This is a genomic window from Novipirellula aureliae (genome assembly GCF_007860185.1).
Classification (GTDB): Bacteria; Planctomycetota; Planctomycetia; order Pirellulales; family Pirellulaceae; genus Novipirellula_A; species Novipirellula_A aureliae.
The window spans coordinates 519044-634386 of the sequence record NZ_SJPY01000003.1; the positions used below are offsets into that span (position 1 = coordinate 519044).

Annotated in this window: 78 protein-coding genes and 1 pseudogene (1 of these 79 cut by a window edge); 42 read left to right on the top strand and 37 right to left on the bottom strand. The window is 52.8% G+C overall.

Annotation, left to right across the window (positions count from 1 at the left end; translation table 11 throughout):
- On the top strand, positions 1-520 hold the 3' end of the coding sequence (locus Q31b_RS11290; RefSeq protein ID WP_146599773.1) for an MGH1-like glycoside hydrolase domain-containing protein. Its footprint begins 2174 nt before the window's first position; only the last 520 of its 2694 coding nucleotides appear in the window; its start codon lies beyond the left edge, outside the window; the stop codon is at positions 518-520.
- Between the two features lie 72 nt (positions 521-592).
- Here Q31b_RS11290 and Q31b_RS11295 read toward each other — a convergent pair whose 3' ends face one another.
- Positions 593-1348: a sulfite exporter TauE/SafE family protein gene (locus Q31b_RS11295; protein ID WP_146599774.1), complete on the bottom strand. Its 756-nt coding sequence runs from the start codon at positions 1346-1348 to the stop codon at positions 593-595.
- On the bottom strand, positions 1349-1894 hold the full coding sequence (locus Q31b_RS11300; protein WP_146599775.1) for a DUF2617 family protein: 546 nt from the start codon (positions 1892-1894) through the stop codon (positions 1349-1351). It abuts the gene before it with no gap.
- A 265-nt stretch (positions 1895-2159) separates the two neighbouring features.
- On the opposite strand from Q31b_RS11300, the gene Q31b_RS11305 reads away from it, so the two are divergent.
- The gene (locus Q31b_RS11305) at positions 2160-2738 is read left to right on the top strand and encodes an anthranilate synthase component II (RefSeq protein ID WP_146599776.1); all 579 of its coding nucleotides are present in this window, start codon (positions 2160-2162) and stop codon (positions 2736-2738) included.
- Between the two features lie 48 nt (positions 2739-2786).
- Here Q31b_RS11305 and trmB read toward each other — a convergent pair whose 3' ends face one another.
- The 7 genes from trmB to ykgO all read right to left on the bottom strand — a co-directional run bounded on the left by trmB (position 2787) and on the right by ykgO (position 8540).
- A complete protein-coding gene (gene trmB / locus Q31b_RS11310; protein ID WP_146599777.1) occupies positions 2787-3431 on the bottom strand; it encodes a tRNA (guanosine(46)-N7)-methyltransferase TrmB in 645 nt (214 codons plus the stop codon).
- Between the two features lie 4 nt (positions 3432-3435).
- Positions 3436-5073, bottom strand: coding sequence for a glucose-6-phosphate isomerase (gene pgi, locus Q31b_RS11315; protein WP_146599778.1), 1638 nt, complete (start codon positions 5071-5073; stop codon positions 3436-3438).
- Positions 5074-5363: 290 nt separating this feature from the next.
- On the bottom strand, positions 5364-5630 hold the full coding sequence (locus Q31b_RS11320; protein ID WP_146599779.1) for a DUF202 domain-containing protein: 267 nt from the start codon (positions 5628-5630) through the stop codon (positions 5364-5366).
- A gap of 43 nt (positions 5631-5673) precedes the next feature.
- The gene (gene panC / locus Q31b_RS11325) at positions 5674-6537 is read right to left on the bottom strand and encodes a pantoate--beta-alanine ligase (protein ID WP_146599780.1); all 864 of its coding nucleotides are present in this window, start codon (positions 6535-6537) and stop codon (positions 5674-5676) included.
- 35 nt (positions 6538-6572) lie between these two features.
- Positions 6573-6989: a bifunctional nuclease family protein gene (locus Q31b_RS11330; RefSeq protein ID WP_146599998.1), complete on the bottom strand. Its 417-nt coding sequence runs from the start codon at positions 6987-6989 to the stop codon at positions 6573-6575.
- Between the two features lie 331 nt (positions 6990-7320).
- Positions 7321-8058, bottom strand: coding sequence for a bacillithiol biosynthesis deacetylase BshB1 (gene bshB1, locus Q31b_RS11335; RefSeq protein ID WP_146599999.1), 738 nt, complete (start codon positions 8056-8058; stop codon positions 7321-7323).
- Positions 8059-8387: 329 nt separating this feature from the next.
- Complete coding sequence (gene ykgO, locus Q31b_RS11340) at positions 8388-8540, bottom strand: type B 50S ribosomal protein L36 (RefSeq protein ID WP_040763550.1); 153 nt, start codon at positions 8538-8540, stop codon at positions 8388-8390.
- Positions 8541-8702: 162 nt separating this feature from the next.
- Between ykgO and larC the strand changes: the two genes are divergently transcribed.
- The gene (gene larC, locus Q31b_RS11345) at positions 8703-9935 is read left to right on the top strand and encodes a nickel pincer cofactor biosynthesis protein LarC (RefSeq protein WP_146599781.1); all 1233 of its coding nucleotides are present in this window, start codon (positions 8703-8705) and stop codon (positions 9933-9935) included.
- A 152-nt stretch (positions 9936-10087) separates the two neighbouring features.
- A complete protein-coding gene (locus Q31b_RS11350; protein WP_231617483.1) occupies positions 10088-11923 on the top strand; it encodes a prenyltransferase/squalene oxidase repeat-containing protein in 1836 nt (611 codons plus the stop codon).
- Positions 11924-12017: 94 nt separating this feature from the next.
- Here Q31b_RS11350 and Q31b_RS11355 read toward each other — a convergent pair whose 3' ends face one another.
- Complete coding sequence (locus tag Q31b_RS11355; RefSeq protein ID WP_146599782.1) at positions 12018-12881, bottom strand: helix-turn-helix domain-containing protein; 864 nt, start codon at positions 12879-12881, stop codon at positions 12018-12020.
- 225 nt (positions 12882-13106) lie between these two features.
- On the opposite strand from Q31b_RS11355, the gene Q31b_RS11360 reads away from it, so the two are divergent.
- The 7 genes from Q31b_RS11360 (at position 13107) to Q31b_RS11390 (ending at position 20940) form a co-directional block, all read left to right on the top strand.
- Positions 13107-14369, top strand: coding sequence for an L-rhamnose isomerase (locus Q31b_RS11360; protein WP_146599783.1), 1263 nt, complete (start codon positions 13107-13109; stop codon positions 14367-14369).
- A 50-nt stretch (positions 14370-14419) separates the two neighbouring features.
- Positions 14420-15829 (top strand): hypothetical protein, encoded by a 1410-nt coding sequence (locus Q31b_RS11365; RefSeq protein ID WP_146599784.1) that lies wholly within the window; start codon positions 14420-14422, stop codon positions 15827-15829.
- A gap of 56 nt (positions 15830-15885) precedes the next feature.
- Complete coding sequence (locus Q31b_RS11370) at positions 15886-16083, top strand: hypothetical protein (protein ID WP_146599785.1); 198 nt, start codon at positions 15886-15888, stop codon at positions 16081-16083.
- A gap of 76 nt (positions 16084-16159) precedes the next feature.
- Entirely contained in the window at positions 16160-17467 is a 1308-nt protein-coding gene (locus tag Q31b_RS11375; protein ID WP_146599786.1) for a class II aldolase/adducin family protein, read from the top strand.
- A 183-nt stretch (positions 17468-17650) separates the two neighbouring features.
- Entirely contained in the window at positions 17651-18076 is a 426-nt protein-coding gene (locus tag Q31b_RS11380) for an RrF2 family transcriptional regulator (RefSeq protein ID WP_146599787.1), read from the top strand.
- A gap of 72 nt (positions 18077-18148) precedes the next feature.
- Positions 18149-19531, top strand: a complete 1383-nt coding sequence (locus Q31b_RS11385) for a HEAT repeat domain-containing protein (RefSeq protein WP_197171366.1) — start codon at positions 18149-18151, stop codon at positions 19529-19531.
- Positions 19528-20940, top strand: a complete 1413-nt coding sequence (locus Q31b_RS11390; RefSeq protein ID WP_146599789.1) for an aldehyde dehydrogenase family protein — start codon at positions 19528-19530, stop codon at positions 20938-20940. Before Q31b_RS11385 ends, Q31b_RS11390 begins: the two co-directional genes overlap by 4 nt.
- A 250-nt stretch (positions 20941-21190) precedes the next feature.
- On the opposite strand, the gene Q31b_RS11395 is transcribed toward Q31b_RS11390, so the two are convergent.
- The gene (locus Q31b_RS11395; RefSeq protein ID WP_197171368.1) at positions 21191-21880 is read right to left on the bottom strand and encodes a DUF4332 domain-containing protein; all 690 of its coding nucleotides are present in this window, start codon (positions 21878-21880) and stop codon (positions 21191-21193) included.
- A 980-nt stretch (positions 21881-22860) separates the two neighbouring features.
- On the opposite strand from Q31b_RS11395, the gene Q31b_RS11400 reads away from it, so the two are divergent.
- Entirely contained in the window at positions 22861-26289 is a 3429-nt protein-coding gene (locus Q31b_RS11400) for an aminotransferase class I/II-fold pyridoxal phosphate-dependent enzyme (RefSeq protein WP_390622317.1), read from the top strand.
- A gap of 112 nt (positions 26290-26401) precedes the next feature.
- Here the strand turns inward: Q31b_RS11400 and hisB are convergent, their stop codons facing one another.
- The 3 genes from hisB to hisD all read right to left on the bottom strand — a co-directional run bounded on the left by hisB (position 26402) and on the right by hisD (position 29460).
- Positions 26402-26989, bottom strand: a complete 588-nt coding sequence (gene hisB, locus Q31b_RS11405) for an imidazoleglycerol-phosphate dehydratase HisB (RefSeq protein WP_146599792.1) — start codon at positions 26987-26989, stop codon at positions 26402-26404.
- Positions 26986-28053 (bottom strand): histidinol-phosphate transaminase, encoded by a 1068-nt coding sequence (hisC, locus tag Q31b_RS11410; RefSeq protein WP_261343851.1) that lies wholly within the window; start codon positions 28051-28053, stop codon positions 26986-26988. The genes hisB and hisC overlap by 4 nt, the downstream gene beginning before the upstream one ends.
- A 66-nt stretch (positions 28054-28119) precedes the next feature.
- The gene (gene hisD, locus Q31b_RS11415; RefSeq protein WP_231617485.1) at positions 28120-29460 is read right to left on the bottom strand and encodes a histidinol dehydrogenase; all 1341 of its coding nucleotides are present in this window, start codon (positions 29458-29460) and stop codon (positions 28120-28122) included.
- Between the two features lie 305 nt (positions 29461-29765).
- Here hisD and Q31b_RS11420 point away from each other — a divergent pair, with 305 nt between their 5' ends.
- The 10 genes from Q31b_RS11420 to Q31b_RS11465 all read left to right on the top strand — a co-directional run bounded on the left by Q31b_RS11420 (position 29766) and on the right by Q31b_RS11465 (position 47636).
- The gene (locus Q31b_RS11420) at positions 29766-31370 is read left to right on the top strand and encodes a hypothetical protein (RefSeq protein ID WP_146599793.1); all 1605 of its coding nucleotides are present in this window, start codon (positions 29766-29768) and stop codon (positions 31368-31370) included.
- Between the two features lie 649 nt (positions 31371-32019).
- A complete protein-coding gene (alaS, locus tag Q31b_RS11425; protein WP_146599794.1) occupies positions 32020-34857 on the top strand; it encodes an alanine--tRNA ligase in 2838 nt (945 codons plus the stop codon).
- 129 nt (positions 34858-34986) lie between these two features.
- Positions 34987-36189, top strand: a complete 1203-nt coding sequence (gene lpxB, locus Q31b_RS11430) for a lipid-A-disaccharide synthase (RefSeq protein ID WP_146599795.1) — start codon at positions 34987-34989, stop codon at positions 36187-36189.
- On the top strand, positions 36179-37009 hold the full coding sequence (locus tag Q31b_RS11435; protein WP_146599796.1) for an ABC transporter ATP-binding protein: 831 nt from the start codon (positions 36179-36181) through the stop codon (positions 37007-37009). The genes lpxB and Q31b_RS11435 overlap by 11 nt, the downstream gene beginning before the upstream one ends.
- On the top strand, positions 37006-37782 hold the full coding sequence (locus Q31b_RS11440) for an ABC transporter permease (RefSeq protein ID WP_231617486.1): 777 nt from the start codon (positions 37006-37008) through the stop codon (positions 37780-37782). Before Q31b_RS11435 ends, Q31b_RS11440 begins: the two co-directional genes overlap by 4 nt.
- A 377-nt stretch (positions 37783-38159) precedes the next feature.
- Complete coding sequence (locus Q31b_RS11445) at positions 38160-39548, top strand: RidA family protein (protein ID WP_146599798.1); 1389 nt, start codon at positions 38160-38162, stop codon at positions 39546-39548.
- Positions 39549-39723: 175 nt separating this feature from the next.
- On the top strand, positions 39724-41553 hold the full coding sequence (locus tag Q31b_RS11450) for a DUF1553 domain-containing protein (RefSeq protein ID WP_146599799.1): 1830 nt from the start codon (positions 39724-39726) through the stop codon (positions 41551-41553).
- A gap of 32 nt (positions 41554-41585) precedes the next feature.
- Positions 41586-43019, top strand: coding sequence for a DUF1501 domain-containing protein (locus Q31b_RS11455; protein WP_146599800.1), 1434 nt, complete (start codon positions 41586-41588; stop codon positions 43017-43019).
- A 37-nt stretch (positions 43020-43056) separates the two neighbouring features.
- Positions 43057-45372, top strand: coding sequence for a peptidase (locus Q31b_RS11460; protein WP_146599801.1), 2316 nt, complete (start codon positions 43057-43059; stop codon positions 45370-45372).
- Between the two features lie 11 nt (positions 45373-45383).
- Positions 45384-47636, top strand: a complete 2253-nt coding sequence (locus Q31b_RS11465; protein WP_146599802.1) for a serine/threonine-protein kinase — start codon at positions 45384-45386, stop codon at positions 47634-47636.
- 302 nt (positions 47637-47938) lie between these two features.
- On the opposite strand, the gene Q31b_RS11470 is transcribed toward Q31b_RS11465, so the two are convergent.
- The gene (locus Q31b_RS11470; protein ID WP_146599803.1) at positions 47939-48256 is read right to left on the bottom strand and encodes a hypothetical protein; all 318 of its coding nucleotides are present in this window, start codon (positions 48254-48256) and stop codon (positions 47939-47941) included.
- A 125-nt stretch (positions 48257-48381) separates the two neighbouring features.
- Positions 48382-49251, bottom strand: a complete 870-nt coding sequence (locus Q31b_RS11475) for a DMT family transporter (RefSeq protein WP_231617487.1) — start codon at positions 49249-49251, stop codon at positions 48382-48384.
- A 175-nt stretch (positions 49252-49426) separates the two neighbouring features.
- Between Q31b_RS11475 and Q31b_RS11480 the strand changes: the two genes are divergently transcribed.
- Together Q31b_RS11480 and Q31b_RS11485 are read left to right on the top strand one after the other, a co-directional pair.
- A complete protein-coding gene (locus Q31b_RS11480; protein ID WP_146599805.1) occupies positions 49427-50410 on the top strand; it encodes an aldolase catalytic domain-containing protein in 984 nt (327 codons plus the stop codon).
- Positions 50411-50419: 9 nt separating this feature from the next.
- The gene (locus tag Q31b_RS11485) at positions 50420-52735 is read left to right on the top strand and encodes a tetratricopeptide repeat protein (RefSeq protein WP_315860389.1); all 2316 of its coding nucleotides are present in this window, start codon (positions 50420-50422) and stop codon (positions 52733-52735) included.
- A gap of 112 nt (positions 52736-52847) precedes the next feature.
- Here Q31b_RS11485 and leuD read toward each other — a convergent pair whose 3' ends face one another.
- The 4 genes from leuD to Q31b_RS11505 form a co-directional block, all read right to left on the bottom strand.
- Positions 52848-53453, bottom strand: coding sequence for a 3-isopropylmalate dehydratase small subunit (leuD, locus tag Q31b_RS11490; RefSeq protein WP_146599806.1), 606 nt, complete (start codon positions 53451-53453; stop codon positions 52848-52850).
- 66 nt (positions 53454-53519) lie between these two features.
- A complete protein-coding gene (leuC, locus tag Q31b_RS11495) occupies positions 53520-54959 on the bottom strand; it encodes a 3-isopropylmalate dehydratase large subunit (RefSeq protein WP_146599807.1) in 1440 nt (479 codons plus the stop codon).
- A gap of 350 nt (positions 54960-55309) precedes the next feature.
- On the bottom strand, positions 55310-55996 hold the full coding sequence (locus tag Q31b_RS11500) for a response regulator transcription factor (RefSeq protein ID WP_146599808.1): 687 nt from the start codon (positions 55994-55996) through the stop codon (positions 55310-55312).
- A gap of 111 nt (positions 55997-56107) precedes the next feature.
- On the bottom strand, positions 56108-59821 hold the full coding sequence (locus Q31b_RS11505) for a hypothetical protein (RefSeq protein WP_146599809.1): 3714 nt from the start codon (positions 59819-59821) through the stop codon (positions 56108-56110).
- Between the two features lie 497 nt (positions 59822-60318).
- On the opposite strand from Q31b_RS11505, the gene Q31b_RS11510 reads away from it, so the two are divergent.
- Together Q31b_RS11510 and Q31b_RS11515 are read left to right on the top strand one after the other, a co-directional pair.
- Entirely contained in the window at positions 60319-60732 is a 414-nt protein-coding gene (locus Q31b_RS11510; RefSeq protein WP_146599810.1) for a TraR/DksA family transcriptional regulator, read from the top strand.
- Between the two features lie 362 nt (positions 60733-61094).
- The gene (locus tag Q31b_RS11515) at positions 61095-62303 is read left to right on the top strand and encodes a S1C family serine protease (RefSeq protein WP_390622318.1); all 1209 of its coding nucleotides are present in this window, start codon (positions 61095-61097) and stop codon (positions 62301-62303) included.
- Between the two features lie 22 nt (positions 62304-62325).
- On the opposite strand, the gene Q31b_RS11520 is transcribed toward Q31b_RS11515, so the two are convergent.
- On the bottom strand, positions 62326-63573 hold the full coding sequence (locus tag Q31b_RS11520) for a NupC/NupG family nucleoside CNT transporter (RefSeq protein WP_146599811.1): 1248 nt from the start codon (positions 63571-63573) through the stop codon (positions 62326-62328).
- Positions 63574-63583: 10 nt separating this feature from the next.
- Positions 63584-64219, bottom strand: coding sequence for a uracil phosphoribosyltransferase (gene upp / locus Q31b_RS11525; RefSeq protein WP_146599812.1), 636 nt, complete (start codon positions 64217-64219; stop codon positions 63584-63586).
- Between the two features lie 654 nt (positions 64220-64873).
- Here upp and hemE point away from each other — a divergent pair.
- Positions 64874-66799, top strand: coding sequence for a uroporphyrinogen decarboxylase (hemE, locus tag Q31b_RS11530; RefSeq protein ID WP_146599813.1), 1926 nt, complete (start codon positions 64874-64876; stop codon positions 66797-66799).
- 11 nt (positions 66800-66810) lie between these two features.
- On the opposite strand, the gene Q31b_RS11535 is transcribed toward hemE, so the two are convergent.
- Complete coding sequence (locus tag Q31b_RS11535) at positions 66811-68154, bottom strand: MFS transporter (protein WP_146599814.1); 1344 nt, start codon at positions 68152-68154, stop codon at positions 66811-66813.
- A gap of 266 nt (positions 68155-68420) precedes the next feature.
- On the opposite strand from Q31b_RS11535, the gene Q31b_RS11540 reads away from it, so the two are divergent.
- Positions 68421-69491, top strand: a complete 1071-nt coding sequence (locus Q31b_RS11540) for a hypothetical protein (protein ID WP_146599815.1) — start codon at positions 68421-68423, stop codon at positions 69489-69491.
- 8 nt (positions 69492-69499) lie between these two features.
- Here Q31b_RS11540 and Q31b_RS11545 read toward each other — a convergent pair whose 3' ends face one another.
- Positions 69500-70264, bottom strand: a complete 765-nt coding sequence (locus Q31b_RS11545) for a 6-phosphogluconolactonase (protein WP_146599816.1) — start codon at positions 70262-70264, stop codon at positions 69500-69502.
- A gap of 302 nt (positions 70265-70566) precedes the next feature.
- On the opposite strand from Q31b_RS11545, the gene Q31b_RS11550 reads away from it, so the two are divergent.
- On the top strand, positions 70567-76644 hold the full coding sequence (locus Q31b_RS11550; RefSeq protein ID WP_231617488.1) for an alpha-2-macroglobulin family protein: 6078 nt from the start codon (positions 70567-70569) through the stop codon (positions 76642-76644).
- A gap of 254 nt (positions 76645-76898) precedes the next feature.
- Here Q31b_RS11550 and mqnC read toward each other — a convergent pair whose 3' ends face one another.
- On the bottom strand, positions 76899-78074 hold the full coding sequence (gene mqnC, locus Q31b_RS28155) for a cyclic dehypoxanthinyl futalosine synthase (protein ID WP_197171432.1): 1176 nt from the start codon (positions 78072-78074) through the stop codon (positions 76899-76901).
- Positions 78075-78173: 99 nt separating this feature from the next.
- Positions 78174-78944: pseudogene (locus Q31b_RS28160) on the bottom strand (menaquinone biosynthetic enzyme MqnA/MqnD family protein); the annotation flags it as partial.
- Positions 78945-79542: 598 nt separating this feature from the next.
- Here Q31b_RS28160 and Q31b_RS11560 point away from each other — a divergent pair.
- The 7 genes from Q31b_RS11560 (at position 79543) to Q31b_RS11590 (ending at position 87671) form a co-directional block, all read left to right on the top strand.
- Positions 79543-79875 carry a HesB/IscA family protein gene (locus Q31b_RS11560; protein WP_146599818.1) on the top strand — a complete coding sequence of 111 codons (333 nt, stop codon included), beginning with the start codon at positions 79543-79545 and terminating at the stop codon, positions 79873-79875.
- A 254-nt stretch (positions 79876-80129) separates the two neighbouring features.
- Positions 80130-82070: a biosynthetic arginine decarboxylase gene (gene speA, locus Q31b_RS11565; protein WP_146599819.1), complete on the top strand. Its 1941-nt coding sequence runs from the start codon at positions 80130-80132 to the stop codon at positions 82068-82070.
- Positions 82071-82194: 124 nt separating this feature from the next.
- Positions 82195-82995 carry a tetratricopeptide repeat protein gene (locus Q31b_RS11570; protein WP_146599820.1) on the top strand — a complete coding sequence of 267 codons (801 nt, stop codon included), beginning with the start codon at positions 82195-82197 and terminating at the stop codon, positions 82993-82995.
- Between the two features lie 166 nt (positions 82996-83161).
- Positions 83162-84085 (top strand): SHD1 domain-containing protein, encoded by a 924-nt coding sequence (locus Q31b_RS11575; RefSeq protein WP_146599821.1) that lies wholly within the window; start codon positions 83162-83164, stop codon positions 84083-84085.
- A gap of 165 nt (positions 84086-84250) precedes the next feature.
- Positions 84251-84580 (top strand): hypothetical protein, encoded by a 330-nt coding sequence (locus Q31b_RS11580; protein ID WP_146599822.1) that lies wholly within the window; start codon positions 84251-84253, stop codon positions 84578-84580.
- Positions 84581-84587: 7 nt separating this feature from the next.
- Positions 84588-85928 carry an META domain-containing protein gene (locus Q31b_RS11585; protein ID WP_146599823.1) on the top strand — a complete coding sequence of 447 codons (1341 nt, stop codon included), beginning with the start codon at positions 84588-84590 and terminating at the stop codon, positions 85926-85928.
- Positions 85929-86135: 207 nt separating this feature from the next.
- On the top strand, positions 86136-87671 hold the full coding sequence (locus tag Q31b_RS11590; protein ID WP_146599824.1) for an arylsulfatase: 1536 nt from the start codon (positions 86136-86138) through the stop codon (positions 87669-87671).
- Positions 87672-88712: 1041 nt separating this feature from the next.
- On the opposite strand, the gene Q31b_RS11595 is transcribed toward Q31b_RS11590, so the two are convergent.
- The 3 genes from Q31b_RS11595 to Q31b_RS28965 all read right to left on the bottom strand — a co-directional run bounded on the left by Q31b_RS11595 (position 88713) and on the right by Q31b_RS28965 (position 94128).
- Positions 88713-89441, bottom strand: a complete 729-nt coding sequence (locus Q31b_RS11595) for a 3-keto-disaccharide hydrolase (RefSeq protein ID WP_146599825.1) — start codon at positions 89439-89441, stop codon at positions 88713-88715.
- Positions 89442-89502: 61 nt separating this feature from the next.
- On the bottom strand, positions 89503-93081 hold the full coding sequence (locus Q31b_RS11600) for a PVC-type heme-binding CxxCH protein (RefSeq protein WP_146599826.1): 3579 nt from the start codon (positions 93079-93081) through the stop codon (positions 89503-89505).
- Between the two features lie 147 nt (positions 93082-93228).
- Complete coding sequence (locus tag Q31b_RS28965) at positions 93229-94128, bottom strand: hypothetical protein (protein WP_231617489.1); 900 nt, start codon at positions 94126-94128, stop codon at positions 93229-93231.
- Between the two features lie 379 nt (positions 94129-94507).
- Here Q31b_RS28965 and Q31b_RS28970 point away from each other — a divergent pair, with 379 nt between their 5' ends.
- The 3 genes from Q31b_RS28970 (at position 94508) to Q31b_RS11620 (ending at position 98097) form a co-directional block, all read left to right on the top strand.
- Entirely contained in the window at positions 94508-95542 is a 1035-nt protein-coding gene (locus tag Q31b_RS28970) for a histone H1-like repetitive region-containing protein (RefSeq protein ID WP_231617490.1), read from the top strand.
- A gap of 196 nt (positions 95543-95738) precedes the next feature.
- A complete protein-coding gene (locus Q31b_RS11615; protein ID WP_146599827.1) occupies positions 95739-96755 on the top strand; it encodes a serine/threonine-protein kinase in 1017 nt (338 codons plus the stop codon).
- Between the two features lie 100 nt (positions 96756-96855).
- The gene (locus tag Q31b_RS11620; RefSeq protein ID WP_146599828.1) at positions 96856-98097 is read left to right on the top strand and encodes a cell surface protein; all 1242 of its coding nucleotides are present in this window, start codon (positions 96856-96858) and stop codon (positions 98095-98097) included.
- A 498-nt stretch (positions 98098-98595) separates the two neighbouring features.
- Here Q31b_RS11620 and Q31b_RS11625 read toward each other — a convergent pair whose 3' ends face one another.
- The 4 genes from Q31b_RS11625 to Q31b_RS29350 all read right to left on the bottom strand — a co-directional run bounded on the left by Q31b_RS11625 (position 98596) and on the right by Q31b_RS29350 (position 104651).
- The gene (locus tag Q31b_RS11625; protein ID WP_146599829.1) at positions 98596-101586 is read right to left on the bottom strand and encodes a CHAT domain-containing protein; all 2991 of its coding nucleotides are present in this window, start codon (positions 101584-101586) and stop codon (positions 98596-98598) included.
- A gap of 401 nt (positions 101587-101987) precedes the next feature.
- Positions 101988-103157 (bottom strand): A/G-specific adenine glycosylase, encoded by a 1170-nt coding sequence (mutY, locus tag Q31b_RS11630; protein ID WP_231617491.1) that lies wholly within the window; start codon positions 103155-103157, stop codon positions 101988-101990.
- The gene (locus Q31b_RS11635; protein WP_197171377.1) at positions 103154-104341 is read right to left on the bottom strand and encodes a PDZ domain-containing protein; all 1188 of its coding nucleotides are present in this window, start codon (positions 104339-104341) and stop codon (positions 103154-103156) included. The genes mutY and Q31b_RS11635 overlap by 4 nt, the downstream gene beginning before the upstream one ends.
- A 187-nt stretch (positions 104342-104528) precedes the next feature.
- Entirely contained in the window at positions 104529-104651 is a 123-nt protein-coding gene (locus Q31b_RS29350; RefSeq protein ID WP_261343852.1) for a hypothetical protein, read from the bottom strand.
- Positions 104652-104796: 145 nt separating this feature from the next.
- Here Q31b_RS29350 and Q31b_RS11640 point away from each other — a divergent pair, with 145 nt between their 5' ends.
- Together Q31b_RS11640 and Q31b_RS11645 are read left to right on the top strand one after the other, a co-directional pair.
- Positions 104797-106092, top strand: coding sequence for a GGDEF domain-containing protein (locus Q31b_RS11640; protein WP_146599831.1), 1296 nt, complete (start codon positions 104797-104799; stop codon positions 106090-106092).
- 640 nt (positions 106093-106732) lie between these two features.
- Positions 106733-107011, top strand: a complete 279-nt coding sequence (locus tag Q31b_RS11645; protein ID WP_146599832.1) for a hypothetical protein — start codon at positions 106733-106735, stop codon at positions 107009-107011.
- A gap of 160 nt (positions 107012-107171) precedes the next feature.
- On the opposite strand, the gene Q31b_RS11650 is transcribed toward Q31b_RS11645, so the two are convergent.
- Together Q31b_RS11650 and Q31b_RS11655 are read right to left on the bottom strand one after the other, a co-directional pair.
- The gene (locus Q31b_RS11650) at positions 107172-110561 is read right to left on the bottom strand and encodes an efflux RND transporter permease subunit (protein ID WP_146599833.1); all 3390 of its coding nucleotides are present in this window, start codon (positions 110559-110561) and stop codon (positions 107172-107174) included.
- Positions 110558-112237, bottom strand: coding sequence for an efflux RND transporter periplasmic adaptor subunit (locus Q31b_RS11655; RefSeq protein WP_146599834.1), 1680 nt, complete (start codon positions 112235-112237; stop codon positions 110558-110560). Before Q31b_RS11655 ends, Q31b_RS11650 begins: the two co-directional genes overlap by 4 nt.
- Before the next feature lie 85 nt (positions 112238-112322).
- Here Q31b_RS11655 and Q31b_RS11660 point away from each other — a divergent pair, with 85 nt between their 5' ends.
- Positions 112323-112967 (top strand): TetR/AcrR family transcriptional regulator, encoded by a 645-nt coding sequence (locus Q31b_RS11660; RefSeq protein WP_146599835.1) that lies wholly within the window; start codon positions 112323-112325, stop codon positions 112965-112967.
- Between the two features lie 175 nt (positions 112968-113142).
- Here the strand turns inward: Q31b_RS11660 and Q31b_RS11665 are convergent, their stop codons facing one another.
- Together Q31b_RS11665 and Q31b_RS11670 are read right to left on the bottom strand one after the other, a co-directional pair.
- Positions 113143-113346, bottom strand: a complete 204-nt coding sequence (locus Q31b_RS11665; RefSeq protein WP_146599836.1) for a cold-shock protein — start codon at positions 113344-113346, stop codon at positions 113143-113145.
- 302 nt (positions 113347-113648) lie between these two features.
- Complete coding sequence (locus tag Q31b_RS11670; protein ID WP_146599837.1) at positions 113649-114995, bottom strand: DEAD/DEAH box helicase; 1347 nt, start codon at positions 114993-114995, stop codon at positions 113649-113651.
- Between the last annotated feature and the right edge of the window lie 348 nt (positions 114996-115343).

Sequence of the window (115343 nt, forward strand, 5' to 3'; positions counted from 1 at the left end):
CGGCATTCGTTCGTTGTCGAAGGTTCATCTTCAACAACCTTTCCAGGTCACCGTGCGAGGCGATCAGCATACGGTGGCGTATGTTCCCGGCGAATCCGACAGTTGGATGTTTGGCGGAAACAGCAATTGGCGTGGACCGATCTGGTTTCCGCCCAATTATTTGCTTATCGAAGCACTGCATCGATACCACGAGTTCTATGGAGATGAATTTCAAATCGAATGCCCAACCGGCTCGGGAAAAATAATGAACTTGCACAATGTCGCCAATGAGATCAATCGGCGGTTGTCCAACATCTTCCTATGCCCCGAAGGCGGCGGAGCAAGACCGTGCTTGATTGGTAGCGGGATGACTGGCAACGAACATTTATGGCAAGACCATGTTTTGTTCTATGAGTATTTTCACGGCGATACCGGTGAAGGATTGGGAGCGTCTCATCAAACGGGTTGGACCGCCTTGATCGCGACGTGTATCGAACAACTTTACGGGCAGATCACCGAAGGGGCTCCTCACGATTCGTAGCGAGTAGCGTTGGAGTCCAGGCTTTAGCCGATTTATGCGACTCACGGAATCGGCGAAAGCCTGGACTCCCGCTCAAACAACGTTTGTCACAATCAACTTGATTCCGGTCGCCACCATGACAACGATCAAGAATGCAAAGATCAAACGATTACCTTTTTGAATTGCCAATTTCGCACCGACAATCCCGCCTGTTAAATTTCCCGCTGCCATACACAATCCTGGTGCCCAAGCAACCAAGCCGTAAGCGGCGAAGACGAGAAGGGCAATGAAGGTGACCCAAAAACCGATCCAATTTTTAACCGCGTTGGAGGCAAGTAAATCGCCGGTGTTCATCAAACTCATTGCGATCAGCAGCAAGATCCCGAATCCCGCTTGAATGAATCCCACATAGATACCAATCAGTAAGAATACCGGCATCATTTTCCATGGCGACGCATTTGCGGCAGCATGGGATTCGATGACCCGTTTTGGGTTGAGTGCCAAAACAACTGCCATCACCAAAAAGACACTCCCAAAGATCGGCTCTAGCGCTGAAGCGGGCAAATAGATTGCTAACATCGCACCGATGGGAACGCCTGCAATTGTGGGAACCGTCAACAAATTGGCGAATCTCTGATCTAGCTGGCCATGACGCCGAAAAATCACAACCGCCGATGCACTGGAAAACAACACCGCGACGCGGTTGGTTCCGTTGGCGACTCGAGGATCGAGCCCAAACAAAAACAGGGCGGGCAAACTCAGAAAGGATCCACCGCCCGCGATCGAGTTACAAATCCCGGCAAGGAAGCCGACGACCACCAATAAGAGGTACCAAAACAGGTCCGTCATTTAGACGTCTTGTTCAATGGACACCAACGATTCAACTTTGACGATCGCGTAATCATCGGGAAAAGTATGCAACGATTGAACGAGAACACTTTTTCGGCGGGTTTCAACGTTGACATAGCTCATCGCGCCAAGAGCCATCCGCCCGCTGGCGTCAAACCGATGCAGCAATCCTTCGGTTTGTCCGTCACCAAGTTGCTGCTGCATCATCCAGAAGATATCGGGCGAAACGGGTTCGAGTTGAAAATGAGTTTTGTATTGAACGTTGCCTCGGCATTCCACTCGTTCGGTGCGGCTTCCTTTCAATGGTCGTGATAGCAAACAGCGACGTTTTGGAAGCGGTTGTTGAGCACTCGTGGCCACTTCGCAAACCGTCATCCCAGCACCCTGCCAAGTCAGAACGTGACCGCAATTGGTGATATCAATTTGCAATTCGTATTCACTTCGTTCGATCTTACGCCGCTGGTGCAGCGTATAGAGTTCGGGATGCAAGGAACGGCTGAAAACGTGGAACGCTAATTCAGCAACTTTGGGGCGAACCGATAACACGGCAATGATCCAGAATATTAAAGTGCGATATGAGTGAACCGTTTACCACGATCGTCTGTCAAAACGTGTGAATCGCATTTCGCCGTGATTCCACTCGCCCAGTACTGCCGCGACAGCCTCATTATAATCGCTAGAGCTAGAAAGACTAAAGAGCGTTTTGCACCCTAGGTGCGAAGAATATCCTTTTTGTTTCTAATAGCGTTTTCAGGTCATTTTCCTCTTGACATTTCATCGACGCCCAAATCAACATTCGAGACAATACAACATGGTCATCGTCATCGACAATTACGATTCCTTTACCTACAATTTAGTCCAACGTCTCGGTGAGATTGATCGGTCGATCGACGTTCGCGTTTTTCGCAACGACGAAAAATCGGTGGACGAGATTGCCAACTTGAGCCCCCGTCGTATTCTCATTTCACCGGGTCCCTGCACGCCAAGCGAAGCGGGGGTAAGCGTTGAGTGCGTCAAACGGTTTGCTGGCACGATACCGCTTCTGGGCGTTTGCCTGGGGCATCAATCGATCGGCCAAGCATTCGGTGGAAAGATCATTCGCGCCCCGCAATTAATGCACGGCAAGACCGATGAGATCTATCATGATGGCCAGGGTTTTTTCACCGATTTAGACAATCCCTTCATCGCCACTCGCTATCACAGCTTGGTGATTGAGCCAGAAAGCTTGCCCGAGGATTTAGTGGTCACTGCATGGACGGACACGGGTGGAGAAAGGCAGATCATGGGCGTACGTCACAAGGAATTCAAGCTCGAAGGGTGGCAGTTCCATCCCGAAAGTTTTTTGACTCAGCCCGGTGTAGAACTCTTAACGCGGTTCCTAAATTGGTAGCGAAAGTCGCCAAGACTTTCGGCCATCAAAAGAGCTTTCTGACAGAGCCTAGCGTTTTTCATAACAGACGCGGTAAACAGGAATGCGATTTTTGCGACTGCGACGTTCGAAATGCGTTCGATAATCGAGATCATGGTCTGCTTCGATTTCGACTTCCGGAATCGGTACTCCTAGCTCCGGTGCAAGCTCTGCAATCATCTCGACGGTGTCTTCGAAGTAATCGAGCACATCGGTCCAAAAATGCAGCCGTCCACCAGAGCGGATACTGCGTGCATAACTGACGATACTCGTTGGGTTGAGTACCCGTCGTTTGCGGTGCTTCTTTTTCCACCACGGATCAGGAAAGTAAACATGGACCGCTTCTAAACTTGCTGGGTCGACTCGCTCCAAGAATAGCGGCTCTGCGTTCCCGCTAATCATAATCGCATTGCCGACCTTTGCTTTCGCTAAACGCCCCGCCGCGTGCTCGGCACACTTGAATTGAATCTCGATGCCGACAAAGTTGTGCGTGGGCGTCTGCTCCGAGGCGTTTGCCAGGAACAACCCCTTGCCGCTACCGACTTCGACTTCCAGCGGAAGGTTGTTTCCAAATAGCGATTGGCTCGTCAGTGTTGGTGGCAGCGATTCGATATCGCGCAGCACTTTTGACAAATCCAAATCGGCAGGCGGGCGACGAATGGGGCTACGTGGCATCTTATTAGGCCTTTAGCTTGCGGTAGGTCTTGATCAATTGATTCGTCGAACTGTCGTGAGCCAGCTCTGCATCAGCCGATTGCAACTCGGGGATAATTTTTTGTGCCAATACCTTGCCCAGCTCGACTCCCCATTGGTCGAACGAATCGAGTTGCCAAATCACTCCTTGCACGAACACGTTATGTTCATACATCGCGATCAGTTTTCCGAGAATCGATGGTGTCAAGCGATCGATCATGATCGTGTTCGATGGGCGATTGCCCTCGAACACGCGGTGTGGGACCAAATCGGCATTGGTGCCTTCTGCCTCGACTTCCTCTTTCGTTTTCCCCATCGCAAGTGCTTCGCCTTGTGCGATCACATTGGCGAGCAAGTAATCTTGATGCTCGCCAAGCGGGTTGAGCGAATTGGCAAAGGCAATAAAGTCACATGGGATCAAGTGCGTTCCCTGATGGATCAATTGGTAGAACGAGTGTTGCCCGTTTGTGCCCGGTTCCCCCCAATAGATTGGGCTGGTGTCATAACTCACACGGTCGCCCGCAAGCGTCGTCGATTTGCCGTTGCTCTCCATCGTCAATTGTTGCAAGTAAGCAGGGAACCGTTTGAGGTACTGATCGTATGGCAAAACGGCAATCGTTTTGGCATCAAAAAAGTTAACGTACCAAACGGTCAACAAAGCCATGATGACGGGCAAATTCTGCTCGAAAGGCGTCGTCCGGAAATGGTGGTCCATTTCGTGAAAACCGGCCAACAGGTCTCGGAAGTGGCCCGGGCCAATTGCCAACATCGTCGATAAACCGATCGCAGAGTCCATCGAGTAACGTCCGCCAACCCAATCCCAAAAGATGAACATATTGTTCGTATCGATTCCAAAGTCTTTTACTTTTTCGGCATTGGTCGAGACGGCGACAAAGTGCTTGGCCACCGCGGACGAGTCTCCGCCCAAACCCGCCAACAACCACTGCCGAGCAGTACGAGCGTTGGTCATTGTTTCGAGTGTTGTAAATGTTTTGGAGGAAACAACAAAGAGTGTTTCTGCCGGATCGAGATCGATTGTCGCTTCGGCAAAATCGGTTCCATCAACATTCGAAACATAACGAAACGTTAGCTCGCGACTGCTGTAGTGCTTCAATGCCTCGTACGCCATGACCGGCCCTAGATCCGACCCGCCGATCCCGATGTTGACAACGTTGCGGATCGATTTGCCAGTTTGTCCCTTCCATGCTCCGCTACGAACTTGGTTACAGAACTCGGTCATTTTGTCGAGCACGGCATGGACGTCCGGAACAACGTTTTCGCCGTCGACCATCACGACAGCGTCTTGGGGAGCACGCAGGGCCGTGTGTAAAACGGCTCGATCCTCGGTGGTATTGATCTTTTCGCCATTGAACATCGCTTCGATGTGCTGTTTCAAGTTTGCCGTTTCCGCCAGCGCAAACAATCGCTCCATTGTCTCGGAATCGATACGATTCTTGGAATAGTCGAGCAATAATCCGAGAGCTTCAACCGAGAACTTTTCCGCTCGCGAAGCGTCTTCGGCAAAGAAATCGCGAAGGTGTTTTTTTCCTATCAGCTCAAATTGCGTCGTTAGATCTTTCCACGCAGCGGTCGAGGTCAGTTTGGTGGCGGGTGATGTGGTCATGGGGGTTGGTTACTCCAGAAAAAAACGTTTGTGCAGTCGACTTCGGCAATCGGAACGGTTTGCAGATAGCATTGTCACCGTCCCAGGCGAAATTGGGAAGCGGGCTCGGAATACGTGGACTCGCGAACGGATTGGAGTGTCGCCCCAAACGCTCCTGCGACGCTGCCTGACACCTGGGGTCATCAAAGGCCTCCCTAACAGGAAGTCTGACGTTGATCGTCGAGGGATCGCCCTATTCCAGGCAAACGTTTATTCCAAGCGGACGTTCATCAAACCAAGATCGTAGCCAGCTATCCATCGCGGTGTAAACGTGCGTGAAGACTTGCAAAACGCAGCAAGCCAACCGCTCCGACGAGCAGCCCTAAGCCGAGAAAAGCCCATCCGATGACCTGCAGGATTTCTTCATCGGCAAAGAACTTGATCAACGTCACTCCCGTCCCCGACACCATCAGTCCGGTCCGACCATAAGCGAGCAGCGTTCGCTCGTTCGCTAAGTCCGTGCGTACAAGATTCAGGTCGGGCTTGGGAGCCGGCTCGTCCGTGATATTCATCTTCATTCAGTGCGGTCAAGATAGGGAACCGAGGCGAACGCCTAAACGGCTAAATTAGAGCAGAGATCAATCGATTATCGATCAAACGAGTTTGGCCGACGAATGCGGCAATCAGGGCGACCGCCGGTCGATTCAAATCGGTCAGCGGCAAAAGGGTTTCTGCATCGACGACCACCGCATACTCAACCCGATCGACTCCCGGGTGGTCAGCATGCCCATCGAGTTCTTGACGCATCGCTTGTTCGAGTTGCTCGGTTTGCCGAGTCCCCGCTGTGGCCATCGCTTGCGCTCGCTGTAACGCTCGCGACAATGCCAATGCCTGGATTCGTTGCGCCGAATCCAAATAGCGATTGCGGCTGCTTAGAGCTAGGCCGTCCTCTTCGCGCACGGTATCGCAAGCCACGATCTCGATTGCGATGTTCAAATCACGAACCATCGCTTCGATAACTTTCAATTGTTGATAATCTTTGCGGCCAAAGAAGGCATGGGTCGCTGGTAGTATTTGAAACAGTTTGCAAACGATCGTCGTCACGCCGCGGAAATGACTGGGCCGACAAACCCCCTCGAGTGGCGAGCCAACGTCCGGCGCTTCGACAAACGTCGAAAAACCGGGCGGATAGATCGATTCGGATGACGGCAAAAAGACCGCATCGGCACCAATCCTTTCCAACAAACTCAAATCCTGCTCAAGCAAACGTGGGTATTTATCGAGATCTTCGCCCGGGCCAAACTGTGTCGGATTTACGAAGATGGTCGCAATCGAAACATCGCAATGCTGCTTCGCTTGGCGGACCAATTCCAGGTGACCGTCATGCAAAGCGCCCATCGTCGGAACCACTCCGACGGTGTGTCCCCGAAAGCGGCGATCGAGCACAAATTCTCGAGCCTGCTCGGGTGTGGTCAGTTGCCTCATAAAGCTACGCCATTCGAATGGGAAGTCGTCGAAAACTAAAAGGGGGCTGAGGTGGCTTCGTCGAGAACTTGTTCGCTGACGTAGATCGGGAGCGGCGGAGTAAACGTGACAGCGACCGCAATCGCATCGCTTGGTCGCGAATCGATCGTCACCAATTCGCCATCCTCTTTACGAAGATTCAGTTGGGCATAGTAGGTATGGTCGCTGAGGTCACTGATGACGACACTTTCAATTTTCGCGCCAAGCGATTTGGCAACATTGACGATCAAATCGTGCGTCAGTGGGCGTGGCGGAAGGTACTCTTCCTTCACACGCCGATCGATATTGGTCGCTTCGAAAATCCCAATCAAGATCGGGAATTCGCGGTCGCCGTTTTCTTCGTGCAAATAGATAACTTGGTTTTCGGTAAGCTCGGAAATAATGATTCGAGCAAGCTGCATTTTGACGGGCATGTTGGTCACGCTTTGTTGAACAGATCGATTCAAAAATAACACCAGATAACTCTACTATACTACAGCTTGCCCAGCAGAACACGTAGAGCAAGCAGAACACGTAGAGCACGTAGAGCACGGTTGCGGCCGAAGACTTGCCCCCCCAGACTCCCACTTGGAAACACAGTGGTGGCAGGCGAGCGTCTGCGAAGCATCCGGTTACAAGGCAGGAGCCATGGAGCGAACCGAAACGGGGAACGAACCGAAACGGGGAACGAACCGAAACGGGGAACGAACCGAAACGGGGAACGAACCGAAACGGGGAACAAACCGGGTGCATGCGGGGTAAGCTTTAAATCACCCCCAAGAGCGATTCCAGCCCAAGCGGTTCTTTGGTGGCGAACGGCTCACCATAGGGACGCCCGATCAAACGCCCCCAGTTCGCTGCTTCATCCCGTAGGCGATCGATCATCGTGGGCGGTTCGGAGGGACGACCAACAATAAATTGGCTCTGATAAGCTTCGATCGCAGCAAGCTTGGTTTCCCAATGTTCACTGATGTCGACAATCCAACTGGGCTGCACCGCCAACTTTAAATGGATACAGAAGTAGTAGAAAACTCGCTCCGGATGAAATCGTTCGCCAGGCATATCCGTTTTGCTTAGCTTCGCCCAAAACCGTGCCGCTTCAATGAGATCGGTCGCCGCAACATGGTCCGGGTGAGCGTCTTCCCAATAAGGTGCAAAAATCCAGCGAGGCTGCAAAACACGAAAGTAGCTGGCAACCAACTCACGCGATTCCAAGGTGTGTTGGAGTTTTCGGTTGGGCAATCCCGCGTTGCCACGCCAAGTCAATTGCAATCGCTCGGTCGCCGTAGCTGTCTCGGTTTTGCGAATCGCCTCAGACCCGTGCGGTGTCGGCTCACCGGTGGTCAAGTCGAGCACTCCGACTCGCATTCCCAGCGACCGCATTTTCGCGATCGTCCCGCCCATGCCAAGTTCGGCATCATCGGGATGCGGAGCAACGACCAACAAATCGAGTGGCTCGATGGGAGGCAGTTTCCCAGGATGCTCGGTATGGATTGGAATCATCGTGGCATAGGCTTCTAGCCTGTCTTTTGCAAGGCACTTCTTGTTCTTTGGACCACAGGCTGGATCCTGTGCCACACTTGTTGTTCTTTGGACCACAGGCTAGAAGCCTGTGCCACACTTGCTGCTCTTTGGAACACAGGCTAGAAGCCTGTGCCACGCTTGTTGCTCTTTGGAACACAGGCTGGATGCCTGTGCCACACTTGTTGTTCTTTGGAACACAGGCTAGAAGCCTGTGCCACGCTTGTTGTTTTTTGGAACACAGGCTGGAAGCCTGTGCCACGCTTGTTGCTCTTTGGAACACAGGCTAGAAGCCTGTGCCACGCGGTGCTTTAACGCCTCGCCTTCTTCACCTTGGCACCACCTTGGCGGACTTTGAACTTCGGATTGCTCTTGCAAATCACATAAATTCGGCCTCGGCGTTTGACCACTTGGCAATCGGGATGCCGGTACTTTAGGGCACCGATACTGCTGACAACTTTCATCGGATCGATCTCGTCGTTTGTTTCGTATACGCTTAACGCAGCGAAGCCCACTGGGGCTACTGCAAATGTGTTTCCAATCGGAACGGATCGGCAGTATAGCAATTTGATCAAATCCTTCAACGGCAAAACGATGCCGACATTTTCTTTCGAAACGAAACAACGATGCCAGAGCCTGCAAAAACGATAGCTTACTTCGATTGCCACAGTGGAATCAGCGGCGACATGACGCTCGGAGCCTTGATCGACTTGGGCCTGCAAACCGGAAAATTTGACGTTTCTACCATTGAAACGGCGGTTCGTTCGCTGGGACTTGGCAAGCTGTCTATCCGAGCGGAAAACGTCAAGAAAAACGGTTTTCGAGCGGTTCAGGTGCATATTGACCACCCCCCCGAGCACGCTCATCGACATTTGCATCACATTACCGAAATGATCGATCAAGCCGACCTGATCGACGAGAAAGCGAAAAGATTGGCCCATCGGATCTTTCGTTGCTTGGCGGAAGCGGAGGCAAAAGTTCACCATTCGACGATCGAAAAAGTCCATTTCCATGAAGTCGGCGCCATCGATTCGATCGCCGATATCGTCGGAACCGCCATTGCCATGACGGCACTCGGCATCGACCGCATCGCGGCCTCCGCAGTCCCGACCGGCAGTGGTGAGATCACGATCGCTCATGGCCGCGTGGCGGTCCCAGCACCGGCAACCACCGAATTGCTGATCGGCATCCCGATTGCCGATAGTCAAATTGAAGCGGAATTAACGACTCCGACAGGTGCCGCGATTCTGAAAGCAACGGCGACGGCGTTCGGCACCATGCCCGCAATGACGTTGTCGGCGGTGGGATACGGATCTGGCACGAAAGACTTGACCGAACAAGCAAACGTGCTTCGCGTGCTATTGGGCGAAGCAACAGATGAGGTTCGCGCCGAAAGCGAACTTGGCGGCACGGTTGTCTTGCCATCCGACCGCGTCGTCGTGATGGAAACCAACCTTGACGACGCAACCCCCGAGCAACTAGCCGATTGCACTCGCCGTCTGATGAGCCTTGGAGCGTTCGACGTTTTCCAAACTCCATGCGTCATGAAAAAGGGACGTGCGGCGGTACAACTTACGGCCATCACCCCCTTCTCGAGAGTGGAGGTTGTGGAACGCTGCCTCTTTGAGCATAGCACGGCGATTGGAATCCGCCGCTACGCGGTGGACCGCCACAAACTGCCCCGCCGGAGCGAACGCATTGAAACGGAATTTGGATCGATCCGTTGTAAAATCGTGACACTTCCTGATGGCAGCGAAAGATTGACCGCGGAAGACGACGACGTCGTCGAGGCCGCCGAGCGGAACCAAACATGCACACGATTGGTGCGTCAAGCCGTTCAAGATGCTTGGAAGCGATAAGCAAGGAACTGCCAATCTTGGGTTTGCGGGGAATTAACCCTCGATAAAACGCGTTAAGCCTGCCTATAATCTTATTAGTAGCGGTGCCTGCCACGGATGCTTGTCTCTACGGGCGCGTCAGCTTCTTTTCCCTTCGCCGTAACGAGTTTTCGATGTCTGAAATCAATGAGCCGCAATGGAGCGATTTTGTCGAGTCGAAATCGAAGCGGCCGAACTCCGAACGATCGAACGAAAACAAAGTTGCATCAGAGAGCAGTACAGACAAGAAGATGCCGGTGGCTGTAAAGGTCCCCGCCCCTAAAGAATTGGCCGCCCAAAAGACGAGCCCGTCCAAAACTCGCATTACCGCTGGAGTGACGACACCCCCGAAAGTCGCCCCATCGCCACCGCCAGCGGTACCAAAACCGAGAACACTTGGGCCAATCGCCTCCAGCCCTATCCCCCCGGACCGTCTAGCGGCAATCCCCATCGATGGGGCATTCGATCGTGAGGAACCGGATCAGAATGGACCAAGAAATCGTTTCCTCTACTTTCGCCTCATGCCAGCCTGGTTGGTCAGCACGTTTGTGCATGTTGTCATCTTGCTAGTCTTGGCACTCATCACCATTCCATCTGAAGTCAAAACGGTGAATGTGCTATCCGCGATCGGGGCAGGCGAAGACACCCCTGAAATGGAAGAATTCCAAATCGAAGAGATCGATTCGGGCGATGTGGACGAGATAGAGAGCCTCGCCGATCAAATGGTCGATACGGAACAGGAAATAGAGATGCCCGAACCGACAGCGATGGAGGCACTCGAAGTTGCGCCGGTACCGATTCCGATGGGCGACTTGGCATCGGAGATGGCCCCCGTCGCATCTTCATTGAAAACATTGGCGAGCGGCACGTCTTCTCCAATGGGGGGACGCAGCGGCGACACCCGGGAAAAGCTGCTGAAAAAATATGGCGGCAATGCAGCGAGTGAATCGGCAGTCGGCGATGCCTTGAAATGGCTTAGTTTGCATCAAATGGCAAACGGAGCTTGGACCTTTCAGCATCATTTGGTTTGCCGCAATCGATGTGGGGACCCCGGTGAGGCGAAACGGGCTGGCGCGATCAATGCCGCAACGGCGCTGGGCCTGCTACCTTTCCTAGGAGCAGGTCAAACACACATGGAAGGCGAGTACAAAGAACGCGTTCGCAACGCATTGCTGTTCTTGGCTCAAAACGGGAAAGCAGGAAAGATACAAGGCATGCCTGTCTTGGACTTAACCGAAGGCCCCGGAAATTTTTACTCGCATGGCCTCGCTTCGATCGCCCTTTGCGAAGCGTATGCAATGACGAAGGACCCCGCTCTGATGCTTCCCGCTCAAGCCTCGCTCAACTTCATCGTTTACGCCCAAGCAAGCGATGGAGGTTGGCGATATTTCCCCAAGATGGCTGGCGACACCTCGGTGACCGGATGGCAAATAATGGCTCTCAAAAGCGGGCACATGGGCTACTTGCAGGTCCCTCCGGCAACCATTCAAGGCTCGATTGAATTTCTCGATAAGGTCCAGGGAAGCAACGGTGCCACCTATGGCTACATGGACCGAAGAGTCACCGAAGCCCACTTGCCTTGCACGCCGATCGGATTGCTTTGCCGCATGTACACCGGATGGGACAAAAACCACCCGGGGATCGTCGAGGGAGTCAAGCGACTTGGCAACGTTGGCGTCCAAAAGAATGACATTTACTACGACTACTACGCTGCCCAGGTGCTTCGCCATCACGGCGGTGCGGTCTGGGACAAGTTCAATGTTGAGCTTCGCGATTGGCTGGTTGAGACGCAATCCCAAAAGGATGGGGAAAAAGGAAGTTGGTATTTCCCCAACAGCCGCTCTCATCGCGGACCGCTTGAAGGAGGCCGATTGGCTAGCACCTCGTTTGCCTGCATGATTCTCGAAGTTTATTACCGGCACATGCCGCTTTATGCCGAGGCCGCTGCTCTCGACGATTTCCCGCTATAGGTTGTCGCTCTCAAAACGCTTCGCCGCATTAGCCGTGGCCTAGGCTTCCAGCCTGGGACCGGGACCACAACAATCCCCAGGCTGGAAGCCTAGGCTACGGTTGGGGCCTGCTACGATACTGCCTCGGCGTGCAATTCATCTGTCGGCGGAACTGTCTCGAGAAGTAGTTGCTGTCGTTAAAACCCGTCTGCATCGCAATATCGGTCACGCTTTCTTCGGTCGTTCGCAACAGTTCACAAGCTTGATCAATCCTGAGCCGAATCAAATGCGAAATCGGCGAGCACCCCATCACCGATTCGAATGCTCTTAAAAAACTTCTGCGTGACATTCCTGAGACCCGAACCAGGTAATCCAACTGGATCGGCTGGGTAAAATTTTTCTCGAGGTAAGAGATCGTCTCGGCGATATCCAATAGCGAGCTGGTTGCCGCGTTACCTTGACGTCCATAGCATCGCGAAAGACAACCAACCAAACTCATGAACGCTGCCATCGCGAGAAAGCGAAACCCCGGAGACCGCGATTCGAGTTCGGCATCCAGGTCATCAACGAATCGAATCGCCTGCTCCATCTCCACTGCACTCAATTGCAACCGGCTATCGAACTTATGCCGCTTTCGCCAGGCGGGCTCGAGATGGAATAACGCATGGTAGCCCGGCAATGTATGCAAATCGTGCAACCGCAGGGACAACGAATCAGGATCAAACATCACGTTGATCAAACTCAGGTCATCCAAGTTGAGATAATCATGAGGCCGACCACTGCCGATCACGAAGACGTCGCCGACGGCAAGCGGCCAAGAATCCTCGCCCGTCACATGCTGCCCCGCACCTCCGGTCACCAATACGATTTCTGAAAACTCGTGAGCATGCAGCCCGAAGGGACGCTGCGGATCACGTCGCGTGACACAGATGGGAAATCCGTCACGATGAAACCAGTCCTCTTTCTTTAGTATCCGCATGAAGTTTGCGACTTTCTTCCCGAGGTAATAGGACGGAAACCCCCGTTATCATCGGCGGAGGGAAGCCTCGCTTGAATAAGCTTTTCCTTGCCAGATGGCACTATCGTGCTATTGCTAGGCACGATTGTCAAGGTTTTGGCAATAAAAACGTTTAGAATCTGCCGAACCGTTCAGCTACCTCCCATGCGGCGAGGGATGCTTCACGAACCTTTTAGGAGTTTTTCAATGGCCCATTCAATGAACGTCCAAAGCAGTTACCAATTAGCTCGCGAGCGATACGCGGCGGTCGGAGTCGACGTCGATCATGCGATCGAGCGACTGAAGAAGATTGCGATTTCACTGCATTGCTGGCAGGGCGACGATGTCGGTGGTTTCGAAGGCGGCGATGGCGAACTTGGCAGCGGCTTGGCAGTCACCGGCAATTACCCTGGTCGCGCCCGTAGCCCCGAGGAGTTGCGCAGCGACTTGGAGATGGCCTATTCGCTAATCCCTGGAGATCATCGGCTAAACCTGCATGCCTGCTATGGCGAATTCGATGGCCCGGTCGATCGCAATGAGATAGGTGTCGAGCATTTTCAAGGTTGGATCGATTGGGGCAAAAGCCAAGCGGTTTCACTCGACTTCAACCCAACCTTCTTCTCGCATCCCAAAGCCGACGATGGATTCACTTTATCAGCGGCCGACGCTGGGATTCGCCAATTTTGGATCGAGCATGGGATTGCTTCTCGAAAGATTGCAGCCGCGATGGGCAAGGCACAAGGCAACGCCTGCGTCAATAATTTCTGGATCCCCGACGGCTTCAAGGACACACCCGCAAGTCGAAAGAACCCGCGAACCAGGCTCGCGGATTCCCTTGACAAGATTTTTTCTGATTCGATGAATCCCGCTGAAACGTTAGAGTCGGTTGAATGCAAACTGTTCGGCATCGGTTCCGAGAGCTATGTGGTCGGATCACATGAGTTCTATATGGGCTACGCGATTTCACGTCAGAAACTACTGTGCCTTGATGCAGGGCATTTCCATCCAACCGAAGGGATTGCCGACAAGATTTCGTCGGTGCTGATGTATGTTCCGGAACTTCTATTGCATGTCAGTCGTGGCGTGCGTTGGGACAGCGACCATGTGGTCACGTATAGCGATGAACTACAAGCGATCATGCAAGAGATCGTGCGAGGCGATTTTCTCGGCCGCGTCCACATTGGATTGGACTTCTTTGACGCCAGCATCAACCGGGTAGCTGCATGGGTTATCGGGACACGAAATGCCGTTAAGGCGATGCTAGCGGCTTTACTGGAACCGACCGAGCGATTACAACAGTTTGAACTCGAGGGCAACTACACAGCGCGTTTGGCGATGATGGAAGAGTTAAAGTCAATGCCCTTCGGTGCGGTATGGGATCAGTACTGCGAAATGACGGATACTCCGGTCGGCATGGATTGGCTGGCGAAGGTCGAGCAATATGAATTGGACGTACTGTCGAAGCGATAAACCGCGGCAATGCTTTTTCTTTTTACTGAACGAATCAATGGAACGAACGAATGAGTGACTCTGAAACGCCAAAAGGTGAATATGAACGCGAGAGGGTGCCTGATCATGCACTGATGGGCGCAGGAAAGTTTTGGGGAATGTACGCTGGCGAGCATGCTGCGGGTACCGAGTTCATGATCGGGCCGCTCTTTCTAGCTGCCGGTGCAAGTTTACAAGACTTGTTACTAGGCTTATTGCTAGGCAACCTCTTGGCGGTCTTGACTTGGCGTTTTTTGGTCACACCGATTGCGATGGGCAAGCGGATGACGCTGTACTATCAACTGGAACGTATTGCAGGCGGTTCCCTCGTCAAACTTTACAACGTAACCAACGGCATTCTCTTTTGTTTCTTGGCCGGTGCGATGGTGACGGTATCGGCCAGCGCGGTAGGGATTCCGTTTGGTGTTCTGTATGAAGTTCCCGAGTCGACGTTTGCATTCGGAACCACATCGTTCACGATCATTGTTGTGATTGTCGGTGTCGTGATGGCGGTAATCGCGGCAGCTGGCTACGAAACGGTAGCTCGTGTCGCCAACATTGCCGCACCTTGGATGATTGGGATTTTTGCCGCTTGCGGCATTGTCTCGCTCGTGCAAATGGACGCCAACAATATTTCAGCATTGCAGGAGGGAAGTTTTTGGACCAATGCGGTTGCATTTGTGCAAGACAAGAACGGCGAGAGTACGTTTGGCTTTTGGCAAATTGTGGTTTTTGCTTGGCTTTGCAATGGAGCGATGCACTTTGGCATGGCGGACCTTTCCATCTTCCGATTTGCTCGAAGGAAAGCGTCGGGCTGGGCACCAGCAATTGGCATGTTCCTCGGCCACTACATGGCTTGGATTGCTGCCGCTTTGATGTTGGCAGCACTGATTAAAATCCAACCCGACATGGCCGTTGGCAGTGATGGCAAGGTGAGTGCCAACCCAGGGTTGTTGGCGTTTCAGTCCCTCGGATGGGCAGGCATGATCTGTGTCGTTATCGCTGGTTGGACAACAGCCAACCCGACAATCTATCGAGCTGGCTTGGCCTTCCAAGGTGTGGTCCCAAACAGTTCACGAACGGTGATGACCCTGGTCGCCGGAGCGGTTGCGACATTGGCGGGTGCGTTCCCTAACTTGGCATACAAGCTGCTCGATTTTGTCGGCACTTATGGAACCGTACTCGGCCCCATGGGGGCGATCATTTTTGTGGACTATTACTTGATGAAAAAGTTGGGATTGGGTGAGGAGTACGCAGCGAAAACAGGTATCAAAATCAACATGGCTGTCTTGGTGGCGTGGCTATTGCCAGTCGCTGTCGGATTGTATTTGATCTTCTGGCAAGGTTTATTTGCAGCCTATGCGGTCATTCCATGCTGGATTGCTTGCGGTGTTCTGTACATCGTTTTGAGCAAATTGACTCAGCGGCAACCGACGATGTAGTCGCGACTCCCACCCATTCAAACAAAATCGAATATAAAACTTTAATAGGATCGAAGATGAATACAATTGCAAAGGTCATTTCTCTGATCGGGCTGGTGGTCACCGTGGTACCATGTCTTTTGTACTATTTTGGAAGGATGGACCACGAAACGGTCAAAACGGTCGCCTTGGTTGGCACAATCCTATGGTTCCTATCCACGCCTTTGTGGATGGGCCGTCGATTGCCAGTCGACGCCAAGCACGTTGAGATTTAGTCACGACATCTCTATCTCGATCTCTGTTTCGTTGGAAAATCAAATCGACTCCCCATTATCAACTGCAGGAATAAAAATGAACCAAACGCGAAGTCTGTTGCATCCTCGTGATGAAATCATGCAAACGATGGATCGAATTTATCGTTATCGGATGACAACGACTTCGGGAGGCAACCTTTCGATTCGTGACCAGTCGGGTGATATTTGGATCTCGCCTGCCCGTGTTGACAAAGGCAACCTGACTCGCCGCGACATCGTATGCGTGCGAGCCGATGGAACGGTCGACGGGCCACATCCACCGTCGTCGGAATTTCCGTTTCACAAAGCGATCTATGAAGCACGACCAGACCTTCGTGCACTCGTTCACGCCCATCCGGTGGCGTTGGTAGCGTTTAGCATTTGCCAAAAGGTCCCCAACACCCGTTTGTTTCATCAAGCGCGGTCGGTTTGTGGAAACGTCGGATTCGCCGATTACGCTTGTCCAGGAACCGCAAAATTGGGCGAGAACATCGCGTCGACGTTTGCAGAAGGCTGTGATAGCGTCATTTTAGAAAATCATGGCGTGGTCGTCGGTGGTGATTCGTTAAGCCATGCATTCAAGCGTTTCGAAGCGTTTGAGTTTGCCGGTAAGACGCTCATCAAAGCAGCACGTTTGGGTGACGTGCATTTTTTAAGTGACGCCCAACTTGACGAAGCAGCCAATCGATGTGTGGATTTTGAGTCGTTCACTCCGCCCGAGGCGACAGCGACCGAGCGTGAATTACGTCGGCAATTGTGCGAATTCGTGCGCCGGGGGTGCCGCCAACGGCTACTCATAAGCACCGAAGGTAGTTTTTCGGCTCGCCTGACAGGCAACGCATTTTTGATCACTCCGACTCAGCAAGACCGCGAAAATCTTTGTATTGACGATCTCGTGTTGATCGATGGTGAGCAGCGTGAAGCGGGTAAGTACGCCAGCCGGGCGGCGAAAGCTCATCAAGCCATTTATGAAAAACACCCTCAGGTTCAAGCAATTGTGTTTGCACATCCTGTCAATGCGACCGCCTTTAGCGTGACCGATTCAACGCTCGATGTGCGTACGATTCCCGAAAGTTACGTTTTTTTGAGGGATGTCAGACGGGTCCCGTATGGAATCCAGTACAACGTGGCAAAACAGCACAGTAGCGCAAAGATAGCCGATTACGTCTCCGTCGATTCACCTGCAGCAATCCTTGAAAACGATGGAGTGATCATTGCAGGCCAAAGCATTCTCGACGCATTCGATCGGCTTGAAGTGTTGGAGTCGACTGCCGAAGCGGTCATCAATGCGAAAGCGATTGGCGAGATCTCGGCGATGTCGGACGAGGTAATCAATGAATTATGCCGAGAGTTCAATTTGAAGTAGTGGTGTTGAAAAACACGCTTGTTCATTTCACCATCGGGTGTAGAATAGGGTCAAAGCGGAACTCTTTAAGACTTGCGGTTCACCACGACCAACGCTCGCGATGGGCGAATATCTTGCCGACTTCCGCTACGTTTTCAAACAGGCCCTCGTAGGCATCACCCCCCTTATCTCGAGTAACTACGGATGCTATCCAAGACGGCAGAATATGCACTGCGAGCGGTGACTTGCATGGGTGGCCGTATGGGGGCTGCCGTTTCAGCGGATGTTCTAGCCGGTGAAACTCAGATCCCGCGTCGCTATTTACATCGAGTGCTGCAAGACTTGGTGGCAGCCGGATTGGCCCAATCGCGATCGGGGCCGGGAGGTGGCTATGAATTGACGACGGCAACCGACGAGATTACGATTTTGGATGTGGTTAGCGCGGTTGCACCACTTGAGCGAATCGAAAAATGTCCGTTGGGCTTGGAATCGCATACAGCATTGTGCCCTTTACACGCCGAACTCGATCGGGTCTACGCGGTCACCGAAGAGGCCTTTGCTTCCGTGACGATTCGCCAAGTGCTTGAATCAACCAGCCCGATTATTCCGCTACGTGAATCGCAAGTTTGATCGACTCTTAAACGGCCTTTTTGTATTGACATTTCCATGGCGTGTTTATTTCTTCTTCGACGGACGGCAGAAATGAACTCATCGAATCAAAGTCAACGTTACAGCGAAGGATCGTGCTCGCTTCTGCGTTTCGAACCGATATCTTTGAGTGCCGAAGGCACGGTAGGCATTAGCCACGGACTTGCGTCCGTCGCCTCGGTTTCAATTGGTACCAAGAATCCCGAAGGGACGCATCGGTTTGGGATGATCATACGATCGATCCTGCTAAGTATTGCTTTCTTGCTTTGGATCATCCCACCCCGATCTGTTTTTGGGGATGCAATAGAGCTCAGCATTGGTGGTCATCTAAACGGCGAGGTTCGCCGAATTCCAGAAAAGAAGGTCGATATTGTCGCAGTCGATGATGACATTCGCTTGGCCTTTCCCACCAGTCGTGTGTCGCGAGTGGTCGAATCGGACAAACTAGCTGCCTACCGACGGCATGCCGCAAAGGCGGGTGAGGATGCTCAGTTGCACTATTTACTAGCGGTATGGTGTGCCGACCCGAAAAACATGCCCAATTACACGCAAGCGTACAAACGTCATCACATGCAAATGGCGATTCGGTTTGATCCCGATCATGAGCGAGCGAGGGCGTCGTTAGGGTATGTCAAAGAGAACAACCGTTGGATCCGCTACAGCGATCTGCAACGCTCGCGAGGAATGATTTCGGTAGGCGGCAAATGGGTATTGCCGGAAGCAGCTGCGATCGAAAAAATCCAAACGACGACCAGCAAAGATGCGAAATTGTGGATTCGCGAAATCGAGATACTTCTGCGAATCGCCATTCGCGGTAATTCAAAATCACCCGAGGCGTTTGCGTCACTTCAAGCGATTGACGATCCAATGGCAGCGATGGCGGTCGCAAAACAGTTGCTGGAGGAAAACCACAATCGCAAGATGAATCTGCTTTGGGTCGAACTTCTTGGACGCTTTAAAAATCGAACTTCCGTCGAAGCATTGGTTCGCACCGGGCTAGCCAATCCGGACGACGTGGTTCGTGAAGCAGCCATTTCAAAGCTTCATGAATTCGGTAGCAGATCCGCAGTCGCCAGTTACACGCGGATGTTGCGGAGCAATGACCATGGCGCCGTGACGCAAGCACTACGGGCACTGAGCTATTTCCCCGACATTGAATTGGCACCGATCTATATCGAATCATTGGTCACCAAGCATACCAAGACCGAAGCACCGGGGGCTGGAACACAGAGTTCGTTTGCGGGAGATGGCTCGACCGCGTTCTCGCAAGGTGGCAAGCCCAAGACGGTGACCTATTATCTCGAAAACCCAGGTGCTTTATCACTGCTAAAAACCGTTGAGCCCGATGTTGATTATGGTTACGACCAACAACGGTGGCGTGAGTACTTTGCCGCGAAGCGAAGTAGCTACAGCGGTGATTTGAGACGTGATCCGTGAATCAGGCTTGGGCATCCTTCTCAGCGAAACAGCGATGCCGCGCCGTCTCTAAAACTCGACATGTCATTGCGGATCGTCTCGACCGACTCATCGATCTATCTCGCACCGACCAACGCTGCGATGCCGTGGAAACGATCACCGCCGAGCTGTTTCCGTTTTGCGAAGCACTAAAATTCATTGGCAAACGAGGCCCCAAACTACTCGCTCCTCGACATCTCGGAACCTCTGGACGGCCTGTGTGGTTATGGGGGGTTCGCAGCACGATTCGCCGAGATCCGCACGGGAAGGTCCTCATTCTTGGCCCTTGGAATTATCCGCTGTTTCTGGTTGGAACCCAAATTGCGCAAGCTCTGGCCGCGGGCAATCAAGTACTCGTGAAGCCAGCGGAAGGATGCGAAAAGATCACTGCGGAAATGGTCGATTGCTTTTATACGGCAGGCGTACCACGGCTGACGATCAGACTGCTCGATACATCGGCTCAAGCAGCAATCGACACCATCGCCGCAGGCGTCGACCTGGTCGTTCTGACCGGTTCGGCAGCAACGGGTCGCAAGGTGCTGGCACAAACCGCGCAAACCATAACACCCACGATCATGGAATTGAGTGGTTGTGACGCGTCGATCGTATTGCCCGGAGCTGATCTTGAACGAGTCGCCGCAGCGGTCGATTTCGGTTTGAATTTGAATCACGGAGCGACTTGTATTGGGCCGAGAAGATGGTTGATTGAAGATTCAAGCGATACTCATTCTGTGGTCGAAACCCTGCTGCGATCGCTCGACCAACGGCTATCAAATCGCCAATCAATCGTTCACCCGTCCGCTCGAGAAACGGTAGCTCGTTGTATCGAATCCGCAATCCGGCAAGGCGCAGTTGACCGGCTCAAACACTTTGATGCGAATCGTCTTAGACGGACGGGCGAAATGAAACCGGTGATACTCGATCACGTGGATGCCGGTTTTGAGATAGCAGCGGAGGATCTTTTCGCTCCGGTGATAAGTGTTGTTCGCCTGCGTCGAATCGACGATGCGGTTGGGATCGTAAATGGTTGTCGATACCGCTTGGCAGCTTCGATCTTCGGGCCGCCTGGCGAAGCAAAGCAAATGGCAGATCGATTGGAGGTTGGCTGTGTTACGATCAACGATCTAATCACCGCTACGGCTGATCCGAGGATTCCGTTCGGTGGACGGGGTGAGAGTGGTTTTGGAGTCACACGAGGCGGAGAAGGATTGTTGTCAATGACAACCGCCGTAACGATTTCACAGAGGCGAGGGCGTTTTGCACCTCACCTAGCCCCTCGGACTGCTTCGGATCAGGCTCGGCTTGGTGGAGCTTTGCGATTGATGCATGGAAGCACGCTAAAACAACGGCTCGCAGCCATCAAAGAGATTATCAGCAGCATGACAACGTAAGTGTGACCGGTCCAATGGGATGTCGATTGTTTCACGGAACGAAACAACCTCCCCCCCCAAGTTTCGAGGTCGTGCCGCTTTTCAGTGCAACATGGCTAACAACCTACAACCTCCCTCAAGCGAAGCTTGGGGGAGCACTTAAAAGCGGCACGACCTGCTTCGGTGGAGGTGGGTAAGATGGTGACTTCGTTCGACTTCAAAGCCGTGTCAATAGAAATCGACACCGCAAAGGATCGGGACACAAGCCGCCTCAGGCTCTAATCGCCTGTGGCGGTGCTGAGTTCGCAGCCGCCGAATTCATGGCCGACAAACGGGTTTCGCAGGTACGAATCCAGCGGCGGAGTCGTTTGATGCTCGGCAATCGCCGTCCACGCATCAAGCGTTGTCCTTGTGAGCTTTCAGAAAAACGTTGCAAATCGCGATACAACATTGCTGGCGTTTCCATTGCCAACCCACGCACGCTACGTCGATGAATGCTAATCAAAAGCAGCGCGTCGCGAGGCATCATCGCAGGGACTGCCAATGCAAATCGGATCGCTTGGCGGTAGCGTTTAAGGAGTGGCGCCGACTTCTTGGGAGCACCGAATCGGGCGGAAAGCGTTTTCAAGTCGGCGGCGATCAGGTCACCGGTCGTAACGATTCCCAGTGTTTGAAGTTTTTTGCAGCGTTTTTCGGAGCAGAGCTTTGTATGAATCAGTTCCATACTGAGCAGCCGCTCGCGATGCTGATTCGCGGGGGAGGGGTGAAAGGTACTGGCGGAGGAGTGAACATTGGTTCGTTCAGGGCGCTGCTTTTGGCTGCCGCTAACAATGGACCCTGCCGAATGGGCCGCCGGCGCCTTCAAATAAGCGTAAAGCACCACGTCATCACCGGAATTCAGATCAACAGGGACTGGGTTTTGGTGTGTTTTTGAAAGAAAACGCAGAAAAGTTCGAAGCATTTTGCATTCCCGAGTTAGAAGAGATGAGGAGATAGGAATCATTCGAAGGCAATGATTAGCGAAGAATTCGGGTCGAAAGCTAGAGCGGTTTGCAAAACGATGTTAATCTGGGCATAATCTGGTTGGTTTATGCCAATTTTGACGATAGCTGTGTGAAGCTGGGCAATGGCACGTTATCCTGGGGCTCAGAATATTGGTTGATTGCGAACCGCAAAGGACCGATAAAAAGCTCTGAAAGCAGCCGCGTCTCTCCAAGACGCGAAAGAAAAAACGAAATTCAAGAAACAGCGTCTCGCAGAGACGAGACCAGTAGCCGCGTCTCTCCGAGACGCGAAAGAAAACGAAATTCAAAAAACAGCGTCTCCCAGAGACGAAACCAGTAGCCGCGTCTCTCCGAGACGCGAAAGAAAACGACATTCAAAAAACAGCGTCTCGCAGAGACAAAACCAGTAGCCGCGTCTCTCCGAGACGCGAAAGAAGACGAAATTCAAAAAACAGCGTCTCGCAGAGACGAAACCAGTAGCCGCGTCTCTCCGAGACGCGAAAGAAAACGACATTTAAAAAACAGCGTCTCGCAGAGACGAAACCAGTAGCCGCGTCTCTCCGAGACGCGAAAGAAAACGACATTCAAGAAACAGCGTCTCCCAGAGACGAAACCAGTAGCCGCGTCTCTCCGAGACGCGAAAGAAAAAACGACATTCAAGAAACAGCGTCTCGCAGAGACGAAACCAGTAGCCGCGTCTCTCCGAGACGCGAAAGAAGACGAAATTCAAAAAACAGCGTCTCGCAGAGACGAAACCAGTAGCCGCGTCTCTCCGAGACGCGAAAGAAAACGATATTTAAGAAACAGCGTCTCGCAGAGACGCAACCAGTAGCCGCGTCTCTCCGAGGCGCGATAGAGACCAAATCATGGTCATGCGTCTCGGAGAGACGCAGCTACTATCAGTCGACTCAACAGAATCCAGGCGGCAAAAACGTTCGTGGACCTTCAAAAGTTTTTCGGAAAAGATACTCCTCCAAGGGACCATTATGTCTCGATTTTGAGGCATTGGGCAAATCAACGTGGCGACGAGGCGGCGTATTACTTTACGGACGTCGAGTCGATCGAGGAGCGGATTAGCTACGCTGAACTTTGGAAAGAGGTCCAAGGGTTGGCTGGTTATTTGCAGGATCGCTGCCGGATTCGAAGCGGCGATCGAATCCTACTGCTTTACCCCCCCGGTCTCGATTTTGTGATCGGGATGTTTGCTTGTCATGCCGCGGGTGCGGTCGCTGTTCCTGCGTTCCCGCCGCGGCGAAACCGCAAGGCATCGCGAATCCGTTCGATTGTGGTGGATGCAGATACTCGTTGGGCGTTATCAACCAAAGCGGTTGTCGAGCAATTAACGGGCGACCAAAAGTATGACGATCTTGTCGGCGTTCAATTACTTGGCACGGATGATCCATCATGCCGCCGGGCGGACAAATGGCGAATGCCGAAGTTAAACTCTGATTCACTAGGCGTGTTGCAATACACTTCGGGATCAACGGGTTCACCCAAAGGCGTCATGCTGACTCAAGGCAACTTGATAGCCAATAGCGAATTGATTCTGCAAGCGTTTGAACCGGAGGGCAGAGTTTGTGGGATGACCTGGTTGCCCACCTATCACGACATGGGCTTGGTGGGTGGCGTCTTGATGCCAATGTTCATTGGCCGCTCGAACGTCTTAATGAGTCCAATGACGTTTTTGCAGCGTCCTGCTCGCTGGCTGCAGGGCATTGCCAAGCACAGGGTATCGATCAGTGGCGGCCCCAATTTTGCTTACCAACTTTGTGTTGACAAGATAGGCGATGAAGAGTTAGAAGGCGTCGATTTGTCGACATGGGAAATCGCGTTCAATGGGGCCGAGCCAATTCGAGCCACGACAATCGATTCGTTTTGCGAGCGGTTTGGAAAGTTTGGTTTTCGCCGCAGTGCGTTTTTGCCATGTTATGGGATGGCGGAAACCACGCTGTTGGTTACTGGCGGTCCCGCAGAGACACGTCCCGTCATTTCGACCTTTAGCGGCACTGAGCTGGACCGTAAATTGGTTAAGCCGATCGCCGAATCGGAACCGGGGGCGCGTCGGTTGGTAGGATGCGGACGTGTGCTACCCGAAGAGACGGTTCTGATTGTCGATCCCGAAACTCGCAAGCCACTCGACAAAAATAGCATTGGTGAAATCTGGGTCCAAAGTCCCTCCGTTGGGAAGGGTTACTATCAGCGAAAGGATGCTACCGAACAAACCTTTTACGCGTTGACAGCTGATGGCGGAGGGCCATTTTTACGTACTGGCGACTTAGGCTTTTTGAACGGCGACCAGCTGTATGTATCGGGGCGACTCAAGGACATGATCATTGTCCGCGGCGTGAACCGTTATCCGCAAGACATTGAGGAAACGGTCGAGCGGGCCAGTGATGCGGTGCAAGCAGGATCGGTGGCAGCGTTTGCGATGGACTATGACGGACGTGAGCAATTGGTGATCGTTGCCGAAGCGATTCGAATGCGAGACCTGGATTGGGACGCCCATTTACAAGCGATTCGGCGGGCCGTAACGGCGGATCATGAATTGCCACCCGATGCCGTCTACTTGATACGCAACAGCAGCGTTCCGAAAACGAGTAGCGGTAAAATCCAACGGCATGCTTGTTTGCACGCGGTTCGCGATGGCGACTTAAAACTGATCGCGAAATGGGTTCGCCGGGAAGAAGAAACATCGACGCTCGACGTCTCTGATCTGCAGCCGATGATGCAAGCGGCTGCGGCAGGTGGACGAACCGGGCAAGTTGATGCAACGGATGTCAACGAATCGATTGTCGAAGCGGTGAAGCAACACGTCCGGCAGGTTGCGGGCGAGCGTGCTCGAGTGCTCGACTTGGACACCAACATCGTCTTGGACCTCGGGCTCGACAGCCTCGAAAGGCTTGAGATTGCTCGGAATTTAGAGCGTACCTTTGGCGGACGTTTCCCCGAGCAAATCCTCGATGAGATCGAAACGATTGGACAAACAGCTCAGTCGATCGGGCGTTACTTGCCGCCCGGTGTGGAAGGCCGCGCGGTCGCGTTCTTGGATGGCGGATTGCAATCGGCCACTTCAAACGCATCAACAAATGGCGCCGCCGACCAAACACATGCCCGAGCGCCAATCGCCGAGGTCGATCCCGAAGACGACGTGACGCAGTTCGCCGAGTATCGGCGGCTGAAGACGATGATGCAACAGATGCAGATGACGGGATGCCCAAACCCATATTTTACCGTTCATGACGGCCTTGTTCGTGATACCACGGTGATTGATGGGAAAGAGTATATCAGCTTCGCAACCTATAATTACTTGGGAATGAGCGGCCATCCACGAGTTACCCGGGCGGCGGCGAAAGCGATCGAGAAGTACGGGACGAGCGTTTCGGCGAGCCGTTTGGTATCGGGCGAAAAACCGATTCACGCGGAACTCGAAAACGAGCTGGCGAAATGGATCGGCGTCGACGATTCCGTATTGATGGTCGGCGGCCACTCGACCAATGAAACGACGATCGGTCACTTGGTAGGCTCGGGCGATCTCATTTTGCACGACTCCTTGTCCCACAACAGCATCGTGCAGGGAGCGTTGTTGTCAGGTGCGCGGCGACGACCGTTCCCACATAACGATTACAAAGCACTCGACCGAATGTTGACCGAAATGCGGTCCCAATATCGGCGTGTGCTAATTGTCATCGAAGGCGTCTACAGCATGGATGGCGACTTTTCGAATGTGCCTGAATTCGTCAAGGTTAAACGAAAGCACCGAGCGATATTGATGGTCGACGAAGCCCATAGTTTTGGAACGATGGGTGAAACAGGCCGCGGCATGGCAGAGCATTTCCAAATGGACGCTCGGGATGTCGATATTTGGATGGGGACGCTCAGTAAGTCAGGCGCCTCCTGTGGCGGCTATATCGCTGGCTCGAAGCCGTTGGTGGAACTACTCAAGTACACCGCACCAGGGTTTGTCTTCAGCGTGGGAATGCCTCCCGCCCAGGTGGCAGCCGCGTTGGCAGCCATTCAGACGCTAAGGGATGAACCGGAGCGAGTGTCGCGGTTGCGTCAGCGAAGCGATTTATTCTTGTCATTGTGCCGCGCGGCCGGTCTCGACACGGGTGACAGTGAAGGGACGCCGGTCATCCCCGTGATTCTCGGCAATTCGATGGTGGCACTGCGATTATCGAACCGGCTGAAAGGTGATGGCATCAATGTCCAACCGATCTTGTACCCAGCGGTTGACGAATCGGCAGCGCGGCTACGGTTCTTCATAACATGCGAGCATAGCGAAGAGCAGATCCGGTTCACGGTGGAGCGGATGGCCAACCATTTATCCGAATTAGGCTTTGCCCGCCCCGTCGAGTCAATTTCCTAACAGGACGACGGCGCATCGGATTGGCCGCTTGGGCGTTAGCTAGCGGAGTGAATCCAGATGGGTGAGATCCGCACGCTATCCTCGAAACGCTGTGACCTGCGTGCTCGCGAGATCACAGAACGCCTTTTGTACTTGGGATCGCATCGCAACGCGGGTCGCTTTCGACGGCCATTCGAATCGCTCGAGCGGTCGCCTTAAAGACGCACTCGGCGATGTGATGCGAGTTTCGACCATGGTGCAAAACGACATGCAGGTTGCTGTTGGAATTTGCAGCGAACGATTGCCAAAAGTGCTCGATCAACTCACTATCAAAATTGCCGATCTTTGCTGCGACGATCGGTGCATGATACTCAAATGCATACCGCCCCCCCAAATCGACTGCTGCGGTTACCAAGCATTCGTCCATCGGCAACGTGAAGTGACCGTAGCGGCGGATGCCCGCTCGAGTGCCTAGCGCTTCGTGCACCGCCTGTCCAAATGCAATACCGATATCCTCGGTCGTATGATGGTCGTCGACTTGCAGATCGCCGACCGCATGAACATCGAGATTGATCAGTGCATGTTTGGCCAACAAATCGAGCATGTGATCGAGAAACCCGATGCCTGATTTTCGTGTACCACTACCGTCACCATCGAGACCAACGGTTAGTTTAATATCGGTTTCACCCGTCTTGCGGGCAATCGTCGCTGAGCGTGTCATACGTTTTTCAAGTAACTTTCGAGGATCATGAGGCATGCATCGATCTGGTCGTCGGTACCAACCGAGATTCGCAGCCCATCCCCCCAATCGGGAAATTGCATGTAGCGGACTAAAATTTGGTTCTTCTTCAAGTATTCGTACATCGCCTGGTGCTGCCCACAGGGGTGAGTACACCAAACGAAATTCGCTTTCGATGGTGTTACGTCAAAACCGAGTTCGGCCAACCTTCCACTCATCCGCTGGCGTGTTGCATTCATCCTTGCGACCACATCGGCGAGCCAAGCTTGACTCGACATTGCCGCGGTTGCCGCGGCGATCGACAACATGTCACAGTTATAGCTGTCCTTAATCTTGCCAAGCTGCGAGATCACTTGCGGCTGGGCCACGAGGTATCCAAATCGTACGCCCGCCAAACCATAAGACTTACTAAGGGTGCGAGTGACGAGGATGTTTGCATGTTTTTTCACCAGTTCGATGCAATGGCCATCGGCAAAATCCGCATAAGCCTCATCAACGACCAACGGGCACGTCATCGACGCGGCCAAACGCTCCACCTCCGTTGCTGATAAAACCGTACCACTGGGGCTGTTGGGATTTGGCAAAAAGACCAAACGCACATCATCCGGCGTATCACCGAAGGCTGCCGGTAGCTGCCATCCGTCTTCGAATGCAACCTGCTCCCAAGCGGCACCTTGGATGTCGGCAAGCGTGCGGTACAAGATATAACTCGGGTAGGGCAATCGGAGTTTCTGGTTTTCACCAACAAAACCACGAACCAAAATCGTCAAGATTTCATCGCTGCCGTTCCCTGCCAAAATCCATTCGGGTCCGGGCAAACCGAGTGCATCGGCTGCCGCTCGACGGAAGGCGGTTGCAACGGGATCAGGATATCGATTGAGCGGTCCGGTCGCCGCGTCCTGAATCGCTTTGACCACGTCTGGATTCGGTGGATAAGGGTTTTCGTTCGTATTGAGTTTAACGGTTTTGCCTGGTGCTGGTTGCTCGCCAGGCGTGTAGGGCTGCATACGCGATAGCGCAGGACGATAGGATAGCGGGTCAGGCACGTTTTGTTATTTTATTGAGAGGTGTTATGGGAGGCAAAGAATCAAATTGAGATGGAAGCCATGCGATTATCGACGAATCGATACGCTTCGGGCATGAGCGGTCAAGCACTCTTTTTCGGCCAAACGTTCAACATCGGAGGCAATGTCACGCAAAGCAGATTCATTGAATTCGGTAATGCTGCCGCTACGCAGAAAACTGTTACTGGAAAGCCCCGCCGCCCAAGTGCACGTTCCGCCGGTTGGCAACACATGGCTTGGCCCCGCGGCATAGTCGCCTAGGGCAACCGGAGTGTGATGCCCCAAAAAGGCAGCGCCACAGTTTCGTATTTTGACGATTTGGTCGCGTGGAACGGCCGTTTCGATATGCAAATGCTCGGGTGCAAATTGGTCGGTCAACTCGCAAGCCTGTTGTTCGTCACGAACCAAAATCAATGCTCCAAACGCTTCAAGACTTTCGAGCGTCAACTCGTTGCGACTGAGCAGTGCCACTTGCTTGGTCAACTCGATCTCAACGGCATCGACCAACGATTCATCCCAACTAATCAGGATGGAGGAACCAGGCGAATGTTCGGCTTGGGCGAGCAAGTCAGCAGCAACAAAGTCGGGTCGAGCCGTTGAATCAGCGATCACAATGACTTCGCTCGGACCCGCAAACGAATCGATATCGACCGTTCCGTAGACAAGTTTCTTCGCCAAAGCCACGAACAGGTTCCCAGGGCCGACGATCTTGTCAACCGCTGGGATCACATCGGTGCCGTAAGCCATCGCAGCCACCGCTTGTGCACCGCCAATCCGGTAAACCTCTTTCACCCCCAATTCGAAGCAAGTGGCAAGCATGTCTTGGTTGTAGGCACCGAACGCCGTCGGCGGTGCGACGATGGCGATTTCATCGACGCCAGCCACTTGAGCGGGCACGACGGTCATCAAAACCGTGGAGGGATAGGCAGCAGCACCGCCGGGAACACATATTCCGACGCGGCGTAGAGGGACGTAACGCTGCGTCAAGCGGACCCCCGGCCTCGGTTCAATCGCCACATCGCGGTGCAAAATCGCGGCTTGAAATTCGGCAACGTTATCGCGGATGCGGCGGACGGTTGCGATCAGCTCAGGATCGGCCTGGGCGTGAGCGTTTGCCATCTCCTCCGGCGGCACCCGCAATTGGTCGGCGGACAATTCGGCATTGTCGAGCGATTGGCTGTAGCGTAGCAGTGCGGCGGTGCCCTCCCGCTGGACATCTTGACAGATCGCAGAGACAACTTCGCTAGGCGTAAGTGGTTTCCCAAATACTTTTTCCGTCAAGGCACGGCCTCGAGGACTGACGACATCACCCGAGGGACTAAGCTTTTGACGCAAACTTTGCAAGATCTCTGCACTACCGGAGCGGGCGTCAACACGTTGTATTTTCAATGGACTGCGTTCTATTAGTAAAACAAGGTTTAAATTAGATTGTAGGTATCGAGTGCTTTGGGACAACCAACTTCTTGGGTAGTGGATCTTGTTAAAGATCCTTGCGCAAAACAGGATCGTAAACAAGATCCACTACAAGCAAACCAATCGCTGGAAAATCGCCACTTTCATCAGCCGGTTGGGCGATAGCTCTGGTTTTTGCGCTGAAACAGCCTGGACCGTGACTATCGCGAAAGCGGCTAACCGCATGATAAACGGTTCAGCCCCGTTTGTCTTCAGCTCCGCTATGATTGGAAAAACGTTTCGTGACGAAGAGCAGAAAAATCGATCGACTCTCCCTACTGATCGCAGTGGGGCTGTTTCTGCTGAGCCTAACGCTACGAATTCCCGCCAGCTCCGAGAGCCTCTGGGTCGACGAACTCCATACGGCATGGACGATCTCGGGAAGTTTCCCTGAAGTATCACCACGTGCCGCCGCCGGAAACCAGCAAGCCTTCTACTTTCAAGCGTTGTGGCTCTGGGGCAAAATAGGGGGACAAGACGAAGTGACGCTGCGGGCGACAAGCGCGATCGCGGTTTCGCTCAGCTGCAGTTTGTTGTTTTTATTCGTTTCTCGACGGGAGAGTAGGAAACGGCAGGGGGGGATGCTTTGCGGAACGGCGGCAGGATTGTTGTTGGCGGTTGATGGACATTCGATCTACTTCGGTACGGAACTAAGACCGTATGCAATCGTGATTCTCATGGCGACCATCGCTTGTGGTTGCTACGCTTCGTTGTGGAATCAAACATCCGCTGACAGACGTGGCTCAGCAACCTGGGTCGGTTTGTGCCTCTGTATCGGGACCGCGGCCGTGTGTCAGATCACCTCGCTCGCCGTCCTGGGATGGCTACCTTTGTTTTTACTCGCCAAGTGGATGTACCGCGAAGGGTTTCGATCGTTCACATTGCAGCCAGTGGATTTTGCGATCCTTGTTTTTTTCGGCTTGGTGGGCTGGTCCATCCTATCGGTGGGTACCTCGTCCGCTTGGCAGGACCGTGAATTATGGTCCCGTTTTGCATCGGCGCATTCGCTAAGGCAAATTTGGACGATTTGGCCTTGGAAATGGGTCGTCGTTTGTCCTTTCACATTATGGTTCATTGCCTTCCTTGTCGATCGCCACGGTAGACGTCGCCGTCTTGGACACTCGACAGAGCAAGAAGTTCGCAAGCTATTCTACGATTCGGGTAGCTTGACATTGTCGCTTCTCTTGGTCGCACTTCTCAGCACGTTGTTAATTTGGTGCGTCGCCTATTTCGAAATCGTGTCACTTTGGCATCGTCGCTATTTGATCGCCACGCTACCGATACTGTGTTGGTGCTTTGGAGCGGCCCTGGGAACGGCAAGTTACACGTGGTTTCGTCGTCACGGACCGGCACAAATGGCGGGGGGGGCCATTTCCATCATCTTCATCGGAATGACGATGATGGATCAGGGAACCGCTTCTCGGCTCGCGAAAGGTTATTGGCCCATTTCAAGGCGGGAGGATTGGCGGGCTGCGATCGCGTTTGTAAATGAGAGAGACGCTGAAAGCAACGAGGTTGAGGTTTGTCTCGATCCCGGCTTGATCGAACAGCATTCGATCGAGACACCGCGGCTACGGGTCGAGCAAGGAGAGTACCTGCGTTATGCAATAGATGGTCCGTATTCGCTTCAAGGTGATACCATTTGGAAGGTCAGTGTTTCCGGGCGTCGACTATCGGATGCCATCGAGAGTTACGAAGACCCACCAGCGATTGTTTTATCACGGCGTGGAAAGGGACGTTTACAATCGATACTTGGTGCAACCTATTCGGCACACGGATTTGGCAACGTTTCGGTGGGCATACGCCAGTCAAGGAACGATTTTCGGGATTCGGGTGCCCTAGAATAGCATGTTTAGCGAATTCGCATTTCCGAAAGAACCTCTTGTTCAGGAAAACGTCATGCCCCATCGAGTCGACAAGAAAATCGACGGCAGGCCACGATGATCTGGACGTGCTTCCGAAAAACGAATAGCAGGCCGAGCTAGAGTATCTAAAAAACACTCCCAAACGGCAACAGCTTCCCGACTTGCGATTTCCAGCCAGTCAAGCATGGAAGCGAACGCCATTTATTTATACCAAGTGTTACAACCGCTATGATTCGGCCTGTTTGCCAATCGGTTCAACAAAAGTGAGCAGAAAGAGTCAATCCGTCGTTCCCAAATGGAGCTTTGGAAGTATTCTTAAATCGTATCGGAAACGCGAAACACCAAGAACTCTTCATCAAGATATTAAGCGTCCCCCCGTGCGAGGCGGGGTCGGTCCTTCGGGATTGGCCTCGCCTTTTTTTCGTGGGTTGGTCTTATGCGTGGCCGCGGGGTACGTGTTGAAACGGGGCAAGAGGCGGCCCTCGGTGAAACGCGATTGTCGCTTTTTTTCAACCTTTCTGCGGTGTGCCCTCTGCCGAAACCATTCTGTTCGATATCATCTTATATCGATTGACGTGTTCCCGCACGTTTTCTTTGACTCTCAATCCCTCAATTTGTTCTAGCAACCGCTATGAAAACTGACGAGTTACGCGAAAAATATCTAGCTTTTTTTGAAACCAAAGGCTGCGTTCGCCGCCCCAGCGACGTGTTGGTCCCGACTTGGGATCCTTCAGTCTTGTTCACGCCTGCGGGCATGAATCAGTTTAAAGACCACTTTCTCGGGAAAGTAAAACTCGACTTCACCCGTGCGACAACCTGCCAAAAATGCTTGCGCACCGGTGACATTGATAATGTTGGGCGAACGGCGTTTCACCATACTTTTTTTGAAATGCTTGGAAACTTCAGTTTTGGTGACTACTTCAAAGAGGACGCGATTCGCTGGGCTTGGGAGTTTCTGACCGACAAGAAATGGCTCGGCATCCCATCGGAGCGGTTGTCGGTGACGGTCTACCGCGACGACGAAGAAGCTTTTCGCCTTTGGCAGGACAAAGTCGGGCTGCCTGAAAGCCGGATCGCTCGCATGGATGAAGACGAAAACTTCTGGCCCGCGTCGGCACCGAGCCAAGGCCCCGACGGTGTGTGCGGACCGTGTAGCGAGATTTATTACCATCTTGATGACGGCAGCGAAGTCGAGATCTGGAATCTCGTTTTCACTCAGTTCAACCGTGTCGGCGACCCACCCCATAATCTGAACCCGCTACCGAGTAAGAATATCGATACGGGTATGGGACTCGAGCGGACCGCCAGCGTGCTGCAGGGAACGACGACCAATTTCCACATCGACAACCTATTTCCAATCGTCCAAGCGGCATCGGAAGTGTGCGGCGTGAAGTACGATTACGAAAGCGACAATGGACGACGATTGCGGCGGATTACCGACCATGCGCGAGCGAGCGTGTTTGCCATCCATGAAAATGTCTATCCTGGCCCCAAAGACGCCAAATACGTCATCAAGCGATTGATTCGACGCGCGGTACTCGATGGCTATCAAATGGACCTGCGAGAACCCTTTCTCTACAAATTGGTCGACGCGGTTGCTTCAGCATCAAAGGTGCCCTATCCCGAACTGAGCGAAACGACCGAAAGGGTCGCTCAAGTAATCGAAGCCGAAGAAAAAGCGTTCTTCGGCACGATCGATGGCGGCATGAAACGGATCGAGCAATTGTTCGAACAGATGCGAGAGGAATCGGGAGTGATGGTCCCCGGTGAAGAAGCTGCCGAACTGAACAAAACCTACGGTGTCCCACCCGAATTATTACAAACGCTTAGCGCCGAGCAGAACTTTACCTTTGATTGGGCTGGATACCGCAAAGCGATGGACGAACACGCTCGCGTTAGCGGTGGGGAACAACGGGTCCTGTTTCAAACTGGACCTCTTGAAACGCTAAAAGAAGCGCTCCGTGAAACTCCATTTGTGGGCTACGAAACGACGCAGACCGAAGCAACGATCAAAGGAATCATTACCACTCAAGGCGACGAGGGCAAAGACGACGGCCAATTATTGAGCCACATCGATCGTCCAGGTGATGTCGAGCTACGAATCGTGCTCGACAAGTCGCCCTTCTACGGAGAATCAGGCGGACAAGTCGGCGATACCGGTATCATTTCGAATAGCAACTTCGAGTTTGTCGTCACCGATACTCAGCGTCATGCGGGACTCATCGTCCATCACGGCAAACTTCGCCATGGTGAAATTCACACGGGCGAAAAGTGTACGGCCTGCGTCGATACGGAACATCGCACCGCATTGTCCCGTGCGCATTCCGCAACGCACATTTTGCATCATGCATTGCACAAGAACATCGGCAAACATGCTCAGCAACAAGGCAGTAAAGTTGAAGCCGATCGGTTGCGTTTTGACTTTACCAACCAAAAAGCGATCGACGAGGGAACACTCGTGCAAATTGAGCGAGACGTTTGGCAAATGATTGATGCGAAAGCTCCAATCGAATGGAAAACGATACCGCTCGCCGACGCTCGTGCTGCCGGAGCGATGATGTTGTTCGGCGAAAAGTATCCTGATCCCGTTCGCATGGTTTCGATGGGTGATTTTAGCAAAGAGTTGTGCGGTGGAACGCATTTGACAAATACGGGACAAGTCGAAGCATTTGAGTTGGTCGTCGAAGAAAGCGTTTCGGCGGGCACTCGGCGAATCGAAGCGTTGACCGGTTCACGCGCTCAATCGCATCGACTGGAAACCAAAGAGTTATTAGCGTCAATCGCCACAACGCTCGGCTGCGATCCCTCGGACGCCGCATCCGCTGCCGAACAGTTGACGGGCGACGTTCGTCAGTTGAAAAAGGAATTATCGGCTGGCAAGCCGGTGGAGCACCCCAGTGAATTTGTGGCAAAGAAGGCGGACGTCCCCATCAATACCGAGGATTACAACTCCGTCCGTTCAGCGGTCCGTGAAATCACTCGCAAACTGAACGTTTCGGTCTCGGACGTCGTCGATCGATTGTCGGCTCTATTGAGTGACCGAAAAAGCTTGATCGAACAACTTGAGCAGATAACCGCTGGCGGAAAAGTATCAGCGGACGAGTTGATGAGTCAGGCGGAAAACGTTGGCGATGCGATCGTCGTGGTGGCAGAAACGCCCGGTGGGAATGCGAACGTGATGCGTGGTTGGATCGACCAAATTCGCAAAAAATCAGACAAACCCTCCGCCGTACTCTTGGCGACGGTCCAAAACGACAAGGTCATCCTGGTCGGTGGCGTGAGCCGAGAATTGGTGGATCGCGGCATCAAGGCTGGGGTTTGGGTCGGAGCGGCCGCAAAGGTTGTTGGCGGTGGCGGTGGCGGAAGGCCCGATATGGCCCAGGCTGGCGGAAAAGACCCCAGCAAGCTTCCTGAAGCGATTACGGCCGCAAAAGATTCAATGCGAAAAATGCTTGAAAAAGCGACTTGATCCGGATTCGCCCCGTTTTCGCTCGGCTCGCCGAGCGAGTGTCATTTTCCAGCATTGACCTCGGAGACGCTTTTCGATTACCAATCGAGCGTTAAATTCCGTTTTTTTGTTTCTTTGCGATCGTCGACCATGACCAAACGAATCTTCTTCTCTGTGGGCGAACCGAGCGGCGACCAGCACGCGGGACGTTTGATTCGTCATTTGCATCAGAATTATCCTGAGATCGAAGCTTGTGGGTTTGGTGGCCCAGCGATGGCGGCAGCGGGTTGTCGCTTGGAACTCGATTTGACCCAGCACGCCGTTGTTGGATTGTTGGAAGTGCTGCCGAAACTTCGTGATTTTTTCAAGTTTGCCGATCAAGCCGAGGCGATTTTCAAAAGTGGTCAAATCGATGCCGTTGTGCTAGTCGATTTCCCCGGTTTCAATTGGCATATCGCCAAACGTGCACGACGTTACGGAATTCCGGTCTACTACTACTGTCCGCCCCAACTTTGGGCTTGGGGTGGTTGGCGGGTGCGAAAGATGAAGCGACTAGTCGACCATGTCCTAAGCGTGCTACCGATCGAACAAGAGTACTTCACCAAACATGGGATCGAATCGACGTTTGTTGGGCATCCCTTTTTTGATGCGGTTTTGGAAAGCCAACTCGACCAACAAGCCTTGAACCGATTCAACGGTGACGCTGCTAAGAACCAGCAATTGGTAGCGGTTTTGCCGGGATCGCGAACCCACGAAGTCCATCGCACTTGGCCAATCATGCTCGAGGCGATTCGTCGGTTAGCGGCCTCGCATCCAAACGCAAAATTCTTAGTCGCAGCATACAGGGATCGGCATTGCCTATGGTGCAAGCAGCAATTAACGGAAGCGGATTCTGAACTGCCTATCGAATTTTATGTTGATCGAACGAGTGAGGTTATCGAAGCCGCACGCTGTGCAATGATGGTTAGTGGTTCGGTCAGTTTAGAATTACTTGCCCGCCGCACGCCGGCTTCTGTGACCTACCGCGTTGGTCGATTGTTGTACGCTTTTGCACGACTGGTCGTCCGACTCGATTCGATCACGCTGCCCAACCTGATGAGTGATCGCAAGGTATTCCCCGAGTTCGTCTCGGTTGGTTCAACCGAACCTGCCATCGAATTTTTCCATGAATCGACTGCCGCATTTCTGAAAGACGACTTCTACTTTGAACAAACGATGCAGCGAATGAATTCGCTTTGTCACCAATTTGCTGGCGGCGGTGCAACCGAAAAGGCTGCCAATTGGATTGCCGAAGCGGTCAATGTGAAAAAGCTTGATCGCGGTATGGAGTCACTCAGGAGGGATGCCGCTTGATTCGAACCACATCCACATCCACCAACCTTTCATCATGAACGAGGCGATTGCGATTCGGTGCGACCACGTCTCGGTCGAGTTCGCTAGTGGCAGTCGGTTCGCTGGTCGTACGAACGTGGTACAAGCCATTGATGACGTCAGCGTGGGATTTGCAAAATCAAAGATTTCGGCATTGATTGGGCCAAGTGGCTGCGGGAAGACGACCTTACTTCGTCTGCTTGCCGGACTGCAATCCCCAACATTTGGTACGATCGATCTCGGTGGGTTATCGAGTCGTGGGGGAGAGGTTGCATTCGTATTTCAACAACCGTCACTGCTACCTTGGCGAACGGCACTCGAAAACGTTTCTCTACCGCTCAAACTTCTTGGACGCGGGAACTCGAAAGATCGCCGAGATCGGGCGACGGAACTGCTCAAGTCCGTCGAGCTTGACGATGTTGCGAAACGGTTGCCGAGTCAATTGTCCGGTGGCATGAAGATGAGAGTTTCGCTAGCGCGGGCGTTGGTCACCGAGCCAAGTGTTCTGCTACTCGATGAACCCTTTGCCGCTCTCGATGACATGCTTCGCAGCCAACTTGGTGAGTTATTACTGGATCTTTGGCGTGAGCGATCGTTTACGACGGTCTTGGTAACTCACAATATTGCTGAAGCCTGCTTGTTGGCCCATCAAATCCACGTCATCAATCGAGGAAAAATCGTCAACTCGATCGATAATCCACTGCCGTGGCCGCGTCACGAATCCCTTCGCCGAGAAGCCCGCTTTGGTGAGTTCTACGGGACGCTAAGCGATGTACTGAAGAACTCGGACGGATGCGTATGAAGCGATGCACAAAATCGCTATGGCTTAGCACGGTATCGGTTGTTGCCGTTGCGGTCGTCGTGCTACTGATGTGGAACTTGGCGATTATCCTTTTTGACTTGCCAGCAATCCTGCTGCCAACGCCATGGCGGGTTCTCGAAGCCGCATTCAATGAACGCGTTTCCTTGTTTGAAGGCACTTTGGTAACCGGCGTCGCCGCGACCGCCGGGCTCGTTTCGGCAATTCTCCTCGGATCAGCCTTGTCGATTCTATTTAGCCTATCAGAGATGATTCGCCGAGCGTTGTTTCCGTACGTCGTCTTTCTGCAAACGGTTCCAATCGTGGCAATCGCCCCGCTATTGATTACGTGGAGCGGCTATCAATTCCGTACCGTCGTACTGGTAACCGTGATCATATGCTTGTTCCCGATTGTCAATAGTGTGACCGCAGGTTTGATGTCCATACCGAAGGATTTGGACGATTTGTTTCGGCTTTATGGTGCAGGGCGAATCCAACGCCTCCTGCGGTTACAACTGCCGTCCGCCGTTCCAGACTTAATTGTCGGGATGAAGACAAGCAGCGGTTTGGCGGTGATTGGCGCGATCGTTGCGGAGTTCTTCGTTGGCAATGGATCGAGTTATATCGGCTTGGGGACGCTGATGACCGGATGGCAGGCGTTTCAGCGTACCGACGCGTTGATCGCGGCGATCTTTGCGTCGACGGCACTTGGGCTTCTGTTGTTCGCTAGCGTCAATCTATTCGCGGTAACGATCCTATCGCGATGGAGAACTTAGTTGACCGCATGCCCAGCGGGCTGTGCGTCTGCATCGCGACACGTGTGGCTCGCTCGGCGCGCGGCAAAACAACCCAAAAAAACCCCATAATCCGCTGCGACCAATTGACGCAGACCTCTCCCGTTATCGGCCAATCAGCAACGAAAACGCTCGATGTGACGTTTCATCCGATCGGATGATCCGTTGCATTTTTCACCATCTTGATCAACCTTAAGGCATAGCTATAGACGGTTTGAAGCGCCTAGAAGACATTAAGAGAGTTTCCATGGTGTGCCGAGGGCATACGACGACCATAGGGAACTCAATGGCCGCGAGATGGTTCAAACCCGATGCGTCAAGACACAGCCAATCACGGAATCCCCCAAAAAGGAAATACGATGTCTCTGATCGACAAAGGTTTTGCCAAGGCCGAAAAAGCTACAGACGAGGCAATTTGCTTCCAAATGCAACCGGTCAAGGAACTCCTACGCAAAGGCGGCTGCAACGGTGATTGCCAAGTCGAAGCTTTACTTTCCACCCCCCAAATGCCGCCTTGTGTCCTGAGTCAGCAACAACACACCGTCGTCCATTTAGATCATGTGTGCCGTGTGGCCCTGATGATAACGCCTCAGCCGATTGGCAGCCCAGTGGACCAAGCATGGGAAGCCATTTCGACCATGCGAGTGATTCTAAAGCAGCAAGCGGTGGAGATGACGGTAGCGATGCAGACGGTGTTTGTGGCCTCGGAGGACGACATTCCGGCATTCAAGAAGTTGTTCGAAGCCTATTTCGGCGACCGAGCTCCGGCAACCAGCTTCATCATTCAACCGCCATGCGAAGGCCAAGCATTGGCGATCGAAGCATGGGCGGTTGGTAGCCAAGAGACCGATGACGAAAACAGCTTGACGAAGTTGGATATCCAGTATCCGCTGCCCAATGTTGTCACGGTGGCTTACGACTCGCTGCGGTGGATCTACGTCGCGGGGGTGACGCCGTCACAGAACGCCAGGAATGCTTATGATGAATCAGCAAGCGTTTTTGGCGAACTAGCCAACCGGTTAGAGAGCGTCGGTGCATGCTTCAGCGATGTCCCACGAGTATGGCTCTATCAAGGTGGTATCACCGAATTAGAAGAGGTGGCCGACGGCAGTCAAATCGAACGGTACCGCGAACTGAATCGAGCGAGGACCGATTTCTTTGATAAGCTGCAAGATCTCGGACAGATGGCTATTTCGGGTACCGGTTCGACCATCTATCCCGCCAGCACCGGGATCGGAATGCAGGCCACCGGATTGACGCTCAGCGCCATGGCACTGCAGACAAACCGTGATGATGTCAAGATGTTGTCTCTCGAAAACCCTCAGCAAACCTCGGCATTCGACTACGCCAAGACCTTCTCAGCCAAGAGTCCGAAATTTGCACGTGCGATGGCGGTTCGCGTGGGCGACTACGTAACGACTTGGGTTTCGGGGACCGCCAGCATCTTAAATAGTGAGAGTGCCCATCTCGGCGACATTGAAAAGCAAACCGAACAAACGATCGATAACATTGAGCAACTGATTAGTCGTGACAACTTTAAACACCATGGCATGGATGGTTGCGGAGCCGGACTGAGCGATCTGGCAAAAATCCGTGTTTACGTTAAACGCGAAGCGGACTACAGGAAATGTAGAGAGGTATGCGAGCGTCGGTTTCGTAGCGTGCCCACGATTTATGCAATTGCGGATGTGTGTCGTGGAGAATTGTTGGTCGAAATCGAAGGAGTCGCGTTTTCGAAAGTAGAATAGTCAGCGCCGCAATATCGCTCCGTTCTCCGAGTTGGCAGCGTCCACGGATTGGCTCAGATCAACGGTCGCTTTTCAGGCGGCAAGCGTTTTCCGCTCGGAGGGCAGAGCGACAATTGCCGCGAGATAACAGCAAAAGGCGTGATCCATCATAAGGCGCGATAAATGTTGTAAGAACATGGCCAGAATTCCAAACGCAGCGAACACGACGAACCGAATCGACCCTCTTTGGATCTTTTCGTTTTTAATGTTGCTGACCGCAACCGCGATTGGCGTTGTTCTCTACAACGTCGTATCGCCTGTTGCCGACAGCGGTGATGCGGTGATCCGTGCGACGTCGCCCGCCGTAATGATGGCCTCGCCGACCGAATCGATGAACTTGCGAAACGCTTCATCGTTCGTCCCCAGCAAATCCTCGCTCAACGAGATTGCAAATTCTCAGAGCGGAAAATCGTTGGCTGCCGAGATGCCAAAGGAGTTTTCCGACTTAGGCGAGCATGATGCCGATTGGATAAACGATCCATTCGAAAGTGATTTGCCAATTCATTCACACAATTCGCTCGACGACCTCATCTTTTTGAATCTGATCAACCGAAAAATTGAGCCTGCTAAGTTGTGTTCGGATGCCGTGTTTCTACGCCGCGTTTACATTGACACCCTTGGAACCTTGCCGACGGCGGACGAGGCGAGATCGTTTTTGGATGATACCGATCCCGACAAACGAAACAAGCTAATCGACACGGTACTGGAACGCGAAGAATTTTCGATTTATTTGACGATGCGGCTTTGTGATCTGCTAAGGGTCAAAGCCGAATTCCCAATCAATCTTTGGCCCAACGCGGCGCAGGCTTACCATCGTTGGATTCATCAGGCCATTCGAAGCAACATGCCCGCTGACGAATTTGCCCATCGGCTATTGACCTCGTCCGGAAGCAATTTCCGCACACCGCAGGTCAACTTTTATCGGGCCATGCAAAGCAAAGAACCGAAAGCGATCGCTCAAACGGTGGCTTTAACCTTCCTCTGTGAACGAGCCGAAAAGTGGCCCGATCAGCGACTCGCCGGGATGGCGCAGTTCTTTTCCCAAGTCGGATTTAAACCGACAGGCGAATGGAAGGAGGAAATTGTCTATTTCGATCCTCGCAAGAACAAAGAAAATGCACTCAACCAATCGACCCATGCGATCTACCCGAATGGTGTATCGGTAAACATTCCCGCTGGGATCGACCCCCGAATCGTCTTTGCAGATTGGTTGACCGACAACAGAAATCCATGGTTCGCTCGCGCCTTTGCCAACCGGATTTGGTATTGGCTGATGAACCGAGGTATCGTCGATCCACCGGATGACATACGCCCCGACAACCCACCCTCGAATCACGCCCTACTGAACCAATTAGCGGATGAATTCGTGGCGGCCAATTACGACATCCGGTTTCTCTATCGATTGATCCTTCGATCCAATGCCTACCAATTGTCGTGCATTCCACAAAGCAATGATTCGTTGGCAGGTGTCCATTTCGCATACCATTTGACACGACGGCATGATGCCGAAGTTCTGATCGATGGGATTTGCCAAATCACGGATACTCATGAAATGTACATGAGCATTATTCCAGAACCCTTCACCTTCCTGCCCGACAATCAGCGTGCTATCGCACTCCCAGACGGGAGTATTACAAGCAGTTTTTTGGAAACCTTCGGTCGACCTGCACGAGACAGTGGACTAATGATGGAACGAAACAACGAATTGAATGCCGGACAAGCGTTGCATTTGCTCAATTCCAACCACATCCGCAACAAATTAAAAAAAGGTCAAGGGATCAATCGATTGCTCCAATCAGCGAGCGACCCAAGTGAAAAAGCCGAGTTGCTTTATCTTGCAATTCTTTCACGGCGGCCAAGTGAGGGGGAACGGACGGTGGCCGAACCCCTTTGCCGCTCGTCACAGGGGACTCGCGATTTGGCGTGGGCACTGATCAATACCGACGAGTTCATTTTTCAACATTAACATCCACTTACCAACCCTGCAGAGAATCGAGCATGTTTCATCAAAGAACTCAGCACGCCCATGGTTCGCTTTCCTGGGGTCCAACTCTAAGTCGTCGGCAAGCCTTGCATGCAGGCGTGCTCCGCAGTGCCGGAGCAGTCATCGCGTCTCAGATGATTGCGATGGACGCGAGGGCCAATTCGGGAGTTGCTGAAACCGAACGGAAAAACGAACGGACAACCGATGCCAAGCCTGCGATCGTTCCCAAGGCGAAAGCGGTCATTCAGGTTTGGCTAGGCGGTGGCCCGCCACATACCGATACGTTTGATCCCAAGCCCAATTCGGGAAGCGACTACACCGGACCTTTGAGTGGTACGTGCGCGACGAACGTCACGGGGATTCATATCGGTCAATTGATGACTGAACTGGGCAAGTGTGCCGATAAGTATTCGCTGATCCGTAGTTTCACACACGGACAATTCGGCCATGAAACCGCATCCTACTTAACACAGACTGGACGCATGCCAGGCCGCTTGGTCTATCCCGCCGCCGGCGCCGTTGTAACCGCGTTCAAAGGATTCCCAGAATCAAACGGGAACCGACAACAAGAAACGAGCTTGATTCCGCCCTATGTCGTCCTCACTCAGCCACAAGGTCGATTCTCTGAAGCGGGTTTTTTGGGGATCAAGTACAAACCGTTTGCAACCGGAAGCGATCCGAACGCAAGCAGGTTTGCGGTCGAGGGGATCGTCGCCCCTGACTTGTCTGAGCATCAACAGATGCAGCGTCGTGATCTGTTAAACGAACTGAACGCGTTGCACCGAGCCGCTGGACAGGATCCCCGTTTGGCAATGGCTGAAAAATCGAGGTCCGATGCGTACGATCTAATGCTCGGCGATACCGGCTTGGTGTTTAACTTAGCAGAGGAATCGGACGAAATGCGTTTACGTTACGGACGCAGCAAATTTGGTCAATCTTGCTTAGCAGCACGCCGGCTCATCGAAAACGGTTCGAAATTCGTTACGATCAATCACGGCGGCTGGGACACTCACAAAGATCACTTCCCCGTGATGCAGCGAAAGCTGCCCGAACTCGATCGTGGATTAGCTGCACTGATCACCGACTTGGACGAACGCGGGCTTTTGGAAAGCACGATTGTATGGTGTATCGGCGAATTTGGAAGAACACCGAAAGTGGCATCGGAGTCGCCGTGGAACGGGGGCAGACATCATTTCGGCAGTGTGTTTTCAACGCTCGTTGCAGGAGGAGGTTTTCAGGGCGGACAAGTCGTCGGAGAATCAAACGAAAAAGGGGAAGCAGTTAAAGACCGGCCAGTTTACCCAGGTGACCTGATTGGCACGATGTACGAGTTACTCGGTATCGACCCTGACGCAAGTCTACCGCATCCGATGGGCGAATTTGTCCGCGCCACCCCTGGCCCCGACGACGGCATGGAAACCGGAGGCCGTTTGTATGAAATCACCTAGGCTGGCGCCGACCAACGAGAGCCCCGGCATACACAGGATGAAACACAGTACCTCTCTTGCACGGCTTGTCTTCTGTATTCTCGCAGCGGCCCGAGTCGCCAATGGGAACGAGCCGCATCTGGCGTACGCTTATCCAGCAGGTTGCCAAGCAGGAACGGAAATTGAAATCACGGTGGGTGGACAACATATCAAAGAGGCGACAGGCATTTATCTATCGGGCGACGGAGTCGATTTGGAAATCGTAAGCTGGTATCGCCCAATGACCCGGGGCGAATCAAACCAACTGCAACGAAGAATCCGTGACACGCGTGATGCAATCATCAAACAGCGTGAGGCGATGGGAATCAAGCAGCGACCTTCCAACGAAGAGGTCATCGCGACCGCTGGCATCACCGAGGAACAACTTCGCGAACAGGAGATTTCTCGCCAGCGGGATCGTGATCCCAAACGGCAACCGAATGACCAATTGGCCGAAGAGGTCACCGTTCGCGTCAAAGTCGCCACCGATGCAAAACTTGGCAAACGTGAACTGAGATTTTTGACCGAAGAGGCAATCTCGAACCCAATTTGGTTTCATATCGGACGCTATTCAGAAGTTCGGGAAACCGAACCAAATGACCAATCCCCCGATCGAGTCGTCGAGTACACGCCTGTCGTTATCAACGGTCAAATCATGCCTGGAGACCAAGATCGATTTGCTTTCACGGCGAAAAAAGGCGAGCAAATCGTCATCGACGCGGCGGTTCGCGAATGCATGCCCTATTTGGCAGATGCCGTTCCTGGCTGGTTTCAAGCCGTTCTGAAGCTGACCGACTCGCATGGCCGAGAAATGAGTTTCTCCGATTCCTTCTATTATCGCCAAGATCCGGTCCTGTTTTTCGAAGTACCCAAAGACGACCAGTATGTTGTCGAAATACGCGACTCGATTTTCCGAGGACGAGAGGATTTTGTCTACCGGATCACCGTGGGCGAAATTCCGTTTGTCACTAGCATCTACCCACTCGGAGCCCAAGTGGATTCGCAATCAATGGTCCAACTCAAGGGCTGGAACCTGACCAACACCGATATTCCTGTCAAAACAATGACTCGTAAAAAATTCCGACCGGTGATGTGGTACACCGCTCCACAATCCGACGGCACGGAGATCCGGTTTCCGTTGCAAGTGGACTATTGGCCAGAAACATTCGACAAAGAACCCAACAATGATTACCAATCGGCGCAAGTCATCTCCACTCGTACGACAATCAATGGACGAATCGACTATCCAGGTGACGAGGATATTTACCGTGTCGAGGGTGGAGGTCGATTGATCGCAGAGGTGGAAGCCCGTCGACTCGGTAGCCCTCTCGATTCCGTCCTTCGAGTCACCGACGCGAACGGCAAAGAGATTGGATTCAATGACGATAAGGTCGACTTGTCACAAGCGCTGCAAACACATCACTCCGATTCCCATTTATCTGTCACGATCCCGGCAACAGGGAACCACTATCTGCACATCAAGGACGCGAGCAATCACGGCGGTCCCGACTTCGGTTATCGAATGAGGCTGAGTGCACCCGATGGCGATTTCGAACTTCGCGTCACGCCAGCGACCATCATCGCCCGTCGTGGTGAAACGGTTCCCATTACCGTTCACGCACTTCGAAAAGACGGTTTTGACGAAGACATTACACTTTCTCTCGTCGATGCCCCCGTCCCTCTCCGACTCGATGGTAACGTCATTCCAGGGACGGTGGACAAGCTGAACATGACACTGACGGTTCCAAACAACCTCAAATTGGTTGACGAGGAAACGGGATTGCCGCAAAAATTGTTTGCGTTGGAAATGGAAGGATCGGCTGGGAAGAGGAAAGGAAGTCAATCGCGAACCCAGCTCACTCGCTTAGCGGTTCCAGCGGAAAACATGATGCAAGCGTTCATTTGGTTTCACTTAGTCCCCGTTGAACAGTGGAACTTGGTGATCCGCGAAGGACGAGGCCGTTCGGCGCCCTTTTCGGTTATCCTGCCAGCGCCGCGTCTTGTATTGCCTGCCGAAGGTGATACGATCCTGGGAGTTGTTCCAATCGCAAAACAAATAAAAGCGAGTGAGATTCGGGTCGAACTGAGTGATCCGCCGCCTGGCTTATCGGCCTCGATTATCGAGAGTCCTGTTGGTGATAACTATGGGATCAAACTGACCAGTGACCCAGCCGAGATTGACAAAGAATTGAAGGGGAACTTGATCATTCGGGTGTACCGTGAACTCACACCGGAGCCGACCGAGGCCGTACCTATCCCCAAACCGAAGCGTACCGATTTAGGAATTTTGCCTGCGATTCCCTACGAATTTTCCCAGCGACGATCGCGACGTTAGATGACGACTTTATGACGGTGAACGAAGACCCCGAATTCCCTAACGATCCAATTGGCGAATCGCTAGATGAGCCAAAGGAAGAACCAATCGATAGGGCGTTTGCCGCTTACCTGCGTAGCTGCGACGCAGGTGAAATGGCCAGTCGCGATGATTTCTTAAAGCAGTTTCCGGATGTTGCTCAGCAACTAAGTGAATTGATGGAGGTGGCTGACCTCGTTGGCCGTGCTTCGGGTGTCGCCACGTCACCCTTGCATCCTAGGAATAAACCTCGCCCGTCTGCCATCGATCCTAGTGCGAAAACCGTTGGCTTATCGGTCGCAAGCGAAGATGATTCCAATGTGGATCCCGGTGCGACCTTGCCGATGCCGTACCGAGCCAAAGGGGATCATGGCCCCACGTTGCCGTTTAACCTTGGCGACTATGAACTTTTAGAAATGCTCGGCAAGGGCGGCATGGGGATCGTCTACTTGGCGCGTCAAACGGATCTGGATCGTCTGGTGGCCGTAAAGATGATCCGAGGCGGCATGTTGGCCGACGAATCCGACGTTCGTCGTTTCTATACCGAAGCCCAAGCGGCCGCAAAGTTGAACCATCCCGGCATCGTACCCGTTCACCATTTTGGTCAACGGGCCGGGCATCATTTTTTTTCCATGTCATATATCCGTGGTGTCGACTTGCAACGCCGCATCGATTCAGGCGTGATCGAACCGAAAACGGCTGCTCGCTATGTACGAGACGTCGCCCGAGCGATCGACCATGCTCACCACAACGGAGTGCTTCACCGCGATCTAAAGCCCGCCAACGTAATGATCGATACTGACGACAACGTTTTAGTCACCGATTTTGGTTTGGCCAAACGAATGGATTCGGATAGCAGTGTGACCGGTACTGGCAAGGCGGTAGGGACACCGCACTACATGGCACCAGAGCAAGCGGGCGGTTATAGTGACTTGGCCACTCAGCATAGTGACATCTATTCGATGGGCGCGATTCTGTTTGCCTGTTTGACAGGACGGCCTCCGATCATGGCTGACAACGTGGTTCAAACGCTGCTTCAAGTCATTCACGACCCCGCCCCGTCGATTCGTTCGCTAAAACCAGACACTCCGCTTGATCTCGACACCATCGTGGCAAAGTGTCTCGAAAAACTTCCCACGGATCGATACCAAACGGCGACGGAGTTGGCAAACGATTTGGACGCATTTATCAATGATCAACCGATTGCGGCAAAAGCCAGATCGTTGCCAATGAAGGTGTGGCATTGGCTCGAAGGCGTGCCACTCGTTGCCGCGGTTACCGGTCGCCGGATGGTCGACACGTCGCTGTCCCAACGCCGATTTCAAGCCGCAATGCTTCTGTTACTGATGATTTCGCCGTTCTTGGTATTGGCCATGGCGTCTGGATGGAGGGAATACACATCTTGGATTCCCCGAGAAATTGCCATCGCGGGCGGTGTCGAAGAAGGGATATACGATGATGTTTCGGCCACGTTAGCTGAACGTATGATTCAGCGGCACGATTTGACAGCATCGATGATCCCAAGCAACGGATCGCTCGACAACCGTGATCGATTGCTACGCCGGGAAGTCGACTTGGCTCCGATGCAAGCGTCGGCCGTTAGCGGGGATACAATTTGTGTGGTTGCCCCTCTGTTTTACGAAAAAATTCATTTACTGGTCGCTAGTGATAGTGACATCCAAAGCCCAGCTGACTTGGCGAACCGGCGGATTGCAGTCGGCCCGCTCGGAAGCGGATCGAGAGCGACCGCGGAAATGGTGTTCGAGTCGCTCGGATTACCGCCATCGGTACTCGAGCGTGAAGAGAGTTCGTGGAGCGATTTGACACACAACTTGAATCGTGACAATGCACCACAAGCCGTGATCATCTCGATTGGTGTCGGCAGTTCGTTCGTCTTCGAATTACTTGCGAGCGAGCGTTTTCGACTCCTTCCCATCGAACCAGCAATGGAGATATCGTTACAACATCCGACACTACGACCGATGACGATCGACCCCACCGATTACCCGGGGATTGATCTTCCCGAATCTGGTATCGCGACGGTCGGCACGACCGCATTCTTGGCCGCTCGTCATGACTCGCCCGACGATCTCGTCACGGCAGTACTTGAGTCGCTGTATCAAGAACCTGAGTTTTGCAGCGGACTGATACCTCGAAAGAACGCGGCGGAATGGCAAGGCCTTTCTCTCCACCGAGCCGCCCGCCAATTCTACAACGCATCCCAGAGCAAGACCTCGCCTGACTAGCCTCTATCTGAAAACGTAGCGGGAGTCGTCAAGACTTTCGATCGTCGGGCGTCTGTGCCGATGAGCACCCTCTTTCCACCGATTGATTTGCCATTACCCGCGAATGCATCAACTTTGAAACCGAAACCACTCGTTTTGGTCTTAAAAGAAGGCCGTCGGACGACTTGGACAACGCCTGGCTTGGTTGATCGTCGTGAGATGTCAATTGTATTGCTGACGCTTTGAACGGCGGCAGACGATAAACATCTCGAAGAGATTTCGGCCATTAGCCCGGATTATTCATTAGCCGTTTTGGCGATTAATCATTGATGGAAAAGTTTTCGGGCGCAATACATTATCGTCCGGTCAAAATACACAAACGATTGTTCGTGAACACCATGCGTGAAAAACTTGAGGTCGACGATCATCACCGAATCGATGGCGAAACGGTTTCCGGCAAAATCATCGAAATCGGAACCGGAAAGATGATCGATAGGATCTATGGCGGCGCTATCCTCGACGACTGCGAGATACGTATTCTTGGTGGTGCAAAATCCGTCAACCTTTTTGACACAACGATTCGCAATTGCGTCTTCAAGACACGAAGAAAACTGAGTAACGTTCATTTTGCGAGTGTTCATTTCGACACCTGTACGTTTCTTGGAAAATACAGCGGATGCCGGTTCGGGCAACTCGAAGCTGAAGACTCAGGTACCTTGTGGTCCCAGGCTAGTAGCCTAGGCGACGGTCTTGCGACAATGCGGCCTTACGAAACGACCACTAGGATCACGGCGGCGGTTAGCAAGCAGGCACCGATGACTCGTTTGATCATGATGGATTTGGGTAAATCGGCCTCCGCTCCTCCCCAAATCTTCGCTGCGGCCCATGCTAACGTCACTCCCCACAATCCGCGAAGCGCATAGACCACATTCACTCGCGCCGCATCACCGAACAGTGCAACCGCCAAGATGATACAAACCGCTTGTGTGGAAACTAAGAGGGTGCCTGGTAAAACGGCTCGGCGAACTTTGGAGATTTTCATTCGGTCCCAGTCGACCCACGGGATCAAACCGAGAGAGATCAGACCGACCGACCAGTACAATGGCGGCAAAATTCGCCCGATGCCCCACGATGGTGACCAGGCTTGGACCAGCACATCGAACGAGGCAAAAGAGATCGCCGCTGACAACGCGAGTACGATTGTCAAAATCATCCGTCGCCGGTTTCCTCGCCCCGTCCACTGAATCAAAACAATCCCCATCGTTGCCATGAACGCTGCATAACGAACAACGCTCGTCACCGATTCGGATGTTGCGAACGTCAACAGCAGCGTGACAAAGATCACTTTGGTCCCGAAAATCGGAGTCGCGATCGAAACGTCGCCGGCTTGAACCGATGCAAAGGTAAACACCAGTCCCATCATGTAGAGACACGCCAGTGCGATCGGTTGCCAAATCAGCTCAATCGGCTGGCCTGGCCCCCCGAGCAGCCAAAAGCAGGAGAACAAAAGGGTCGACATCATGTTGCTAAAGAACAAGATTGTCGCAGGACCGACGTCCAATTCGCTGGCCCGTTTAATAAAGATCAGGCCACAAACGAACAGAATACTGGCCGCGAAAGGTAATAATAGGTGCATGGTGGAAAAGAATAACTGGCGGATATCGATCGTGATACGCCAAGACCCTTGAGGAAACATCGTTTTGCGATCAAACTGGGGCCGCAAGCGATCTGCGACAAGGTCTCCTCCTTGCGCAATAAAATTCGGCTTGCAATGCATATCGGCTTAGCTTCCCCCCACAAAAGGTCATTCGATGCCTGAAAAAGCTCCTTGGATTACTTATCGCCCCGAATTAAAGGTGCTCGATTGCACCATCCGCGACGGGGGGCTCATCAACAACCACCTGTTTACCGATGAACAGGTGAAAGCGGTTTATGAAACCTGTATCGCAGCCGGTATCGACTACATGGAAGTCGGTTACAAAAATTCAGCTCGCCTGTTTCCCAAGTCGGATTTCGGAGCATGGCGTCACTGCGACGAGGAAGACTTGAACCGTTTGTTTGGTGATCACGACGCTGAGAAGACGGGCCTCAAATTGGTCGCCATGGCAGATGCGGAAAAAAGCGATTGGAAAACAAAGGTCGTGCCGCGAAGCGAATCGGTCTTGGACATGATTCGCGTTGCCTTCTATGCTCACCAGGTTTCCGAAGCGGTGGAGATGATCCATCATTTCAACGACTTGGGCTATGAAACAATGGCAAATTTGATGGCGGTTTCGAACATAACCGAGACCGAGATCGATACAGTATTAGAGAACATTGCTCCAACGCCCGCTGGAACCATGGTGATTGTTGATAGCTTCGGACACTTGTACCGCGAACAAGTTGATCGGTTGTACAAAAAGTACACCTCTGCGATGGAAGGTACAGGAAAAGAAATCGGCATTCACGCTCACAATAACATGCAGTTAGCTTTCGCCAACACAATCGAAGCGATCATTTTAGGCGCCAATCGTGTCGATGCGACGATGATGGGGATGGGACGAGGAGCGGGAAACTGTCCGATGGAAATCTTGCTTGGCTTTTTGCGAAATCCGAAATTCTCACTTCGTCCCGTGATCCAACTCTTGCAAGATCACATCATTCCACTGCGAGAAAAAGTCGAATGGGGGCCGTTAGTTCCTTACAATATTACCGGTCAATCGAATTTACATCCGCAGCACGCCATCAAATTCCGTAGCAGCGACCACAAGGATGATTTTGTCAAGTTCTACGACGAAATCAAATCAGAAATATAGAGCTAACTTTTGTCATCAAAAAAACGTAACGTTTCTGCCAAGCTTCCGGTGGCGCCGCTCGTCATTGGCGGGATCATCCTGCTTATTGGCGGGCTCGTCTTTGCGGATTACTGGGTTGCCGAGCCGCTCGGCCTGACACCCACATTCGTCGGCCGCGAAGCTTGCATCGATTGCCACCAAGAAGAATCGGAGCTTTACCAAGGCTCGGATCATGATTTGGCAATGGATATCGCTACCGACGAAACGGTACTGGGTGATTTTAATGATGTCACGTTCGAGCATGACGGACTCGTCAATCGCCTCTATCGCGATGGCAAACGGTTTATGGTCCGCACCGAAGGCGAAGACGGCGAAATGCACGACTTCGAAGTCAAGTATGTTTTTGGCGTCCGTCCGCTGCAAAACTACATGGTCGAATTCGACCGCACCCCCGACCAACCCGACGATGAAGTCGCTCGTGTCCAAGTGCTGCGGATCACCTGGGATACCATCAACAAAGAATGGTTTTACCTTCGCCCGCCCGATGTTGACGATAAATTGGCTCCCGATGACCCGCTGCATTGGACCGGCATCGCCCAGCGTTGGCAGACGATGTGTGCCGAATGCCACTCAACCAACTTAAAAGAAAAGTTCAACCCTGAGACGCTGACATACCACACGACTTTCTCCGAAATCGACGTTAGCTGTGAAGCCTGCCACGGGGCGGGAAGTTTGCATGTCGAGCTGGCAAATCGCAAATCGATCTTTTGGGATCGCAACTACGGTTACGGATTGGCAAAGTTAAAGGGCGAAGATCCTCATCCACAAATTGAAACGTGCGCGCCATGCCATAGCCGCCGTGGTGTCATCGACGATACATTCAAACCAGGGGATTCGTTCCATGATTTCTATCGTTTGGAACAACTACAATCATCTACCTATTATGACGATGGCCAAATCAAGGATGAGGTTTACGTCTATGGATCGTTTATCCAAAGCAAGATGTATCATCAAGGCATTCGATGCACCGATTGCCATGATCCGCACTCTTTAAAATTGAAATATGAAGGCAATGAGACGTGCACTTCATGCCACCAACATGCTGCGGGGAAGTATGACGTCCCATCGCATCATCATCACGAACCCGGTACACCTGGTTCAATGTGTGTCGATTGCCACATGCCGGAAACAAGCTACATGATGATCGATCCGCGGCGCGACCACAGTATGCGTGTACCGCGGCCTGATCTATCTGTCAAAATTGGAACTCCAAACGCTTGCAGCGGATGCCACGTCGCTGATCGCAAAGAAAAGTTGCCCGAAGGTGTTGCCGAGAAGCTCCACGAGTACTCCGATTGGTTATGGTTGGTCGAGCGAGATGATGATGCAACAGCCGACCAAGTGGCCCAGTTGATCGCAGAAACGGATCAGTGGTGCGATGAAGCTTGCGAGAAATGGTACGGTGAAGAAAGGCTAACGCCTAAAGTATTCGCAGAGCCTTTAGCGGCGTTTCGACGTGGTGAACCGGGATCGGTTGCCGAACTGCTTCGCGTGGTAAGTCAACCAAACGAGTTGGCCCCTGAAATCGCTCGCGCAACCGCGCTTACCGAATTGGGATTAGCGGGTGTGCCCGAAGCGGTCGACAAAGCAAAAGAGATATTGGCGAATGAGTCGGAGCATTTGATTGTCAAAGCCGCGGCAATCGGCGTCTATCAAAATGCACCACCGAGCCAAGTGATTCGCGATATCGTTCCGCTGATTGAAAGTCCATCCAAGCTGTTGCGGCACGAAGCGATCAGGGTGACCTTGGATTCGGGTGCCTTTGCACAGTTAGCAGGTTCCAAGCGGACTCAGGTGCAATTTGCTGCGAATGAGGTCCGCGATACGATGATGATCACATCGGATCGCGGTGGCGCCCACATGGCTTGGGCAACGATGCTGGAACAGCAGGGCCGCTACCGAGAGGCGATTGACTACTACGAAATGGCGATTCGCGTCGAGCCAAACTCGACCGGCCCGAGGTCAAATCTAGCAACGCTACTTGAAAACATGGCGTCGCAAGCAGGTGGCGAGGCAGGCGAGAACATGCGAAAACGCGCTGCGGAACTGCGAAAAGCAGAATTGCCATTGCTGGCCAGAGACGCCCGGCTGGCACCCAAAAATGCGTTTGTTCAATACCGCTTCGGATTGTCTAGCTATCTCAATGGCGATTACGACCAAGCCGTCGACAGTATTCAAAAGGCGGTCGATTTGGATCCCGATACCGAGATTTTCCAGACCGCGCTAAGGCTGCTCAAAGAAAAGATCGAAAGCGAAAAGATCGAAAGCGGGAAGAATGAAGAGTAACCCAGCTCACAGGCTTTGACTCGCAGGCGGTTCCGAAGAATCGCCGGATGTCGCTTCGATCCTATTCAGGATCAAAATGTGGGCGAAGCCGATGAAACGCTTTGCACTGGAACTACCAGCTACGAGCGGCTTCGTACTCGGTGATTTTCGCTTCGTTTTTCAGCGTCAATGCGATGTCGTCGAAGCCACCGAGCAGATTCTCTCGGCGACTCGCTTCCACTTCAAAGCTGCGTTCAAAACCCGCGCCATCGGTTATGATTTGCTTTTCCAGATCGACCGTCAATTCGTAGGGTGCCCCTGCAGTCGCCTGCTCGGCCGCTCGCTTGAAAAGCTCGTCAATATCGGACTCGGCAAGCTTGATCGGCAAGACGCCGTTTTTGAAACAGTTATTGAAAAAGATATCGGCGAACGAGGGTGCGATGACCGATCGAAAACCGTAGTCATCCAAGGCCCAAACGGCGTGTTCACGACTGCTGCCGCTGCCGAAGTTTTGCCGAGCGATCAAGATCGACGCCCCTTTGACCGCGGGTTGGTTCAGCTCAAATTCTGGATTTTCGGTCGTTCCATCGTCGAGAAATCGCCAATCGAAAAACAGAAACTGTCCAAAACCGGTTCGTTCGATCCGCTTTAGAAACTGCTTGGGAATAATTTGGTCGGTATCGACATTGGCGCGGTCAAGGGTAGCGACCATTCCAGTGTGTTTTGTAAATTTTTGCATTTTTCTTTTCGTTGAGAACTGCCGATTGGTTGAGGCGATTTTGTTGGGGCGATTTTGTTGAACTGACTAGGACTTGTAGGCCCAATCGCGAATGTCGGTAAAGTGGCCTTTCACGGCCGCTGCTGCAGCCATCGCGGGGCTGACCAAATGAGTTCGTCCCCCTTTGCCTTGGCGTCCTTCGAAATTGCGATTCGATGTGCTCGCACATCGTTCACCCGGAGCCAGTTTGTCGGGGTTCATTGCCAAGCACATGCTGCAACCCGCTTCGCGCCAATCAAAACCTGCTTCTTTAAAGATTTTATCAAGTCCTTCGGTCTCGGCTTGTTTCTTCACCTGACCACTGCCGGGAACGACCATGGCATCAACGGAACCACTAACGTGATGCCCTTTGACGACCGCTGCGGCGGCACGCAAATCCTCGATGCGAGCGTTAGTACACGATCCAATAAAGATGCGGTCCAACTTGATATCTTGAATCGGCGTTTTGGCCACTAAACCCATGTATTGTAGTGCCTGCGCCGTCGATTTCTGCTCCGTCGCATCGTCGAATTCAGATGGTTCGGGAATCCGCGCCGTGATACTTCGGACTTGCCCAGGATTGGTTCCCCAGGTGACTTGTGGTTCGATATCCCTGCCCGCGTAAACGTTTGACAAGTCGTACGATGCTCCGGTATCGGTGGGATAAGTCTTCCAACGCTCGATAGCGGCTTCGAAATCTTGCGGTACTTCGGGGCGGCCGCGAAGGTAGTCGAACGTGGTTTGGTCGGGGGCGATCATGCCTGCTCGAGCGCCGGCCTCGATCGACATGTTGCAAACGGTCATCCGTTCTTCCATCGACAAATTGCGAATACAATCGCCGGTGAATTCCAGAACATAGCCCGTCCCCCCCGCCGTTCCGATTTGTCCGATCAAGTACAAAATCATGTCCTTGGCCGTTACCCCTTGGGACAACGAGCCATCGACGCGAAGCTCGAAGTTTTTGGGTTTAAATTGGAGCAACGTTTGCGTGGCCAGCACGTGCTCCACTTCGCTGGTCCCAATTCCAAAAGCTAACGCACCGAATGCGCCATGGGTCGCCGTATGGCTATCGCCACAAACGATTGTCATCCCAGGTTGGGTGTAGCCGTTTTCGGGGCCGATGACATGGACAATCCCTTGCCGGACGTCATCGATATCGAACAGCGTGACCCCGAATTCTTTGCAATTTTCCCGCAATGTTTGAATCTGCTTGCGGCTAATTTCATCCGCAATCGGTAAACTTCGGTTGCTGGTGGGTACATTGTGATCGGGCGTCGCGATCGTTCGCTCGGGGCGGCGTACCGGGCGTCCGGCTATCCGCAGACCTTCAAACGCTTGGGCGCTGGTCACTTCGTGGACCAAGTGCAGGTCGACATAGAGGATTGCAGGGCCCGATTTTGGTTGAAAAACGACGTGCTCATCCCAGATTTTTTCGAGCATCGTGCGAGGTGCGGCTTGGGAAGAGCCAGCCGAAGATGAATCAGTCATGTGAGTTTGGGTGACCAAATGATGGAGGGATCGAGTTCTTTCCCTAAACTTTCGACAGAAAACAGGAAAATGTCAACGCCCCCACCGGGGACGGCTTTCCGGACAGCGGTCGCTAGAAGCCCCCGGCACGACTTTGGGTATCTCGATCGAATGCCTACGAGTGCTTTGTCACAGCTTGATTTTGCCGGCTTGGCAAAGGAGTGGCTGGGCCATCTTGCCCCGGTAAGCTGCGGCTGGAAGTCACAGCCACGAACGAGGCTTACCCTCATTCTTCGTTGTCACAAAGCATTCGCCAGGATGAGTGGATTCAACCAATCGTCCACCAACGGTTCGGAAACGAGAGATTAAGATTATTCGCGGAAGCGGTAGCCGACGCCACGGACCGTTTCGACGAGATCCGCGTAGGCGCCCATTTTTTTCCGTAATGCGCGAACGTGAACATCGATGGTCCGGTCCAGGACCATCGTGTCTTCGCCTAGCGCCGCATCGACCAGCTCGTTGCGGCCAAACGCCCGGCCCGGTTGGCGGATGAGTGTGTCGAGCAAGCGAAACTCGCTCTTTGTCACCTTCAAGGTTTCCGTATCCACCATAACAACGTATCGTCTTCGATCAACGGTAACTCCATGCCGTGACACCGACTCCGAATCTTCGAATGTTTGCTCGCGTCGTCTGAGGAGTGCTTTCAGTCTTTGCAAAAGCACCTTGTAACTCTCGACCGGTTTTACCACATAATCGTCTGCCCCGACCGCAAACCCGACGACCTGGTCCGATTCTTCCCCAAGAGCACTGAGCATCAGAACCATCGTGTCTTGAGTCGTCGGGTCGGCCCTTAGTTGTTTACAAACCTCGACTCCACTGAGCACTGGCAGATCGACATCCAAAAAGACAACGTCGGGAAGTAGAAGTCGAGCCTGGTTCAATGCATCGCGTCCATCACCGGAACGGTATACTTCATAGCCAGCTCGTTTAAGTTGATACTCCAGTGTTTCCGCCAAGGGTCGGTAATCCTCGACGATCAATACCTTGATAGCGGACATTTGTTAGCCACGTTTCTTCGAATACAGGGTGTCATCTAATCAGTCGCTATCGTGATCGATTTTTGGTTCGAGCGGCACCCTTGTACTGGACATGATTGCATGAAATTCTTGTTAAGATTGGATGTGCTCGTCATTCTCTTCTTCAAGTTCCTCTAGTAGCGCCCCCTCTTCGGCTTGCTGAATTCGTTGCCGTGCGCTTTGGAAGAGCAATTGGCCCTCGCGGGCGAACACGCATCCCAAAACCAAAATGGCAGCTGCGGCCACGAATTTCAACCAAGACGCAACGAATGCAACGATCAGAAAAGCACAAAACGCTGCAATCCCAGCGTAAACGAGCTTCGTCATTGCCTTGAGCTGAGTATCACGAGTTTGCACGCGTACGCTTCGAGAAATCGCCGTCCGCGCTGATTGATTTGCCAAGTCACGCATGGCAGACAAATTCTCAGACCGCTCGGGCGCTTGGCTGCGGGGGATCATCGGCTCCGAAGGATCGTATTCAGCGACCGCCGAATCGGCGACTTGCCCCTGAACGGATGATTCCATTTCATCGTCCGCACCCTGTTCGGGCGGTCGACCACCAACCGATGCTGGCGTAATCGATGAGGCCGCCTTCGATTCCTGGTCGGGTAGCGAAATCGCCGACGATTCGCCTTGCACCCGCTTGAGCAAGCGGTTCATGTACGCTTCGATCGAATCATCCTCCTCCTCTTCCGGCTTGCTACCTACGGACGCCGTCTCTTCGGCGGTAGAGGTGTGCGATGACAGTGGTGTCGAATCGATCGGTTCCTCATCGTCATACTCCTCCTCCTTCAAACTCGCATAGTCATACCGGTCGCTGTCCTCCTGCTCCCCTTCCTCCAACTCGGCACTTGCGGGCATCGCTTCCTGCTCATCGGCATTCTCGAACGACCACGCACTCGTGAAGTTCTGTCCGTCCGCGTCGTCATCGGAGTGCTGTTCCGCTGGTCCCCAATCCGATTCGATCGGTTCGCTTTGTGACGCATCATGGGCAACCGAATTTTCGTCGGCTTCTAATGGATTCGCTGCCAACCCATCCGCCATTGCCCCATCCGCCATTGCCCCATCCGCCATTGACTCATCCGCTTGCGAGTCCAGATCGTGCGGAGAGACTGGCAAATGCTCAAGAACATTTGTTGCTTGGTAAGTTGCCTCATAGGAATCATCCTCCTGGCCAGCGAACACTTCATCCTGCCCATGATTTTCCGGGCTGGGATTCTCATGCTGCGAATCTCTTGGATACTCCGAGCGAGTCCCCTCCTCGAAACTTCCATCCTCGGATTTCGACTCGATACTCGATTCGATTTCTCGAATCAATTGGCTCGCAAACGAGCATGGTTCGGATTCCTCTGGCAGCGAACCAGTCGAATCTTGTTCCTCACCGGCATATCGAATCGCATCGACATCACGTTCGACGTCGTCGGTAGCGGATGCTTGGCCCCAATTGGTCACCGAATCAGCTGGAGAAACCGAATCGACCGGATCGATCCACTGCTCTTGCAGATCCGCATCGATTCGACCGCCGTCATCATCAAGTTCGTTGGACGTTTGATGCGAGTCCCAAAGGTTTGCCTGTGAGCCGTCGTCGGCGTTTTCTTTTTCTGCAGCAACCTCTTGCTCCAACCCATCTTCCAAATCTTCCAAAGCTTCCGCTGGGGAATCATCGGTCCAAACAACGCTATCCGCACTCTCAACGGAAACATATTCCGGCTCGCTCGACAGCGACTCGATTGGGGTGGACTCGTTCGAGACCGACTCGATTGGCTGTGAAATCGACCAGACATCCTCCACCTCGCCGGGGACGCTATCGCAAGCGGAGTCATGCGTTTCCTGAGCGAGCGGTTTTTCATCAGCCTCTGCAGCAAGATTCTCAGAAACAACGCCACAGCTATCTTCCGGTTGACTCGGATCGGACCGATGCCGCTCGGCGAGCTGCTGGCGTAATATCGCAATATTCTCTTCGTACTGCGACTTGACCGCGTTCATTTGATCGCTGGCTTGACCAAGTTCTTCGGACAGCGCGAGAAATGCTTCGTTGGATGGCAGCGAACTCATTTCTGCGATCACCCGTTCGCGTTCCGCAATGGCTTCATCGCGTTCGGAGGCCGCATCATCACGCTCCGCTTTGAACGTTTCGAGTTTCAACGTCAGCGATTCGTTCGCCTCCTTTAACTGCAACAATTCACGATTTGCAGTGGCCAATTCCAGCGATAGCGATTGTACGCTCTCGTGGAGTAAGTCGGCTTCTGCGGTCCAACTTTCGTGGTCTTGATGATGGTTTGCTTGGGAATCTTGAAGCATGGCTTCCAACTGCGCGACCGAATCGCGAGCTTCGAGATAGTCTCTCTTGAGCTGTGTTGATTCATCGGTTGCCCGTTGGACGATTTCCTGCAATTCTTCGATTTGAGCTTGCAGCACTCCAACGGCATTGCCGCTCTGATTCGCGGCATGTTGCTCCGCTTCGATTTGTTGACAAATCGATTCATATTGTTGGCTGATTTCGGCAAGCCTTGTTTCTGCTTCTTGGCATTTCGCCTCGCTCTCGGCTTTGGCCTCAACCGCTTGATCGCGAGCTTGTTCGAGTTCCAAACGAACGCGATTTTGCTCGGCACGCTTTTCCTCTTCTTCCTGCCGAAGGGATTGTTGGTTGGATGTCAGCGTTTCCAAGTGGTCTTTAAGCGCCGTGAATTGCTCGCGCATTTGAGCGATCGCATCCGTAGCCGTTTTGGCTTGCTCTTGGGATTGAACCACTTGCTTTCGAGCGTCTTCGACTTGCCCTCGGTAGTGATCTTGCAAGCGTTTGAATTCCGCTTCCTTTTGTGCAAAGAGCTCCTCGCGGCTGAGACTAGCCTGTTGTAACCGTTCGACTTCAGCGGCTTTGCGAGTGTATTGTTCTTGCGTGACACGATTCTTTGACTCTTCGGACAGCAATTCAGCTTCGCGTTTGTGCAATGTTTCGGCGCGGCTCCACAATTCACTTTCGCGACTTTGCAATATGGTTTCACGGTCACAGCACCTCGATTCCCGCCGATCAACCTCTTCTTGCCGCTTACGCCACTGCTCGATCTCTCGCCGAAGCTGTTCATGCCAAGCATCGTCGGATTCACTGCGTTTGCTATTTAGCTTGGGTATCGAACCGATCAGGGAAGCGGGTGGGGAGGCAAGCGTGTCGGTCTCTTCAGAAATCACGCGTGCGACGCGGTCTCCTTTGCCACGATCGGAAAAGAGTGACTTGAACGGTGCTGCGGCCGTCGTGCTTTTCACGGGCCCGCTTTTCACTGGCCCGCTTTTCACTGGCCCGCTTTTCACTGGCCCGCTTTTCACTGGCCCACTATTCACTGGCCCGTTTAAGAGTTCGAACCGATAGTCACCCAAACGCAGAGTGTCGCCGACACAAAGGGCTGCCTCGGTCGTGCGAACGGAATTGATTTCGATTGGAACGGAATAGGCGCGTACCAAGATCCGCTGGGCGTCGCGAATCAAAACGGCGTGCATCGGGCGAAGGGTTTGGTCGGCCAATTGGATCGAGCAGCCGTGGGCACTTCCAAACGTGTATCGATTCCCCGTCAGCCGGAGTCGTCGATTCGGTGCTCCTGGGCTCGTGACCCGAAATTCGATCGCATCTTTGGCTGCCGCACTTAAACGGTCTTCGCCATTTGAATCGTCTTTTGAGACGCCACCGAAAGGGAGCTGCGACACCACCGAAACGATTGGATTGGTATCGACGGAGTCGCCCAAAGCAAAAGAGTCGGCTTGAAGAGAAGCCATTTGGCTGCTGTGATCCGTGTTGCTGTAATCCGTATTCACGGGCCGCGTCCTCGAATTTGGAAAGTCTATGCGTTCGTGCATTTTCTCTAAGCAATCTGGGGAACCTGCACCGTCTGAGATTGCTCGATTGCTGCTGTAGCGCGCAGTTGCGCTGGTGCCAGCGCGAATGCACCTTCTTGGTTTCGGCACATTCCCAATGCTGGGGTGAGTTAAAATGAAACGGCTGTAGCAATTTTTCCGTTGTCGCGACGCCGGCTGGCGACGAAATCGCTTAAATGTCCCTTCCATAAAAGTAAAAGTTTTTTGCTGTCCCAGCCCACAAAGGCCGGGTAATTACAACGATTTTGTATGACTTCTCGAATATTCCAGCTAAAATTCGGAGTACAGAAGCAGACAAGTCACATAGGATTCCTATGATGGACGGTGCGGGGAGGGTAGACGCCCTTATCGACAGGGTAAAATCACCCGTCGTACCGAATTTGAAACAGCAGCAACGAGATTCTTGACACATTCACCGTAGGTAGAGGCTGATAGCGATGGCACGAAAAGATGCGATTTCAAAACTGAAGGATACGCTTGTTCATCGCCGAAACGCATTGCGGCGTGCGTTGGCAGGCGATTTAAGTCTGCTGCAAGAGTTGCACCAGCAAAAGACGGGTGACATCCTCGACGCTGCTGCCGACACCGTCCAAGATGAACTCAACAGCCAAATTTTGGAGGTCGAAAGCCGAGAATTGGCGGCCATTGAAGAAGCGATCGAAAGAGCTGAGCGAGGTGACTACGGGATTTGTGAAGATTGCGGAAAGCCGATCCCGCTGACTCGTCTTCGCGCAATCCCCTACGCGACCGACTGCATCTCATGCCGCCGAAAATCGGAAATGTCGAACGATCAAGATGGAACCGTGCGGTGGAACCGTATCTTCGAAGACGCTGAAGTCGACTCGGTTTGATCGCGATTTCAGGTCGGAGTGCAGACTTTGGCCGGTTCATGCGTCGGGCGGGATCGGTTGCAGGCTGTACTCCTGTGTTTTACCGAGGCGAACGGTTGCAACCAAAATCGCAATCAGAGGGCGGGTTTTGCGGATTAGTGCAGTCACGGCGGGACAATTATCCCGCCGTTTTTTAATGCGCCAAAAGTAACTGTTTTGCCACCTGAACCGCAGAGGTCTACCGAGTAGCGAAGTTCGAAAGCTAGCCTTTACAAGAGGGCGATGTATAGAATCACGGCAACGTCCTCTCCCTTCGTTTTGCCGGTTCCTCCAAACGCACCGTTTTCCTCCTCCCCCCTTCCTGTACATCAAACTTCAATGCCATGGTACCAAAACCCGAGACCTGTCGACATCACGCGGTATGTCGTTCGCCCAATGTGCCAAGATGTTTTTTCATCATTTCACTGATTGGAATGTCTTGGATCACCGTTTCCACGGTCGCCTCTGCGCAAACAAACTCGACATTGAGCTCGGATGGCCATTCGGTAAGCGTCCGTCGTCCGTCACTCGACGAGCCGAGCCAACAGATGATCGACTCACAGCGTGAGCGTCTGTTCAACGAATTGGCCGAAGAATTTAGCATGTTCGATCGGCTCGGCAATCTCGTTCGACGGGTCTCACAACTGGTGAAACCAAGTGTCATTCATATCGAAGCACATAAAACAGAAAAGAACGAGTCTTATGATGAAGCAGGTGCGGGGGTCGTTTTGCGGATTGGGAATGACACTTGGGTAATGACCAACCGGCACGTGATTGTCGGCGCAAGCCCCAGCGAGATTTTGCTAAGGACGAGTGATGGAAAAGAGTTTCATCCCAGTGAAATTCTCGCCGACGCGAGCACGGATGTCGCCATTTTGAAAATCTCGCCAACAGCGTTGCCGCCTGCTCGGTTGGGCAACAGCGACATGACCGAGATCGGCGATTTTGTGATAGCGATTGGCAGCCCCTTTGGCTTGAGTCATTCGGTCACGTTTGGAATTTTGAGTGCGAAGGGGCGGCGGGATTTATCGCTCGGGGAACAACGAATTGAAATGCAGGATTTCTTTCAAACCGATGCAGCGATCAATCCGGGAAACAGTGGTGGGCCGCTGCTTAACCTGCGTGGCGAAGTCGTCGCACTCAATACCGCGATCGCCAGTAGCAGCGGAGGTAGCGAAGGGATCGGTTTCGCCATTCCGATCAACATGGCCGTTCAAGTCGCCGATCAATTGGTCCAATACGGGCAACTGCGCCGCGGCTATCTAGGCGTGACACTCGACCCCGTCTTTTCGGCTGCGGATTTGGCTGCAGCCGGATACACCGCCGCGGCTGGCGGCGCACTGGTCAAATCCGTTCGCCCTGGATCGCCTGCCGAAGTGGCTCATTTGCAACGTGGTGATATCATCGTCGAATTCTCAGGCCAAAAAGTCGATAGCGATGACCATTTGGTCGCCCAAGTCGGACTAGCCAAAATTGGTGAGAAAATCCCGATGATTATCTACCGTGATGGCAAACGCTATCGGACCGAGGTCGTCTTGACCGATATGCGTTGAAAGCGGGGTGCCGACAGGCGATTCACAACAGCATTCCGGCGACCGCTCCGGTCATGCAGCATGCCAACAGCCCCCCGAACATCGCTCGCAACCCCAGTTTGGCCAGATCATCTTTGCGGCTAGGCTCGAGACCGCCAATCCCACCGACTTGAATGCCTATTGCACCAAAGTTGGAAAAGCCTGCGAGCGCATAGGTCAAAATCGTTTTCGTCCGCTCACTGATCGGACTGTCAACACTTGCCGTATCAAGTTCCCCGAGTTGCATGAACGCGATGAACTCGTTGGCGACCGTCTTGATGCCGATAAACTCTCCTGCAGCGACCGATTCGTCGATCGGAATTCCCATGCACAATGCCAACGGAGCAAAAACGTAACCCAGAATCGATTCGAGTGTCACGCCGGTTATCGCTACCAAAATAGAATTACAAAGTGCGATCAATGCTAAGAAGGCGATCAACATCGCAGCAACATTTAAGGCCAGTTTCAATCCGTCCGAAGCACCTTGAACCGCTGCACCAATCACATTCACACTCGCTTTTTCGGAAGATAACTGAAGTCTTTCGGTCGACGGTGCCCCTTCAGTCTCGGGCAGCATTACCTTGGCGATCAACAACGCAGCGGGAGCACTGATAACCGAAGCGGTTATCAGATGGCTGGCATCCATTCCCATGTCGACGTAGGCCCCGAGAAGCCCACCGGTAACCGTCGCAAAACCGCCCGTCATCAAGGCATTCAGCTCGCTACGAGTCATCGTTGCTAAGTAAGGTTTGACCACCAGCGGCGCTTCGGTGTGTCCGACAAAGACGTTTGCTGCTGCGGATAAGGTTTCGGGTCCACTCGTCCCCAGCGTTCGCTGCATCGCCCATGCCATCGAGATCACCACCCACTGCATCACGCCGATGTGATACAGCACGGACATGAAGGCCGAAAAGAAAATCACCGTGGGCAATACCCCGAACGCAAAGGTTCTTAGCAATGCATGCTTAACTGGGATGATGTCATCAACGGAATCGGTGCTTCGCGCATTGATGTCGAAAACGAATGAGGCACCTTCGTCAACGAAGCTCAGTAGATGAGTGACTCCGTTCCCAAGCTGCTCAAACAGGAGCTGCCCCCAAGGAGTTCGAAGTACCAAGAAACCCAGTACGATTTGCAACAGAATTCCGCCGACAACAATTCGCACCGGAAACCGTCGTCGATCAGAACTCAGCAGCCATGCAATCGAGACCAGGATAATGATGCCGAGACCGCAAATCAGTCGAGATTGCATGATAACGATTCTATTCGGTTTGAGGCGTGTCGAAGATGCGGTCTCCCGCGTCACCTAGACCAGGCACAATAAACGATCGATCGTTCAATTCAGGATCGACAACCGCGACAAATAATTTAACCTTAGGGAAATCAGACAATACTCGATCCACACCTGGCTGAGCCGCAATGATGCTCAAGATTCGAATCTCGTCGACGCCCCACTCAATCAATCGCCTCACAACCAAATCGACGCTACCGCCAGTGGCCAACATCGGGTCGAGGACCAAAGCGACATTCGGGGCACCTGACATCGGCAACTTGTCATAATAACCGATTGGCTCAGCGGTTTCTTCGTTTCGATAGAGCCCCAAATGCCAAACAGCAGCATCGGGCAGCAATTGTTGAAGCGGTTCGACCATGCCAAGCCCAGCACGCAAAATCGGAACCAATCCAATCCTCACCGCCAACTCGTGACAATTGGCGTCGGTGATCGGGGTTGGAACCCGACAAGGCTTGGTCGACAAGTCTTGTGTCGCGTAAACGCCTACCAACATGGACAATCGCCCGATCGTTGCACGGAACTCGCTCGACCGGGTCGTCTTGTCACGAAGCCGGCAAAGATGGTGCTCGACAAGCGGATGATCGATCTTGATTAAGTTGTTCACTCGACTAGAACCCTTCGATGAATAGTAGCCGCGTCTCGCCGAGACGCGAACATCAACAGTAGCCGCACCAGTAGCCGCGTCTCTCCGAGACGAGAACCACCAACAGGATCCACCCCAGTAGCCGCGTCTCGCCGAGACGAGAACCACCAACAGTAGCCGCGTCTCGCCGAGACGCGAACATCAACATTAGCCGCACCAGTAGCCACGTCTCTCCGAGACGAGTACCACCAACATTAGCCGCACCAGTAGCCGCGTCTCTCCGAGACGAGAACCACCAGCGCCGGAGATGTTCTCGTCTCGGAGAGACGCGGCTACTGGAGATGTTCGCGTCTCGGAGAGACGCGGCTACTAATAGTAAAGCCTACGCAGGGCGACCGCTAGAGTGGCCGGCTTTCGGTCGAAACGCCAAGGGGAGCGGGGGGGGCGGCGGACCAGCGGTCATTTGACACTCTTTGGGCAGCGGATTCCGTTGGTCATCCTCCGGCAAAAAAAGACATTTCAAACGAGATCCTCCACCACCAACCGTCGTGATCCGCTCTGACAATCGACGGAACTTGACACTTTCCCGACCTACTTTCCAGGCGACATTTACTCTACAATCACGTCGAAATTCATCTTTTACAACAACGTTTCTCTTTCCACACTTTACTCGTCATGTCAAAACCGTCTGCAAATTTCAACGGGCTTCATATTGCGGCATTGGAAAGCCGCCGTGCCGAGGACATGACCCGTTTGATTCAGCGGCATGGTGGCGAGGCACATGTTAGTCCTTCGATGAAAGAGGTTCCCATCGAACCGAACCGTGCGGCGATCGATTTTGCCCACCGCGTGATGACGGGTGAAATCAGTACGATGATCTTGATGACCGGTGTCGGTTTTCGCTATTTCTTAAAAGCAATCGAAAAGCATCTCGACCAACAACGGTTCCTCGATTCTCTTTCCGACATCACAACGATTTGTCGTGGCCCGAAGCCAGCCGCGGTGATGCGTGAATTCGGGCTCAAACCCACCTACCGGGCCCCTGAACCGAACACGTGGCGTGAGTTACTGCAAACGATCGATGCCAATTTATCGATCGCCAACCAAACCGTTGGTCTGCAGGAATACGGAATTACCAACGCATCGCTAATCGCAGGACTTGAGGCAAGAGGTGCAACGGTTGAACCAGTCCGAGTCTATGGATGGGAATTTCCAAGCGATACGCTGCTGCTCGAAGAAAACGTGCAAGCTTTGGCGGCTGGCCAGCGTGATGTGTTGTTGGTCACCAGCGCCCATCAAATCGTCAATATGCTGCGAATGGCAGAACAATTGAATCGAGTTGACTCCTTGCGGCGTGGTTTGCATTCGACGGTGATCGCTTCGATTGGGCCGACGACCAGTCAAATGCTTTTCGAATGTGATTTGCACGTTGACATCGAACCATCGCATCCGAAGATGGGGCACCTTGTGACGGAAACCGCGGCTCGTAGCGAAGCTCTCGTTCAAGCAAAGCGTCGACTCAAACCGATCGATTTAAAGCAGGAATCCATGGCGGAGAGTTCCCCCTGTCACGACTCGCTATTCTTGCGTGCATGTCGCGGTGAAGCCACCGAGCGGACTCCCGTTTGGCTAATGCGTCAAGCGGGCCGATACATGTCCGAGTATCGCGAGGTTCGATCGCAACACACTTTCTTGGAGCTTTGTGCCAATCCGAAGCTCTGTAGCGAAATCATGTGTACCGCCGTCGATCGATTGGGGGTCGATGCGGCAATCATTTTCTCGGACCTGTTGCCCATTTTGGTGCCAATGGGTCTCGACCTGGAGTTCGTCAAGGGAGACGGGCCAGTGATTCACAATCCGGTCCGAACGGCTGCGGAAGTAGACCGCATCCAACCGCTCGACCGGCCGGAGGAACTTGATTTTGTTTATGAAACCGTTCGGCAAACCCGCAAAGACTTGCCAGCGGAAATGCCACTCATCGGATTCGCCGGGGCACCCTTTACTCTAGCCAGTTATGCGATCGAGGGTGGTGGCAGTCGCCAGTATTCGCATACCAAGAAATTGATGTACGATCCATCGTCGGCATGGTCCGATTTGATGAGCAAACTGTCCGATGCGATCACCGTTTATCTGAACCATCAAATTGCAGCGGGTGCAAACTGCGTCCAATTATTCGACAGTTGGGCGGGATGCTTGTCGCCGACGGATTACATCAAGCATGTATTGCCTTGGATGAAACAGATCATTGCAGGGATCGATCCATCGGTACCCGTCATCAACTTTGCGACGGGCAACCCAGAGCTTTTGCCGTTACTTCGCGGTGACCGGCGAACGGTCGTTGGCGTCGATTGGCGTATCCCGCTCGATGTCGCTTGGCAGCGTATCGGGCACGATTGCTCGGTTCAAGGAAACCTTGACCCGACCATTCTCTTGGCCGATCCTGATGTGATCCGAGAACGCGTCGCCGACTTGCTTGAATCGGTCGGCGATCGACCGGGACACATTTTCAACCTCGGTCACGGCGTCTTAAAAGAAACGCCCGTCGAAAATGCCATTGCCCTAGTCGAATGCGTGAAAGAACTAAGCGTGCGCTCGTCATGATGGTGTCTTAGTTACTGCGGGCGGTCCGCTCGCAGCGATGCGGCTAGCAGGATGACAGCGAATAGGGCGCACAGCAACGTGGCGACGCGATAAGTATCAAATTGGTCGTGTGCCACACTGAACAAATAGGGGCCAACCGCCGTCCCTGCGACGACCAGAGAGGTCGAAAACCCCGAAATGGCACCGAGGTGTTTACGGCCAAAGAATCGCGGCCACGTCACCGATGCAATAATACCAAACATGCCTTGCATTAGCCCCATTCCCAACACCACAAATACGACCGACGTTTGCGAGCCCAGAAACGACAGGCTCAAAGACAGCATGACGATTCCAATCAGTTGTACCATCGCCAGATACTTTAGCTTAACAAAATCGCTCAACCAACTGGCAACAAATTCAACGACGACGCTAACACAGGCGGCCGGGATGAAGATGGCCACCGCCTCACGACGCGGCATTCCTGCGTCAGCGAAAAAAGAGACCACGTGAAAGGAAAGGGACGTTAACAGTAAGCCAGATAAAACGGTGCAAAATGTGAACACCCAAAAACTGTACGTGCCTCTCGCTTCCGATAACGTAAAGTGCCGCCCGTTTCGAGTTTCGGGGTGGATATTCCGAGCGTCCTTCGCGAACGGCCCGTCAGGCAATAGTCCATGGTCTTCGGGTCTCGCTCGCCCAAAACAAAATGCGATGATTGCAAACGAGGCAACGAGTGCTGCAATCGTTTGCCATGCCCATTGCCAGCCACCCTTTTGGATCAGCCATTCAAAAAATGGAGGCGTCAAGGAAAAGCCAAACGCGACCGAAATCCCGATGAAAGCCAACGCCATACCACGACGCTGCTCAAACCACTCCAGCACCATGTTGCGTGATGACAACGTCAACATGCCTTGTCCAAAAAAACGCATCGCGAAGAAGCCTAGCATCAAGACGGCCAAGGACGTATAGCTGCGATCGACGCTTGGTAAAAACGCTGCGATGGACTCGGCGATTTCGGCCGAGAAACTCATGCCGGTCAAAGCCAGTGATAACATCAATGCCGCAGCGGCGGACATCCAGCGTCCTCCATATCGGTCGTACCAACGACCAGCACGCGTGATCAACAATGCACTGGAAATCGTACCCACCAAGTACGCAAAGCTGATCCAACTGCGAGACAATTGGTGAGCATCCATCAAAAAATCGGTGAACACCGAGACGCCGATCGTTTGCCCCGGGGCACTGGCCAGAACCCCCAGCGTTCCCAGTGCTAACGCGACCGTGCCATAAAAGAACGGCAGGCGAGCGGGATCGAACGGAAATTTGGCGAGTGGCGAGCCAGGTGTCTGTCCAGGTGTCTCGCGAGCAGATTTCATGTTGACCACCATCGTCTTTTAAGGAAAGGTCAACATTGGACTTTACTTCCGCATTCATGTCAGCGGGGATTGACAAGGGTGTGTGCAAATCGTAATTGCTAAGGGCGTCAGAAAAAAAAACTTCCGCAATAGCCGTTTCATTCCATCGCGACAGGATCGAGCACGAGGCTCGAAAGCGGGGCCGAGCCAATCGGCGGACGTTTTCTGCTCGGGGAGTAGGGAGTAGAGCGACATTCAAGCAAACAGCCCAAAAACGGGAATCCGTCATGACATCACTTCCACCGATCGTTTGTCCATTCTGCGCAATTCACTGCGACGATATTCTGCTCGGCAACGACCGTGGGTCTGGCGGAATCAACCTAACGGACTGCGAGCGGGCGGCGGAAGGGTATCATTCCCTGCTCGATACCTCACCGCCTCCGCGCCTCGGAAGCGAGTCAGTAGCACAGCAACTGATTTTCGATTTTGCAGCGGAGCATTTTGCCAACCGCTCTTGTTTGAACGTCGTAACTTGTGGCACCGATCTGTCGACAGCAAAAACGCTTCAAACGCTGGCGGGTTTAGGGAAGATCAAGCTGTGGATCGACGAGACCGTCTCGGAAGCCGCATGGCGGACAGCGACTAGCCGCGAGGGGAACGTGACCGCAACCATCGGCGATATTCGCCGTCATGCGGATCTGATTTGGCTGATTGGTGATGTTGCACCTTCGTACCCTCGCTTGCTAACACGATTGGATGCAAAAGGGAAACAGGTCGTCGCATCTGAGCAATGGGACGCGGAATCTCTAGCTGAGTTGTACTTTCGCTTACGACAATCGGACTCCGATGAACCAAACAAGCTCCAACCAGACAAGCGGACGCCTGCGATTCGCAACGCCTCCTACTTGGCGATCGTGATCGGTCCCAATGCATTTGCACCGAAAGAAGCCATTTCGGTCGCAAGTTTGCTTGCGAAAATGGTTTGGTATTTGAATCGGAACCAGCGAGCGGTCACGCTGCAAATCGATCGAGCGGCGACCAACCGATCGCTAACCGCTTGGCGATCCAATGCAAGTTTACCGAGCATCACGGATTCGATGTCTTCAGAAGGAACCGTCGATATCCGTCTGGGCAATGCTTTGTTTGACAAACGAATGGCCAGCCTTCAAATCGGGGGTGTCGACGATGGAAGGGCGAGAGCACAAGCCTACTTGCCCGCATCGACCGCTGGCATCGACACAACGGCCATGGCCATCCGAGGCGACTCGACCGTGTCGCTATCGTTGGAACAACAAATCAAAACGTCAAGCCAAACCGTTGGCGAGTTACTGGCAAGGCTGGTCGAGGCTAGCGGCTGAGAGCGGGCTTACCGAACGCGTTCCATTTGGTCGAGAGACTTTCGTTTTAGCTTGCTGGCGGCGGCACGATCACAGACAATCGTCGTGCCATGATGCCACTGCAGGATACTGGCAGGTACCTCGGGGTCAATATCCCCTTCGATCGCTCGACATACCGCTCTCGCGTTGCGATCATCAGGGACCGCACAATAGATCGTCTTGCACTTCAAGATTTGTTGGATCGACATTGTCACGGCATGCTGCGGAACTTTGCCGAGTGACGGAAACCAGCCTTCGCCAACTTGTTGTTTGCGAAAGGTCTTGGCGAGCTTAATGCTGATATAGGGGTCGACGATTTGAAAATCGGCAGGCGGTCCGTTCATCGCCAAGTCAGCTGATTCCCCCATCGAGATCAGCGCCAAATCGATCGTGGTGTTTTCTAGTGGTCCAGCCATCTGTTCGATCGATTTTGCCACCGGCTGTTTTCCGTCGATGTAATGGAAATCGGCCAAGGACACTTGGTTTGCAAAACGCTCATGCAAATAGCGGCAAACCGAGCCTGGGTCGTCGCTTTTGATGCCAACATATTCACCGATTTGGAAAGCAACGACCTGCGACCAATCGACTTTTCGTTGTCTTAAGAGAGCTGCAATCACTTCGAATTGGGCAGATCCCGACGACAAGACCATCGACGCTTTGCCATTTTCTTCGATGGCTTGACGAAGCGTTTCAGCGGCGTGCTTGGCAATCCACTTGCCCATCGCTTGCCGGTTGGCTGCTAAAATCGTACGCATGGTCGTTTTCGGGTTTTGGCGAAGAGGTCCGTGATAGCGAGTTTGAATAATTGTATTGTGCCAGACTCCGAGGGAAAGAACGAGGTGGAGTGAATAATTTCTTAACGCGGCTACTCCGCGATGTCGCTCTGCTTTCCGCCCGGAGAGCAGAATGACAATCGAGCAGAATGACAATCGGGGGCGAACACGAATCGAAAAGTTTCGGATCCTTCCTAATAAACCGACGGCTCGTTCGTTGACATCAAGTTCGCCCTGCTAGAATAGGGGCTTCTGTGTTTCAATCTACTTTGGATGTTTTCGTCATGTCGATTCGCAAATGTTGCTTCGCAAGCTTTCTTGTCATCGCGTCGGCTGCTGGAGTGTTGGTTCCGACTTGGATTTTGGGACAAACGACTGGTCAAGGGCAAGGAGAGCGAGAAATGAACGTGTCAAAATCCGGTTGGGAAGGCGTGCAAGAGGCTATCAATAAAGGACTTCCGAAAACGGGCATCGAGAAGCTCGAGCCGATCATTGAGAATGCAAAAAAGAGCAAGGATTATCCCGAAGCGATTAAAGCGATCGCAATGAAAATTGCCCTCGAAGGGAACATTCAAGGCAACCGCCCCGAGGAGAAAATCGTTCGCTTGGAAGAGGAGATTGAAAAGGCACCGGCAGAAATGAAGCCAATGATGCAATCGGTGTTGGCAAATTGGTATTGGCATTTCTTCCAACAAAATCGCTGGCGGTTCATGCAGCGGACGCAAACATCGGAACCAATGAGCGATGATATCAATACCTGGGATTTGGCCCGTATTCTCGAGGAGGTTTCGAAGCATTTTGACAAAGCGCTCGAAAATGAACGACAACTAAAATCGACACCCATCGCCGACTACGACAAACTGCTCGAAAAGGGAAACGCTCCTGACGATCTCCGCCCCACCCTCTGGGATTTTGTCGTCTACGATGCTCTGGACTTCTACCAAGCAGCGGAACAGGCAGGGTCGCGTGCAGAAGACGCATTCGACTTAATGGCCGACAGCCCCGTGTTCTCGTCGGTCGAAGATTTCCTTGCTTGGCAACCGCAAACCGAGGATAAAAGTTCAGCGACGCTCAAGGCAATCACACTATACCAAAGACTGCTTTCCTTCCATCAAGATGACGAGGATCCATCTGCATTTCAGGATGCCGATTTGGCTCGTTTGGTATTCGGAAACAACCAAGCGTTTGGCGAAGAAAAAACAACTCGCTTCAAGGCGGCACTGAGTCGTTTTGTTGAACAGTACTCCGCCGATCCAATCGCTGCACGCGCACTACATGAATGGGCACAGGTCGTTCATGGCGAAGATGACTATGTCAAAGCTCACGAAATCGCTAGCCGGGGGATGAGTCAGCACCCGGACTCGGTGGGTGGACGCCGTTGCTATAACCTGATCCAACAAATCGAAGCTCCTTCCGCGGGTGCGACGACGGAGCGAGTTTGGAATGACCCCTGGCCAACGATCAACGTGACTTACCGCAACGTCGAAAGGGTTTATTTTCGAGTCGTACCGTTCGATTTCGAGGAATATGCGAAGTCCAATCGGTGGTCGCCGAACCAACGAGACCAAGAGCAACGGAAAACACTACTCGCTACCAAGCCGATCAAAGCATGGTCCGCAAAGCTGCCGAAAACCGAGGACTATCAGGAGAGACTCGAGCAAGTTCCGGTGCCAACCGACGTGCCATCTGGTTCGTATTTCCTAATCTCCAGTTACCGCGATGACTTTAGCGAAAAGGACAACCAACTTAGCATGACCGAGATTTGGGTTAGCAAGTTGGCGTTGGTGCTACGTACCGCGTACGGCAAGGGGACGGTCGAAGGATTCGTTCTCGATGCAAAAACGGGAGTGCCACAGTCCGACGCGGTCGTCCGCATGTGGGCGAGAAACAACCGCGGTGCTCGCACCGAATTGCCGACGCTGAGAACCGACTCGAACGGCTTGTTCCAATACAAAGGGGCGGGGCAAAATGGCCTGCTCCTTCACGCCGCCGCTGGCGGTGACGGGCTTTCGTCCGAAGACAATGTCTCCACCTACGAGACGAGAAATCAGCCAAAGACGATCGAGCAAACTCGGTTCTTTACCGATCGATCGATTTATCGACCTGGCCAATCGATTCGCTACAAAGGGATTTGTTTGCAGTTCAACCAAACGAGCAACCATTATCAAACGATTGCCAACGAAGACGTCACCGTTGTTTTCCGTGATGTGAATGGCAAAGAAATTGAAACCTCCCGTCATCGGACGAACGATTACGGCTCCTTTTCAGGCAGCGTCACCGCGCCGCGCGACCGTCTGATGGGATCGATGTCTCTGGCGGTCAAAGGGGGCCCGAACGGGCAAACTTCGATCCAAGTCGAAGAGTATAAACGACCAAAGTTCAAAGTAACAATTGATCCTGCAAAAGAAGCTGCGAAGCTTGGCGGCCTGGTCAAACTGGATGGCGATGCCACCGCTTACAGTGGTGCCGCGATCGATGACGCGCTCGTCAACTACCGGGTCGTCCGCGAAGTACGCTACCCGATTTGGTGGTCCTGGTCCTATGGCCGACTCTGGTTCCCAAACCAAACGGGCGGCGACCAAGAAATCACTCATGGAACAGCTCGTACCGATGCGAACGGGAAGTTCCAGGTCGAGTTTACTGCAACGCCTGATTTGTCGATCCCCAAAGAGAGCGAGCCAACGTTCGTCTACACGACTTATGTTGATGTGACCGATTCCGCAGGCGAAACGCGGTCCGATGAGCGAACGGTACGCGTCGGGTATACCGCACTATCCGCAGAGGTGACCGCGGACGATTGGCTAACCAGCAAGGAACCGGTGGAACTATCGATTCGCACCACGTCACTCGATGGCGAAGGACAGTCGGCAAAGGGAACCATCAAGGTCTACTCCCTTATTCAACCTGAAAAGGTCGTTCGTCCACAACTTTCTCAAACCATCTACGCTCGTCGCATGGGTACCCACCAAGCCCCGAAAGACATGTCGGACCCGAACTCGTGGGAACTGGGCGATCCAGTCGCCGAAGAATCGTTTGAAACCGATGGAGCGGGCAAGGCAAAATGGAGCGTCCCGCTCGAGGCTGGCATTTACCGTGTCAAGTTGGAAACGCGGGACCGTTTCGGCAAGGTAGTTTCCGCGTTATTGCCAATCGAAGTCCTCGATGTCGATGCCAAGAAGTTTGACATTCAAGTCCCTGAGCGATTCTTTGCTCAGAAAGATTCAGTCGAACCGGGCGAGACATTCCGAGCGGTTTGGGGTAGCGGCTATCCGACCGCTCGAGTGTTTGTCGAAATCGAACATCGCGGCAAAATCCTGAAGAGCTTTTGGTCCGACCCCAAGACGACTCAGTTGCTCATCGAACAACCAATCGACGAGTCGATGCGAGGTGGATTGAGCGTTCGCACGACGATGGTCCGCGAAAACCGAGCTTACCTGAACACTCGAAAAATTGATGTGCCGTGGTCCAACAAGAAGCTAACCGTCGAGTGGGAACACTTTGTGTCGAAACTGGCTCCAGCGGCCAAGGAGACTTGGACCGCAATCGTTCGCGGACCGGATGCCGAGAAGACGGCTGCTGAAATGGTGGCGACCCTGTACGATGCATCACTCGATGCGTTCCAAATGCACAACTGGCGAGATAGCTTTAACGTCTTTTACCAAGATCATTCGAATATGGGATTGAGTTTCCAAAATTCCCTACAACCACTCCAGCGACTTCACTATGGATGGCAAGTCGATAGGCGTGACGGCACGCTGACCTATCGGCACTATTCGAACCAGATCATTCAAAATCTGTGGGGCTATCAATTCGGTCGCCAGATGAGAAAATCCTATGCCTTTGGTGGTGCCCCGAGGGCTGAAAGCATGAACATGGGTGGTGGCGCGCCGATGCCAGCCGCAGCGATGAGCAGGTCAATGGCGGCCGATGGTGTATCGGCTGCAGACGAATCGATCGACATGGCCGATGCTGAAATGGCCGAATCGATGCCGGCTGATAAACAATCGCACCAAGCTGGTACCGAAGCGCCAGGCAGCAAAAAATTAGACCTTGGCAACGTTTCGGCTCGCAGCAACATGAACGAGACCGCGTTCTTCTTTCCGCATCTCATCGCCGACGATGATGGCAGCGTGCGGATCGAATTTACAATGCCCGAAGCACTCACCGAATGGAAATTCATGGGGTTTGCCCACGACACCGAATTGCGTGCTGGGCTATTGACCAGTACGACCGTGACAGCAAAGGACTTGATGGTCCAACCCAACGCACCACGTTTTGTTCGAGAAGGGGACGCAATCGAATTCACGGTGAAAGTCCTTAACCAATCACCGACCTCGCAAAGCGGGCAAGTTCGCTTGTCGTTCGCCGATGCAAGAAGTGGCAACAACGTTGACGATGCATTGTCCAACGATACCGGTGACCAATCCTTCGATATCCCCAGCGGTGAATCGCGGACACTTTCGTGGAAGATCAAAGTGCCCGAAGGGATCGGCTACCTAACCTACAAAGCCGTCGGTTCGACGGGCAAACTCTCGGATGGGGAAGAAGGTTATTTGCCTGTCTTGTCGCAGCGGATTTTGGTGACGGAATCGTTACCGCTGCCAATCCGAGGCAAGCAAACGAAATCGTTTGAGTTTGAGAAACTCATCCACTCGGGCGATTCGGATACGCTTCGTCATCAATCGTTGACATTGCAAGTCGCATCGAATCCATCATGGTACGCGGTGTTGGCACTTCCCTACTTGATGGAATATCCACATCAATGCAGCGAGCAAACGTTTAATCGTTTGTATGCGAATGCGTTGGCACGTCATATCGCCAACAGCGATCCCAAAATTGAGCGGATCTTTGAGCAGTGGCGAGGCACTCCGGCCCTCGACAGCCCACTCGAAAAGAACCAGGATCTGAAGTCGGTCATGCTGGAAGAAACCCCTTGGGTCCGCCAAGCGGATAACGAGAGCCAAGCTCGCCGGAACGTTGCCATATTGTTCGAGCAAAATCGATTGGACGACGAAACGAAACGAGCGTTGTTCAAACTAACCGAAATGCAAATGGAAGATGGAGCCTGGCCGTGGTTTCCGGGTGGACCGGCAAACGATTACATCACGCTTTACATCACGACCGGGTTCGGCAGAATGCGACATCTTGGGGTTGATGTCGATGCCGGCGCAGCCGTCCGCTCGCTCACGCGACTCGATAGCTGGGTCACAAAACGCTACAACGATATCAAACCTGCGGATCGTGACCGGAACCACTTGTCGACAACGATTGCGTTCTACTTGTACGGACGTTCTTTCTTCTTGAAGGACCAAGCGATCGCAGCAGAGCACCGTGAAGCCGTCGATTACTGGATCGCACAAGCCGAGGAACATTGGTTGAAGCTATCCTATCGACAATCGCAAGCCCATTTGGCGATTGCTCTCAAACGATTCGGCAAAACGAAACCTGCCGAAGCAATCATGCGTAGCATCAAAGAACGCAGCGTCAGCGATGATGAGATGGGCATGTATTGGCGAGAAAATGAATTGTCGTGGTGGTGGTATCGAGCACCAATCGAAACGCAAGCGATGATGATCGAAGCGTTTGACGAAGTCAGCAATGACCGCGAAGCGGTGGAAGATTGCAAGGTTTGGCTCCTAAAGCAGAAACAAACTCGCGATTGGAAAACAACGAAGGCGACTGCCGACGCGGTCTACGCATTGTTGCTTCGCGGCAGCGATTTGCTGGCCTCGAACGAATTGGTCCAAGTCGAACTAGACGGAAAGCCAATCGAGCCGACCGATGTCGAAGCCGGCACGGGTTTCTATCAGGAACGGTTCAGCAAAACAGAAATCAATCCTGAAATGGGTAACGTCACCATGCGAAAACTTGACGACGGCGTTGCTTGGGGCAGTTTACATTGGCAATACTTTGAAGATATCGCCAAGGTAACCCCCTACGAAGGTACGCCATTGACTTTGGAAAAACAGCTTTTTGTAAAAAAGAACACGTCGCAAGGACCTACGTTGACCGCAGTGGATGGACCGATTTCCGTGGGCGACGAATTGGTCGTGCGGATTGTGCTTCGCACCGATCGTGATATGGAATATGTCCACATGAAAGATTATCGCGGCAGCGGAACGGAACCAGTCAACGTGTTGTCAAGCTACAAGTATCAAGATGGGATCGGCTATTACGAATCGACTCGCGACACGGCAACCCATTTCTTTATTGACTACTTAGCGAAGGGCACGTACGTATTCGAATATAGCACTCGCGTCCAACTGCGAGGCGAATATCAAACCGGCTTGGCAACGATCGAGTGCATGTATGCACCGGAGTTCAATAGCCACAGCGAAAGCTTGCCGATCGTGGTGAAGTAGCGATCGCCGAATTTGGGGTCAAAGAGTCGTTTCGGCGATCGCCTCGGCTCTTTGACCATCGTTGCTCTTTGACCATCGTTGCTCTTTGACCATCGTTGCTTCCGCCGGGCTTCTCCCCCGGTTCCGAGCAGCAACGAGTGGTTGCCGTTGGTATCCTCCGCGGAGGCAAGTTGTAGCCCAAAGAACGGAAACCTGGACCCACTGACATTCCTGTCATGTCAACGCTGAGCAGTCCAGCCTGTCACCCCAACGGTTCAGGTTGCTTTCATTTGCACCAACGGGGACATTCGATTGGCTTCGATCGCCTTTTGTTGTTGCGCGAGCGGCACGAGTTCGTATCGCACATTGCGTTGCCGCGGTTCAAAGCCGTTTTCTGAGATTGCTTCACGGATTTGATCGAGCGTCAGGAAGTGTACGGTGCCAGCTTCAGCCACCACGTTTTCTTCTAACATCAGACTCCCCATATCATTGGCACCAAATTGCATTGCCAATTGGCCAATTTTCAATCCTTGGGTCACCCAACTACTCTGCAGATTGGCGATGTTGTCCAGATACAACCGGGAAACGGCCAGCGTTTTGAGATATTCAAACGAACCGACCGGCGGGATGTGCGACAGTTCCGTATGGTCGGGCTGGAATGTCCACCCGATGAACGCGGTGAAACCACCCGTTTCGTCTTGCAATTGACGAATCCGTTCGAGATGTTCTATCCGCTCGGCCAACGTTTCGACGTGTCCGAACATCATCGTTGCACTACTGACACCGCCGAGGTTGTGCCAAACTCGCATCACATGGAGCCAATCATCGGTCATGACTTTACCGCGAGTGATTTCGCTGCGGACGCGGTCGACTAGGATTTCGGCACCACCGCCGGGGATACTGCCTAGGCCGGCCGCTTTGAGTCGCGACAAAACCTCCTCGATCGAAAGGTTGTTGACCTTCGTGAAGTGATGAAGTTCGGGGGGGCTGAATCCGTGGACGTTCAAATCGGGAAACGCCGACTTGATGTCCTGAAGCATCTCTTCATACCAGTCGAGTTTGAACTTTGGATGAAGCCCACCTTGGAGCAGAATTTGATTTCCACCAAGATCAACGGTTTCTTCGATCTTCTTGAGAAGTTCCGCGCGAGGCAGAACGTATCCCTCCTCACTCTTCGGGCCTCGATAGAACGCGCAAAAGTCGCAAACAGCGGTGCAGATATTTGTGTAGTTGATATTCCGATCGATGTTATAAGTTCGATAGGGTTCGGGGTGCATACGCCGTGAAACGAAATCCGCGGCGCGGCCAATCGCAGCCAAATCGTGACTTTCGAGCAAACGCACTCCGTCGTCGACGCTAAGCCGCTGCCCAGCAATCGCTTTGTGCAAAATATCTTGAATCGACGACTTGGCTTGCGGTGTGGAAACGGTGGGTGGAGCAGGAGCGATCATTTTTTCGATAGACACGGTTTCAAGGGGAATCGTTCGGTTAGCAGGTTCAGAAGGCAAACTGCAACGATTGGGGACAAGACTCAATTTTTTAGCCAAACGATGGAACATTTCGAGCCCATTTTGTTCGCCTGGGCCAAAGTGGAAGTGTAGGTTCTCCAAAAAATAGCGATGAACGTCTTCTTTGGTCAGCCCATGAGAGGCAGCTTCTCGGTAGGCGATTTCTTCGGTTGCTTCGGCGCCGCCGTCTCGGCATTCCTCCAAAATCTTCGCTAATTTTGCCACGTCATCGGGTGGGATTCCAGGCCTTGCGGCCCAGACGGCGAACACGAAAGGCATTTCGGAAAAGCGGCACCAGCGATCACCGAGATCCCAAATCTCATGATAACAGCCTGGCTCGGGACGCATTGCCCGGTCCCCAATGAGCAGAATCGCGTCCGCGTCCACCTGTTCGGGAAGTTGATCGATCTTGAGGGGAACGATCTCAGGACGCAAATGATACATTTCCCAAAGCAAAACTTGAACCAGTGCTGCACTGGTTCGACTTCCCTCATCAAGAGCCAATCGTCTGATTTGGCCCGCTGGGACGCGACTCAATAGACGCACGCTCCACACGGGACCTCGGCAACCGATTACGGCGGTAGAGACCATTTGGTAAGCCGGGTCCGCCAAAAACTCAATGGAAGGAATCAGCGCGACATCGAGCTTGTCGCGGGCCAAATCATCCGCCAACCGACTCGGCAAATCAAACGATAAATGTCCAAACTCACCCAGTTTCCCCGCTAAACCATGCACCAGCGGCTTGGTATTCAGATAGGAAACCGCTCCTACACGAAGCATTTTTTGCATGGTCATGGGCTCCAATCGCGACATGGGGTCGGCAAGGCATCCGGCGGGTAAATTTGCCAAAAATAACACGACGCCGAAACGTCCAGCGTCATGGGTTTTAACCGGAAAACCGTAGGTTGAGGCAACAATCGCTCCAATATGAACAAAAACACAGGTGTGCGGTAGTGGATTCCGTGAAGGAGTGAACCGAAAAACGCGATATGGACCCCCGAGCGTCAGGATCTTTAACAAGATCCACTACACGAACCGGTAGTTTTCTCGCTTTTGCGTCGGGATCTTTAACAAGATCCACTACACGAACCGGTAGTTTTCTCGCTTTTGCGTCAGGATCTTTAACAAGATCCACTACACGAACCGGTAGTTTTCTCGCTTTTGCGTCAGGATCTTTAACAAGATCCACTACACGAACTGGTCAGGATCTTTAACAAGATCCACTACACGAACTGGTAATTTTCTCGCTTTCGTGCACCGATCTGGGAAAACATCCGCGATGCCGCTTGTCGAATGGTTGCCTTTGTGAATAGGATACTAGGGATGGAACAACGGCAGCAATAGTCGATGACATGAAGTTCCAACTCGTATTTACCAATTCAAGACTCGCCCGATGAGGGGTTTAACGACGATGGCAGTCAAATTAACGGAACGCGCCGCCGAGGAAGTCAAGCGGTTTCGAAAAGAACATAACTTTGATGAGAGCATGTTGCTTCGTATCGGCGTTGCCGGAGGCGGATGCAGCGGGTTCAATTACACATTGAATTTTGACGATAGTTTCGACATGAAAGCCGATAGCAAGTACGATTGGCACGGCGTCGAAGTCGTCGTCGACAAAAAGAGTGCTTTGTACTTAGACGGCACGACGGTCGATTGGCACGAATCACTCGAAAAACAGGGGTTCACCTTTGACAACCCCAACGCAGTGAAGAGTTGTGGTTGCGGCAGCTCTTTCCAAGCTTAGAGCGATTTCCCCAATTCGAATTGAATTTCCACTTCGCAAATTTTGTGAGGTGGTTTTTTTTTGTCTTAGTGACTGGAAAAACCTTACTCGGCACTTGCTCAACCCACCATTTTTTTGAAAAGGGCTCCTTTCGATTGCGGTGATCGCTTTGCGACAGCGGAAAAGGATCGCTTCATCGGTCACTGTTCGCTGGTCCATTGCGGTGTAGAATTTTGACTTCACCTCCCATCTTGCTACCGAAGGCATTTATCTGAATGAGTACTGTCGAGCCAAAACCGTGGAACGCGATGGATTCCGCATCGCTATATGAAGTCAATCGTTGGGGTGACGGTTACTTCTTCGTCTCGGAGGAGGGTCGCTTGGTCGTATCACCAGACCGTGATCCAAATCAAACGATCGATTTAAAAAACTTGATCGATGGTTTAGTTCAGCGTGGTTTGGATCTACCAATTCTACTTCGATTCAATGGTATCCTGCGAGATCGGCTGAAACGACTTAGCGACTGTTTTGCCGAAGCGATCGAGGAACACAACTACGGATCCGGCTACCGTTGTGTCTTTCCGATCAAGGTAAATCAGCAGCGAGATGTCGTCGAGCAATTCGTCCGCCATGGGAACCAATTGGGGTTCGGTGTTGAAGCGGGCAGTAAACCGGAAATGTTGGCCGTCGTCGCGATGGCGGATTCTCAAACGCCGATCATCTGCAACGGTTTTAAAGATGATGACTTCATCCACTTGGCGATGCGTGCTCAGCAAATCGGTCGTACGGTTATTCCGGTGGTCGAAAAGGTTAGCGAGCTTGATCTAATCCTAAAACACTCGAAAGCACTCGGCGTGCGGCCAACGATCGGAATGCGAGTCAAGCTGGCGACTCGAGGATCGGGGCGTTGGCAGGCGAGTGGCGGTTACCGCAGCAAATTTGGCTTGACCGTTGCTGAAATGCTACGTCAATTGCAGAAGTTAGAAGACCTCGGCATGGCCGATTGCTTCAAGCTATTGCACTTTCATGTCGGCAGCCAAATCACTCACATCCGCCAATTGAAGGCTGCGATTCTGGAGGCCGCACGGATTTATGTCGACTTGCATCGCCGCGGTGCCGGTTTGGAAATGCTTGACGTTGGCGGTGGCCTTGGCGTCGATTACGACGGCTCCCATAGCGACAATGAATCGAGCATGAATTATTCCATACAAGAGTACGCCAAGGACGTTGTCTACTTGGTGCAAACGGTTTGTGATGAAGCGGAAGTGCCACATCCGGAGTTGATCAGCGAAAGTGGTCGGGCTGTCGCCGCCCACCATAGCGTGCTGATCATCAATACGCTTGGCGTGACTCAGCAGGGCAGCGTTCAAGATTTGCCGTCGGAAGTTCCCGATGACTTCGAACAACCGGTTCTTGACCTTTGGATGACCTATCAAAGTCTGACCACCGAAAACATGCTCGAGTCGTTTCATGACGCCCAAACGTCGCTTGATTTGGCGATGAACTTGTTTAGCGGTGGGTATTTGCCACTCGAACAACGGGTTGTTGCCGAGAACTTGTATTTTGCGATCTGCCATCGCGTACGCGAATTTGCGGGTTCGATGGAGTATGTTCCTGACGACGTCAAACATCTCAACCGCCTGCTAAGCGATATCTATTTCGCAAACTTTTCCCTTTTCCAATCGGTCCCCGACTCCTGGGCAATCGACCAACTGTTTCCCGTCATGCCGATTCATCGCTTGGAAGAACAGCCAACTCAACACGCTGTTATCGGTGACATCACCTGCGATAGCGATGGGAAAATTGATCGATTCGTCAGCAGTGAAGGGCCACAGCGGACGTTGTTGCTGCACCCGCTAAAGGCGAATGAGTCTTATCAGATTGGGATTTTCATGGTTGGAGCTTACCAAGAAATCCTAGGAGATTTGCATAATCTGTTTGGCGATACACACGCGGTACATGTCGACATGGATCAAGGATCGGTGTCGATCGAATCGGTGGTCAAAGGAGATACCGTTAGCGAAGTGCTTTCTTATGTCCAGTACGACAACCGGGAACTCAGTCGTCGTTGGCTCGAAGCGATTGAGTCAGCGGTTCGCAAAAACTTGATCGATAACACGCAAGCGGGTGAGATGATTCGCTTTTACGAACGCTCTTTAGAAAGCTATACTTATTTAGCCGAACAGAACAATTCCGTTTCCAACGTCGTCGAGTGATCGATCCGTCTCTTAGTAGGTCCGTCTCTGCGAGACAGACACAGCAGGCGCACGTTGGCGATTCCGAGTCTCGGAGAGACTCGGCTACTATTTGCACGAACCACTTCGCAAATGAGATCCATTCATGACCTCAGGTAACCCTTTGGGCAAGCCAACCTCGCCCCAGCCTCCCTCAGGACAGCCCGCAGGACAGAAGCCCGCAGGACAGAAGGTGTGGCGGCAGCGTCGGCAGGAACTCGAACATCGCATTCGGTCCTGCCCGACGGATGTGGAGCTGTACCGTGAATTGGCCGAGATCTACCGAAAAGACCAACGCCCCCAGGAATCCGCTCGCGTTTTAAACGAGGCGATTCGGATGTTTCCAGACAATGAGTCATTGTTATGGGATTTGGAAGAAGCCAAATTGGCGAGGTCGCTACAGCAGTACCGCGAAGTCGCCGACTTGGCATCGAAGCTGCAAACCAACGAGGTCGAGCGGGAGCTCAAACGCAGCAAGAACGACTGGGCTTATCGACGGATCGAGGTCTGCAAAGCCCGTCTGGATCGGGATCCATCGCTGACTCAACTGCACTTCGTCTTGGCCGAGGCCCTTTATGACTGTGGGCAATGCGACGATGCCTTGGAGCAACTCGAGCCGCTCGTTGGTCTTGACGAGTATTCACCCCAAGCGTTTTTGTTAAAGGGAAAATGTTTGCTCGAGCTTGGCCGCGAGGGCGAAGCAATGTCTGCCTTGCGGGCATCTGCGCTGCGCCGCAGCGTCCCTGCACCGCTGCCAATCCGCGTCGCAGGCCTAAGGTTATTGTGTGAAACGGCTGAACGGCTACACGTTGATTTGACCCTAAAACATTACCGCAACCAATTGGCGACCAGCGAACAAGAACTGGTCCAAAGCGTGGCGGACAATAAGGGTGCGTCAAAATCGTAGAATGGTCTTGCCGCGATGCCGCTCAGACAGCAGAGCGACAACCGCATCCAAATATCATCCAACGAAATATCATCATACGAAGCGATGAATGATTTAGGACCAAGGCGGTTTATGTTAGAATGGAGGCTGCCGTTTGTTTGCCACCCTTGTTTTGAGAGTATTGAAAATGCGTTCAATCATTCTATTCGTTCTTGTCGTAGGCAATGGCTTGCTGGGCTCTTTCGTAGAAGCCCGAACTTGGACCAGCGCCACCGGTGGATTTGCCATGGATGGCGATGCCGTCGCGTTTAACGAAACAACCGTAATCTTGAAAAAACCGAACGGCGACCTCATCGCTGTCGAACTGGCGGATTTATCCACCGAGGATCAAGATTATGTGAAGTCGAAAGAATTTGGCGAGACGCTTAGTAAATCGATCTCGGAGATGCAAACATGGACCTCCGTCGACGGCATGAAAATACGTGGACGCGTATTAGCGTATGGCCGCAAGGACTTGTCGATTTCGAGGCAATTGGGCAAGGTTGTGGTCAACGGAACCCCCTTTAGCAAAGCCGATTCGCTGCACCAGCAATTGGTGCTAAAGATCATGTCGAAGCTGGAAGGACGTCCCTTTGCGGATGAACGAGAGCTGACTCAGTGGGCAAAGTCGCTTGGGGGGCAGCCAAAGGTTTATCCTCTCGAAGGGGTTTTGATGGAACTTGAGTCGGGCGATAAAGTTGCGGTTCCCTTTTTCTTGTTTGCGAGTGAGCAACGCGAAATCCTCAAACCGGGTTGGCAGGCTTGGCTAGCCGCGGAAAAGGATGAGCAGATGCAGAAACGAGAGAGCTTGATGATGCAACAAGAAGCGATGGCTTATCAGCGAGAAGGAGCCGAGCGACGTCAGATTGAAATTCTAAGGTTAAATTTATTGGCTGCTGCAACTGGCGCAACCTCGATCTGGGAAGTCGGGCTAAGACCGATGCCTGGTGTCTATGGACGGCCAACATCGGTCATGGTGACGGCCCCCAACAGCGACATCGCGACACGAATGGCGATGCAAAACTATCCCGGCTTCCAATTGGTCGGGGTCCGCAAGGCGAGCCGCTTCTAAACCACATTTGCTGTTCCACCGCGTGCCCATCGGGCCACAAGTCTACGCGGCATGCAGACGTGACCCGCTGGGCACAGCGGTCAGCGTTAACAAAGTCGAAATATTCAAGTTTGTCAGCGGCTGTGGAGAAGCGAACATCCAAACCGCTCTCTTCGTTCCTTTCAAATGAGTTCGACACTGAAAAAGATCCTATTTGGGATCTTGCTCGGCGGTGCGCTGGCCGGATGGTCGAGGGCCGATGACGCGTCCGTGATCAATGCGATTGAACGATATCAAGATGCCTTCAATCGCAGAGACGAAACGAGAGGAACGCGATGCGATGAAAAGCCAAGTGAAGGAAGTTTTTGGGCAGGACAATCCGCCCCTGCCGACCATCCGGGCAATAAACAGGAAACATCTAGCAATCGAGCGTGCTTTGTGGGAAGTCGCTTGACATTGCTGTACAATCGCATTCGAAGCATTGGCATCGATTCAAACCCTTCTCTACGCGATTGAGGACCCTATGAAGTTCTTCTGTTTTGCATTATTGGCCTGTCTCAATACGGTAATGGTCTTGGCCGAAGATCCGCTCCCGTCCTGGAAAGAGGCACCTGCCAAACAATCGATCATCGATTTTGTTCAAAACGTGACTACCCAGGGCTCCGATTCGTTCGTACCCGTGGCAGAGCGGATTGCTGTCTTTGATAACGATGGCACACTGTGGTGTGAAGCACCACTCCCAAACCAAGCCGTTTTCGTCTTGGATGAAATCAAACGGTTGCTACCGGAGCATCCTGAGTGGAAACAGGATCCTGCTGTTGCGGCGCTGCTTGGCGGCGACCTTGCCGCCTTGAAGTCAGATCAGTATGCGGGGCTGATCAAGTTGATTGCGCTGACACATACTGGGATGTCACCGGACGAGTATACCGAGCGTGTGGATCGTTGGCTGGAGACGGCTAGGCATCCGAGGTTCGGTTGTTCCTATACGGAAGTGATCTACCAACCGATGCTAGAACTACTCGATTATCTTAGAGCGAACAAGTTCGAAACATGGATTGTCTCGGGTGGCGGGCAAGAATTCATGCGTGTGTTTGCAGAGGGAACCTATGGGATTCCCCCACAGCAAATCATTGGCTCTCATGCAAGAATGAAGTATGAGTTGGTTGCCGGCAAACCAACCTTGACGAAAACGATCGATACACTCTTTGTCGATGACAAAGAGGGCAAACCGGTTGCCATTGCCGAGTTCATTGGCCGTCGCCCGATCGCGTGTTTCGGGAATAGTGACGGAGACCAAGCGATGTTGGAATACACGACCATCGACAATCCTCGACCAAGTTTTGGATTGCTTGTTCACCACACGGACGCCGATCGCGAATACGCTTACGATTCGAACCCGCCGAGTTCCGGCAAGTTGACGACAGCACTCGAAGCAGCTCCGCAACGTGACTGGGTCGTCGTCGATATGAAAAAGGATTGGAACGTTGTATTCCCCGCTGACGGCAAAAAGGAAAATCCCGACAACGATCGATCCAAACTGCTCGGTAGCTGGTTGGTCGAAGACATCAACCATCATGGTGTCATGGACATTGCTCAAACGACCGTTCAATTTGGTGACAATGGTAAAGTGAGCGGTAGCACCTGCGTGAATCGTTATTCAGGCAGCGTTCAAATCAAGAATGGTAATCTCAAGTTTGGGCCGTTGGCGACGACGAGGCGTGCCGGGCCGCCGGCGATGATGGATCAAGAGCAGAGATTCTTGCGGGCAATGGAATCCGTCGCTGCCTATGAATTCGGCGAGCCCGACATCGTGTACTTTCTCAATAGAAATGGTGAACGAACGATGAAGCTATCGAAGCAATAAACTTTCGATATCCACTTTCGATATCCATCTGGGCTAGTACCAACGACAAGGCTAATTTGAGTTCAAGAAAAAAGACAGATTGTTCGAGATTGGCCGCCTTCTTTGCTGGGCATCACAAATTTGCTGGGCATCACAAAGAAAATCACTACCATCCTCTTCTACTCTCGCTTCTCTTTAGAAATTCTACACCTCGAAGGACCCTACGCAATGAGACGTTTTCTTCTCGCCATCACTGGATTGGTGGCAATTTCCGCGTCGATCGCGTCGGCGGCTGACAAACCAAACATTGTTATCATCTGGGGTGATGACATTGGTCGATCGAACATTAGTGCCTACACGCATGGCGTGATGGGTTACCAAACGCCGAACATTGATCGCGTTGCCAAAGAAGGCATGATGTTTACCGATTACTATGCCGAGCAGAGTTGCACGGCAGGTCGAGCAAGTTTCATCATGGGTCAACACGGTCTGCGAACCGGTTTGACAAAGGTGGGGTTGCCAGGCGCCAAAACTGGCATGCAAGTGGAAGATCCCACGATCGCAGGGCTGCTTAAGAACCACGGCTATGCGACGGGCCAATTTGGCAAGAACCATTTGGGGGACCGCGACGAAATGCTGCCTTCCAATCATGGTTTCGACGAATTCTATGGCAACCTGTATCACCTAAATGCGGAAGAGGAACCCGAGCATGTTGATTATCCCAAGGATCCCGAATTTCGCAAAAAGTATGGTCCACGAGGCGTTCTGCATTCATTTGCAGACGGTAAGATCGAGGACACAGGACCGCTGACTCGCAAACGAATGGAAACGATCGACGATGACGTCGCCACGCGTGCGGCAGACTTCATGGAACGACAAGCAAAGGCAGACAAACCATTTTTTGTTTGGGTCAATTTCACTCATATGCACTTCCGCACCCACGTCAAACCTGAAAGCAAGGGGCAATCGGGACGTTGGATGAGCGAGTATGCCGATGCGATGATTGACCATGACAAGAACGTCGGCACGGTACTCGATAAGATCGATGAACTGGGACTTGGTGATAACACGTTTGTGATGTACAGCACCGACAATGGGCCTCACATGAATACCTGGCCCGATGCGGCGATGACACCGTTCCGAAATGAAAAGAACAGTAACTGGGAAGGTGCTTATCGCGTTCCTGCGATGGTGCGTTACCCTGGCAAGATCGATCCAGGCAGTATTTCCAACGAAATCGTTTCCCATCTCGATTGGTTGCCAACTCTGTTGGCGATCGCGGGTGAGCCAGACGTTAAAGAGAAACTGCTAACAGGCCACAAAGCGATCGGCCGCGATTACAAAGTCCATTTAGATGGATACAACCTGCTGCCGTATTTAACAGGTGACGAGGACAAGAGTCCCCGAGATTCGTTCATTTACTGTAACGACGACCAGCAATTGACGGCACTTCGATATGACAATTGGAAACTCGTCTTTTTGGAGCAGCGAGTTCAAGGCACGCTCCAAATTTGGGCAGAGCCTTTCGTTTCACTTCGCCTACCAAAGATTTTCAACTTGCGTGGAGATCCATATGAGCGAGCCGATGTGACTTCGAACACCTACTACAATTGGTTGCTCGATCGAGCTTACTTACTCGTCCCAGCTCAAGACTATGTCGGCAAGTTTTTGGCGACGTTTAAGGAATTTCCACCTCGCCAAAAAGCCGCCAGTTTCAATTTGGATGAGGTCATGAAGACGCTCGCCGAAGGTGGCGGAAGCTAATTTCGCGTAGCCGTTCACGGCCTTCGGCCATGAACGGTTACGTTTATTCTTTTGAGCCCTTTGTGCTCTTTTGCAGCAGCAATACAGCTAGCCCGGATGATTCATTAGCCGTTTTGCAAAAAGCCGTAGGCTGCTTATTTAGTGGCTGTGGCTTCCAGCCGCAGCGTTCTTCTCAACTGGGGCTGGAAGCCCCAGCCACGTCAAAAATCAAAATGCTCTAATACGCAGACTGTTTTTCGAGCAATGAACGTCAACGCTTTAAGGCGTAGACGTTAGCAAAACAATTTGCAAGCCCATGAATCATCCAGGCTAGGAATCTAGGACCGCAAGAGACCACAAAGGACGCGATAGTGTGTTACATCAGCCACGGATTGACACGAATCAGAAAAACAAACCAGAGATTCGTGGCTGAAAGAACGTTGTTGTTCCTAGCTTTAGACAAAAGGCTCTTCAACTTTCATGAGCGTCCATTCGCGGGCGAACCACTAACAGAATGCTGGACAAAGAGCTTTGCCCACCAATCACGCGAATGGACGCGAATGAAAGCTCAGGTTATTTGATGTGCCCTTGCAGCAACTCATAACCGCTAATCGACGCTTAGGAACGCTAATCAAGCATCGGTGCACTCATCCGTCTTGTATTGTACGGTTTTGAAACGCGCAGTGAGATTCCCAGCCTCTTTCGTTGACGGCGGATTGCGAACCAACTCCAAAAAGCGATTGCGGTGCGTCATCATCGAGCGATGAAAGCCCTCTTTTCGGTTTTGGCTTCGCGATGTCACTCGAAGGAGGTTTGGAAGAGGCGGAGGAATCTTGCCAACGAATGGATCAAGATCATGAGTACGTTTAGGATCAAGAATGCTCGTTCATAGCCGAAGGCCGTGAACGGCTACCATTTCGCTGCCTCGATGGAAAGACAGAGAGGTCTTCCAGACGAAGGGCTCTCTGTTTCTTGCGTTACCGAAATCCAGCCCGCGGTTCGAATTCAGCTCGAAGATACAAACACCGTTTGCTTGCCCGGAGGAGGTAATTGTAGGATGCCCTACTTTTCGAGCGGACGAATTTTAAGGTTGCGGAAGGAGACGATATTCCCGTGGTCTTGAAGAGCGATGTGTCCCTTGGATGCTTTCGCAAACAATGGCCAGGAGGCAAACTTGCTATTAGCCAATTTCTCGTTCCAGTCGTCGCTGCCTTTGACGAATTCATAATATTTGGTGCCGTTCATAAACACTTCGCTCTTTTCTGAACTCTTGTCTGAATGGAGGATCAAGCGGAGCTCGTTCCATTCGCCTACTGGCTTCGTCGCATCGACTTCGGAAGAGTAGAATTGGTACAACCAACCGGCCTTTTGCGGGTCATGACCATCGACGTTATCTTGGATTTGGATTTCGGGACCCGACGAATAGGGCTCTGGTCCTTCTTCGGTAACATGGAACATCACACCGCTGTTGCCCCCTTTTGAGATCTTGTACTCAAGGGAAAGCTCGAATGCATCAAATTGTTCTTTGGTTATGATGTCATCAGCCCCCTTTTCGCCGCGGACCATTGCGCCATCCACGACTTTCCAGCCGTCGTTCACGGATTCTTTTTTGTAGCTGCGCCATGAATCCATCGATATTCCATCGAACAGCAATCGCCATCCCTCCGCTTTTTCTTGATCGGTAAGTTGATTGAGCTGTTTTTTTTGCTGGGGCGATTCAGCCGATACCGTGGAGGCGGGAATAGACAATGCGCCACAAGCGAGCAGCAAAACAAGGAATCTACGTTTCATTTTTTTCTTTTTTCATGGGGATCGGTCATATGACACGGAGTCAAAACCGCAGTTGGAAAGACTACTGTACTTCTCGCGTTTCTTCGTCTTCTTGAAGACTTGTTAAATAGGCAATTAGATCTCGCAATTCTCTCGGATTCAAGTGCTCCACCAAGTCGGCTGGCATCGCAGATTGCCCCTGATTCTGGGCGACAATTTCCTCTTTGCGGATTCGGACAAGCACTCCATCCGCTTGAATCAATTCTAAAAAGTCGTCGGTTTCAGACTTGATGATCCCCGTGAAGATTCTTCCAGCTTGATCAGAAAGGACAACCGATCCGAAACCTTCGGCGATTGAAGCATTGGGTAAACAGATACTTTCGAGTAGAGAGCGTGAATCTCTTTGTTTACCAATCCGTGACAAATCGGGGCCAATCGCACCACCTTTTTGGCCGACCTTGTGACAGCGAACACATGACAATTCGGATCGTTCAAAGAACAGCTGCTTTCCGTTTGTGGCGTTGCCCCCCGCAGCCGATGGCAACCATTTCGCTAGCGGATCCGATTCCGAGTTCTGTTCGAAAAACTCATCGAGCCGCACGCTCAGTTGCTCGTCAAGCGTTCCTTCGGCCGCTTCGATCACGTTCAGATGCAATTCCGGCTTCAGCTCGCCATCCAAGAAAGACTCGATGGCCGCTGAGACGGAGGCTTTGGCCTTCGGGTTATCGAGGTCTGCCAATACATCCCAAGCCAATTGTTGGATATCCAATGACCGGCTTTCCGTGGCTGCGATAAACTTCTCGACACTTGCTTCACGATCATGAGACGCCAGCACCCGTAGCGATGCTTCAACCAACTTCGTCGCCGGCGCCAAACGAATTGCCTTTGCCAATTCCGACGCAGACAAGGGATCTAGTTTTGCCAAGGCCATCAGGGCTGAGGCGCGATCTTCAGGCTTGAGATTTCCATCTTGGACTCTAAGAATGAGATTGGGCGCAATCTGTTGAAGTCCCAGTTTTGCTGCGACGGTAATCGCTTTTTCACGTATCGCTTCGGGCGAACTCATCAATCCTGTGATCTCGGTCGCAAGCGCAGCGGCTGCATCGGCCCGGTTGCGAAGTACCGCCGGTTGCAGATTACCGAGCACGCGGTCGCGGCGATCGGCATCGTCCCACTGCCCAAGAGTATCGAGGGCAAAAACTCGCATCGATGCGAGCGACGAATTGCGTGCCGCAAATTTGGCAATCTTAACCGCGGACTCGGCGCTACCCAAACGATAGTTCGCATTGAGCACCCGGCGAATCAAGCCTTCGCTCGCCATCGGAAAATCGATCAACGAGGCCAAAGGCTCAAGCGCCAACGGGATCGGTTCGTCATGGATCGCACGGGCGGCTTCACCGACCACACGTAGACTTTCGTCGTTTAAGAACGCTCGAACCTCACCGCTATTCTGTTTCCTTAAAGCAACAACGGCACTTAAACGCACCCCTTCGCTTTTGTCGCCATTGAGTTTGGCTAGAGCGGTCGCCGATGCGCAGCGAGCCAAATACACTTGTGCTGCATGCCGAATCGCGGGATCGGGTTGAGTGTTTGAAGTCGCTTGGGTGTCGTCGGACGGATGGTTTCGGCGGAGTACCCCTAGTACGAAGGGATAGGCTGCACTCACCTTCAACTCAGCCAAGGCCATGATCGCGGCATAGCGGACGCGTGAGGATTTGTCATTCAGCAATTCGATCAATGAAGCCCCTGACGCCGAATCACCACGTTCGCCCAACACCTTCGCGGTCGCCGCGCGAATGATCGAATCAGGATCATTTAAAAGCGTTCGGAGCGGTGGAAGTACCGAATCAGCCATCTCGGGATGCTTGCGTGCGATCATCTCACACCCCCATATCGCGTGAAGACGTGCGAGTTGATTTGTGTCAGACCGTTCCGGTAGAGCCTTCGGCGTTAAGCTATCATTTACGACTGCATCTTTTTCCAACCCCTCTGCGGACTCGTTCCCTGGCAGCGACTGCTCTGTCGGGACGGCCAAAGCAACTTCGAGAAGCAAATCGGCTTGCTTGCGGTTAACCAATTCCCAATGTGCTTCCAACCGAATTCGTCGATCTCGATGGGAAAGGAGATCGATCAACCGAGGTGTCGCCTCGTCCGTGAGACCGTTCGTGAGAAGTGCTGCCACCTCACTGACAATCGGATCAGCCTGGTACGTCGGGTTGACGATTCGATAGATCCGCCCTTTGCCTAACCCCGTCCATCCCTCAACCCAATCGCTAACGTAGATCGCGCCATCAGGCCCAAAGGCAACGTCGGTAGCCAATACGGACCAAATTGGTTTAGCCTCTTCAGCCAGTTGATAGAAGGCTCCTTTTGACTTCAATTGAAACGAACGAACGCCACTCGATTCACGACTACCTCGAAAATCGCAAATCAAAAACTGCTTGTCGAGTTCGCTGCCAAACCCCGTACCAGGATAGAATGCCAAACCGCATGGACCGTCGGTGAAATTCGTGATCGGCGGAACGATGTAGCACGGTTGATCGTTGTTCCGCGGTTCCCACAAGCGGTCTTCGTTGTAGGGTCCGCGAGTAGGCAAGTATTGATAGTGCATCCGCCAACCATAATCGGCATGACGTAGCAATTGGATCATGCGTGCCTTGTCACCACTGTCGCTATTGTTGTCGACGGTGAACCAATCTCCGAGATCATTAAATGCTATCTCTTGTGGGTTTCTCATGCCGGTGGCGAAGACCTCAAGATTGCTTCCATCGAGCTCACAACGAAACACCGCCCCGCTTTCAGGATTGGCGAGCACGTTACCTTCTTTGTTGGTGATAAAGTAACCACGATCGCCAATTGTAAAATAGAGTCGGCCATCGACGCCGAGCGTTAGACCATGTAAATCGTGGCCCCGAAACGCAACTCGCACTCCATACCCGTCTGACAAAACCGCCGAGGCATCCGCCACGCCGTCACCATCGGTATCCGATAACTTCCAAAGTCTTGGGATACAGGAGTAATAGACATCATTTCCGCGAACCAAGACGCCTGCACCCGTTCCTTCTTCCAAATGGTTAAAGCCGTTCGCATAGACAACACTGTTGTCGGCTTTGCCGTCGCCATCCTCGTCGACGAGCAAGCGAACTCGGTCATCTTGCTGAGTGTAGTTATTGGCAGCGTCGCCTAATAAGCGTCGATGGTAATCGATACGATCTTGAACGGTCTTGGAAGCTAAATCGGCCAGCAACCATTTGTCGTCATGGTCTCGGTTGTCGGTCACTCCTCGACCTTGTCGGAACGATTCGCACACGAACAATCGTCCCAGATGGTCGATGTCAAAGGCAACAACATTGGCTACATCGGGTTCGCCAGCAAAGAGACCGATTTCCCAATTCTCAGGAATTCCAAGGGCGTCGACCGAAGCGGCGGTTTGGGCGGTGGCGGCAGCGACTTCCGGCTGCAGAGCATTTGAGACGTCAAAGCGTTTAGGATGGACTAGCCTTGCAGCGTCCGAGCCTGGTTGGGGCAGCGACTCTTCGGCACGAATGGAACCGGAAAAAACGAAAACAAGCCCAGAAAGCACCAACAGCGGCAAACGCAGCCGAAGCGAGCCCACGAAGGCTGCTGATTGAGCTAGTTGGAAAGAAGTTAGATCGTTCAAGGAAATCGGCGCTCTCAGTTTTGCGTGAATGAGAAAAACAACCGCGATTAAAACACGATGAGTTTCTCGGTACACCTAAGATAGCCAAACCATGCCCTTTGTGGCAACATTCGCCGATTAGATCACCAACGCAAGCGTGCAAACCGACTAGCCAGCGTCCTTGGAGTCCGCTTCATAATCGTTTTTGTAATCGTTTTCGTAATCGTTTTTGTAGGAATCTGCACCTTTTTCGGCCATCCGCTTGACTTCGGAAACCACCATCATCGCAGTTTTCAATTCGAGTGGCGAGAACCAGCGAACGTTGCCCGTGTAGCGGCTTTCGGAACGATTCTTAACGGCTAATTCTTGCCAAGACATGTTGTCCATTAAATGCCAAGCAGCTGCCTGAGCTGAATTCTGGGTGACCAACGAATTACCGAGTGCTTCACAAAGAAGGCGTACGCTGGGGTCCTTTGAAACCTCTTCCAATGGAACGATTTTGTAAGCCATACGAGGATTGGGGTCAGGTTTGCCGTGTTCCAAGCAGACCGTTGCGACCGACATTTTTCGTGTCTTCTCAGGCGCGACACGCATCATGCCGCCCATGCCGCCCATGCCGCCCATGCCACCCATGCCGCCCATGCCGCCGCCCATGCCACCCATGCCGCCGCCCATCGATTGGCCACCGCCCATGCCGCCCATGCCGCCACCCATGCCGCCCATGCCGCCGCCCATGCCGCCCATGCCACCCATACCGCCCATCATTTGAGCGAGCACGGGAACACCAGCGAAGGAGCTTGGCAGACGAATCTGCATCGGCTTATCGGTCAAATTCTTGACGATCACATTTGCGTTCGTCGTATCGAGCGGAATGAACTTCACCTCGATTTGGCCTGAATCAATCGCCTCGAACAGTCCCGCGTTAACGGCCTCGTCCTCAGCCGCAACCGAATCCACCGCACTGGCAGAGGTCAAATGGAATGCCAACAAGCAAAAGCTGAGATAGGCCATCATGTTTAACAAGGGATTGCGCTGACTTTTTGTAATCAAGTCGTGAGTTTCGTTCATCGTTTCGCCTCTTAAGGGGGACGAGAATGTGGGTTTGTTCGGAAAAGAGAGGTGTTCGCCCATTCGATTGCCATTCGAACCAATTGAACAATTGTACGAAGCGGTTCTTATGATAGTCGCATTCTGGCAATATACCAAGCAGAATCGGCGCAAGATCTATCAGGTTTCTAAACGAAACAGCAGGCGGCATCTAGCTACTCAGCGGGGGTTTGGTGTCGCCATCGCATTGATCGAGGGAAAAACATGCCGGTTTTCCGTTTTAATCCTCTTAATTGAATTCAAATTCCTATTCAATAAATTAGGATCGTCAAAGAGAGTTGCTCCATCGCAGTATCTCGCGTCTATCCCTCCCCCCCCTCCATTCTAAGGACTTTCCCTCATGAACGATCGAATCTTGACTCCCTACCTGATAGCTGCGGCGATTGCATCGGCACTGCTGATTTCTCCAATTCAGTCTTCTTTTGGCCAAGGAGATGCATCCCAGGAAGCAGGGGAGCAGATCAATCCGGACGCTGCTGAACAAGCTACCACTCAGAGAGCTGCTAGGAGAGCCGCTAGGAAAGCTGCAAATGAAAAAGCCGCGGCAGAAAAAGCCGCGGCGGAAAAGGTTGCGGCGGAGAAGGCTGCTGCAGAGAAGGTTGCGGCGGAGAAGGCTGCGGCAGAGAAGGCTGCTGCGGAGAAGGTTGCGGCGGAAAAGGCTGCGGCGGAAAAGGCTGCGGCGGAAAAGGCTGCTGCGGAGAAGGTTGCGGCGGAGAAGGTTGCGGCGGAGAAGGCTGCGGCGGAAAAGGCTGCGGCGGAAAAGGCTGCGGCGGAGAAGGCTGCGGCGGAAAAGGCTGCGGCGGAGGACGCGGCAAGCGATGCGGCTATGGAGCTAGACGCTAGCACTTTACCCATGCCACAAGAAGAACGCGCATCGGCAAGCGAACCAGAGCCTGAACCGGCATCCGCCACCGAAAAAACTACCGAGCCTGCTCAGCCCCAAACGGAAACACCCACCGAAGAGGTGAGCGGTGCCGTTGTCGATGCTCCCGTTTACCAAGCCCCACCCTACGCAGAAGAAATCTATGACGCGCCGAATTCCTATTCCTGCCCGGTCGCTGGACCCTATTTCCTCGACAACGGCTGCTGTGGCAGCAGCTATGTTCAACCCACTTTCTCACCAATGGGCTGCGAAATCATCGTCGACGATTGTGGGGTGGTAGCTGATTATGGATGCGGTCTACCGGTTGTTGCCGATTCCATTGCCCCCATCGTTATCGAACCGATTTACTGTGAACCGATTTACTGCGAACCGATTTACTGTGAACCGATTTACTGTGAACCGATTTACTGTGAACCGATTTACTGCGAACCCGTTCTAAGCGGTCATTGCCAACCACATGGAATTCCTCATCGTTTTCTGCGCTGCTTTTAAGAGGCAAGCGGCGACGCTTCGGTGCCGTTGAACGCAATAAGCCGGGGATGGATGAACCATCCCTGGCTTTTTTCAATCAGAGGATCGTTTCGTTCTCAAGCGCCGGCAGCTTAAATGATTTCCGGCACTTCGAAACCTGAATGATTTTCACGCTTGGGATCTGTCTCAAGCTAGAAAGGGTTCAGGAGCGGAATCCATGCTAAAACGATTAGCAACAACTTCTAGCGAATATAACACAAGCTGGATTTTCCATGTAAAGCCAACGATCCGTTTAGCCGATACGAACAGAAGAGGTTTTCCAACACGAACGATTGAGACGCCTGTGGCACCATCGCTACGACTTTTTGATGCGCAGACGGAGACGACCAAGTCGCTGCGGATTGGCACCCGATTGGACAAGTACCGAATCGCTGCTCGCCTAGGCGAAGGTGGTTTTGCAACGGTCTATGCGGCATATGACGTCATCGAAGATCGCCGCGTCGCATTAAAAATCCCTGACAATCGCTACATGGAAAACTCGCAATCGGTCGAAGATCTCGAGCGAGAAGTTCGGTTGATGTCCAAGCTAGAACATCCCGGAATCGTGCGACTGAAAGACGCGCGGATCATCGAAGGTCATTTTGTGATGGTTTTTCCTCTCGGTGCCGAATCACTTGCCGACCGCTTAACCCGTCGAATCGCGCGTGCGACCGCCGTCGATTACTCGCTACAAATGATTGACGCGGTAGCCCATGCTCACGAAACTCGAATTTTACATCGAGACATCAAGCCTGAGAACTTCATTCTGTTTCCCGACCAAGTCATTCAATTGACGGACTTTGGGCTCGCTCGTGTCCAAACCAAAGTCAAACGTGTTTCGGCATCGGGAACGCTTGGTTTCATGGCTCCGGAGCAAGCAATGGGGCATCCCGGATACCGTAGCGATGTGTTCTCGCTTGGCTTAGTGATCTACCGTCTGCTTTCCGGTGAGCTACCGGATTATCCGTTCGAAGCACCACTACCCGGCTACCAAAAACTCCGCAAAGGCCTGTCAAGTGATTTCGTTGATTTGATCTGCAAAGCGATCGACCCCAACCCAAAGAAACGCTTTCGCGATGCGGTGGCGATGCGCAACGCCGCTCTGCGGATTCGTTACCTGATGAGCGACCGTAGCATCCCCCAATCGATGCGAACGACGGCCAACCCGCGACTCAGTCGCCGCTGGGCTGCCTAGGTGATTGCTTTCACCTCGAAAACTCTCTAGCTTATACAAAAGTACCGTATGGCGTTTTGGACGCCGATTTCTGTTTAGCCATTTTGTGGAGAATTTCGGAATGCCAGATCAAGCACAGGCGTCAGCCCCCAACCCATCAAGCCGATCGGCTGTCGAAGAGGCTGCTGAGCGAGACCAGAACTCGATGCGAGAGTACCTGGATCGCGCCATGGTCGTGCTGAAAAAGTTCGGTAGCAAGAACGAAAACACCGCCCCGCAAGAGCTGATCTCACTCTTGGACGAAGTCAAATATATCGACGAGGCCAAAGTCCTTGCGATTGCCGATGTCATCAAGCACATGAGTGCCTTTAACGCTTTGGTCCGCGAAAATGTCGAGAGTATCACGGTCGGTGACCGCTACATGGATATCTCGCAAATGTTCGATTCGGTGCGTGAAGACAGCAAGCGATTGATCCAACAATTGGACGATGGAAAAATCAGTGGTACCGAGAAAGTTTCAAATTGGTGGATGAAAATTCGCCGTGGATCCCCCAACGACCGCTTCGAAAAAATCGTGGAAGTCTATGGCGATGTCTCCAAAGACACCAAGGAGGCACTGACGAAAGAAGAAGCGATTATGGAGGCTTATATCGACTTCCGGTTCGCTTTGAAAGAAGCCGAAGTGTTGGCCCGCGAAATTCTTGATCAACATCAGCCAATGCTGGAAGCAGCAAAACAGGGTTTGTCCGATGCCCAAAAAGCTCTCGACGAATACTCGGGTGACCAACAGGGCGAGAAAAGTAAACTCGAACTCACGCGCGACGAATCTCGCTTCAAATTCCAAAAGGAAGACGAGACCTACCAATTGCTAAAAGATATCTGTGAGAACTTGGAAATTGGCTACGACGTCGGCGAAACGTTAATCACAAAACTCAAACAAACCCATGACGTCAAAGAACGCGTGTACCGTCGTGCCGTTACATTCTTTACAACCAACGAACACGTGTTCACAATTCTGGGGACCGTCTATACGAGCCAGCATGGACTCAACGAAATCACCCAGGCGACCGAGGCGATGAAGACGGGCGTCAACAAGGGACTCGAGGACGTTGCGACCCTCGGCCGATCGCTGGAGCGGGCTGCTTTGAAGGCAGGTTACGGCAGTACCATCGATCCCGAATCGGTGCAAAAACTGGTTGATGCAATCAGCGGTTTCCAAATCGAGTCACTCGAGATGGTAGCCGAACTCCGACGCGAAAGCGAAGAGAGCACGAAGGCAATTCGAAAGAGCGTCGAAGAAGGCAAGAAGAAGTACCAAGAAACGCTTGCTCGGCACGCACGCGGCGAAAAACTCTCGGGGTAGCTGTTCCCTTGCGAATGACTCGTTACAAGGCCCCCGCCTTATAACGGGACGCTTCGCAGGCTCCCGACGGCCGGTCCATGCAAAAGACTGCACAGATTTCAAGTGCTTGCTTTCCCTCCCCCAAGCTTCGCAGGTCGTGCCGCTTTTAAGTGCTTGTTTTACAATCGTTTACGCTCCCCCAAGCTTCACTTGAGGAAGGTTGTATGTGGTTAGCCATGTTGCACTGAAAAGCGGCACGACCTCTACGTTTGGTGGAGGTGGTTGAGTTGTTGACGCAGCTGGAGTCAAGCGGCCTGCTGATTTAATCGTTTAACGCTTAGCCGAAGGCGTCAGCTTTTCCGTAAGCGGTCGCCTATGGCTTGTCGTTAAACAATAAGTCGAGTCAAACCGATTAAATCGACAGCCCGCAAGCCGCACCACCACGCGACAAGGGAGGCAGGAGCCTAGTAACAAGTCAGCACGCGCGGGCCGATGGGCACTCGGTTTAATTAGCAAACATCACTCAGCCTGCACCGGTGAAGCGAGCAGATAGCCGGCCCAAAAGAGTGGTTCCTCGCCCGTCAAAACCTCTCGTTTCTGATCGCCGCTGATTAACAGCGGTTCAGCGCTGGGGACCAAGTCGCTACGGCGGAGCACCCCGTTAGCCCGGTTCCAGGCTGAACGCATTCCGGTAAACGGTAACTCCTGAGCGAACTCGCGAAGCAAAATCGCTGTCGATTCACCTCCCACCGCCCACCGACTGACCAAAATGTTTTGCACGCCAGCCGTTCGAAGGGCACAGATTGTCATAAACAACTCACGACCATCTCCCAACTTCGCAGCTTCGGCCTGCGAACGAAAACCAGCAAGGGCCACCGAATGAGGTACGATCGATGGGAAACGCATCCACCCACCCAACGTTGCTCCCACTTTGCTTTGGTCGTAGGGAATCATGCGAAACTTAAACGGATCACTGGGGTCCATTGCCGTAGGCACAGCAACCAACAAATTCCCGATCTCGTTTCCAATCACCAAAGAGGCTGTCGGCGTGTCGGTGGGCATCATGATGGACTTGTCTGCCGCCGCGACAATTGAATCGGCAATCGATTGATTGTTCTCTAAATCTCGGGGATCAAAAAAGCGACTGGCAATCAACCCAATCGTCTGGTTCGTCTCCGCTGCCGTTGCTGGTTCGAGCACTTGCCCAGGGGTTGCCGCGTATGTAATCGAATACTTCTGGCCCAAAGTTTCGGATTCTTCACCGTCGATCGGTAACAGTTCAAATGGCAAATACCAAAGCGGACCATCCGGGACGATCACCAAACGGTCAAACGAACCGCTCTTAAACAACTCGGTGTCAGGTAGCAAGGTCTTCATCAGAGCAGCCGCATCCTTGCGCCACGAATCGTCTTCCGGCAGACGACCGCCACGAGTTTTCCCAACGCCGATCGAACGCAAAAGACCGGCGATTGCTGCTGGCGTTCGTCCGATTGGCGAGACGGCGGATTGGATGTTCCCATCCGCCGCCGTGGTGGTGTAGAGACGCTTGTTCGAATACACGAAAGTCACGAGAACCGTTCGCGGCGGCAAGTTTTCGACCGGAGCATCTCTGTCGATTCGTTGGGGCACCAAGCGAGGTAACGACAGCCGACTCAGTGCAATGAAACTGGCCATCGCTTCTTGCTCGCTTCCGGCTTGCAAAATCGTGTCATTGTCTAAACCAGCGGCAGCCTGCTTGCGCAAATCCAAAACACTCTGACGCAGCTCTTTGATTGCGCCCGGGCCATTGGCTCGAAATTGCAGCGCGTCGGCAGGCAATTGAGCATCATCGGCACGCGCCAACCTGCGGACCTGAGCGACTCGGCCCGACATTGGCAAAGATTGTGCAAACCGGTCTGCCAGTAGTTCGTCGCATCGCCGCAGGACACTTCCTCCATCGCTTCCCGATGTGCTCAGGGCCAAGCGGCCAGCAAGCGGGACCGAGCGATCAAAGGTCGCAAATGTCAATGCGTCTACAGGATCACGACGCCATAGTGGCAGCGGCGGCTCGCCGCAGTAGTAGGCCAAAAGCTCATCACTTGTCGCACCGCCAGCGCGTGAACCGATCGCTTGGCCGACCAGGTTAAGCTGGTACAAACTTGGCATCGATACAAAACGACGGTTGTTAATGCGATTGTTGAAAGCAAACGATTGCATCGACTGGTATGTCTGATCGACAACCGATTGATTGCCCGAGCCCAAACCGATTCCGAACGCATCGCCTCGGGCGGCTGCCAAACGTGCCGCAACGTAGCTGCCGTATGCCTGGACTCGAGGCATTAGAACATCGCGGCGTTCGGATAACGCTCTCGCTTGAGCGACCAAGCGAGTCGCTGAATCGAGATCACCCGCCGAAACGGCTGCATCCGCAGCAGCAACGAAACAGTGCAATGCTGCTAGCCGCGAATCTGGCAGCATTGCGTTGGCCGCCAACTCTGCTTTTGCGCGAACGGCCAAGGCCTCTTTTGGTGTTGCTGCCCCAGCGGCCAATTGAAATGCCTCGCCAACCCATTCCGATTGTTCGAGCGCCGCCGCCGCATGGGCGGTCGCCATCGATGCGGCCAACATCCCTTCGCCCTTATCCGATTCAGCGATCGCAGCAGCTTGAAGCAACAAACCAATCGCCGATATTGGATGAACGCCTCCAGCGAAAGTGGTCGTCTTCAGAGTCTCTTGGACCGCTCGACGATCATCGCCGTTTGAAAATCTTGCCGAAGCGCGAACACACCCGAGCATCGATTGAGCAATCGGTTGAGACAGCCCGGCGGTGTCAATCGCTTCAGCCAACTCAGACGACAAAGGATCCTGGTTCGCCAACGGTCCCATCAACACACGTTTTCGGTAAGAGGCAATCGCCAAACCTCGTATGATTTCGACGATGTCCATCGAGCGAATGTTGAACTCTTCAATCACACCACCCTGAGCAAGCGCTTGCTCCGTCAGGTGTTGGCCCGACCCGATCTGCAACCGATCAGCGACCGGAATTCGCTTGATCGCCGCCGCTTCGGGCCAAAGCCCTCGCGTGGGTGACAGCTGAACCCCTTGGCGGACCGCAGAGTCCCAGTCGACACGATTCTGCCATCCTCGATACCGGATCGCGATCTGCATCGCCGCATCGACATTTTCACGCACCTTCGGCAACATGCCCAAATGCCAATAACATTCCCCCAACATCGCATAGACCGGAATCGCATCGATCCAGCGACCGTTGATGTCCTTGCGTGTTCGGTGTAGAGCATTTTCGAATGCATCGGTCGCATTCTCCAAGTCGCCACTACGATAGATCCGCAGAGCCACAAAGTATTCCTGCGGCGGGTAGGTTGTCGAATTGGGCTCGACACCTCCGAGGGTCCCGAAATTCCCCAATCCACCCGCCTGCGAAAAAGCGGAATCAGCGAAACATGCAAAGACCATCGCCAAGAAGCAAAAGTGCAGAACCAAGCGGCAGACGCCGGACAATTTGTGTGTCAAAGTAAACCCAAACCATTGGAGTCAAGCGGAACGAAAAGCTGCGATAACTCGCACCCTCTATGTTACGAGCAAACCAGGCCAACGTCGAACATTTTCGCAGGTCGGGACGCTGCGTTGACGCATATTCCTCGATCGAGGTCCCATTGTAAGGAAAAGTCGATTTTCGTGGGGGGGACCACCGCAGCCAAATTTCCTCAATTTCGTCCCCATACAACGCACCGATCCAATCTCTGGCGAGATCGGCTACCGCAAAATCAGATCAGGTTGAACCGCTTGTACTTTGTCAGCGCTTGATGAGAGGCTCGGCCGAAGAGTGGCAGGGGCATCTTGCCCCAGTAAGCTGCGGCTGGAAGCCACCGCCACGAAAGATCCAACCCTTCCTTCTTCGTCGTGACAAAGGACTAGGCTATCCCGTCCGCAATCTTGCGGCCCGTCGCACTCATCGGCAGATCTCGAAGTTCGTCGGCGGTGACAAACGACCAGGGGTGATCGGCTTTCCAACGCCCTTTCGCCTTGCACGATAGCGTTGCTGAAAACACCTCGAGACGTATACGATACTTGGTCACGGCGTGCTTAATGGTTGCAACCGAAGTCGCTGGAGTGACGACACCCGACAATTCCTGACCTAGAAAATCGGCCGCAGCGGCCACGGATTCGAATTTCCCGTTCGTCACTCTTGGAAAATCCCACAATCCAGCCCAACGTTCTGGTTTTGGAATCGGGCGGACGAGGTAGCGATCCCCTGTCTCATTGGCAATGACAAAGGCGAACTCGAGGCGATCTTCGTACTTGATATTTTTCACCTTACCAGGAATTTGCTCTTGCAACCCAAGCTTGTAGGCGCTGCATAAAGTTTGCACTGGACACTCATCACAGTTTGGATTTCGGGGCGTGCAAACCAATGCTCCTAGTTCCATTGCCGCTTGGTTGAAGACCGCTGGACCAGTGGCTAATTGCTGCTGTCGACTAGGCGGCAACATCGCTTCAGCAATATCCCAAAGCAAACGGGTGGTTCCTTTTTCACCGAGCCGGCCACGAACGGCCGCCCAACGGCTAAAGACGCGTTGAGTATTGCCTTCGAGAATTGGGACTTTTTGGTTTTGCGAGATCGATAGAATCGCGCCTGCGGTGTAACGTCCGATCCCTGGGAGGTTGATGACGTCTTCGTAGGTCGTTGGAAACACACCACCATGCTTTTCACAGATTTGTTTTGCCGCGGCGTGCATCGATCGAGCGCGGCGGTAATAGCCAAGCCCTTCCCACTGGCTCATCAATGCCGTTTCCTCTGCCGCCGCCAACTGTTCCACCTTCGGATAGAACTTCATGAACTTTTTGTAGTACGCCGTGACCGTTGCCACCTGCGTTTGTTGGAGCATGATTTCGCTAATCCAAACCCGGTAAGGGTCGTTCAGCGGTTCGCCAACGGGAGTTCGCCAAGGCAAGGCGCGAGCATGCATGGTAAACCATTTGATTAGCCGCACTCGCAGGCGGCTGCGCCATCGAGCATCGTTCCATCGGGGATCATGCAAAACGGGTTCGTTTGAAACCGCAGCGTGTTTCGGCTCGCTCACTCGATATCGTACTTTCCAAGACTGAGTTTGACGGATTTCCGTTTCCCATTTCGAAGATACTGAACTTCGACTTGGTCGCCGGGAACTTTTTGATTGATTGCCGCTTGTAGATCCTCGAAGCTATCAATTTTCACGTCATCGATTCCGACGATTTCATCGCCCGACTCGATGCCTGCGAGTTGAGCGGGTTTCCCGATCGTGACCTCATTGACTCTGCACGTGTTCATCCCTGTTAAACAACTGACTCCCAAAAAACCACCTTGGCGAAGGTCGATGTGCAATCCCGGTAAATTGATTCGCATTTCATCCACTTTTTCTGCTGGGATTCCGGTCCCCATAAGACTGAGCGAGATGCGCACGGGGATTTTTGCGATTTCGTCCGCCAATTCGTTGTCGAGGTGGACATAGCGAAATTCTAAGGCATCGACTCGCGTCATTGCTTGTAGTGGGCGAAGGGTTGCGACCGTGACATCGCCATCGACAATAGCCACTGTTTTTAAATCGGGCATTTCGACGAGCCGAGCGATCACGTCGGGCCTAATCGCCGGACCTTTGACGCGAGCGAATTCAATATTCTTGACCCATCGCAGCCAACCGAGCGAGTCGATTTCCCCCGACCAATTTTCATCGATTTGGACGATGACGGCGGGGGTTGAAACGGCTCGCACCATGAAGTCATCGATCCCAATTCGAACTCCCGCGCGAGTCAATGCCTCGCCTGCTTGTGATTCACGAACCGTCCGTACCTCTTCGACGGATGCCTTCGCCAATGCCGCGCGACTGGCGGTATTCGCTTCGCTCATCCTCTTTAGCTCGCCCCAAGCGCCATCCTCTTTCTCAGGAGGCCCCGCCAATGCAATTTCCGTCAAACAGTGCATTGCACGGTCGATCGTTTCCAAATCACCCCGCTCCATCACGTTGACGAGTGCCGGGACCGCAGCCGATCCGACATCGATCAATTTTCGAGTCGCTGCCTTCCGCCGATGAAATTGATCGTCACCAAGGTCGGCAACCCACTGGGCGAGTTGCGTTTCGCTCACACCATCTTCCGTCACCCGATTCCCTGCGGCGGGTAAGTTTGCCGTTTCGACCTGAGCCAACGATACCGATGGACTCACTGCAGCCAATAGCAAGCTACCCAACAACAATCGATGCGAGAGATCGGCAAAAAAAAGACGATTCATACAAAATCTGCTTAAAAAAGGGCACTTCTCAGTCAACGATAACACCATCCAGTATTAAAAAACACTCCCGCCATGATTCCTGTCACGACATTGTATGGTAGCGAGAAGCGGGCGTTTGGTCTAATCGGGTCGGCGCCAGGTGACTTCACCCTCCCCGTCCGTTGCTTCCACTGGACGGTGTTGCTCTTCACGTCAAGCGGAAATCATTTTCGGAGTGAAGACGGAAAGTGGGCCCGAGCCGATCCGCGGACGCTTTCCGCTCGCTGAGCAGCGTGACGTTGCGGCGAAGCCAAGCTGCGACAATCGTCACGAATCGAATAATCGTTACGAAGGATAGCGTCTTCTTGTTCCGAATGGTTCACCCGAGCCAATTGAAAGCAGATTTTGGGACGGACATAGTACAGAATGAATAGAGTGATGTTCCTACTCTTTGCCTCACACTTCGGTGAGAGAACGTGCTGAAGCTCTACTTATCTTCTCTTCGACTGGCAGTGGCTCTCGTCCTATTCGGCGTGAGTTTCGTTATCGCTGTGAAGCATTTGGGCTTTCTTCCCGAATCCATTCAGGGCAACGGACGACTTTTGATTCGTTTCGTAGCACTCAGCATTCTTGGCGGGATCGGTGCCTATGCGATGGTCGCTTCGCAAATCATGAATTCGTTCAAAGTCACCGAGGTCGTCGCGGCTCGGGTCCGACGCTCGCTTGACGCATTCGCGGAGGGTTTGATCATTCTTGATGAAAACGAACGAATCGTTTTAGCCAATCGATCCGCTGCAGAAACTTTCAACAAAAAGCAAGACGACCTGATCGGACTCCGTGCCAGTTCACTCAGTTGGATCGCAGCATCCAAGACGAATCCCTGGATTCAAGCCGCAGAAACGTTCGCGCCGCAAGTCGATCAGCGAATGCGCTTCAACCATCCCGATGGTCGAGAAAGTTCCTTCTCCGTCAACGCTTCTCCGATTGAAGCATCGGACTCGATCCCTAGCGGTGTGTTGGTGACGTTTCGTGACGTGACCGACGAAGAGGCACAGCGAGCAGAGATAGAGGAAACGCTCAACTCGCTTCGACATACACATGACGAAATTCGTATCCGTAATCACGAACTGCAAATTCTGGCCAGCCACGATGCGTTAACCGGATGCCTCAATCGACGAGCCTTGTTTGAATTCTTCGACGAAGCCTGGGCTCGTCGCCACCAACACCCCGGATCGTTGGCTTGTTTGATGTTCGACAACGATCATTTTAAACAGGTTAACGACACTTACGGACACCAAGTAGGTGATACCGTATTGACGCGAGTCGCTGACGTATTGAAAGAGGCTTTCGTCTCGCCGGCAGTGGTGTGCCGCTACGGCGGTGAGGAATTCTGCGTGCTCATGGAAAATGTGATGTTGCCCGAAGTGCTAGCAGCGGCTGAATCCGCACGCCAGCAAATCGAGGCTTTAAGGTTCGAACATCCCGCCGAACTTCGAATAACGATTAGCATCGGTATCTCGCTTAGCGACTTCGGCTCGGCCGACATTCAAGAACTCATTCACCAATCCGACCAATGTCTCTACGTCGCAAAAGAACACGGACGAAATCAAGTCGTTGTGTTTGATGAACGTGTCAAGATGGAAGAAGCCCCCGGAAGTTGTCGCGCTGCCGATTCTCCGAGAGCGGAACCTCGTTGCGAAACCGTTCGAGGAATCGTGGCGCTACTCGAAACCCTCGACCAAGACGCCGAATCACCGCTCCATCAAGCCTAGTGCTGCGTCCAAATCAAAAATCAGGGTTGGTCGTCGTGGACGAGACCTTGAAGCACGAGTGCTTTGTCCATATTGAAAATCAGGCTCGACCGAAAAATCCGTGGATTGATTCATCCATCCCAAGTACCGAAGGGTAGGTTTTTCAGGCACCGCAGGGCAAAAAGGATGTTTTCGGTGTATCGGCAATCTGACGTTCAAGAATAATCCTTGGCAAAACAAGCCGTTTTATCAAGGCCAAGCGAGACATTCTTCCCTCCCTGACCCCGTTGTCCCTAAGTAAGTTGTCCCTAAGTAAGTTGTCCCTAAGTAAGTTGTCCCTCAGCAGAACTAGGCCGGAGGCCAAAACATCCACTGCCGGAGGCCGAAACGATCCACAGGCCAGAGGGCGACACATTACGATGATGTATCGGCCTCCGGCCTTGCGACGCCCTAAACACCTTCGATTCGGTGGCTTACCGGGCTGTCGATTTAATCGGTTTGACTCGACTTATTGTTTAACGCCAAGCCATAGGCGACCGATTATGAAGAAGCTGACGCCTTCGGCTAAGCGTTAAACGATTAAATCGACAGCCCGTTACACCACCGACAAGGATGTAGTCGGCCTCCGGCCTGAAAACAATGCGACGTCGGTCGAGAAGTGATGAATGACATTCACAAATCGGCTCGTCGTCGGCACCGAGCAAAGACGCCGAAGGAGGAGTCCAAGATCGCATACCGTCGCCGCCGTCACTTCGGCGAAACACCGTTCGCGGTCATCGCCATCAACGTGATGTTCGATCTGCCTCGCTTCTTGCTCCGAGGTATCGAGGGAGTCGAGCAAGAGTGGCAATGGGTATCGCGACTGCCATGCCCCAAAAAAACTTCCGCAACTTCCTTTTCACCCACAATTTCTGCTGAAGAGCCTAAAATGAAAGATTGACAGAGCACTCGTGCTATGCCACAGCTAAATTAAGGCTTGCAACCGAGTGGCCGGGGCATCTTGCCCCCGTAAGCTGCGGCTGGAGGCCACGGCCACGAAAGACACTTACCCATTGGTGTGATTCGTGGATAAAAGAATCTTGAGAATCGAGAGGCACTTGCTAGACCACCGGTTTGACCCCAAATGTTTCGACCAACACCGCGTAGAACGCGGGGATGACAAACAGTGTTAGCGTGGTTGTGAACAATAAACCGACAATCATGCACCACGCCAATCCAATCCATAGTGGTCCGCCACTCAGAGCTAACGGCAACAATCCTCCGACGGTGGTTGCCGTCGTTAAAAAGATCGGCAACATTCGCTGCTTACCTGCTTCGACCAAACAGCGACGAAACTCCTGTTTCGTTATACCGCAGATTGGACCATGGCCGTCGGAAACGGATATTCTTTCTCGAATCAGAATATCAGCGAACTCGACAAAAATGATCGCGGTGTTAAGCACGATTCCAAACAATGCTAAGATTCCGATCTGAGGCATGAAGCCAAGGGTGTTGTCGGTGACCGATAGACCAAGCCATGCGCCAACGAGTGCCAGCGGTAACGTCGCAAGGATCATGAACGGTTTGAACCATCCGTTGTACTGAAAAATCAAGCATAGAACGATCAAGATGAAAGAGATCAAGAATGAAACCCCCATCTGGGCTCCCGATTCTTGGCTCTCTTGGAAAGCCCCGCCCGGTTCGATCCAAAACCCAGACGGTAGTGACGCTTCAAGTTGTTTTAGTTCATCCGATTTGAGAACTCGCGATACGACATCGTTCCCAGTCACACCCGGTTCCATTTGCGAGGAGACTTCAATGACGCGGTTCATGTTACGACGCTGGATCTTGGCTGGCTCCCATGAAAACTCAAACCGAGCAAGTGACTCGAGCGGAATCTTTCCGTTGTCGCCTTCGACAAACGCTTCTTTCAAACTGCGAATCGACATCTCCGATTCCGGTTTCCGGCGGAGCCGAAAGTAAATCGGGACCTGATGATCGCCCTCGCGAAAGGTCGTTAACTTCAGTCCTGAATAGTAGGAATTGAGTGTTCTGGCGACTTGAGCGTTCGTGACTCCTGACAATGTGGCTCGATCCTTGTCCACGTCGACTCGCACTTGGTATCCATTGACGCCCCATGAATCGTGGACATTCCAAGTTTCGGCCTGAGCATTGACGATCGTCAACACTTGATCGGAAACCCGATGAAGCTCGGTCGTATCGGCAAATCCGGTACCAATGATGCGAAAGACAAGCGGATCCGCAGGAGGACCGAGAGCCAACTTCACAGGCACCACACGAGCGTTAACGATCGGCTTGAGGTTCAACTCGGCATCACCGCGCTCACAAACGTTCCGCAACCGCTGTGCAAACTCGGCCGTAAAACGAGGATCGGTTGTCCGCACCAGGATTTCGGCATAGTTTCGTGTCGGTGGCTCAGGGTTCCACGCCAAAGCCCATCGCGACCCACCGCCGCCAACCATTGTTCGCATCGCTCGAAGCCGCTCCCTGTGTCCGTTTGCATTTGGATCATTAGGATCGATAGGACTGAGCAACTGAATGCGTTGCTCGACCTGTTTCGCAATTTCGTCAGTTTGCCAAATCGTCGCCGTTTCGGGCAGCCAGACTTTCACCGCAAATTGATCGCTCGACGCATCGGGGAAGAACTCGGAGCTAACGGGCAATTGCATGATAAATACACACACGGCTAAGGTCGCAGCCAACGTCAACCACTTGAATCGAATCGCCAACATGCCAATCCATCCATAGATCCGAAACAAGATATTCTTGTCGCCACGACGGTAGACCGGAGCTTCCATTTTGATTGGATCGGGTTCGGGACGAACGGGGGCCTTTCGGCGTTGTGAAGCGAGCGGTCGAATCAGGCGACTGAGGGCGTTTACCATTTTCATGAATAGCGCAACGACAGGCGACGCAAGTTCATGATCTTTCGGCCCGCGAATGAATATACCTGCCAACACGACGCATAGCGTCATCGCCAATACCCAGCTAAGCGCTAATGTCGTTGACACGGTTACGGGCAAGCTGTAGATGTACTCTTTCGCGCCCCCTTCAAGTGCGTACATCATCGGAATGAAAGCAGCCATGGTTGTTAAGGTGCCAACCAGCATCGGTATTGCCAGCGTGTTCGCTCCTTCGATCGCCGCTTGGTACGGCTTCATTCCTGCGATCTGGTTCGTACGCGCTTGGTCACAAACTTGGACCGCATTGTCGACCAGCAAGCCCAGCGAGATAATGATCGCTGCCATCGAAACTTGTTCTAATTGGACATCGAACAGCGTGATGACACCGAGCGAAGCGATCACGACAACCGGGATATTGGTGGCCATGACAAACGAAGTGCGAAAGCCGACGACGAGATAGACGACAACGATCACAATCACAATTGCTTCGACAAAGTTGATGATAACATCGTTGACTTTCACTGCCACATTTTCAGATTGGTCCGAAACGGCCGTAACCGCAACATCGGGCGGCAAACGACGCTCGACCTCCACCAATTCATGTACCTTCCGTTTCGCTGCTGCGCAAACATCGATGATGTTGGCACCCGATTGCATCGTGACCCCAATCGATACCGCTGGCTCCGAATGTTCGCAGTCCCCAAACCGACAAATCGTTCTTGGTGGATCCTCGTAGTCGCGAATGACCGTAAGGCCCAAGTTGGACAAGTAAACGCTGTTATCATCGTCGCTCGATTTCAAATCATTCGATTTTACCGTACTGGCGATACTCTTGATTTCATCGATCGCATTGAATTCGCCTCCTGGTTTCACATTGTAGTGCCCCGCCCGCGTCGATATTTCACCGCCCGGTTCAATGATGTTTCGTTCTGCTGCCAACCGTTCTAATTGGTTGCTGGTCAATGCAAGTTGCGACCAATTCCCTAGCTCCGATTCGATATAGACAGCCTCATCGCGGACCCCAAACTTTTCCACTTTTGCAACGCCAGGCAATAACCGTAGCGCATCTTCGATCGTTTCCGAAAAGACTTCCAACTGGCGATGGCTATAACGATCTTGCTCGCGAACTTCGCTGCGACCATGAACCGGAATTTGATGAACCGCCAAAACCAATACCGCCGTGTCCCCAAACTCATCGTTCACGACGGGGTGAATCGAAGGGTCTGGCATCGCCGCAAGCGAGACTTTTGCTCGGACTTTGTCCCAAACGTTTTGGATCTTTTCAGGTTTGACTCGGTCATCAAGCTCAACAAAAATTGTCGATCGGCCAACCAGTGTTGTGGAACGAACCGTGTCGACTTCTTCAATGCTAACAATCTCTTGCTCCAGCTTATCGGTTACCAACTCTTCCACCTTCTCCGCTGGTGCTCCTGGCCAAACGGTGGAAACGACGCAGACGCGAATCGTAAACTCAGGATCTTCTCGCCGTGGCATGGTGAAGAATGACATCGTTCCCCAAGCCATCAGCATGGCAACAATCGACACGACGATCGGTTTGTATTTGACGGACCAACTTGGCAAACTCATGATGCATCCTCCGAGACCCGATCGGTCACACTCACCGGATCGTCATCTTGCAAGAAATGAACGCCGCCAACAACGATCTGAGTGCCTGCGGGGAAATCATCGCTGCCGATTGGGGAGACACGAAGCAACGATTCGGTATCAAGTTTTTGCGTCGGTTTGATTTCGATACGCGTTTTATGTGCCTTGCCATCTTCGATGACGAAGAGATAGGTTTCGTCCGATTGCTCGTAGATCGCTTCGACCGGCACATAATAACCCGACTCGCTTTGGTCGTCGCCCAAATTGACGTCAACCAAATCACCAGGCCGCAGCATCCAATGTTTTCCAGAATCGAAAACGATCGACTCACCATCCCAATTGGATTCTTGGCCGCATGGATACTCGAGCTCCCCTGCAATCAGTGTTCGCGGGGTGATACGGTCGTTGTCCCCGAGAAAGGTCACCGGTTGAAAAACCCAATTGCCCAGAAACGGAATTCTCAGACCACTTGATTGGATGTAGTGCTTTCGCACCTTCATCACATCCGGCATCCTTTGCATCAGCTCAAACCCGTCGAGCACCCACACAAAAGAGCCATGCTCATCGCTATCGATTGCGTCTTCTTCGACTAAGTAAATGCCGTTTTCGGAACCGACGATCTCGTTGACATTCAATGGCCAAATGTCAACCGTCCGGGCGACCGAGATGCCATCGACACCTTTCGGCAGTTCACTGCGAAACTGCTTGTTGAGAAGCAGTAGCGTCACGGTAAACGTCCGCGTCGATGGATCCGCACTAGGGTCGACCATGTAGACCATCGCATTTTGTATTTCGCTGGAACCATTAGGCATTGTGACAAGGACGGGAACTTGCCGACGCCGTTGGATCGATCGCGATTGTTCCGCCGAGACTTCAATCGCCACTTTGATCGGGTCCATCATTTGCAAAGTCAACACAGGCGAACCAGCACTGACAACACTGCCTGGAACGACATGAACCTTCGAAATCTGGCCTCGATAGGAGCCATACAAAACGGTGTGACTCAAATCTCGCTGAGCATCCTGTAGGTTCTGCTCGGCTACTGTGATTTTTGCGTCGGCAGACTTCAGTTCCGCGGCGGTTTGCTTCAATTGCGATCGCAAACCTGACAAGCGCAGCTTCTGTGTTTGCAGCCGGTTCGAACTTTGATCGTACTCGGCCTGCGAAACCGCGTTTTGAGCCTGGAGTGTTCGTATCCGTTCAAAGTCATCCTCCGCCAACCGCACATCCGCCTCCGCGGAACCGATATCGGCAGGCAGGGTGTCGTTTAAGCGAATTTCAACGATCTGCCGCTCCATTATCGCAACGTCAAGCGCAGCCCGCGCGGACTCGACGGCGACCTCGTAGCGTGCAGGATCAATCTTCGCCAACGGCGTTCCTTGAGTGATCAGTTTCTGGTCGACGTCCGTGATTTGACCGTCAACGTTCCTACCTGGCTCAAGCACCCATTGGATTCGCCCGGGAACTTCAAAACCGATCTCTTCCACTTTCCAAGACTGAACCGTTCCCGATACCTGAAAAGAGGTTGGCGGGCTTGTTCTGCGCAGCTCCATCGCTGTCACCGGGTGCGCCGCTTTGGGCGCAAGTTTGAGCGGGGCCTTTTCACAGCCCAACGAGAGAAGAACCAGTGAAACGAGTAGCGTGATTTTGCGTTTCATTAACGAAATTGTTCATGAGAATAGGGTCGGAAGCTTGCGCCACGACTGGCTTGCCGTCCCGCAAAGTATACTGTATAGTTTACCTTTGGCAATTGCACAAAATGTCGCACAGCTTTCTGGACAACCGACGATGCGAATGACGGACCGAAAACGAAAAGCAATTCTCGACGCCGCCGTCGATGAGTTCGTCGCTAGCGGGTACGACGGGACGAGCATGGACCAAATTGCGACTTCCGCGGACGTTTCCAAGCGGACGGTGTACAAGCATTTTGCCAGCAAGGAGGAGCTGTTTGCGGAGATCATCCACAATCTGGTTGGCCAGATCGAATCGGTACCCGAGTTCACCTATGACTCAAAAAGATCGCTGGCGAACCAGCTGGAGGCAATCGCCTTAGAGATCGTCCAAGCGGTCAGTGATCCTGGTTTTCTAAGCTTGGCGAGAGTGATCGTTTCGCGGCTGATTGTTGCACCGGAGTTCAGCCAATTCATGTCGGAGCAAACCGCTCGAATTGATGCTCGCTTGGCAGACTGGCTTCAGCTCGCCCATAGCGATGGCCGAGTACAGATCCCTCAGGCGGATGTTGCAGCGGAGCAATTGATGGGGCTGCTTTTATCGTATGCGTTTTGGCCTGCTCTGCTGGGGATTCGCAGACAATCTCGCGGCCAACCACAACAAGCGTACGTAAAGCAATGTGTCAAAATGTTCTTGAGTGCCTACATGCAATCGTAGTGGATCTTGTTAAAGATTCTTTCGAGCAAGGATTTTTAACAAGATCCACTACCACAAGACGGACGAGGCGAAGCAAACAAAAAAAAAGCACCAAACGTCGTGAATGACGCTTGGTGCTTCGCAGCTTTATCTTTTAAGAAATCAAATCAATCAGCAGCTAGGCCGATTCGCTCGATTACTCGCCGGCAAGTTGAACATTTTCGGCGCGTGGGCCCTTAGGACCTTTGCCGATGTTGTAAGTCACGAGTTGGCCTTCGCGAAGATCGTCATAGCTGACGCCTTCGAGAGCTGAACTGTGAAAAAACATGTCGGTACCAGTATCGGTTTCGATGAAACCAAAACCTTTGTCAGTAACCCGCTTGATCTTACCTTCTGCCATCTTCTTCTACCTAATCTTCTCTAAACAAGTATGCAGTCAATGCCGAATGAAACGCTCATTTGATCTGACTACATTTGGAATTTACAAGTTGCAAATCCCGTAACAAAAATGCCCTGTCGAAACCGCCCTTTTCAAAATACAGAAGTATGAAAAACACTTCTCATTCTTAAATCGGGATGACCTCTCGGGGGTAACTTCTCGGAGGTAGTATACCCTAACGAAAGCCCGCGTGGGTATCCGTTTGGATATTTAATTAAAACCTTTTTATTAATAATCGTTCCCCGGTCCCAATGACCAAGCAACTATGCTTTGACGGTCGCCCGTTTGCGTTGACCAAACGACTTCTTCGGTCCGCGTTTTCCATTACCGGATCCGCGTGGGTCGGTCGAGCCGTTGGAAGCGGTCCGTTTGGGGCGCGCCGAGTTTGAGCCGTAGCGACTCCGGCTGTTTCCAAACCGCCGACGACCTCCCGACTTTTGGCCACCGCCGCCGCCCGACGACTTATCCCACTGAAAATCGGTGGATTGGCAATTCGGGTCGAGTGGTATTTTTTGTCCAATCAATCTTTCAATTGCGCTAAGCTCATCTCGCTCGGTCGGTGTACAGAACGAAACCGCGATCCCGTCCGCACCGGCGCGTCCCGTTCGCCCAATTCGATGCACGTAACTTTCAGCCTCCACAGGCATGTCATAATTGACGACATGGCTAATCCCATCGATATCAATTCCGCGTGCAGCCACGTCGGTGGCCACCAAGACTTGGACCTGCTTGCGTTTGAACGCGTCAAGCGCACGCTGGCGAGCATTCTGCGACTTATTGCCATGAATGGCGACCGCTTTGAATTTGCCTTTGGACAACTTCTCCGCCAGCACGTTCGCCCCCCGCTTGGTGCGTGTAAACACGATCACGCGTTCGACATCGTCACCCAACAGTAGCTTCTCTAAATGTGGCAACTTGGAATTTCTCTCCAAGAAGGCAACACGTTGTTCGATCCGCTCGACGCTAGTCGTCTTCGGCGTCACATTCACGGTCACCGGTTCAAACAAAAGTGACTGAGCGAGATCGACGATCTTAGGCGGCATGGTTGCCGAAAAGAACAACGATTGACGCTGCTCAGGCAATTCCCTGATGATCCGTTTCAGGTCGGGTAAAAAACCCATGTCGAGCATTCGGTCGGCTTCGTCGAGAACGAAAACTTCCAATTGGTCCAAACGAACGAAACCCTGGTTCATCAGGTCGAGCAGTCGTCCTGGGGTTGCGACCAGAACATGAGCCCCACGATTGAGGGCACGCACCTGGCCAGCCTGATTCACGCCACCGTAGACCAGCACATGGCGAAGCCGTAGGTGTTTTCCATAAGTCGCAAAGCTTTCGCCAATTTGAATAGCTAGCTCACGCGTCGGTGCCAAGACCAATGCTAGTGGTTGGTTTGGACGTGCTTTCCGAGCTTCTTTGCCGAGATAGTTGAGGATCGGCAACGCGAAAGCAGCGGTTTTTCCAGTACCCGTTTGGGCACAGCCGAGAACATCGTACTCATCAAGAGCGGCTGGAATCGTTTGGGCTTGAATTGGCGTTGGTGTCGTATAATTTTGTTCTTTTAGCGATCGTTTTAGTGGCTCGATCAGTTCCAGTTCATCAAAAGTCTTCAAAGGGTTTTCCTTGGTTGTCTAAACTATTCTAGTAATGCAAAATGTTGGTATTTCCGCACGCTGAGCATCCCGCAAGTGAAGCGACTGAGATCACAGATCTCGCGTCAACACCACGGCTACTCGACCAGAGCTTGGGATCACGACTCGTGATCACCCTATGTGCGGCGACTGATTGATTTTGCAAACCAAGACAGTCGTCTGGATCGTTCGTTTCGATTCTGGACAAACAAGAAAGTCTCAGAATGGGGGTGCGTCCTTGAATGACGCTGGTTGGAACCCAGTGCGATCAACACAACCGTTAGGAACCAACTAATTTGCAGCAAATCAAGTCTGCTGCGATTGAACTAA

Excerpts from the sequence above, each read along its gene's own strand:
- Q31b_RS11295 (WP_146599774.1), bottom strand. The coding sequence starts at position 1,348 with ATGACGGACCTGTTTTGGTACCTCTTATTGGTGGTCGTCGGCTTCCTT.
- Q31b_RS11305 (WP_146599776.1), top strand. The coding sequence starts at position 2,160 with ATGGTCATCGTCATCGACAATTACGATTCCTTTACCTACAATTTAGTC.
- trmB (WP_146599777.1), bottom strand. The coding sequence starts at position 3,431 with ATGCCACGTAGCCCCATTCGTCGCCCGCCTGCCGATTTGGATTTGTCA.
- pgi (WP_146599778.1), bottom strand. The coding sequence starts at position 5,073 with ATGACCACATCACCCGCCACCAAACTGACCTCGACCGCTGCGTGGAAA.
- Q31b_RS11320 (WP_146599779.1), bottom strand. The coding sequence starts at position 5,630 with ATGAAGATGAATATCACGGACGAGCCGGCTCCCAAGCCCGACCTGAAT.
- panC (WP_146599780.1), bottom strand. The coding sequence starts at position 6,537 with ATGAGGCAACTGACCACACCCGAGCAGGCTCGAGAATTTGTGCTCGAT.
- Q31b_RS11330 (WP_146599998.1), bottom strand. The coding sequence starts at position 6,989 with ATGCCCGTCAAAATGCAGCTTGCTCGAATCATTATTTCCGAGCTTACC.
- bshB1 (WP_146599999.1), bottom strand. The coding sequence starts at position 8,058 with ATGATTCCAATCCATACCGAGCATCCTGGGAAACTGCCTCCCATCGAG.
- ykgO (WP_040763550.1), bottom strand. The coding sequence starts at position 8,540 with ATGAAAGTTGTCAGCAGTATCGGTGCCCTAAAGTACCGGCATCCCGAT.
- larC (WP_146599781.1), top strand. The coding sequence starts at position 8,703 with ATGCCAGAGCCTGCAAAAACGATAGCTTACTTCGATTGCCACAGTGGA.
- Q31b_RS11350 (WP_231617483.1), top strand. The coding sequence starts at position 10,088 with ATGTCTGAAATCAATGAGCCGCAATGGAGCGATTTTGTCGAGTCGAAA.
- Q31b_RS11355 (WP_146599782.1), bottom strand. The coding sequence starts at position 12,881 with ATGCGGATACTAAAGAAAGAGGACTGGTTTCATCGTGACGGATTTCCC.
- Q31b_RS11360 (WP_146599783.1), top strand. The coding sequence starts at position 13,107 with ATGGCCCATTCAATGAACGTCCAAAGCAGTTACCAATTAGCTCGCGAG.
- Q31b_RS11365 (WP_146599784.1), top strand. The coding sequence starts at position 14,420 with ATGAGTGACTCTGAAACGCCAAAAGGTGAATATGAACGCGAGAGGGTG.
- Q31b_RS11370 (WP_146599785.1), top strand. The coding sequence starts at position 15,886 with ATGAATACAATTGCAAAGGTCATTTCTCTGATCGGGCTGGTGGTCACC.
- Q31b_RS11375 (WP_146599786.1), top strand. The coding sequence starts at position 16,160 with ATGAACCAAACGCGAAGTCTGTTGCATCCTCGTGATGAAATCATGCAA.
- Q31b_RS11380 (WP_146599787.1), top strand. The coding sequence starts at position 17,651 with ATGCTATCCAAGACGGCAGAATATGCACTGCGAGCGGTGACTTGCATG.
- Q31b_RS11385 (WP_197171366.1), top strand. The coding sequence starts at position 18,149 with ATGAACTCATCGAATCAAAGTCAACGTTACAGCGAAGGATCGTGCTCG.
- Q31b_RS11395 (WP_197171368.1), bottom strand. The coding sequence starts at position 21,880 with ATGCTTCGAACTTTTCTGCGTTTTCTTTCAAAAACACACCAAAACCCA.
- hisB (WP_146599792.1), bottom strand. The coding sequence starts at position 26,989 with ATGACACGCTCAGCGACGATTGCCCGCAAGACGGGTGAAACCGATATT.
- alaS (WP_146599794.1), top strand. The coding sequence starts at position 32,020 with ATGAAAACTGACGAGTTACGCGAAAAATATCTAGCTTTTTTTGAAACC.
- lpxB (WP_146599795.1), top strand. The coding sequence starts at position 34,987 with ATGACCAAACGAATCTTCTTCTCTGTGGGCGAACCGAGCGGCGACCAG.
- Q31b_RS11435 (WP_146599796.1), top strand. The coding sequence starts at position 36,179 with ATGCCGCTTGATTCGAACCACATCCACATCCACCAACCTTTCATCATG.
- Q31b_RS11440 (WP_231617486.1), top strand. The coding sequence starts at position 37,006 with ATGAAGCGATGCACAAAATCGCTATGGCTTAGCACGGTATCGGTTGTT.
- Q31b_RS11445 (WP_146599798.1), top strand. The coding sequence starts at position 38,160 with ATGTCTCTGATCGACAAAGGTTTTGCCAAGGCCGAAAAAGCTACAGAC.
- Q31b_RS11450 (WP_146599799.1), top strand. The coding sequence starts at position 39,724 with ATGGCCAGAATTCCAAACGCAGCGAACACGACGAACCGAATCGACCCT.
- Q31b_RS11455 (WP_146599800.1), top strand. The coding sequence starts at position 41,586 with ATGTTTCATCAAAGAACTCAGCACGCCCATGGTTCGCTTTCCTGGGGT.
- Q31b_RS11460 (WP_146599801.1), top strand. The coding sequence starts at position 43,057 with ATGAAACACAGTACCTCTCTTGCACGGCTTGTCTTCTGTATTCTCGCA.
- Q31b_RS11465 (WP_146599802.1), top strand. The coding sequence starts at position 45,384 with ATGACGGTGAACGAAGACCCCGAATTCCCTAACGATCCAATTGGCGAA.
- Q31b_RS11470 (WP_146599803.1), bottom strand. The coding sequence starts at position 48,256 with ATGAACACTCGCAAAATGAACGTTACTCAGTTTTCTTCGTGTCTTGAA.
- Q31b_RS11475 (WP_231617487.1), bottom strand. The coding sequence starts at position 49,251 with ATGCACCTATTATTACCTTTCGCGGCCAGTATTCTGTTCGTTTGTGGC.
- Q31b_RS11480 (WP_146599805.1), top strand. The coding sequence starts at position 49,427 with ATGCCTGAAAAAGCTCCTTGGATTACTTATCGCCCCGAATTAAAGGTG.
- leuD (WP_146599806.1), bottom strand. The coding sequence starts at position 53,453 with ATGCAAAAATTTACAAAACACACTGGAATGGTCGCTACCCTTGACCGC.
- leuC (WP_146599807.1), bottom strand. The coding sequence starts at position 54,959 with ATGACTGATTCATCTTCGGCTGGCTCTTCCCAAGCCGCACCTCGCACG.
- Q31b_RS11500 (WP_146599808.1), bottom strand. The coding sequence starts at position 55,996 with ATGTCCGCTATCAAGGTATTGATCGTCGAGGATTACCGACCCTTGGCG.
- Q31b_RS11510 (WP_146599810.1), top strand. The coding sequence starts at position 60,319 with ATGGCACGAAAAGATGCGATTTCAAAACTGAAGGATACGCTTGTTCAT.
- Q31b_RS11515 (WP_390622318.1), top strand. The coding sequence starts at position 61,095 with ATGGTACCAAAACCCGAGACCTGTCGACATCACGCGGTATGTCGTTCG.
- Q31b_RS11520 (WP_146599811.1), bottom strand. The coding sequence starts at position 63,573 with ATGCAATCTCGACTGATTTGCGGTCTCGGCATCATTATCCTGGTCTCG.
- hemE (WP_146599813.1), top strand. The coding sequence starts at position 64,874 with ATGTCAAAACCGTCTGCAAATTTCAACGGGCTTCATATTGCGGCATTG.
- Q31b_RS11535 (WP_146599814.1), bottom strand. The coding sequence starts at position 68,154 with ATGAAATCTGCTCGCGAGACACCTGGACAGACACCTGGCTCGCCACTC.
- Q31b_RS11540 (WP_146599815.1), top strand. The coding sequence starts at position 68,421 with ATGACATCACTTCCACCGATCGTTTGTCCATTCTGCGCAATTCACTGC.
- Q31b_RS11545 (WP_146599816.1), bottom strand. The coding sequence starts at position 70,264 with ATGCGTACGATTTTAGCAGCCAACCGGCAAGCGATGGGCAAGTGGATT.
- Q31b_RS11550 (WP_231617488.1), top strand. The coding sequence starts at position 70,567 with ATGTCGATTCGCAAATGTTGCTTCGCAAGCTTTCTTGTCATCGCGTCG.
- mqnC (WP_197171432.1), bottom strand. The coding sequence starts at position 78,074 with ATGATCGCTCCTGCTCCACCCACCGTTTCCACACCGCAAGCCAAGTCG.
- Q31b_RS11560 (WP_146599818.1), top strand. The coding sequence starts at position 79,543 with ATGGCAGTCAAATTAACGGAACGCGCCGCCGAGGAAGTCAAGCGGTTT.
- speA (WP_146599819.1), top strand. The coding sequence starts at position 80,130 with ATGAGTACTGTCGAGCCAAAACCGTGGAACGCGATGGATTCCGCATCG.
- Q31b_RS11570 (WP_146599820.1), top strand. The coding sequence starts at position 82,195 with ATGACCTCAGGTAACCCTTTGGGCAAGCCAACCTCGCCCCAGCCTCCC.
- Q31b_RS11575 (WP_146599821.1), top strand. The coding sequence starts at position 83,162 with ATGCGTTCAATCATTCTATTCGTTCTTGTCGTAGGCAATGGCTTGCTG.
- Q31b_RS11580 (WP_146599822.1), top strand. The coding sequence starts at position 84,251 with ATGAGTTCGACACTGAAAAAGATCCTATTTGGGATCTTGCTCGGCGGT.
- Q31b_RS11585 (WP_146599823.1), top strand. The coding sequence starts at position 84,588 with ATGAAGTTCTTCTGTTTTGCATTATTGGCCTGTCTCAATACGGTAATG.
- Q31b_RS11590 (WP_146599824.1), top strand. The coding sequence starts at position 86,136 with ATGAGACGTTTTCTTCTCGCCATCACTGGATTGGTGGCAATTTCCGCG.
- Q31b_RS11595 (WP_146599825.1), bottom strand. The coding sequence starts at position 89,441 with ATGAAACGTAGATTCCTTGTTTTGCTGCTCGCTTGTGGCGCATTGTCT.
- Q31b_RS28965 (WP_231617489.1), bottom strand. The coding sequence starts at position 94,128 with ATGAACGAAACTCACGACTTGATTACAAAAAGTCAGCGCAATCCCTTG.
- Q31b_RS28970 (WP_231617490.1), top strand. The coding sequence starts at position 94,508 with ATGAACGATCGAATCTTGACTCCCTACCTGATAGCTGCGGCGATTGCA.
- Q31b_RS11615 (WP_146599827.1), top strand. The coding sequence starts at position 95,739 with ATGCTAAAACGATTAGCAACAACTTCTAGCGAATATAACACAAGCTGG.
- Q31b_RS11620 (WP_146599828.1), top strand. The coding sequence starts at position 96,856 with ATGCCAGATCAAGCACAGGCGTCAGCCCCCAACCCATCAAGCCGATCG.
- Q31b_RS11635 (WP_197171377.1), bottom strand. The coding sequence starts at position 104,341 with ATGAATCGTCTTTTTTTTGCCGATCTCTCGCATCGATTGTTGTTGGGT.
- Q31b_RS11645 (WP_146599832.1), top strand. The coding sequence starts at position 106,733 with ATGAATGACATTCACAAATCGGCTCGTCGTCGGCACCGAGCAAAGACG.
- Q31b_RS11650 (WP_146599833.1), bottom strand. The coding sequence starts at position 110,561 with ATGAGTTTGCCAAGTTGGTCCGTCAAATACAAACCGATCGTCGTGTCG.
- Q31b_RS11655 (WP_146599834.1), bottom strand. The coding sequence starts at position 112,237 with ATGAAACGCAAAATCACGCTACTCGTTTCACTGGTTCTTCTCTCGTTG.
- Q31b_RS11665 (WP_146599836.1), bottom strand. The coding sequence starts at position 113,346 with ATGGCAGAAGGTAAGATCAAGCGGGTTACTGACAAAGGTTTTGGTTTC.